General features: G+C 73.2%; 108 protein-coding genes and 3 riboswitches (2 of these 111 only partly in view). Of the genes, 40 read left to right on the top strand and 68 right to left on the bottom strand.

The window, feature by feature from the left end:
- The 11 genes from rpoZ to pyrR all read right to left on the bottom strand — a co-directional run.
- Window positions 1-10, bottom strand: the 5' portion of a protein-coding gene (gene rpoZ / locus AL2_RS07620; RefSeq protein WP_067631343.1) for a DNA-directed RNA polymerase subunit omega. Its footprint begins 251 nt before the window's first position; only the first 10 of its 261 coding nucleotides appear in the window; the start codon lies at window positions 8-10; the stop codon falls past the left edge of the window.
- Window positions 11-39: 29 nt separating this feature from the next.
- A complete protein-coding gene (gene gmk / locus AL2_RS07625; RefSeq protein ID WP_067632459.1) occupies window positions 40-627 on the bottom strand; it encodes a guanylate kinase in 588 nt (195 codons plus the stop codon).
- Between the two features lie 94 nt (window positions 628-721).
- A complete protein-coding gene (gene mihF / locus AL2_RS07630; RefSeq protein WP_021597647.1) occupies window positions 722-1,048 on the bottom strand; it encodes an integration host factor, actinobacterial type in 327 nt (108 codons plus the stop codon).
- A 771-nt stretch (window positions 1,049-1,819) separates the two neighbouring features.
- Complete coding sequence (gene pyrF, locus AL2_RS07635; RefSeq protein WP_067631346.1) at window positions 1,820-2,524, bottom strand: orotidine-5'-phosphate decarboxylase; 705 nt, start codon at window positions 2,522-2,524, stop codon at window positions 1,820-1,822.
- Window positions 2,521-3,501: a dihydroorotate dehydrogenase gene (locus AL2_RS07640; RefSeq protein ID WP_067631349.1), complete on the bottom strand. Its 981-nt coding sequence runs from the start codon at window positions 3,499-3,501 to the stop codon at window positions 2,521-2,523. Before AL2_RS07640 ends, pyrF begins: the two co-directional genes overlap by 4 nt.
- Window positions 3,498-4,385: an iron-sulfur cluster-binding protein gene (locus AL2_RS07645; protein ID WP_067631352.1), complete on the bottom strand. Its 888-nt coding sequence runs from the start codon at window positions 4,383-4,385 to the stop codon at window positions 3,498-3,500. Before AL2_RS07645 ends, AL2_RS07640 begins: the two co-directional genes overlap by 4 nt.
- Before the next feature lie 81 nt (window positions 4,386-4,466).
- A complete protein-coding gene (gene carB, locus AL2_RS07650; RefSeq protein WP_067631355.1) occupies window positions 4,467-7,829 on the bottom strand; it encodes a carbamoyl-phosphate synthase large subunit in 3,363 nt (1,120 codons plus the stop codon).
- Window positions 7,829-8,947, bottom strand: a complete 1,119-nt coding sequence (gene carA / locus AL2_RS07655; protein ID WP_067631358.1) for a glutamine-hydrolyzing carbamoyl-phosphate synthase small subunit — start codon at window positions 8,945-8,947, stop codon at window positions 7,829-7,831. The genes carB and carA overlap by 1 nt, the downstream gene beginning before the upstream one ends.
- Window positions 8,944-10,230, bottom strand: a complete 1,287-nt coding sequence (locus AL2_RS07660; RefSeq protein WP_067631361.1) for a dihydroorotase — start codon at window positions 10,228-10,230, stop codon at window positions 8,944-8,946. Before AL2_RS07660 ends, carA begins: the two co-directional genes overlap by 4 nt.
- A complete protein-coding gene (locus tag AL2_RS07665; RefSeq protein ID WP_067631364.1) occupies window positions 10,227-11,168 on the bottom strand; it encodes an aspartate carbamoyltransferase catalytic subunit in 942 nt (313 codons plus the stop codon). The genes AL2_RS07660 and AL2_RS07665 overlap by 4 nt, the downstream gene beginning before the upstream one ends.
- Window positions 11,165-11,740 (bottom strand): bifunctional pyr operon transcriptional regulator/uracil phosphoribosyltransferase PyrR, encoded by a 576-nt coding sequence (gene pyrR, locus AL2_RS07670; RefSeq protein WP_067631366.1) that lies wholly within the window; start codon window positions 11,738-11,740, stop codon window positions 11,165-11,167. The genes AL2_RS07665 and pyrR overlap by 4 nt, the downstream gene beginning before the upstream one ends.
- A 422-nt stretch (window positions 11,741-12,162) precedes the next feature.
- Between pyrR and bldD the strand changes: the two genes are divergently transcribed.
- A complete protein-coding gene (bldD, locus tag AL2_RS07675; RefSeq protein WP_021597992.1) occupies window positions 12,163-12,657 on the top strand; it encodes a transcriptional regulator BldD in 495 nt (164 codons plus the stop codon).
- Window positions 12,658-12,725: 68 nt separating this feature from the next.
- Here the strand turns inward: bldD and AL2_RS07680 are convergent, their stop codons facing one another.
- The 4 genes from AL2_RS07680 to AL2_RS07695 all read right to left on the bottom strand — a co-directional run bounded on the left by AL2_RS07680 (window position 12,726) and on the right by AL2_RS07695 (window position 17,239).
- Complete coding sequence (locus AL2_RS07680) at window positions 12,726-14,135, bottom strand: MFS transporter (protein ID WP_067631368.1); 1,410 nt, start codon at window positions 14,133-14,135, stop codon at window positions 12,726-12,728.
- A gap of 134 nt (window positions 14,136-14,269) precedes the next feature.
- A complete protein-coding gene (locus AL2_RS07685; protein WP_067631370.1) occupies window positions 14,270-15,457 on the bottom strand; it encodes a CoA transferase in 1,188 nt (395 codons plus the stop codon).
- 211 nt (window positions 15,458-15,668) lie between these two features.
- Complete coding sequence (locus AL2_RS07690; protein ID WP_245666429.1) at window positions 15,669-16,166, bottom strand: SAV_6107 family HEPN domain-containing protein; 498 nt, start codon at window positions 16,164-16,166, stop codon at window positions 15,669-15,671.
- Between the two features lie 281 nt (window positions 16,167-16,447).
- Window positions 16,448-17,239 (bottom strand): L,D-transpeptidase family protein, encoded by a 792-nt coding sequence (locus AL2_RS07695; protein ID WP_067631371.1) that lies wholly within the window; start codon window positions 17,237-17,239, stop codon window positions 16,448-16,450.
- 23 nt (window positions 17,240-17,262) lie between these two features.
- On the opposite strand from AL2_RS07695, the gene AL2_RS07700 reads away from it, so the two are divergent.
- The 5 genes from AL2_RS07700 to AL2_RS07720 are packed head-to-tail and all read left to right on the top strand — an operon-like array spanning window position 17,263 to window position 19,933.
- Window positions 17,263-17,727 carry a YbaK/EbsC family protein gene (locus AL2_RS07700; protein ID WP_067631373.1) on the top strand — a complete coding sequence of 155 codons (465 nt, stop codon included), beginning with the start codon at window positions 17,263-17,265 and terminating at the stop codon, window positions 17,725-17,727.
- The gene (locus tag AL2_RS07705) at window positions 17,727-18,077 is read left to right on the top strand and encodes an arsenate reductase family protein (protein WP_067631375.1); all 351 of its coding nucleotides are present in this window, start codon (window positions 17,727-17,729) and stop codon (window positions 18,075-18,077) included. Before AL2_RS07700 ends, AL2_RS07705 begins: the two co-directional genes overlap by 1 nt.
- A gap of 59 nt (window positions 18,078-18,136) precedes the next feature.
- Entirely contained in the window at window positions 18,137-18,970 is an 834-nt protein-coding gene (locus AL2_RS07710) for a hypothetical protein (RefSeq protein ID WP_157438052.1), read from the top strand.
- Window positions 18,971-18,987: 17 nt separating this feature from the next.
- Window positions 18,988-19,320: a hypothetical protein gene (locus tag AL2_RS07715; RefSeq protein WP_067631379.1), complete on the top strand. Its 333-nt coding sequence runs from the start codon at window positions 18,988-18,990 to the stop codon at window positions 19,318-19,320.
- A gap of 10 nt (window positions 19,321-19,330) precedes the next feature.
- Complete coding sequence (locus AL2_RS07720; protein WP_067631382.1) at window positions 19,331-19,933, top strand: GNAT family N-acetyltransferase; 603 nt, start codon at window positions 19,331-19,333, stop codon at window positions 19,931-19,933.
- Here the strand turns inward: AL2_RS07720 and metF are convergent.
- Window positions 19,870-20,805, bottom strand: coding sequence for a methylenetetrahydrofolate reductase [NAD(P)H] (metF, locus tag AL2_RS07725; protein WP_067631384.1), 936 nt, complete (start codon window positions 20,803-20,805; stop codon window positions 19,870-19,872). The genes AL2_RS07720 and metF overlap by 64 nt on opposite strands.
- Window positions 20,806-21,004: 199 nt before the next feature.
- Between metF and AL2_RS07730 the strand changes: the two genes are divergently transcribed.
- The 4 genes from AL2_RS07730 to AL2_RS07745 all read left to right on the top strand — a co-directional run bounded on the left by AL2_RS07730 (window position 21,005) and on the right by AL2_RS07745 (window position 26,009).
- A complete protein-coding gene (locus AL2_RS07730) occupies window positions 21,005-22,057 on the top strand; it encodes a polyprenyl synthetase family protein (RefSeq protein WP_067631386.1) in 1,053 nt (350 codons plus the stop codon).
- A 77-nt stretch (window positions 22,058-22,134) separates the two neighbouring features.
- The gene (locus AL2_RS07735; protein ID WP_067631388.1) at window positions 22,135-22,695 is read left to right on the top strand and encodes a carboxymuconolactone decarboxylase family protein; all 561 of its coding nucleotides are present in this window, start codon (window positions 22,135-22,137) and stop codon (window positions 22,693-22,695) included.
- A complete protein-coding gene (locus AL2_RS07740) occupies window positions 22,695-24,836 on the top strand; it encodes a beta-glucosidase family protein (protein WP_067631389.1) in 2,142 nt (713 codons plus the stop codon). The genes AL2_RS07735 and AL2_RS07740 overlap by 1 nt, the downstream gene beginning before the upstream one ends.
- Before the next feature lie 93 nt (window positions 24,837-24,929).
- Window positions 24,930-26,009 carry a serine/threonine-protein kinase gene (locus AL2_RS07745; protein ID WP_245666430.1) on the top strand — a complete coding sequence of 360 codons (1,080 nt, stop codon included), beginning with the start codon at window positions 24,930-24,932 and terminating at the stop codon, window positions 26,007-26,009.
- Between the two features lie 45 nt (window positions 26,010-26,054).
- Here AL2_RS07745 and AL2_RS38015 read toward each other — a convergent pair whose 3' ends face one another.
- The 4 genes from AL2_RS38015 to AL2_RS07760 form a co-directional block, all read right to left on the bottom strand.
- Window positions 26,055-26,216 carry a hypothetical protein gene (locus tag AL2_RS38015; RefSeq protein ID WP_168444693.1) on the bottom strand — a complete coding sequence of 54 codons (162 nt, stop codon included), beginning with the start codon at window positions 26,214-26,216 and terminating at the stop codon, window positions 26,055-26,057.
- Window positions 26,217-26,310: 94 nt separating this feature from the next.
- Window positions 26,311-26,979: a thiamine phosphate synthase gene (gene thiE, locus AL2_RS07750; RefSeq protein ID WP_067631391.1), complete on the bottom strand. Its 669-nt coding sequence runs from the start codon at window positions 26,977-26,979 to the stop codon at window positions 26,311-26,313.
- A 114-nt stretch (window positions 26,980-27,093) separates the two neighbouring features.
- Window positions 27,094-27,468, bottom strand: coding sequence for an Rv2175c family DNA-binding protein (locus AL2_RS07755; RefSeq protein ID WP_067632464.1), 375 nt, complete (start codon window positions 27,466-27,468; stop codon window positions 27,094-27,096).
- Between the two features lie 81 nt (window positions 27,469-27,549).
- Entirely contained in the window at window positions 27,550-28,764 is a 1,215-nt protein-coding gene (locus AL2_RS07760) for an NAD(P)/FAD-dependent oxidoreductase (protein ID WP_067631393.1), read from the bottom strand.
- 94 nt (window positions 28,765-28,858) lie between these two features.
- A riboswitch (TPP riboswitch) is annotated at window positions 28,859-28,972 on the top strand.
- On the opposite strand from AL2_RS07760, the gene thiO reads away from it, so the two are divergent.
- From thiO to AL2_RS07790, 6 genes are all read left to right on the top strand, one after another.
- Window positions 28,962-30,101: a glycine oxidase ThiO gene (gene thiO, locus AL2_RS07765; RefSeq protein WP_067631394.1), complete on the top strand. Its 1,140-nt coding sequence runs from the start codon at window positions 28,962-28,964 to the stop codon at window positions 30,099-30,101. (Overlaps the previous riboswitch by 11 nt.)
- The gene (gene thiS / locus AL2_RS07770) at window positions 30,098-30,298 is read left to right on the top strand and encodes a sulfur carrier protein ThiS (protein WP_067631396.1); all 201 of its coding nucleotides are present in this window, start codon (window positions 30,098-30,100) and stop codon (window positions 30,296-30,298) included. Before thiO ends, thiS begins: the two co-directional genes overlap by 4 nt.
- A gap of 2 nt (window positions 30,299-30,300) precedes the next feature.
- Entirely contained in the window at window positions 30,301-31,074 is a 774-nt protein-coding gene (locus tag AL2_RS07775; RefSeq protein WP_083946180.1) for a thiazole synthase, read from the top strand.
- Window positions 31,075-31,213: 139 nt separating this feature from the next.
- Entirely contained in the window at window positions 31,214-32,176 is a 963-nt protein-coding gene (locus tag AL2_RS07780; protein WP_067631398.1) for a DMT family transporter, read from the top strand.
- 36 nt (window positions 32,177-32,212) lie between these two features.
- Window positions 32,213-34,132, top strand: coding sequence for a Stk1 family PASTA domain-containing Ser/Thr kinase (pknB, locus tag AL2_RS07785; RefSeq protein ID WP_067631400.1), 1,920 nt, complete (start codon window positions 32,213-32,215; stop codon window positions 34,130-34,132).
- Between the two features lie 20 nt (window positions 34,133-34,152).
- Window positions 34,153-35,001, top strand: a complete 849-nt coding sequence (locus tag AL2_RS07790) for a deoxyribonuclease IV (protein WP_067631402.1) — start codon at window positions 34,153-34,155, stop codon at window positions 34,999-35,001.
- Between the two features lie 388 nt (window positions 35,002-35,389).
- Here the strand turns inward: AL2_RS07790 and AL2_RS07795 are convergent, their stop codons facing one another.
- The 5 genes from AL2_RS07795 to AL2_RS07815 form a co-directional block, all read right to left on the bottom strand.
- Complete coding sequence (locus AL2_RS07795) at window positions 35,390-37,099, bottom strand: sodium:solute symporter family transporter (RefSeq protein WP_245666431.1); 1,710 nt, start codon at window positions 37,097-37,099, stop codon at window positions 35,390-35,392.
- A complete protein-coding gene (locus tag AL2_RS07800; RefSeq protein ID WP_067631404.1) occupies window positions 37,096-37,506 on the bottom strand; it encodes a hypothetical protein in 411 nt (136 codons plus the stop codon). Before AL2_RS07800 ends, AL2_RS07795 begins: the two co-directional genes overlap by 4 nt.
- The gene (locus AL2_RS07805) at window positions 37,496-38,353 is read right to left on the bottom strand and encodes a LytR/AlgR family response regulator transcription factor (RefSeq protein ID WP_083946182.1); all 858 of its coding nucleotides are present in this window, start codon (window positions 38,351-38,353) and stop codon (window positions 37,496-37,498) included. The genes AL2_RS07800 and AL2_RS07805 overlap by 11 nt, the downstream gene beginning before the upstream one ends.
- A 76-nt stretch (window positions 38,354-38,429) precedes the next feature.
- Window positions 38,430-39,773: a histidine kinase gene (locus AL2_RS07810; RefSeq protein ID WP_067631406.1), complete on the bottom strand. Its 1,344-nt coding sequence runs from the start codon at window positions 39,771-39,773 to the stop codon at window positions 38,430-38,432.
- Window positions 39,774-39,888: 115 nt separating this feature from the next.
- Window positions 39,889-40,512 (bottom strand): sulfite oxidase-like oxidoreductase, encoded by a 624-nt coding sequence (locus tag AL2_RS07815; protein ID WP_067631408.1) that lies wholly within the window; start codon window positions 40,510-40,512, stop codon window positions 39,889-39,891.
- Window positions 40,513-40,783: 271 nt separating this feature from the next.
- Here AL2_RS07815 and aroF point away from each other — a divergent pair, with 271 nt between their 5' ends.
- The 3 genes from aroF to AL2_RS07830 all read left to right on the top strand — a co-directional run bounded on the left by aroF (window position 40,784) and on the right by AL2_RS07830 (window position 43,935).
- Window positions 40,784-41,830 carry a 3-deoxy-7-phosphoheptulonate synthase gene (aroF, locus tag AL2_RS07820; protein WP_067631410.1) on the top strand — a complete coding sequence of 349 codons (1,047 nt, stop codon included), beginning with the start codon at window positions 40,784-40,786 and terminating at the stop codon, window positions 41,828-41,830.
- A 235-nt stretch (window positions 41,831-42,065) separates the two neighbouring features.
- Window positions 42,066-42,992 (top strand): DMT family transporter, encoded by a 927-nt coding sequence (locus AL2_RS07825; protein WP_067631412.1) that lies wholly within the window; start codon window positions 42,066-42,068, stop codon window positions 42,990-42,992.
- Between the two features lie 40 nt (window positions 42,993-43,032).
- Window positions 43,033-43,935 carry a DUF5954 family protein gene (locus AL2_RS07830; RefSeq protein ID WP_067632470.1) on the top strand — a complete coding sequence of 301 codons (903 nt, stop codon included), beginning with the start codon at window positions 43,033-43,035 and terminating at the stop codon, window positions 43,933-43,935.
- Between the two features lie 31 nt (window positions 43,936-43,966).
- Here the strand turns inward: AL2_RS07830 and thiI are convergent, their stop codons facing one another.
- From thiI to AL2_RS07855, 6 genes are all read right to left on the bottom strand, one after another.
- Window positions 43,967-45,199 (bottom strand): tRNA uracil 4-sulfurtransferase ThiI, encoded by a 1,233-nt coding sequence (gene thiI, locus AL2_RS07835; protein ID WP_067631413.1) that lies wholly within the window; start codon window positions 45,197-45,199, stop codon window positions 43,967-43,969.
- 103 nt (window positions 45,200-45,302) lie between these two features.
- Window positions 45,303-46,328, bottom strand: coding sequence for a 6-phosphofructokinase (locus tag AL2_RS07840; RefSeq protein WP_067631415.1), 1,026 nt, complete (start codon window positions 46,326-46,328; stop codon window positions 45,303-45,305).
- A gap of 194 nt (window positions 46,329-46,522) precedes the next feature.
- Complete coding sequence (locus AL2_RS37310; protein ID WP_157438053.1) at window positions 46,523-46,741, bottom strand: hypothetical protein; 219 nt, start codon at window positions 46,739-46,741, stop codon at window positions 46,523-46,525.
- Window positions 46,742-46,747: 6 nt separating this feature from the next.
- Window positions 46,748-47,386, bottom strand: coding sequence for a response regulator (locus AL2_RS07845; RefSeq protein ID WP_174550825.1), 639 nt, complete (start codon window positions 47,384-47,386; stop codon window positions 46,748-46,750).
- Between the two features lie 17 nt (window positions 47,387-47,403).
- On the bottom strand, window positions 47,404-48,582 hold the full coding sequence (gene macS / locus AL2_RS07850; RefSeq protein WP_067631419.1) for a MacS family sensor histidine kinase: 1,179 nt from the start codon (window positions 48,580-48,582) through the stop codon (window positions 47,404-47,406).
- A complete protein-coding gene (locus AL2_RS07855) occupies window positions 48,579-49,313 on the bottom strand; it encodes a lysophospholipid acyltransferase family protein (protein WP_067632471.1) in 735 nt (244 codons plus the stop codon). Before AL2_RS07855 ends, macS begins: the two co-directional genes overlap by 4 nt.
- Window positions 49,314-49,678: 365 nt before the next feature.
- On the opposite strand from AL2_RS07855, the gene AL2_RS07860 reads away from it, so the two are divergent.
- The gene (locus AL2_RS07860) at window positions 49,679-50,527 is read left to right on the top strand and encodes a hypothetical protein (protein ID WP_067631421.1); all 849 of its coding nucleotides are present in this window, start codon (window positions 49,679-49,681) and stop codon (window positions 50,525-50,527) included.
- Here the strand turns inward: AL2_RS07860 and AL2_RS07865 are convergent.
- The 5 genes from AL2_RS07865 to AL2_RS07885 form a co-directional block, all read right to left on the bottom strand.
- On the bottom strand, window positions 50,524-51,225 hold the full coding sequence (locus tag AL2_RS07865) for an endonuclease/exonuclease/phosphatase family protein (protein WP_067631423.1): 702 nt from the start codon (window positions 51,223-51,225) through the stop codon (window positions 50,524-50,526). The two genes, AL2_RS07860 and AL2_RS07865, sit on opposite strands and share 4 nt — an antisense overlap.
- Before the next feature lie 2 nt (window positions 51,226-51,227).
- The gene (locus AL2_RS07870) at window positions 51,228-52,196 is read right to left on the bottom strand and encodes an ROK family glucokinase (RefSeq protein WP_067631426.1); all 969 of its coding nucleotides are present in this window, start codon (window positions 52,194-52,196) and stop codon (window positions 51,228-51,230) included.
- A gap of 145 nt (window positions 52,197-52,341) precedes the next feature.
- Window positions 52,342-52,776, bottom strand: coding sequence for an SRPBCC family protein (locus AL2_RS07875; protein WP_067631428.1), 435 nt, complete (start codon window positions 52,774-52,776; stop codon window positions 52,342-52,344).
- A 64-nt stretch (window positions 52,777-52,840) separates the two neighbouring features.
- Entirely contained in the window at window positions 52,841-53,608 is a 768-nt protein-coding gene (locus tag AL2_RS07880) for a metallophosphoesterase family protein (RefSeq protein ID WP_067631430.1), read from the bottom strand.
- 66 nt (window positions 53,609-53,674) lie between these two features.
- A complete protein-coding gene (locus AL2_RS07885) occupies window positions 53,675-54,370 on the bottom strand; it encodes a copper homeostasis protein CutC (RefSeq protein WP_067631431.1) in 696 nt (231 codons plus the stop codon).
- 237 nt (window positions 54,371-54,607) lie between these two features.
- Between AL2_RS07885 and AL2_RS07890 the strand changes: the two genes are divergently transcribed.
- Entirely contained in the window at window positions 54,608-56,410 is a 1,803-nt protein-coding gene (locus AL2_RS07890; RefSeq protein ID WP_067631433.1) for an AMP-dependent synthetase/ligase, read from the top strand.
- A gap of 26 nt (window positions 56,411-56,436) precedes the next feature.
- Here the strand turns inward: AL2_RS07890 and AL2_RS07895 are convergent, their stop codons facing one another.
- The 13 genes from AL2_RS07895 to ctaE form a co-directional block, all read right to left on the bottom strand.
- Window positions 56,437-57,096, bottom strand: coding sequence for an SDR family oxidoreductase (locus AL2_RS07895; protein WP_067631435.1), 660 nt, complete (start codon window positions 57,094-57,096; stop codon window positions 56,437-56,439).
- Between the two features lie 124 nt (window positions 57,097-57,220).
- Window positions 57,221-58,684, bottom strand: coding sequence for a DUF1996 domain-containing protein (locus tag AL2_RS07900; protein ID WP_067631437.1), 1,464 nt, complete (start codon window positions 58,682-58,684; stop codon window positions 57,221-57,223).
- Window positions 58,685-58,721: 37 nt separating this feature from the next.
- Complete coding sequence (locus tag AL2_RS07905) at window positions 58,722-59,354, bottom strand: DUF4142 domain-containing protein (protein WP_245666518.1); 633 nt, start codon at window positions 59,352-59,354, stop codon at window positions 58,722-58,724.
- A gap of 128 nt (window positions 59,355-59,482) precedes the next feature.
- A complete protein-coding gene (locus AL2_RS07910) occupies window positions 59,483-60,994 on the bottom strand; it encodes an NADH-quinone oxidoreductase subunit NuoF family protein (protein WP_067631439.1) in 1,512 nt (503 codons plus the stop codon).
- Entirely contained in the window at window positions 60,991-61,845 is an 855-nt protein-coding gene (locus AL2_RS07915; protein ID WP_067631441.1) for a hypothetical protein, read from the bottom strand. The genes AL2_RS07910 and AL2_RS07915 overlap by 4 nt, the downstream gene beginning before the upstream one ends.
- Window positions 61,846-61,855: 10 nt before the next feature.
- On the bottom strand, window positions 61,856-63,745 hold the full coding sequence (locus AL2_RS07920) for a hypothetical protein (RefSeq protein WP_067631443.1): 1,890 nt from the start codon (window positions 63,743-63,745) through the stop codon (window positions 61,856-61,858).
- Between the two features lie 516 nt (window positions 63,746-64,261).
- The gene (locus tag AL2_RS07925) at window positions 64,262-65,797 is read right to left on the bottom strand and encodes a penicillin-binding transpeptidase domain-containing protein (protein WP_083946188.1); all 1,536 of its coding nucleotides are present in this window, start codon (window positions 65,795-65,797) and stop codon (window positions 64,262-64,264) included.
- A 530-nt stretch (window positions 65,798-66,327) separates the two neighbouring features.
- On the bottom strand, window positions 66,328-67,104 hold the full coding sequence (locus tag AL2_RS07930) for a hypothetical protein (protein ID WP_067631445.1): 777 nt from the start codon (window positions 67,102-67,104) through the stop codon (window positions 66,328-66,330).
- A gap of 17 nt (window positions 67,105-67,121) precedes the next feature.
- Entirely contained in the window at window positions 67,122-68,249 is a 1,128-nt protein-coding gene (locus tag AL2_RS07935) for a glycosyltransferase family 4 protein (RefSeq protein WP_067631452.1), read from the bottom strand.
- A gap of 81 nt (window positions 68,250-68,330) precedes the next feature.
- Complete coding sequence (qcrB, locus tag AL2_RS07940; RefSeq protein WP_067631456.1) at window positions 68,331-69,956, bottom strand: cytochrome bc1 complex cytochrome b subunit; 1,626 nt, start codon at window positions 69,954-69,956, stop codon at window positions 68,331-68,333.
- Window positions 69,953-71,068 (bottom strand): cytochrome bc1 complex Rieske iron-sulfur subunit, encoded by a 1,116-nt coding sequence (gene qcrA / locus AL2_RS07945; protein WP_067631467.1) that lies wholly within the window; start codon window positions 71,066-71,068, stop codon window positions 69,953-69,955. The genes qcrB and qcrA overlap by 4 nt, the downstream gene beginning before the upstream one ends.
- Window positions 71,065-71,976 (bottom strand): cytochrome bc1 complex diheme cytochrome c subunit, encoded by a 912-nt coding sequence (qcrC, locus tag AL2_RS07950; RefSeq protein WP_067631471.1) that lies wholly within the window; start codon window positions 71,974-71,976, stop codon window positions 71,065-71,067. The genes qcrA and qcrC overlap by 4 nt, the downstream gene beginning before the upstream one ends.
- A gap of 36 nt (window positions 71,977-72,012) precedes the next feature.
- Window positions 72,013-72,699, bottom strand: coding sequence for an aa3-type cytochrome oxidase subunit III (ctaE, locus tag AL2_RS07955; RefSeq protein WP_439951358.1), 687 nt, complete (start codon window positions 72,697-72,699; stop codon window positions 72,013-72,015).
- A 63-nt stretch (window positions 72,700-72,762) separates the two neighbouring features.
- Between ctaE and AL2_RS07960 the strand changes: the two genes are divergently transcribed.
- Together AL2_RS07960 and trpD are read left to right on the top strand one after the other, a co-directional pair.
- Window positions 72,763-73,185, top strand: a complete 423-nt coding sequence (locus AL2_RS07960; protein WP_067631473.1) for a response regulator transcription factor — start codon at window positions 72,763-72,765, stop codon at window positions 73,183-73,185.
- A gap of 65 nt (window positions 73,186-73,250) precedes the next feature.
- Window positions 73,251-74,300, top strand: a complete 1,050-nt coding sequence (gene trpD / locus AL2_RS07965) for an anthranilate phosphoribosyltransferase (protein WP_067631475.1) — start codon at window positions 73,251-73,253, stop codon at window positions 74,298-74,300.
- Window positions 74,301-74,303: 3 nt separating this feature from the next.
- Here trpD and AL2_RS07970 read toward each other — a convergent pair whose 3' ends face one another.
- The 4 genes from AL2_RS07970 to AL2_RS07985 are packed head-to-tail and all read right to left on the bottom strand — an operon-like array spanning window position 74,304 to window position 78,303.
- Window positions 74,304-75,113, bottom strand: a complete 810-nt coding sequence (locus tag AL2_RS07970) for an ABC transporter permease (protein ID WP_067631478.1) — start codon at window positions 75,111-75,113, stop codon at window positions 74,304-74,306.
- Complete coding sequence (locus AL2_RS07975; protein ID WP_067631480.1) at window positions 75,113-76,027, bottom strand: ABC transporter permease; 915 nt, start codon at window positions 76,025-76,027, stop codon at window positions 75,113-75,115. Before AL2_RS07975 ends, AL2_RS07970 begins: the two co-directional genes overlap by 1 nt.
- A complete protein-coding gene (locus AL2_RS07980; RefSeq protein ID WP_067631482.1) occupies window positions 76,024-77,235 on the bottom strand; it encodes an ABC transporter substrate-binding protein in 1,212 nt (403 codons plus the stop codon). Before AL2_RS07980 ends, AL2_RS07975 begins: the two co-directional genes overlap by 4 nt.
- A 33-nt stretch (window positions 77,236-77,268) precedes the next feature.
- A complete protein-coding gene (locus AL2_RS07985) occupies window positions 77,269-78,303 on the bottom strand; it encodes an ABC transporter ATP-binding protein (RefSeq protein WP_067632478.1) in 1,035 nt (344 codons plus the stop codon).
- 79 nt (window positions 78,304-78,382) lie between these two features.
- Here AL2_RS07985 and AL2_RS07990 point away from each other — a divergent pair, with 79 nt between their 5' ends.
- Complete coding sequence (locus AL2_RS07990) at window positions 78,383-79,099, top strand: FadR/GntR family transcriptional regulator (protein WP_067631484.1); 717 nt, start codon at window positions 78,383-78,385, stop codon at window positions 79,097-79,099.
- A gap of 9 nt (window positions 79,100-79,108) precedes the next feature.
- Window positions 79,109-79,813, top strand: a complete 705-nt coding sequence (locus tag AL2_RS07995; RefSeq protein ID WP_067631486.1) for a PDC sensor domain-containing protein — start codon at window positions 79,109-79,111, stop codon at window positions 79,811-79,813.
- A gap of 82 nt (window positions 79,814-79,895) precedes the next feature.
- Here AL2_RS07995 and AL2_RS08000 read toward each other — a convergent pair whose 3' ends face one another.
- From AL2_RS08000 to AL2_RS08010, 3 genes are read right to left on the bottom strand one after another with little or no spacing between them, the layout of a single operon-like run.
- Window positions 79,896-80,183 (bottom strand): Lrp/AsnC family transcriptional regulator, encoded by a 288-nt coding sequence (locus tag AL2_RS08000; protein WP_067631488.1) that lies wholly within the window; start codon window positions 80,181-80,183, stop codon window positions 79,896-79,898.
- A gap of 59 nt (window positions 80,184-80,242) precedes the next feature.
- Entirely contained in the window at window positions 80,243-80,992 is a 750-nt protein-coding gene (locus tag AL2_RS08005) for a rhomboid family intramembrane serine protease (RefSeq protein WP_067631490.1), read from the bottom strand.
- A gap of 4 nt (window positions 80,993-80,996) precedes the next feature.
- On the bottom strand, window positions 80,997-82,826 hold the full coding sequence (locus tag AL2_RS08010) for a DEDD exonuclease domain-containing protein (protein WP_067631492.1): 1,830 nt from the start codon (window positions 82,824-82,826) through the stop codon (window positions 80,997-80,999).
- Between the two features lie 303 nt (window positions 82,827-83,129).
- Here AL2_RS08010 and AL2_RS08015 point away from each other — a divergent pair, with 303 nt between their 5' ends.
- The 5 genes from AL2_RS08015 (at window position 83,130) to AL2_RS08035 (ending at window position 90,231) form a co-directional block, all read left to right on the top strand.
- The gene (locus AL2_RS08015; RefSeq protein ID WP_245666432.1) at window positions 83,130-84,377 is read left to right on the top strand and encodes an NYN domain-containing protein; all 1,248 of its coding nucleotides are present in this window, start codon (window positions 83,130-83,132) and stop codon (window positions 84,375-84,377) included.
- A 277-nt stretch (window positions 84,378-84,654) separates the two neighbouring features.
- A complete protein-coding gene (locus AL2_RS08020) occupies window positions 84,655-85,605 on the top strand; it encodes a C40 family peptidase (protein WP_245666433.1) in 951 nt (316 codons plus the stop codon).
- 496 nt (window positions 85,606-86,101) lie between these two features.
- Window positions 86,102-86,300, top strand: a riboswitch (cyclic di-AMP (ydaO/yuaA leader).
- A 153-nt stretch (window positions 86,301-86,453) separates the two neighbouring features.
- Window positions 86,454-86,595, top strand: a riboswitch (cyclic di-AMP (ydaO/yuaA leader).
- A gap of 13 nt (window positions 86,596-86,608) precedes the next feature.
- On the top strand, window positions 86,609-87,451 hold the full coding sequence (locus AL2_RS08025) for a CHAP domain-containing protein (protein ID WP_083946194.1): 843 nt from the start codon (window positions 86,609-86,611) through the stop codon (window positions 87,449-87,451).
- A gap of 39 nt (window positions 87,452-87,490) precedes the next feature.
- A complete protein-coding gene (locus AL2_RS08030; protein WP_067631498.1) occupies window positions 87,491-88,780 on the top strand; it encodes a hypothetical protein in 1,290 nt (429 codons plus the stop codon).
- The gene (locus tag AL2_RS08035; RefSeq protein WP_083946196.1) at window positions 88,777-90,231 is read left to right on the top strand and encodes a M48 family metallopeptidase; all 1,455 of its coding nucleotides are present in this window, start codon (window positions 88,777-88,779) and stop codon (window positions 90,229-90,231) included. Before AL2_RS08030 ends, AL2_RS08035 begins: the two co-directional genes overlap by 4 nt.
- Window positions 90,232-90,268: 37 nt before the next feature.
- Here the strand turns inward: AL2_RS08035 and AL2_RS08040 are convergent, their stop codons facing one another.
- The 4 genes from AL2_RS08040 to ctaC all read right to left on the bottom strand — a co-directional run bounded on the left by AL2_RS08040 (window position 90,269) and on the right by ctaC (window position 94,526).
- Window positions 90,269-91,564: a L,D-transpeptidase gene (locus tag AL2_RS08040; protein ID WP_245666434.1), complete on the bottom strand. Its 1,296-nt coding sequence runs from the start codon at window positions 91,562-91,564 to the stop codon at window positions 90,269-90,271.
- Window positions 91,565-91,704: 140 nt separating this feature from the next.
- Window positions 91,705-92,115 (bottom strand): cytochrome c oxidase subunit 4, encoded by a 411-nt coding sequence (locus AL2_RS08045; protein ID WP_067631500.1) that lies wholly within the window; start codon window positions 92,113-92,115, stop codon window positions 91,705-91,707.
- A 3-nt stretch (window positions 92,116-92,118) separates the two neighbouring features.
- Window positions 92,119-93,786: an aa3-type cytochrome oxidase subunit I gene (gene ctaD, locus AL2_RS08050; protein ID WP_067631502.1), complete on the bottom strand. Its 1,668-nt coding sequence runs from the start codon at window positions 93,784-93,786 to the stop codon at window positions 92,119-92,121.
- The gene (gene ctaC, locus AL2_RS08055) at window positions 93,783-94,526 is read right to left on the bottom strand and encodes an aa3-type cytochrome oxidase subunit II (protein WP_245666435.1); all 744 of its coding nucleotides are present in this window, start codon (window positions 94,524-94,526) and stop codon (window positions 93,783-93,785) included. Before ctaC ends, ctaD begins: the two co-directional genes overlap by 4 nt.
- Before the next feature lie 210 nt (window positions 94,527-94,736).
- On the opposite strand from ctaC, the gene AL2_RS08060 reads away from it, so the two are divergent.
- Together AL2_RS08060 and AL2_RS08065 are read left to right on the top strand one after the other, a co-directional pair.
- On the top strand, window positions 94,737-95,924 hold the full coding sequence (locus AL2_RS08060; RefSeq protein ID WP_067632486.1) for a cysteine desulfurase family protein: 1,188 nt from the start codon (window positions 94,737-94,739) through the stop codon (window positions 95,922-95,924).
- Between the two features lie 46 nt (window positions 95,925-95,970).
- A complete protein-coding gene (locus AL2_RS08065) occupies window positions 95,971-96,288 on the top strand; it encodes a sulfurtransferase TusA family protein (protein WP_083946200.1) in 318 nt (105 codons plus the stop codon).
- A gap of 64 nt (window positions 96,289-96,352) precedes the next feature.
- Here the strand turns inward: AL2_RS08065 and AL2_RS08070 are convergent, their stop codons facing one another.
- Together AL2_RS08070 and AL2_RS08075 are read right to left on the bottom strand one after the other, a co-directional pair.
- Window positions 96,353-97,339, bottom strand: a complete 987-nt coding sequence (locus AL2_RS08070; RefSeq protein ID WP_067631506.1) for a carbohydrate kinase family protein — start codon at window positions 97,337-97,339, stop codon at window positions 96,353-96,355.
- A gap of 202 nt (window positions 97,340-97,541) precedes the next feature.
- Window positions 97,542-97,904 carry a HesB/IscA family protein gene (locus AL2_RS08075; RefSeq protein WP_067631508.1) on the bottom strand — a complete coding sequence of 121 codons (363 nt, stop codon included), beginning with the start codon at window positions 97,902-97,904 and terminating at the stop codon, window positions 97,542-97,544.
- 234 nt (window positions 97,905-98,138) lie between these two features.
- Between AL2_RS08075 and nadA the strand changes: the two genes are divergently transcribed.
- Complete coding sequence (gene nadA / locus AL2_RS08080) at window positions 98,139-99,293, top strand: quinolinate synthase NadA (RefSeq protein WP_067631511.1); 1,155 nt, start codon at window positions 98,139-98,141, stop codon at window positions 99,291-99,293.
- Between the two features lie 81 nt (window positions 99,294-99,374).
- Here nadA and pspAB read toward each other — a convergent pair whose 3' ends face one another.
- From pspAB to AL2_RS08100, 4 genes are all read right to left on the bottom strand, one after another.
- Window positions 99,375-99,944, bottom strand: coding sequence for a PspA-associated protein PspAB (pspAB, locus tag AL2_RS08085; protein ID WP_067631513.1), 570 nt, complete (start codon window positions 99,942-99,944; stop codon window positions 99,375-99,377).
- Window positions 99,945-99,947: 3 nt separating this feature from the next.
- The gene (gene htpX, locus AL2_RS08090; RefSeq protein ID WP_067631515.1) at window positions 99,948-100,865 is read right to left on the bottom strand and encodes a zinc metalloprotease HtpX; all 918 of its coding nucleotides are present in this window, start codon (window positions 100,863-100,865) and stop codon (window positions 99,948-99,950) included.
- Window positions 100,866-101,017: 152 nt separating this feature from the next.
- Window positions 101,018-101,296, bottom strand: coding sequence for a PspA-associated protein PspAA (pspAA, locus tag AL2_RS08095; protein ID WP_067631517.1), 279 nt, complete (start codon window positions 101,294-101,296; stop codon window positions 101,018-101,020).
- The gene (locus AL2_RS08100; RefSeq protein WP_210748300.1) at window positions 101,293-102,102 is read right to left on the bottom strand and encodes a PspA/IM30 family protein; all 810 of its coding nucleotides are present in this window, start codon (window positions 102,100-102,102) and stop codon (window positions 101,293-101,295) included. The genes pspAA and AL2_RS08100 overlap by 4 nt, the downstream gene beginning before the upstream one ends.
- 132 nt (window positions 102,103-102,234) lie before the next feature.
- Between AL2_RS08100 and AL2_RS08105 the strand changes: the two genes are divergently transcribed.
- Both AL2_RS08105 and AL2_RS08110 read left to right on the top strand, forming a co-directional pair.
- Window positions 102,235-102,810, top strand: coding sequence for a DUF3043 domain-containing protein (locus AL2_RS08105; RefSeq protein ID WP_083946202.1), 576 nt, complete (start codon window positions 102,235-102,237; stop codon window positions 102,808-102,810).
- 75 nt (window positions 102,811-102,885) lie between these two features.
- Window positions 102,886-103,887 (top strand): aldo/keto reductase family protein, encoded by a 1,002-nt coding sequence (locus tag AL2_RS08110; protein ID WP_067631521.1) that lies wholly within the window; start codon window positions 102,886-102,888, stop codon window positions 103,885-103,887.
- A 62-nt stretch (window positions 103,888-103,949) separates the two neighbouring features.
- On the opposite strand, the gene AL2_RS08115 is transcribed toward AL2_RS08110, so the two are convergent.
- Together AL2_RS08115 and AL2_RS39710 are read right to left on the bottom strand one after the other, a co-directional pair.
- Window positions 103,950-104,198 carry a hypothetical protein gene (locus tag AL2_RS08115; protein ID WP_312032890.1) on the bottom strand — a complete coding sequence of 83 codons (249 nt, stop codon included), beginning with the start codon at window positions 104,196-104,198 and terminating at the stop codon, window positions 103,950-103,952.
- A complete protein-coding gene (locus AL2_RS39710) occupies window positions 104,195-105,085 on the bottom strand; it encodes a DsbA family protein (RefSeq protein ID WP_157438054.1) in 891 nt (296 codons plus the stop codon). The genes AL2_RS08115 and AL2_RS39710 overlap by 4 nt, the downstream gene beginning before the upstream one ends.
- 69 nt (window positions 105,086-105,154) lie before the next feature.
- Between AL2_RS39710 and AL2_RS08125 the strand changes: the two genes are divergently transcribed.
- From AL2_RS08125 to sucB, 5 genes are all read left to right on the top strand, one after another.
- Entirely contained in the window at window positions 105,155-106,099 is a 945-nt protein-coding gene (locus tag AL2_RS08125; protein ID WP_067631527.1) for a bifunctional adenosylcobinamide kinase/adenosylcobinamide-phosphate guanylyltransferase, read from the top strand.
- The gene (locus AL2_RS08130) at window positions 106,096-106,854 is read left to right on the top strand and encodes an adenosylcobinamide-GDP ribazoletransferase (RefSeq protein WP_067631529.1); all 759 of its coding nucleotides are present in this window, start codon (window positions 106,096-106,098) and stop codon (window positions 106,852-106,854) included. Before AL2_RS08125 ends, AL2_RS08130 begins: the two co-directional genes overlap by 4 nt.
- A 24-nt stretch (window positions 106,855-106,878) precedes the next feature.
- Window positions 106,879-108,411: a leucyl aminopeptidase gene (locus AL2_RS08135; protein WP_067631531.1), complete on the top strand. Its 1,533-nt coding sequence runs from the start codon at window positions 106,879-106,881 to the stop codon at window positions 108,409-108,411.
- A 144-nt stretch (window positions 108,412-108,555) separates the two neighbouring features.
- Entirely contained in the window at window positions 108,556-109,950 is a 1,395-nt protein-coding gene (gene lpdA, locus AL2_RS08140; RefSeq protein ID WP_067631533.1) for a dihydrolipoyl dehydrogenase, read from the top strand.
- 35 nt (window positions 109,951-109,985) lie between these two features.
- Window positions 109,986-111,211, top strand: the 5' portion of a protein-coding gene (sucB, locus tag AL2_RS08145; RefSeq protein ID WP_067631535.1) for a 2-oxoglutarate dehydrogenase, E2 component, dihydrolipoamide succinyltransferase. Its footprint extends 268 nt past the window's final position; 1,226 of the gene's 1,494 nt are visible here — the first part of the coding sequence; it begins with the start codon at window positions 109,986-109,988; the stop codon falls past the right edge of the window.

The raw sequence follows: 111,211 nt of genomic DNA on the forward strand, positions 1-111,211 counted from the left end.
TGGCTGCCACTCGGTGGCCTTCCGCTGGTAAGTCTCGCTCTACTGGACAGCCATCAAGGTTAGCAGCTCATCGCACACGTCCTGGACGGACGTGTTGACGAGGGTGACGTCGAACTCCTTCTCGGCGGCCAGCTCCACGCGGGCGGCGTCGAGGCGGCGCTCGATCACCTCGGGCGGCTCGGTCCCGCGGCCGGTGAGCCGGCGGACGAGCTCGTCCCAGCTGGGCGGTGCGAGGAACACCAGCCGCGCCCGCGGCATGGACGCGCGGACCTGCCGGGCGCCCTGGAGGTCGATCTCCAGGAGCACCGGTTCGCCGCGGGCCAGGCGCTCCTCGACGGGCCGGCGCGGGGTGCCGTAGCGGTTCCCCGCGAACTCGGCCCATTCGAGGAGCTCCCCTTCGGCGACGAGCCGGTCGAAACCGGCGTCGTCGACGAAAAAGTACTGCACACCATCGGTCTCACCCGGGCGGGGGGCCCGGGTGGTCACCGAGACCGACAGCCACACCCGTGGGTGTGAGCGCCGGATCTCGGCGACGACCGTGCTCTTGCCGACGCCCGACGGCCCGGAGAGGACCGTCAGCCGCCGCGCGAGCGGGCCAGGCGTTCTGGAGCCTTCCGGCGCATTGATGGGTGCGCCGGATCCGGGCGGGATGGAGGCGGCTTCGGGTCGCCCCGAGCCGGCCGCGGCGGCCTGACCGCCGCGCCCGCCCGTGAGTCGCGCGTCAGCGGTTCGCACTTCCGCCGAACTCACGCTCCAGGGAGGCGCGCTGGTTGGCGCCGAGGCCCCGCACACGGCGGGACTCGGCGATGCCCAGGCGCTCCATGATCTGCTTCGCACGGACCTTGCCCACACCGGGCAGGGACTCCAGGAGGGCCGACACCTTCATCTTGCCGATGACGTCGTCGGACTGACCCTCTTTGAGAACCTCGGCGAGCGAGGTTCCCCCGTGCTTCAGCTTGTTCTTAACCTCGGCCCGCTCCTTGCGAGCCTTGGCAGCCTTCTCCAGGGCTGCGGCGCGCTGTTCGGGGGTTAGGGGCGGAAGAGCCACGCCGGGTCACCTCAGGTTTCCACTCGACGGAGTCGGACGGGTTGGGAAACTAGCGAGTTCACCACCCATAAGGCAACGTGAAGTGCCGTTTAGCCCACCACAAATTCACGAAAATCACTCCCCGGAGTGTCCTGAATACAGAGTGTACCCAATCCGGGGGGGTCGGCGGCCCATCCCCTTGCCTTGCTGGGACTTTCGCATGATCGTGAAAATCCCCCCGATCCGACCCCAAATACGGCGCTCGGTACCCTTATGCGAGGACGGTTCGCGCCCCCGCCGGGCCGTCCCGCAACGGTCCCGCGGCCCCGCCGGCGGGCCCGCGCGACCGCCCTCCGCCGCTCCCTGTGAGGTCTCCCACAAACGATCCCGACCGCGTGACGCTCGTCACGCCGCGCCGTTCCGCACGTCGCGGCGGCACCGTTACTGCCATCCTCGACAAGACCCGACCCCGCCAAGATCGTCTCCCGCCCGGAGGGCCGCACCGCCGCCACTCAGCTCCCCCCGCCCGCCGCCAGGGCACCACATGGACGCGGAACGACCGGCGTCCCGCCGGAGACGTCCCGGCAGGAATCGCCACTCCGCGTGAACGACTTCGTCGTTCGGCACGTACTCGCAATGCGAACACTCCTACCCCGACATTCGCATGCGGCTTAAACCACAATGGGCGATCGAGCACGCCCAAGAACCCTTCGAAACTTTCGCAGAATGCAGTTCTGCCGTGTCCCGGCGGGCACGCCGATCCCGGTGTGCCCGCGCGCCCCGCGGGCCGGGTCAGAGGGTGTCGGCGGAGGTGCGGCGGAGGGCCGCGGCGATGGCGGCCGCCGCGGCGCCGGGGTCGGGGGCGCCGGTGATCGGGCGGCCGATGACCAGGAGGTCGGCGCCGGCGGCGAGCGCGTCCTCCGGGGTGGCCACGCGGGCCTGGTCCTGGTTGGCCGCGCCGGCGGGGCGGACACCCGGCGTGATCAGGGTGATGTCCGGGCCGACCTCGGCGCGGACGGCGGCGGCCTCCTGCGGGGAGCAGACGAGGGCCTGCGCGCCGGCCTCGACCGACAGCAGCGCGAGGCGGCGGACGGCGTCCGGGGCCGGCCCGGCGAGGCCGACGGCGGTGAGGTCGCCCTCGCCGAGGGACGTCAGGACCGTGACGGCGGCGATCTTGATGGCGGGGGCGGCCTCGACCGCCGCGCGGATCATCGCGGGGCCGCCGGCCGCGTGCACGGTCAGGTAGGACGGCTTGAGGCGCGCCACGGCGCGCGCGGCGCCCCGGACGGTCGCCGGGATGTCGTGGAGCTTCAGGTCCAGGAAGACCTGGACGCGGCTGGCCCCGCGGACGCTGGCGACGACGTCCGGGCCGTACCGCAGGTAGAGCTCCAGGCCGACCTTGACGGTGGAGACGTGCGGCGTGACCAGGGTGGCCCAGCGCGCGGCCGTCTCCAGGTCGGGCGCGTCCAGCGCGACGGCGATGGGGGCGGCGGTCACAGCTTCTCCTTCTCGGGCTCTTGCGGGCGCACCTGGGGCGGGACGTAGCCGGCGGGCTTGTGCGCGAGGCCGACGGCGTCGGCGAGGCGGCCGATGCGGCGGGCCGCGAGGGCCTCCTCCAGCTCGCGCAGGACGCGGGGGCCGGCCATGGGGTCGTGGAAGACGGCGGTGCCGACGGCGACGGCGGAGGCGCCGGCGAGGACGAACTGCAGCGCGTCCAGGCCGGTGGCGATGCCGCCGACTCCGATGATCGGGGTGGTGGGCAGCGCGGCGTGCACCTGGTAGACGCAGCGGACCGCGATGGGCCGGATCGCGGGCCCGGACAACCCGCCCGACACGCCGCTGAGGGCGGGCCGGAGCGTCACCGGGTCGATCGCCATGGCCTCCATGGTGTTGATCAGGGTGAGGCCGTCGGCGCCCGCGTCGACGCAGGCGAGCGCGATCGTGACGATGCCCGTCACGTCCGGGGCGAGCTTGGCGAAGATGGGGACGCCGGGCCGGGCGTGGGCGCGGACGGCGCGGACCACGGACGCGGCGGCGGCGGGGTGCCAGGCGAACACGCGGCCGCGGTCCTCGACGTTGGGGCAGGCGACGTTGACCTCGATCCCGGCGATGCCGGGGACGCCGCGGAGGCGGCGGGCCATGTCGCCGTACTCCTCGACGCTGTTGCCCGCGATGGAGACGATCGTGCGGACGTCCTGCTCGATGAGCCAGGGGAGGTCCCGTTCCAGGAACGTTTCGACGCCGGGCCCCGGGAGCCCCATGGCGGTGAGGAGGCCGCTCGGAGTCTCGGTCACGCGCGGTGTGGGACGTCCCGCGCGCGCTTGGGGCATGACGGACGTGGTGACGAACGCCCCCAGTCGGGTGAGGTCGAAGAACTGGGCGAGCTCCCGTCCCGTCCCGCCGCACCCGGAGGCCGTCATGACGGGGTTGGGCAGTTCGAGGGGGCCGAGCGAGGTGGCGACCCGGTCGCTCATTGGGAGCCCCCTTCGGTGACGCTCAGGACGCGCGGCGCGCCCAGCGCGTCGAACGGGATGGTGCCGAGGTCGCCCCAGCGGACGCGGTCGCCGCGCAGGACGGGCCCGTCCGCGCAGGCGCGCACCATGCGGGTCACGCCGTCCTCGCCGTGGACGGGAAGCGTGCAGGTCATGCACACGCCGATGCCGCACGCGCCGGTCCGCTGCAGGAACTCCTCGACCGACACCTGCGAGGGCAGGCCGAAGTCGCCGGCGACGTGGGTGACCGAGCGGAGCAGGTCCGTGGGGCCGCAGCCGTAGACGACGTCGGCGCCGGTCTCCTCGATGACGCGGGGCAGGACGTCGCGGACGGTGCCCCGCTCCCCCACCGAGCCGTCCTCGGTGGCGATGGTCGCGCTGTCGCCGATGCGCTGCGCCATCCGGGACCCGAACACCTGCCGGGCGGACGGCCCGCCGAGCACGAAGTGCACCCGGCAGCCGCGCCGCAGCAGCGTGTCGGCGAGCGCGAAGACGGCGGCGCCGCCCGGCCCGCCGCCGACGAGCAGGCAGGTCACCGGGTCGCGCGGCAGCCGGAACGGGCGGCCGAGCGGCCCGACGAGGTCGATCTGGTCGCGGGAGCGGCGGCCGGCGAGCCACGCCGTGCCGGGCTCGGTGTCGGCGAACACCAGCTCGACGGTGCCGCCGTAGTCGGACTTGACCTCGTGCACGCCGAAGCAGCGGCGGACCAGGCGGGACGTGTGCTCGCCGCCGACGGCGAGCGCCACGAACTGGCCGGGCCGGAACCGCTCGGCGATGGCCGGGGCCACCAGCGTCATCGCGTGGTAGTCCTGCACCTGGCGGACCGTCAGCACCGTCGCCGACGTCTGCACCGGCGTGTCGGACACCCGTCTCCCTCTCCTCGTCGTGCGCCGGGCGGGCCGGGCGACGCGTCCGCCCGGTCCGCCCGGCCTGTCGTCACCCGGGCGTCACTGCGCCGGCTCAGCGCCGGCACCGGCCGGGCCGGTGCGCCCGTGCGCGCCGCTGAGCCGCTCGGCGTGCTCCTGGAGGGAGCGGACGCCGACCTGGCCGCGGGCGACGGCCTCGATGCCCTGCACGGCCGCCGCGAGGCCCTGCACGGTCGTCACGCACGGTACGCCCCGCAGCACCGCCGCGGTGCGGATCTCGTAACCGTCGAGCCGCGGCCCGGACTGGCCGGGGCTGCCGAAGGGCGTGTTGACGATGAGGTCGACCTCGCCGTCCAGGACGCGCCGCACGATCGTGGGCTCGCCGGACGGGCCCGGACCCTCGCTGTGCTTGCGCACGATCTTGGCACGCACGCCGTTGCGGTGCAGGACCTCCGCGGTCCCCTCCGTGGCAAGAATCTCAAAGCCCAGGTCAGCGAGGCGCTTCACGGGGAACACCATGTGTCGTTTGTCGCGGTTGGCCACGGACACGAAGACGCGCCCCTTGGTCGGCAGGGAGCCGCCGTAGGCGGCCTGCTGCGACTTGGCGAACGCGGTGCCGAAGACCTCGTCGATGCCCATGACCTCGCCGGTCGACCGCATCTCGGGGCCGAGGACGATGTCGACGCCCTGCCCGCGCTCGTTGCGGAACCGGTCGAAGGGCAGGACGGCCTCCTTCACCGCGATGGGCGCGTCCAGCGGCAGCGATCCGCCGTCGCCCGCCGCCGGCAGCATGCCCTCGGCGCGCAGCTCGGCGACGGTGGCGCCCATCATGACGCGCGCCGCCGCCTTGGCGAGGGGCACGGCGGTCGCCTTGGACACGAACGGGATGGTGCGGGACGCCCGCGGGTTGGCCTCCAGGACGTACAGGACGCCCGCGGAGAGCGCGTACTGGACGTTCATGAGCCCGAGCACGCCGACGCCGCGTGCGAGCGCCTCCGTCGATTCCCTGATGCGGCGGATGTCGTCGTGCCCCAGCGTGATGGGCGGCAGCGCGCACGCCGAGTCGCCGGAGTGGATGCCGGCCTCCTCGATGTGCTCCATGACACCGCCGAGGTAGAGCTCCTCGCCGTCGAAGAGGGCGTCGACGTCGATCTCGATGGCCTCGTCCAGGAAGCGGTCGACCAGGACGGGGTGCTCGGGGCTCGCCTCCGTGGCGCGGGTCATGTACGACTCCAGCGTGACGTCGTCGTACACGATCTCCATGCCGCGCCCGCCGAGCACGTACGAGGGACGGACGAGGACGGGGTAGCCGATCTCGTCGGCGATCTCGCGCGCCTCCTCGTAGGACGTGGCGGTGCCGTGCTTGGGCGCGAGCAGGCCGGCCCTGTGCAGGACCCGTCCGAACGCGCCGCGCTCCTCGGCGAGGTGGATGCTCTCCGGGGACGTGCCCACGATCGGCACTCCGGCGTTCTTGAGCTTCTGGGCCAGCTTCAGGGGCGTCTGGCCGCCGAGCTGCACGATGACGCCCGCGACCTCACCGGACTGCTGCTCCGCGTAGACGACCTCCAGGACGTCCTCCAGCGTGAGGGGCTCGAAGTAGAGCCGGTCGGAGGTGTCGTAGTCGGTGGAGACCGTCTCCGGGTTGCAGTTGACCATCACGGTCTCGTAGCCGGCCTCGGCCAGCGTGAAGGACGCGTGGACGCACGAGTAGTCGAACTCGACGCCCTGGCCGATGCGGTTGGGTCCGCTGCCCAGGATGATGACCTTGGGCTTGCTCCCCGGCGGGACCTCCGTCTCCTCGTCGTAGGCCGAGTACAGGTAGGGCGTCTGCGCCTCGAACTCGGCGGCGCACGTGTCGACGGTCAGGTAGACGGGGCGGACGCCGAGTGCGTGCCGCACCTCCCGGACGACCTCCTCGGAGAGGTTCCGCAGCTCGCCGATCTGCGCGTCGGAGAAGCCGTGCCGCTTGGCACGCAGCAGCTTGTCCCTGGTGAGCGCGTCGTCGGCGGTGCGGATCTCCTCGGCGACCTCGTTGATGGCCGCGATCTGGTCCAGGAACCAGGGGTCGATGCCGGTCGCCTCGTACAGCTCCCGGATGCCGGCTCCGGCCCAGAGCGCGCGCTGGACGTCCCTGAGCCGTCCGTCATGCGGGCGCCGGGCCGACTCGACCAGTTCCGAGGCGTCGGCCTCGCCGGCCCAGCTGAACGACGAGCCCTTCTGCTCCAGCGACCGCAGGGCCTTCTGCAGGGCCTCGGTGAAGCAGCGCCCGATGGCCATGGCCTCGCCCACGGACTTCATGTGCGTGGTCAGCGTGCCGTCGGCGCCGGGGAACTTCTCGAACGCGAACCGGGGCACCTTCACCACGACGTAGTCGAGCGTGGGCTCGAACGACGCGGGCGTCTCGCGGGTGATGTCGTTCGGGATCTCGTCCAGCGTGTACCCGATCGCCAGCTTCGCCGCGATCTTGGCGATGGGGAAGCCGGTGGCCTTGGACGCGAGCGCCGACGACCGCGACACCCGCGGGTTCATCTCGATGACGATCATCCGGCCGGTGCCGGGGTGCACGGCGAACTGGATGTTGCAGCCGCCGGTGTCGACGCCGACCTCGCGGATCACCGCGATCGCGACGTCCCGCATGTTCTGGTACTCGCGGTCGGTGAGCGTCAGCGCGGGCGCGACCGTGATGGAGTCGCCGGTGTGCACGCCCATCGGGTCGAGGTTCTCGATGGAGCACACGATGACCACGTTGTCGGCGCGGTCGCGCATGACCTCCAGCTCGTACTCCTTCCAGCCGAGGATCGACTCCTCCAGGAGCACCTCGCTGGTCGGGGACGCGTCGAGCCCGGCGCCGGCGATGCGGCGCAGGTCGTCCTCGTCGTGGGCGAAGCCGGAGCCGCGCCCGCCCATCGTGAACGACGGCCGGACGACCACGGGGTAGCCCAGCTCGCCGGCCGCCGCGAGGCAGTCGTCCATCGTGTGGCAGATGACCGACCGGGCGGACTCGGCGTTCAGGCCCTGCTCGCGCGCGACCTTGGCGACGACCTCCTTGAACCGCTCGCGGTTCTCGCCGGCCTCGATCGCGTCCACGTCGGCGCCGATCAGTTCGACCCCGTACTTCTCCAGGACGCCGCCCTCGTAGAGCGCGATGGCGGTGTTCAGCGCCGTCTGGCCGCCGAGGGTGGGCAGCAGCGCGTCCGGCCGCTCCTTGGCGATGATCTTCTCGACGACCTCGGGGGTGATCGGCTCGACGTAGGTCGCGTCGGCGAACTCGGGGTCGGTCATGATCGTGGCCGGGTTGCTGTTGACGAGCGTCACCCGCAGGCCCTCGGCCCGCAGCACCCGGCACGCCTGGGTGCCGGAGTAGTCGAACTCGCACGCCTGGCCGATGACGATCGGCCCGGAGCCGATGACCAGGACGGATTCCAGGTCTTCCCTGCGCGGCATTACTTCGACGCCTCCATCAGCTCGCAGAAACGGTCGAAGAGCCCGGACGCGTCGTGCGGGCCTGCGGCGGCCTCCGGGTGGTACTGGACGCTGAACGCGGGCCGCTCCAGGAGCCGCAGCCCCTCGACGCAGCCGTCGTTGAGGTTGACGTGGCTGACCTCGCCGGGGCCGTAGGGGGTGTCGAACGGGCCGTCCGCGGGGGCGTCCACGGCGAACCCGTGGTTGTGGGCCGAGACGTCGACCTTGCCGGTCGCCCGGTCCTGGACGGGCTGGTTGATGCCCCGGTGGCCGAACCTCAGCTTGTACGTGCCGAGGCCGAGCGCACGGCCGAAGATCTGGTTGCCGAAGCAGATCCCGAAGAACGGGGTGCCGGTGTCGAGGACGCCCTTGAGCGCGTCCACGGCGTAGTCGGCGGCGGCCGGGTCGCCGGGCCCGTTGGAGAAGAACACGCCGTCGGGGTTGAGGGAGAGGATCTCCCCGGCCGTGGTGGTCGCGGGCAGGACGTGCACTTCGCAGCCCCGCTCCGACATCCGGTACGGCGTCATCGACTTGATGCCGAGGTCGACGGCCGCGACGGTGTAGCGCTTCTCCCCCTTGGCCTGGATGATGTAGGGCTCCGTGGTGGAGACGTCCCGTGCGAGGTCGGCGCCCTCCATCGAGGGGCTCTGCCGCACGCGCTCCACCAGGGCGGCCTCGCCGGGCGCCACCGCGCCGGCCCCGCTGAAGATGGCGGCGCGCATCGCGCCCTTGTCGCGCAGGTGCCGCGTCAGCGCGCGCGTGCCGGGGATGGCGATGCCCACGATCCCCTGCTCCCGCAGCGCGGAGCCCAGCGAACCGGTGGCGCGCCAGTTGGACGCCACGCGGGCGGGCTCGCGCACTACGTAGCCGGCCACCTGGATGCGGCGGGATTCGGGGTCCTCGCCGTTCATGCCGGTGTTGCCAATGTGGGGGGACGTCATGGCCACGATCTGGCGGGCGTAGGAGGGGTCGGTGAGGGTCTCCTGGTAGCCGGTCATGCCGGTGTTGAAGACCATCTCGCCGAAGGTCTCCCCTTCGGCCCCGTACGCGGTCCCGTGGAACACCCTGCCGTCTTCGAGAACCAGCAGAGCAGGGGTCATTGGAGCTTCCCTTCCAGGACGGTCGGCGTGCCGCGCAGGAGCGTCGCGACGACCCGGCCGGGCAGCTCCAGCCCCGTGAACGGGGTGTTGCGGCTCTTGGAGGTCATCGCGGAGGGGTCCACGGCGCGGCGCGGCGACGGGTCGTACAGCGTGATGTTGGCGGGCGAACCTGCCTCCAGCGGACGACCCTGTCCGGAAAGGCGGCCGATGCGGGCGGGACGGGCGGACATGCGGTCGGCGACCCCGGCCCAGTCGAGCAGGCCGGTCTCGATCATGGCCTCCTGGACGACCGGGAGCGCGGTCTCCAGCCCGATCATCCCCATCGCGGCCACGGCCCACTCGGTCTCCTTGGCCTCGACCGGGTGCGGGGCGTGGTCGGTGGCGACGCAGTCGATCGTGCCGTCGGCGAGGGCGTGCCGCAGCGCGGCGACGTCGTCGGCGGTGCGCAGCGGCGGGTTGACCTTGAAGATCGGGTCGTAGGTGCCGGCCCTGGCGTCGTTCAGCAGCAGGTGGTGCGGGGTGACCTCGGCGGTCACCGGGCAGCCCTTGCTCTTCGCCCAGCGGATGATCTCCACCGAGCCGGCCGTGGACACGTGGCAGACGTGCAGCCGCGACCCGACGTGCTGGGCGAGCAGCACGTCCCGGGCGATGATCGCCTCCTCGGCGACGGCGGGCCAGCCGCGCAGGCCGAGCGCGGCCGACATCTCGCCCTCGTTCAGCTGCGCGCCCTCGGTGAGGCGCGGCTCCTGCGCGTGCTGGGCGACGACGCCGTCGAACGCCTTCACGTACTCCAGCGCGCGGCGCATGATGACCGCGTCCGACACGCAGTGGCCGTCGTCGGAGAAGACCCGTACTCGCGCGGCGGAGTCGGCCATCGCGCCCAGTTCGGCCAGCTTCTCGCCGGCGATGCCGCGCGTGACCGCCCCGACGGGCTGGACGTCGCAGTACCCGGCCTCGCGGCCCAGGCGCCACACCTGCTCGACCACGCCGGCCGTGTCGGCGACGGGGTCGGTGTTGGCCATCGCGTGGACGGCGGTGTATCCGCCCATCGCGGCGGCCTTCGTCCCCGACTCGACGGTCTCGGCGTCCTCGCGGCCGGGCTCGCGCAGGTGGGTGTGGAGGTCGACCAGGCCGGGGAGTGCCACGAGGCCGTCGGCGTCGACGACCTGCGCGCCCGCCTCGTCCAGGCCGGCGCCCACTTCGGCGATGGCGCCCTCGCGGACGAGGATGTCGGCGGGCTCGCGGCCGAGGATCCGCGCGCCCTTGATGATGTACGTCGTCACTGGGAGACCTCCTGGCCGATGGCGGGCTCGGACCCCCCGAGCAGCAGATACAGGACGGCCATGCGGGCGCTGACGCCGTTGGCGACCTGCTCGACGATCGTGGAGCGGACCGAGTCGGCGACCTCGGCGGCGATCTCGACGCCGCGGTTCATCGGGCCGGGGTGCATGACGATGGCGTGCTCGGGCAGCTGCCCCATGCGCTCGGCGTCGAGCCCGTAGCGGCGGCTGTACTCGCGCACGGTCGGGAAGTAGGCGGCGTTCATGCGCTCCTGCTGGACGCGCAGCATCATGATGACGTCGCTCTTGGGGATGACGCCGTCGAGGTCGTACGAGACCGAGCACGGCCACGTGTCGATGGCGACGGGCAGCAGCGTCGGGGGTGCGACCACCGTGACGTCCGCACCGAGCGTGTTCAGCAGCAGGACGTTGGATCGTGCCACGCGGCTGTGGAGGACGTCCCCCACGATCGTGACGCGGCGGCCGTCCAGGTCACCGAGTCGCTTGCGCATCGTGAACGCGTCCAGGAGCGCCTGGGTGGGGTGCTCGTGCGTGCCGTCACCGGCGTTGACCACGCTGCCCTGCACCCAGCCGGCGAGCCGGTGCGGGGCGCCCGAGGCGCCGTGCCGGATGACGACGCCGTCCGCGCCCATCGCCTCCAGCGTGAGGGCCGTGTCCTTCAGGCTCTCGCCCTTGGACACGCTCGACCCCTTGGCGGAGAAGTTGATGACGTCTGCGGACAGCCGCTTGGCCGCCGCCTCGAACGAGATGCGGGTGCGCGTGGAGTCCTCGAAGAAGAGGTTGACGACCGTCCGGCCGCGCAGCGTCGGCAGCTTCTTGATGGAGCGGCCCGCGATCCGCGCCAGCTCCTCGGCCGTGTCGAGGACGAGCAGCGCGTCGTCGCGGGACAGGTCGGCGGCGGAGATCAGATGCCGGTTCATTCGGCACCTCCCGCCGGGCCGGTCAGCACGGGTCCCAGCAACACCGCGTCGCGCCCGTCGTTCTCGTCCAGCAGCACCTTCACCGTCTCCCGCATCGAGGTGGGCAGGTTCTTGCCCACGTAGTCGGCGCGGATCGGCAGCTCCCGGTGCCCGCGGTCGACCAGCACCGCCAGCTGGACGGCGCGGGGGCGGCCCAGGTCGTTCAGCGAGTCCAGCGCCGCGCGCACCGTCCGGCCGGAGAACAGCACGTCGTCGACCAGCACGACCACCTGGTCGTCGATGCCGCCGGGCGGCAGCTCGGTGCGGCCGAGGGCGCGGGCGGGGCGCATCCGCAGGTCGTCCCGGTACATGGTCACGTCGAGCGAGCCCCAGGGCACCGGGCGGCCCTCGACCTCGCGCAGCGCCCCGGCCAGCCGCTCGGCCAGCGTGACGCCGCGGGTCTGGATGCCGAGCAGCAGGACGTCGTGGCCGCCCTTGGTCCGCTCGAGGATCTCGTGTGCGATGCGTGTCAGCGCGCGCCTGATGTCGGGACCCTCCAGAACGGCCTTGGGCCGGGGATCACCGTCCGCCACGCGCTGCTCCTGTCCGGAGGCAGCATTCACCGCCGAAACCTCCTTCCCCGCCTCACGGGACGGGCCTTAAAGGACGTCGTGTCTCCCCCACGTTAGCAGCCGGCCCGGACCGCCTCGCACCCGGACCGGTCCACGTCTTCGCAGGTGAGAGGGGTCACATTCGAGCGCCCCGCGACCACCGTGACAGGCTCCGCACGCCGCGTCCACACGGCGTGCGGGCGATCCGGACGGCCCGGATCGAGTCCTGCGGATTCGACCGCTTTTTCCAATCAGCTTGACCTGGGGCCGTACCCGTTTTACCGTCACTGTCCGTAACCATCCCTGGAGACGGACTCCTGAGGCCCCCTGGCTTCGCGAATCTGTCTCCCCCCGGTGACAAGCCGGGGTCCGACGACGACGAAAGTGAGCCTGGGGGCCGCAGAATGCCGTCTGAATACGCTAAGGCTCTCGGCGCGCGCCTGCGCGCCATCCGCACCCAGCAGGGCCTGTCCCTGCACGGGGTGGAGGAGAAGTCACGCGGCCGCTGGAAGGCCGTCGTCGTGGGTTCGTACGAGCGGGGCGACCGCGCCGTCACCGTTCAGAAGCTGGCCGAGCTCGCCGATTTCTACGGCGTGCCGGTATCCGAGTTGCTGCCCGGCGGAGCCGCGCCGAGCCCGCTCGGGCCTACACCCAAGCTCGTGATCGATCTAGAGCGGTTGCAGCAGCTTCCGAAAGACAAGGCCGGTCCTCTCGCCCGCTACGCCGCGACGATCCAGAGCCAGCGGGGCGACTACAACGGAAAGGTCCTGTCCATCCGCCAGGAAGACCTGCGTTCACTCGCGGTCATCTACGACAAGTCTCCGACCGAGCTGACCGAAGAACTGATCGGCTGGGGAGTCCTGGACCCGGAGGCGCGCCGCGCCGTCGAGTCCTTCTGATACACAGCACCACCTGATACACAGCACCACCTGACACACGCACCACCTGACGCACGGCACCACCTGCGTCACCGAACGACCGGGACGGGGTCCGGCACCGCGCCGGGCCCCGTTCCGCGTCCGCGCGCCCGGCGGCGGGGGGCGAGGAGGGCCAGCGGGAGGACGGCGGCCATCGCGGCGGCGCTCATGGCGAAGCCGGTCGTGTAGCCGCTCTCGCCGGGGACCACCACGATGACGACCGCGCTGACCTGCGTCCCGAGGGACGCGCCGACCGTGCGGATGAGGGTGTTGACGCCGGTCGCCACACCGGTCTCGCCCGCGGGGACGGCGGCGACGACGAGGTTCGCGACGGCCGCGTAGGCGAAGCCGAGGCCGATGCCCCTGGCCAGGCCGCCGACGTAGAGCTGCCACATGGCGGCGTGCTGGAACACCACGAACGCGTAGCCGAGGCCGGTCATCAGCGCGCCGCCGAACAGCACCATGCGCGAGCCGATCCGCCGGTCGAGCAGGCCCGCGGTCATGCCCGCGGCGGTCATGCCGATGCTCGCGGGGAACTGGAGGAGGGCAGCCTGGGTGGCCGTCCCGCCGAAGCCGTACCCGGTGTCCTCGGGGAGCTGGACGAGCAGCGGGAACAGCAGGCCGCCCGCCATGAGCGCGTAGCCGGAGAGCAGGGACGCGGCGTTCGCCGTCCAGACACCGCGCACGCGCATCAGGCGCAGGTCGACCAGGGGCTCGGAGACGCGGCCCTCGACCAGCAGCCAGGCGCAGGCGGTCACGGCCGACAGGGCCAGCAGGCCGAGGACGCCGGGGGACGTCCAGCCCCAGTCCATGGCCTCGGTCAGCGCGGTGAGCGCGGCCACCAGCCAGGCGGCGAAAAGGACGGCGCCCCACCAGTCCACCTTGGCCGCCTCCCTGGGGGGCGGCCGCGGGACGATCCACCAGGCGAGGGCGGCGCCGGGCACCAGCCCGAGCACCGGCACCCAGAGCAGCCACCGCCAGCCGAGCAGGTCGATGATCGGCCCCGCCAGGCACCAGGAGACCGCGCCGCCGAGCCCGAGCATGGACGACATGAGGCCGACCGCGGACGCCGTCCGGGCGGGCGGGACGACGTCCCGGATGATCGTGTACGCGAGCGGGAAGACGCCGCCGCCGATGCCGCTGAGGACCCGTCCCACCAGCATGACCGGGACGGACGGGGCGAGGGCGGCGACGACCATGCCCGCGGTCGCGATCACGAGCACGGTGAGCAGGACGCGCCGCGGCCCGTGCAGGTCGCCCAGCCGCCCGACCACCGGGGTGGCGACCGCGGCGGACAGCGTCATCGCGGTGAGCGCCCACGCGGCGCCCGCCGGCGTGGTGTCCAGGCCGTCCTGGATCTGCGGGAGCGCGGGCGTCACCACGGCCATGGACAGCGAGTAGGCCATCACGCCGAGGAACGCGAGCAGCGGAACCAGCCCGCGCCCGCCCCGCGCCGCCACCGCGTCCTCCCATACTTCGCCGCCCTAACAATCTCATATCAGGACAAAGCACCGCCGATGGCCATGGCGGCCGTCGTCCCGCGCCTACCCGCCGGGTGCTCCGGCCGCTCGCGTGACCACGCCGCCGGCAGGGGTCAGGGGCCCGCGATGGCGCCGGTCCGCCGCAGTTCCGCGATGCGGTCAGGGGTCAGGTTCAGGATCTGCCGCATGACCTCGGTCGTGTGTTCGCCGAGGGTGGGGGCGAGGGCGGGAGCCGGGGAGGCGCCGCCGAGCCGCAGCGGGGAGCCGGGGGCCAGGTGGGGGCCGACGCCGGGCTGGTCGAGTCGGCCCATGAGGGGCTCGTCGTGCAGCGCGGCCGCCACTTCGGTGAAGTCGCGGTAGCGGGAGCGCAGGACGGACGTGCCCTTCAGGCCGTCCTCGACCTGGTCGCAGGTGCGGGACGCGAACCAGGGGGCGAGGACGCCGCCGAGCGCCTCCCGGTAGGTGAAGCGGTCGCCGGCGCGGCGGAAGTCGGCGCCGAGGGCGCGTTCGAGGGCGGTGCTCACCTCGCCGAGCCCGGTGGCCTCCACGAGGTCGCGCCAGTGGCGGGCGGTGAGCACGGCGACCATGACGCGGCCGTCGGCGGTGGCGAAGTCGCGCCCGAAGTCGCCGAACAGGTGGTTGCCCAGGCGCGGCCTGGACTGGCCCAGCTGCGCCTCTGCGAGGTATCCCAGGTTTCCCGCGGTGGCCAGGGCGACGTCTTGCAGAGCTATCCGGACGCTCTGTCCCTCGCCCGTGCGCAGACGGTGCCGCTCGGCCGCCAGGAGGCCGATGGCCATGTAGAGGCCGCACGCCACGTCCCAGGCGGGCAGCGCATGATTCACCGGCTCGTCCCGGCCGGGCGGGCCCGTGATCGCGGGGAAGCCCATCGCGGCGTTCACCGTGTAGTCGACGGCGTTGCCCCCGTCGCGGGTGCCCTGGAGCTGGACGTGGATCAGATCGGGCCTCGCCGCCTTCAGCTCGTCGTAGGCGAGTCCCGGGCGCGGGGACGCGTTGGTCAGGACGACGCCGCTCTCCGCGACGAGGCCGGCGACGACCTCGCGGCCCTCTGGCGAGCGCAGGTCGACGGTGACGGACCGCTTGCCCTTGTTCAGCCCCGCCCAGTACAGGCTCCGGCCGGACGGGGCGAGCGGCCACCGGTCGATGTCGGGGCCGCCGCCCACCTGGTCGACCCGGACGACGTCCGCGCCGAGTTGCGCGAGGGTCATCCCGCCCAGCGGCGTCGCGACGAAGCTGGACAGCTCGATCACGCGCATCCCGTCCAGCGGCAGCGTTCCCGTCATGCAGCGATGTCTATCAGGCCCCTCCTCCGCGTTCGCGGGGGGATCGCGCCGGCGGGGCCGGCTCGGGGGGTTGCGGCCGCCGCCGGCGCGATCGTCGGGGACGCCGGGGCCGGGCCGCCGCCCTGTGCCAGGCCCATGGTGAGGGCGGGCGGAACGGCCCGGCTCCGGCGGAGGCCGGCCCCGGGGAGGTGGGACGGGCCTCCGGACATGGCTAGCTGGCCTCCGGGACGGGCAGGGTGGGCTGCCCGTCGATGCCGAGGGTGTCCTCGACGAGGGTGACGAAGACCTCCGCGTCGTGCACGAGCTCCTCCGCCTCGCGCGGGGTGACGGCGCGCGGGAGGCCCGCCTCGGCGGCGGCGCGCTTGTCGGCGCCGGCGGCGAAGAACGCGGCCCACTCGCGCAGTGCGGGCTCGGCCTCGGGCAGCAGCACCCACACGCTGCGCGGACGCCCGCGCCGGTGGGTCTCCAGCGGCTCCTTGGACGCCAGCACCGCGGCGGCGGCGCGCAGCGCGGCCAGGTGGGCGCAGACGTAGCGGACGGCGGGCGAGGAGGCCTCGGCCGCCTCGGCGAGGCCCATGCGGGCGGCGTGCAGCTGGCCGACGGCCGTGTGCGCCGGACGCGGCGCGGGCAGCGGACGGTGGCGTGGGCTCGGCGGCGGGACGGGCTGTGCTGCGGAGTGGACTCCGCGTGCGGTCATCGCTGCGGACATGTGTGCCTCCTTCCGGGCTCGGGCCGACCGGGCGGAGAGCTTCCCCTCACTCCGCCCGGCCGTCCGTCCCGCCGAAACACCGCGATCGGCGGGGACGTCGCCCTGGCGCGGGCCGCGAGTCCCGCACCAGCCTCGAACATAAGTTCGACGCATTCACAGTAAACCGCCCTGACGGCGATTCGTCAACGTGTTCGAAGGTGTGTCGTTCCCCGCAGGTCAGCGGGCATGCCGACAGTAGAGCAGCGGCGTACGACAGTTCGCCGGGCGGCGTCGGCGAAGCCTTACCGGGGCCGCCTGACGTGCACGGGGACGTCCGTCTCGAGGAGGCCCGGGAAGTACTCGGCGATGTGCATCGGCATCCGGACGCAGCCGTGTGACGCTGGATACTTCGGCACGTCCAGCGCGCCGTGGAAGGCGATGCCGCCGTTGAAGTAGACGGGGTTGTAGAGCCGGCCGAGGGGCGAGGTCTCCCAGCCGGCGAAGCGGCGTCCCGTCCGGAAGTCGCCCGTGCCCGTGGTGGCGTAGCGGCACCGGGCGACGGTGGCGCCGCGGTCCTTGGCGCAGTAGTACTCCCCCGAGCCGGACGAGATGTGCGAGATGAGGCGGGGCTTGCCGTCCCTGTAGAGGACGAGGTACTGCCGCTTCAGGTCGACGTCGACGCGGTTCCTCTCGCGCTTCTTGGCCATCGGACGCGGTTCCCTGGGCGCCTCCAGGGCCTCCCAGAAGGACTTGCCCAGGGTGCTCGTCTGCTTCATGCGGTTGACCGCCTGGAACGCCCACACGGCCGTCTGCGTGGACGGCCCGTACTTCCCGTCCGCCTTGCCCGGGTCGTAGTTCAGTTCCTTGAGGCGGTGCTGGAGCTCCGTGACGTCGTCGCCCTTCGCGCCCGGCTTCAGCCTGCGCCGCACGGGTGCCGGCGTAGGCGTCGGAGGCGGCGTCGCCGGCGCCGTCCTGGCCGGTGTGCCCTCCTGCGCGCGCGGAGCCGCCTGCTCCGACCCGTCGCAACCAGCAAGGGCGACGGCCGCGATCAGCAGCACCGCGCTTTTCCGCACGTCGATCGGTATCCCGCGCATGGAGGAAGCTTAAAGTGCTTCCCATGCATCCGAATGCCGAAATCGTCGCGAAGGCCCTGCGGGACCAGGGCGCGACCGGGACCGTCGTCGAGCTTCCCGACTCCGCGCGGACGGCGCAGGCCGCGGCGGACCAGCTGGGCTGCGAGGTCGGCGCGATCGCCAACAGCCTGCTGTTCGACGCCGACGGGGCCCCGCTGCTGGTGATGACCAGCGGCGCGCACCGCGTGGATACGGCCAAGGTCGCGGCCCTGGTGGGCGCGGCGAAGGTGCGCCGGGCGACGCCGGAGTTCGTCCGGGAGGCGACCGGGCAGCCGATCGGGGGCGTGGCGCCGGTCGGCCATCCGGCGCCGATCCGTACGCTCGTGGACGTCTGGCTGAACGGGTACGGCGAGGTCTGGGCGGCCGGCGGGCACCCGCACACCGTCTTCGCGACGTCGTACGAGGAACTGCTGAGGATCACCGGGGGAACCCCCGCGGAGGTGGAGTGATGGAGATCTGGCACAACCCGCGCTGCTCGAAGAGCCGCGCCGCGAAGGCCGCGCTGGACGAGGCCGGCGTCGAGTACACCGAACGCCGCTACCTGGACGAGCCGCCCACCGCGGACGAGCTGGACGAGGTGCTCAAGCGCGTCGGCGCCGAGCCGTGGGACGTGGCGCGGCTGAACGAGCCGGTCGCCAAGGAGCTCGGGCTCAAGGACATGGAGCGCGACCGGGCGCGGTGGATCGAGGTCATGGTGGCGAACCCGGTGCTGATCCAGCGTCCGATCGTGGTGACCGGCGGCGGCGCGGTCGTGGCCCGTGATGAGGAATCGGTGCGCAAGGCCCTCGACAGCCAGTGACAGCGGTGTGATTCTGGGGAGTCGGGGCACGTCTGCGATCGGTGACCTCCGGAGGTGCGATGACAGCCCAGATGCGCACGGGCCCGGCGGCGCGCGACCCGGAGTTCCGGGGGATCGACCCGCCCGCGCTCGATCAGGTCATCAGGCAGCTGCAGGACGCGCAGAACGCGATCCAGGGCTGGCTCAACGCGCATCGTCCGCCGCCGGGGGTGTCCGCGGCCGGCTACCGGCAGGCCGACCAGGTGGCGCAGTGGGCCGCCGACCAGCTCGGGATGCTCTCGCGGCGCTACAACTACGCGATCACCCATCCCTCCCCCGGCGGCGGGGTCGGCGCCCCGCCGCCGCCCGCGCCCGCCCCGGCGCCGGGCAGGCCCCGCAGGGCCCCCGCCGGAACGCCCCGGCCCGTCGAGCCGCCGCCGCGCAAGACCGCGCCCAAGCCGACTCCGAGGGGCGCCGGGGACATCGGCAACTTCCCCGATCGGCGGGCCGCCGCCAAAGCCGCCAAGACCGATGCCCTGGCCGTGGTGGCGGCCGTCCAGGACGGCAGGCCCGTCCCCGACTCGGTCTGGAAGCACCTCAAGGCCAACGCCGATGACCCCGACTACACCGAGAAGCTGTACGAGCGGCTCGGGCCCGCCGCGACCGCCGACCTGCTGAAGGCGGCCGACGAGGACGGGGCGAAGGTGAAGGCCGTCCAGGAATCGCTCGGGATCGCCGGTCACCACCTGACGATGGACGTGAAGTGGCTGCGCGCCTTCCTGGCCGAGGCCGACCGCGCGGGCGTCCGGCCCATCGCCGTCCAGGTGCTCCTGGGGGCGGACATGAGCGAGCGGACGCGCGCGGCCATCGCCGAGCTCGGTCTGCACCAACCGGAAGCGACCAACGTCGCCTGAGAGCTCGAGAGGTCGCCATGGCCGCTCCCCCGCCTCCCGGGAGCCTGCCCGTGCCGCTCACCGGCGCGGCCGCCGCCAAGCTGTCCCCCACCGAGCGGCCCAACCCCGAGTACCAGCGCCTGTACCAGGCGTACGCGGACGCCTACGGCGGCATCGACCGGCTCCGGCAGGCCCTCGACGCGCCGGTGAAGACCCTGCGCGGGACGGACGCGTGGCTGGGCCCGGAGGCGCGCACGTGGGGCGGGCGGCTCGACGCCGAGCGCGGGGCGCTGAAGAAGGCCGCCGACCGCATCCTCTGGGACATCTACGATCGGCTCTCCGCGACGCAGCGGACCGTCCCCCGGGTCTAGGCTCTGTCCGGTGAGGGACCCGAAGCTGCGCGAGATCGACGAACGCGCCTTCCTACGCAGGCTCAACCCGATGCTGGACGTGTACGCGTCGGCGATGGAGCCGCCGGACGAGCAGCTCCCCGGCCGGCACACGATCATGGAGCGGCACGCCTCGTACCCGGGGTTCCGCGCGTTCGTGGTCGAGCGGCGGGGGGCGCTGCCCGTCCTGACCGGGCCCGTCCAGGGCTTCGCGTACGGGTTCCACGGGACGCGCGGCCAGTGGTGGCACGACGTCGTCCACCAGGCGCTGTCGGACCTGGAGGGGCCCGAGCACGCCGAGGCGTGGCTGGACGACGCGTTCGAGGTCGCCGAGCTGCACGTCCATCCGCAGGCCCAGGGCAAGGGCCTCGGCCGGAGCCTGCTCAACGCGCTGTGCGAGGGCAGGCAGGAGCGGACGGTCGTCCTGTCGACGCTCGACCGGGCGCCGGACACCCCGGCCCGCAATCTCTACCGATCGGTCGGCATGGTGGACCTGCTGCCCCACTTCGAGTTCCCGGGCGGCGGGCCGCGCTACGCGGTCATGGGCGGGACGCTGCCCCTGGCGCCGTACTCGCCGGCGCCGAGGAGCGAGTAGACCTCGCGCGTCGCCGTCGACTTGTTGAACGTGATGAAGTGGATGCCGGGCGCGTCCTGGTCGAGCAGTTCGCGGCACAGTTCGGCGGCGTGCTCGACGCCGAGCCGCCGCACCGCCTCGGGGTCGTCCGCGACGGCGTCGAACCGGGCCCTGATCTCGGGCGGGAACGGCGCGCCGGACAGCTGCTCGGACCGCTCGATCGTGCTCAGCCGGGTCACCGGCATGATGCCCGGCAGGATCGGCACGTCGCAGCCGGCGGCGGCGACGCGGTCGCGGAGCCGGAAGTAGTCCTCGGCGCGGAAGAACATCTGGGTGATCGCGTAGTCGGCCCCGGCCCGGCACTTCTCGATGAAGTACCGGACGTCGCTGTCGACGTCGGGCGAGCGCGGGTGCTTGTAGGGGAACGCGGCCACGCCGACGCAGAAGTCGCCGTAGGAGCGGATCATCCGGACCAGCTCGGCGGCGTACTCGACGCCGTCGGGGTGCTTGACCCACTCGCCCATCGGGTCGCCGGGCGGGTCGCCGCGCAGCGCGAGGACGTTGCGGACGCCGGCCGCCGCGAACCGGCCGATCAGGTTGCGCAGCTCGGCCTGCGAGTGGTTCACGGCGGTGAAGTGCGCGACCGGGGTGAGCGTGGTGTCGGTCGCGATGCGCTCGACGATGTCGACGGTCGTGTCGCGGGTACCGCCGCCCGCGCCGTAGGTCACCGACACGAACGTCGGGTGCAGGGACTCCAGCTCGCGGATCGTACGCCACAGGTTCCGCGCGCCCTTGTCGGTCTTGGGCGGGAAGAACTCGAACGAGAAGGACCTGCCTCCCGAGGCCAGCAGCTCTCGGACGGTCGGGGCCCGGTCGGGGCGTGCGCGTCGCATTCCCCAAGCCTACAGAAGGCCCGCGGAGCCTACGGAAGGCCCGCGGAGCCCGCCGGAGGCCCGCGGCGGGGCCCGAAGCCGCCGTTGTGCGTGATGCTCACCACACCTCACGGGCGTTATGTCTCTGTTCCCGGTGATCCAGTGACTTCTCACGTTCCGCGGGCAAGGTTGAATCGCCCCAGGTGGATACGATCTCGGCATGTCGACCAGCCGTATTCGCAAGGAGGTCGACGAAGCCCTCCTCGGCTTCGTCGACCGGCAGCGTCCCGCGCTGCTGGCCATCAGCGACGACCTCGGGCCGCTGCTGTCCGCGCTCGACGCCCTGCTGAGCGGCGGCAAGCGGCTGCGGCCGGCGTTCTGCTACTGGGGGTGGCGCGCCGCGGGCGGCGAGGACGGCCCCGGCATCGTGGCCGCCGCCGCGTCCCTGGAGCTGCTCCAGGCGAGCGCGCTGATCCATGACGACGTGATGGACTCCAGCGACACCCGCCGCGGCCAGCCGTCCGCCCACCGCCGGTTCGAGGCGCTGCACCGCGCGCAGGCGTGGCCGGGCGACGCGGAGGCGTTCGGCGGCGGCGCCGCCATCCTGCTCGGCGACCTGTGCCTGGCCTGGTCGAGCGAGATGTTCGAGACGTGCGGGCTGGACACCGAGCGCCGCCGGCGCGGCCGGGCCGTCTACGACCTGATGCGCACCGAGGTCATGTGCGGCCAGTACCTCGACATGCTGGAGGGCACCCGCGGGCGGGCGACCGTCGCGACGGCGCTGCGCGTGGTCGAGTACAAGAGCGCCAAGTACACGATCGAGCGCCCGCTGCACCTCGGCGCCGCGCTGGCCGGCGCCCGCCCGGACGTGACCGCGGCGCTCACCGGCTACGGGCTCCCGCTCGGCATCGCCTTCCAGCTCCGCGACGACGTGCTCGGCGTGTTCGGCGACCCGGCCGCTACCGGCAAGCCGGCCGGCGACGACCTCCGCGAGGGCAAGCGGACCGTGCTGATCGCGCTGACCCTGGAACGCGCCTCCGCCGCGCAGGCCGACGCGGTGCGGCGCCGTCTCGGCGACCCGGCCCTCGACCGGCCCGGCGTGGACGAGCTGCGCACGATCATCGAGGAGACCGGCGGCCTCGCCGCCTGCGAGGCCCTGATCGAGCGCTACCAGCGCGAGGCGGAGCGGATCCTGGACGCCGCCGCCATCGACGCCGGGTCCAGGCAGGCCCTCGCGGCGCTGGCCGTCGCCGCCACCACCCGCAGCACATGAGTACCGAATGACACGATCCGGCCAAGTTTTCCCGGTGCACTAGAACTTTCCCACTGATTGGTGGCAGAAAGGTCGCCATGTGCGCCGACACCCCGGGGAACCGCGTCCCGCGCTTCGACCCGCTGCCCGAGGACCAGTGGGACGACGTGCTCAAGGCGGTGGCCGCCACGACGGGGCCGCTGAACATCTTCACCACGCTCGCCCGCCATCCCGAGCTCTTCCGTTCGTGGATCGGCTTCGGCTCCATGCTGCTGATGCACGGCACGCTGGGCGCCCGGGACCGCGAGCTGGCGATCATGCGGACGGCGCACCACCGGTCCTGCGCCTACGAGTGGGACCACCACCGCGGGCTCGCGCTCGACGCCGGGCTCACCGAGCCCGAGATCGCGGCGCTCAAGCTCGACCTCGACGGCCACGGCTGGAGCGATGACGACCACATGGTCCTCACGGCCGCGGACGAGCTGCACGCGCGCGGCACGGTCACCGACGCGACGTGGACGGAGCTCGCCACCCGGTTCGGGGAGCGCGAGCTGATCGAGCTGGTCATGCTGATCGGCCACTACCACATGGTCGCCTTCACCCTGAACGCCCTGCGTGTCCAGAACGAGCAGGGAGCCCGGAACGAGGAGGGGCACTGATGCGAGCGGGACGGTGGCTCCCGGCGGCGGGGGCGCTCGCGGCCGTGCTGGCGCTGACGGCGGTTCCGGCGCCCGGGCAGGCGCGGGCCGCGGCGGGACGCTGCGGCGACCCGGCGCAGCGGCCCTGGTGCGACACGTCGCTGACGCCCGACGCGCGGACGGCGCTGCTGCTGCCGGAGCTGACCGGCGACGAGAAGATCGCGCTGCTGGCGTCCGACGACCCGTTCGGCGGCCCGCTCGGCGGGTTCTTCGAGGACGCGCACGCCGACACCAACCACGGCATCGAGCGGCTCGGCATCCCGCCCGTCTACATGTCCGACGGCCCGGCCGGCGTCCGGCAGGGCAAGGCGACCGCGCTGCCCGCGCCGATCGCGCTCGCGGCGGGGTTCGACCCGGCCGCCGCCGGGCTGTACGGCGGGACGGTCGCGTGGGAGGCGAGGCACCGCGGCAACGACCTGGTCTTCGGCCCGACCGTGGACGTCCTGCGCACGCCCCGCAACGGCCGGACGTTCGAGGGCTTCGGCGAGGACCCGTACCTGTCGGCGACGCTCGGCGTCCCGTGGATCAAGGGCGCGCAGGCGCAGGGCGTGATGACGTCGGTCAAGCACATGGCCGTCTACACGCAGGAGCAGGACCGGCTGTCGCTGGCCATGAAGGTGGACCCGCGCACCCTCCGGGAGATCTACCTGCCGCCGTTCGAGGCCGCGGTGAAGGAGGCCGGGGCGGCCACCGTCATGTGCGGGTTCGGCAAGCTGAACGGCCGGTGGGCGTGCCAGGACGACGCCGTCCTCAACAAGATCCTGCGATCGGAGTGGGGCTTCAAGGGGTTCGTGCCGTCCGACCACACCGCCGTGCAGGACACCGTGGCGGCCGCCAACGGCGGGCTCGACATGGAGCTGCCGCTCGGCATGAAGTACAACGCGTTCCTGCTGAAGATGGCCGTCGCGCAGCAGAAGGTCACGCAGGCGACCGTGGACGGGCACGTCCGCAACATCCTGCGGACGATGTTCGCGTTCGGGGTGTTCGACCGGCAGGCGTACCCGAACGACCTGTCCCGCATCGACCGGGCGGCGAGCCAGACCGCCGCGCGGCGGATCGAGGAGGCGGGGATCACGCTGCTGAAGAACGACGGCGCCCTGCCGCTGAAGGCGCCGAAGTCCATCGCGCTGATCGGGCGGGCCGCGCAGGAGAGCCCGAGCGGGTTCGGCTCGGCGAAGGTCGTGCCGTTCACGGCCGTCAGCGCGCAGGACGGCATCGCCCGCCGCGCCGGGGCCGGGACCGCGATCTCCTACACCAACGGCGACGACCGCGGCGCCGCGGCGAACGCGGCCCGGAACGCCGACGTCGCGATCGTGTTCGCCACCGACAGCCAGGGCGAGTTCTTCGACAAGTCGTGCCTGACGCTCCAGTGCGGCGAGCCGCTCCGGGGCGACCAGGACGGGCTGATCTCCGAGGTCGCCAAGGCCAACCCCAACACGATCGTCGTGCTGAACACGGGCGGCCCCGTGCTGACGCCCTGGGCCGGCCGGGTGAAGGGCATCGTCGAGGCCTGGTATCCGGGTCAGGAGGCCGGGAGCGCCCTGGCGCGCGTCCTGTACGGGGACGTGGACCCCGGTGGACGGCTGCCGGTGACGTTCCCCGTGGCCGAGAACGACGCGCCGGCGTCCGGGAACGCCGCGCAGTACCCCGGCGTCGACAAGACCATCACCCTTTCCGAGGGCGTCATGGTCGGCTACCGGCACTATGACGCGAAGGGCATCGCGCCGCAGTTCCCGTTCGGGCACGGCCTGTCCTACACGACGTTCTCCTACAGCGGCCTCAAGGCGAGCACCAAGGCGGTCCAGGTGACCGTCACCAACACGGGCCAGCGCGCCGGAGTCGCCGTCCCGCAGCTCTACATCGGCATGCCGTCGCCGGGTGTGGACGTGCCGCAGCCGCCCAAGCAGCTCAAGGGCTACACCAAGGTCACGCTCGCGCCGGGCCAGAGCACGACGGTGACGTTCCCGCTTTCCTCGCGGTCTTTCGCCTACTGGAACGAGGAGGCGAAGGCGTGGAAGGTCGCGGACGGCTGCTACAAGGTCATGGTCGGCGCCTCGTCCCGAAAGATCGCTCAAACGGGGACATTGGGGACATGCCAGTAAAAACAAAGATCTCGGTTCCCCTGCCGTGCTCAGCCGTGACGCGGTACAAATAAGGAAAATCTTCGTCCGTCCCCGCCGAGTCGGAGTTCTCCTGTGCCGCACGACACCTCCCGCGGGAGGACGAACCCCCATTCCCCGCGCCCTGCCGGCGCCCGATCCGGGCGTCCCGCGCACCCCGGGCACTCCGGCCGCGCCGGCAAGCCCCGGTCCGGGCAGGGCCGCCAGAACGGCGCGCCCCGCTCCGCGCACGGCCGCGACCGGCGGCACGACGCGCCGCTCGGCCCCGACGACCCGCGCGGCCTCGGCGGCTACACGCTGCTCGGCCGGCTCGGCGAGGGCGGCCAGGGCGTCGTCTACCTCGGCCGGGACGGCGACGGCGAGCTCGTCACGGTGAAGCTGCTGCGCGGCGGCGCGACGGCCGGGCAGCGGGCGCGCAGCCGCTTCGTCAAGGAGGCGGACGCGGCCCTCCAGGTGGCCGGGCGGCACACCGCGCGCGTCCTGGACGCCGACATGACCGGCGACCGCCCCTACATCGTCAGCGAGTTCGTCGAGGGCCCGTCGCTGCAGGACGTCGTCACCGACCGCGGGCCGCTGCCCGCCCCGCAGCTGCGCAAGGTCGCGCTGCGGACGGCGGGGGCGCTCGCCGCGATCCACCGCGCCGGGATCGTGCACCGCGACTTCAAGCCCGGCAACGTGCTGCTCGGCCCGGACGGCGCCAAGGTCATCGACTTCGGCATCGCCCGCACCGCCGACGCGACCCCGCTGACCACCGGCCCGATCGGCACGCCGGCCTACATGGCGCCCGAGCAGATCGAGGACGAGCCGGTCGGGCCGCCCGCCGACGTCTTCGCCTGGGGCGCCGCGGTGGTGTTCGCCGCGACCGGGCGCCCGCCGTTCGGCACCGGGCCGAGCGCCGCCGTCATGCGGCGCGTCACCTCCCGGCGGCCCGACCTCGGCGACATGCAGGGCCCGCTGCGCGACCTCGCGGCCCGCTGCCTGGACAAGAACCCGGCCGCGCGGCCGACCGCGCCCCAGCTCGTCCGGGCGCTGCGGGAGGGCCAGGGGCCCGCGCCGAAGCCGCGCCCGACCCGGATCCCGCGCTACCGGTGGCGGATGATGGTCGCGCTCGGCGCCGTCGTCGCCGCCGGGTTCGCGCTCGGCATGTTGTTCTGACGGCGCATGCTGTTCTGACGGCGCATGCCGTTCTGACGGCCCGTCCTACCAGTGCGGCGGGCGGTCCTCCAGCAGGCGCGCGTCGTTGCCGTCGTCGCGCCGCCACTCGCCCCAGCCCGTGTCGGTGTCGTCGGACGTCTGGTCGGGCAGGATCTCCAGATCGTCGTCGAGGTCGACGGTCCGGTCGTCTTCGGGTCCCACGCTCATGATCCCCATTCTGGGTGATCGTCCGTGTGGTCCGCACCGTGATCCTGGTCAAACCACCGCAAGGTCAGCTTCGGCAAGGCCAGTCCAGGCAGGGTCAGCTCGCCAGCCGGCGCGCGAACTCGGCCGCCGCGGCGCCGGGGTCGTCCGCCTCGGTGATCGCGCGCACCACCACGACGCGGCTCGCGCCCCTGTCCAGCACCTCGCCGAGGTTCCCCAGGTCGATGCCGCCGATCGCGAACCAGGGACGCGCGACCCCCTGCGCCGCCACGTACTCCAGCAGCTTCGGGCCGGGCGCGGCGCGGCCGGGCTTGGTCGGCGTGGGCCACACCGGGCCCGCGCAGAAGTAGTCGGCGCCGGGTTCTGCCGAAGCCGCCGACGCCTGCTCGTCGGAGTGCGTGGACCGGCCGATCAGCGGGTCGCCGCCGACGATCTCGCGGGCGGCGGGCACCGGCAGGTCGTCCTGGCCGAGGTGCAGCACGTCGGCGCGGACGGCGTGCGCCACGTCGGCCCGGTCGTTGACGGCGAGCAGCGCGCCGTGCCGGTCGCAGGCCGCCCGGAAGATCTCCAGGTAGGTCATCTCGTCCCGGGCCTCCAGCCCCTTCTGGCGGAGCTGGACGATGTCGACGCCGTTGGCGAGGACGGCGTCCAGGAAGTCCGGCAGGTCTCCTTGCCGCTCCCGCGCGTCGGTGCAGAGGTAGAGGCGGGCTCGGCTGAGCCGGGCGCGCAGCGCTACGGCGCGTTCGGAGGGGAGGTGCCTGGACACGGCCGGTGAACGTCCTTTCCTACGGGATCGCGGGGCCGCGCGGCGGAGGTGTCCCGCCGCCCGCGACCCCGCGATCGTGTCACGTGCGTTGTGCTCCGCCGATACCGGGCGGTGCTAGAACGCGAGTGCCTGGGCCCGGCGGCGGACCTCGGTCCCCCGGTTCTCGGTGAGCGCGTCGACCGGTGTTCCCGGCAGCGTGTCGTCGGCGGTGAACAGCCAGCGGATGGTCTCCACGTCGTCGAATCCGGCGTCCGACAGGAGGGTGAGCGTGCCGGGGAGGCCCTTGATGACCTGGCCGTCCTTGATGAAGGCCGCGGGCACCATCGGGTCGCCGCCCCGGCGCACCGCGAGGATCCGGTGCTCGTGGATGAGCTGCTTGATCCGGTTGGGCTTGATCCCGAGGCGGTCCGCGGCCTCGCGGAGGGTGAGCCAGTCGCCGGCGAGGGCGTCGGTCCGGGGGTCGAGTGCGCTGTCAACGGTTGCGTGCATCTGCGTCACGCCCCCTTGCTACCACGCCGCCGGAACGCTCAAACCCCCTGAACAGCGGTTCCCCTCCCGCGCCGATCGCCGTCAGCGAACGGCCTGCCGGACGGGCACGTCCGGGTCGGCGATCGCCTCGGGGTCGACCGGCGTCCCGGCGGCGATCACGCGCCTCGCCTGTACCAGGTCACGGGGCCTGTCGACGGTGAGGATCGCGTCGAGGCGGTCGCCGGTCAGCCACACCGCGGCCCATTTCGGGCCGGACGGGTCGCCGCGGAGGAGGAGCCGCTCGGACGCGGCGTGGCTGCCCGCGTACTGCACCATGCGCCCGAACTGCTCGGACCAGAAGTAGGGGGCGGCGTCGTAGACGGCGTCCTGGCCGAGGAGGGACGCGGCGGCGATCTCGGGGGCGTTCAGGGCGGTGTCCCAGTGCTCGACGAGGAGCCGCCGCCCGTACCGCGCCGACCACCAGGCGGCGCAGTCGCCGACCGCCACGACGTCCGGGCGGCGGGAAGCCGGCTCCTCCTCGCCCTGGTAGGCGCGGAACGAGCCGTCGGTGACCACGCCGCGCTCCACCAGCAGGCCCGAGCCGTCCAGCCAGGACACGTCCGGGCGGACGCCGATGCCGACCACGACCTCGTCGGCCTCGATCCGCCCGCCGCCGGCGAGCGCGAGGCCGCCCTCGTCGACCGCGGCGACCTTCACGCCGGTGCGCAGCCCGACGCCCGCCTCCGCGTACCAGGGGGCGGTCAGCGCGCCCACCTCGGACCCGATCGCGTTCGCCAGCGGGGTGTCGGCCGCCTCCACGACGGTGACGCGGCAGCCCTTCCGCGCGGCGGTGGTCGCGACCTCGGCGCCGATCCAGCCGGCGCCGACGATCACGATGCGGGCGCCCTCGGTCAGCCGGGACCGCAGGTCGCGGGAGTCGTCGACGGTCCGCAGGACGTGCTGGCGGCCGTCGCCCGGCAGCGTGACGGGGGCGGCGCCGGTGGCGATGACCAGCCCGCCGAACGGCAGGTCGCCCGCCGTGGTCGCGAGGACGCCGCCGCGTCCGGGCGCGTCCAGGCGCAGGCCGGTGGCGCGGACGCCGAGCAGCGGTTCGCAGCGCAGCGCGTCCCAGTCGGCGTCGACGGTGGTGTCGTCGGACTCGCCCGCGAGGACGGCCTTGGACAGCGGCGGCCGGTCGTAGGGCCGGTGCCGCTCCGCCGACACGAGCGTCAGCGCGCCCTCGTACCCCTTGCTCCGCAGGGCCTCGACGGCGCGCACGCCGGCCAGCCCGCCACCCACGACGATGACGCTCTCCATGATGAGCAGCCTAATGCGCCGCCATTTTCGGGTGGACACCTGTCCAGATGATGGACGGTCCAGCCGAGGTCGTAAGGTGGGAAGCGGATAAATCGACACAGAGCGCGGGAGTCCGGTGCGACCGGGCTGAGAGGGCGGCTGGAACGGGCCGCCGACCGCCGGACCTGATCCGGATCATGCCGGCGAAGGGAGCGCGCATGCAGATCGTGATCGTGGGGGCGGGGGTCATCGGCCTCGCCACCGCCTGGCGCACCGCCGCGGGCGGCGCCCCGGCGAGGGAATGCGGGATCACACTGGTCGACCCGGCCCCCGCGAGCGGCGCCTCGTCGGTGGCGGCGGGCATGCTCACCCCGGTCAGCGAGCTGACCTACGGCGAGGAGCCGCTGCTGCGGCTCGGCCTCGCGTCCCGCGACCGGTACGGCGCGTTCGTCGCCGAACTGGAGGAGCTGACCGGCCTGGACACCGGCCACCGCACCGACGGGCTGCTCCAGGTCGCGTTCGACGCCGACGACCTGGGCTACCTGGACGACCTGCGCCGCTTCCAGGAGAGCCTCGGCATCCCCGCCGAGGCGCTGACCGGCCGCGAGTGCCGGCGGGCGGAGCCGATGCTCGCGCCCGGCGTGCGCGGCGGGCTGCTCGCCCCCGCGGACGGCTCGATCGACCCGCGCCGGCTCACCGCGGCGCTGCTCGCGGCGGCGGAGCGGCTGGGCGTCCGGCTCGTCCGCCGGCGGGCCGCGCGGATCGTCGTCGAGAACGACGCGGTCGCCGGGGTCGCGCTGGACGACGGGACGGTGCTCCGCGCCGACCGGGTGCTGATCGCGGCCGGGCCGTGGTCGGGCGACCTCGAAGGGCTGCCGCCCGGGACCGTCCCGCCGGTCCGGCCGGTGAAGGGCCAGGTGATCCGGCTCCGGACCCGGATGCCGTTCCTCCAGCGGACCACTCGCGGCCTGGTGAAGGGCTCCTCGGTCTACCTAGTGCCGCGCGCGGACGGCGAGATCGTCCTCGGCGCCACTCAGGAGGAGATGGGCTTCGACACGCGCGTCACCGCGGGCGGGCTGTGGGAGCTGCTGCGGGACGCCCGCGAGCTGCTGCCGGGCATCACCGAGCTGGAGTTCGCCGAGGTCGCCGCCGGGCTGCGGCCCGGCTCCCCGGACAACGCGCCGGTGCTGGGGCCGACGGCGCTGCCCGGCCTGTTCGCCGGCACCGGGCACTTCCGCAACGGCGTCCTGCTGGCCCCGGTGAGCGCCGACATCCTGTCCGCGATGCTGCTGGACGGTCCCGTCCCCGAGGTCGCCGGGGCGTTCTCGCCGGGCCGCTTCGCCGAGGTGCGGGCATGAAGGTGACCGTCAACGGCGAGCCGCGCGAGCTGGCGGAGGGCGCGAGCGTGGCCGCGGCCGTCGCGTCCGTCAGCACGGCGGGGACGGGCGTGGCCGCCGCGCTGAACGACGAGGTCGTCCGCCGGTCGGCCTGGGAGACGACGGCGCTGCGCGACGGCGACCGCCTTGAAGTGCTGACCGCCGTGCAAGGAGGCTGAGGGTGGACGCGGACAAGCTGGTCATCGCCGGGGAGGAACTGGGCTCGCGGCTGATCATGGGGACGGGCGGGGCGCCCAGCATGCAGGTGCTGCGGGAGGCGCTCACCGCGTCCGGGACGGAGCTGACCACGGTCGCGATGCGGCGGGTCGACCCGTCCGCGCGCGGCTCGGTGCTGGACGTCCTCAAGGAGTGCGGCATCCGGGTGCTGCCGAACACCGCGGGCTGCTTCACCGCCGGGGAGGCCGTGCTCACCGCCAAGCTGGCCCGCGAGGCGCTCGGCGTGAGCTGGGTCAAGCTGGAGGTGATCGCGGACGAGCGCACGCTGCTGCCCGACCCGATCGAGCTGGTCGAGGCCGCCGAGCAGCTCGTCGCCGACGGCTTCGTCGTGCTGCCGTACACCAGCGACGACCCGGTGCTCGCGCACCGCCTGGAGCAGATCGGCTGCGCCGCCGTGATGCCGCTCGGATCCCCGATCGGGTCGGGCCTCGGCATCCGCAACCCGCACAACATCGAGCTGATCGTCGAGCGGGCGGGCGTGCCGGTGATCCTGGACGCTGGGCTCGGCACCGCGTCCGACGCCGCGCTCGCCATGGAGCTGGGCTGCGACGCCGTGCTGCTCGCGACCGCCGTCACCCGCGCGCGCCACCCCGAGCGGATGGCCGCGGCGATGCGGCACGCGGTGGAGGCGGGGCGGCTCGCCCGGCTGGCCGGACGCATCCCGATGCGCCGCTACGCGCAGGCGTCGTCCCCCTTCGAGGGGCTCGCCACTTCGTAGGTTCTCTAAAGAGTTCTCTGTAGGAATATTCGCTGGACCTGAAACCTCCGCTCTCACGAGACTGGGTCCGGCGGGCATGCCGCAACCCGGCACGTCCCTTCGGTGTTCGTGGAAACGACCCATACCTAAGGTGCGTCACATGCAGCAGGAGAACTCGGGGCGCGTCGACAAGCGCGCGGTCGCCGCCGCCACCGTCACGGTGGTGCTGTGGGCGTCCGCCTTCGTCTCGATCCGCAGCGCCGGAGCCGAGTACGGCCCCGGCGCGCTCGCCCTCGGCCGCCTCCTCGCCGGGACGGTCGTCCTCGGCGTCCTGTGGCTCGTCCGGCGCGAGGGACTCCCGCCCAGGGCCGCCTGGCCGGGCATCGTCACCGCGGGCGTCCTGTGGTTCGGCGCCTACATGGTCGCGCTCAACTGGGGCGAGCAGCTCGTGGACGCGGGCACCGCCGCCCTCGTCGTCAACATCGGGCCGATCCTGATCGCGCTCCTCGGCGGCTGGCTGCTGAAGGAGGGCATCTCGTCCCGGCTGGTGACCGGAATGGCCGTCTCGTTCGCCGGCGCCGCCGTCGTCGGGCTGTCGATGTCGGGCGAGGGCCGCGCGTCCGTCGGCGGGGTGCTGCTCTGCCTGGTCGCCGCCGTGACGTACGCGGCGGGCGTCGTGAGCCAGAAGCCGGCGCTGCGGCACGCCTCCGCGCTGCAGTTCACCACGTTCGCCTGCGCGATCGGCGCGCTCGCCTGCCTTCCGTTCTCCGGGCAGCTCGTCTCGCAGGCCGCCGACGCCCCGGCCGGAGCCACCCTCAACATGGTCTACCTGGGCGTCTTCCCGACCGCGATCGCGTTCACCACCTGGGGGTACGCGCTGGCCCGCACGTCCGCCGGGAAGATGGGCGCCACGACGTACGCCGCTCCCGCCCTCGTCGTCGGCATGTCGTGGCTGTTCCTCGGCGAGGTCCCCGGCCTGATCACGCTCGCCGGCGGGCTGCTCTGCCTGGCCGGCGTGGCCGTCTCCCGCAGCACCGGCCGCCGCGTCCCGCCGGCCGCCCCCGAACCGGGCGCCCCGGAGGAGCCGGCCCCCGGACTCATCGATGCTCATACTCGGGACTGATGAAGTCCGCTGCGGTTCGCCCGTAAACTCGCACCGATGGACACGACGGTCGCGGATCCGCTCGTCGGGCAGGTGCTCGACGGGCGCTACCGCATTGAGTCCCGCATCGCGCGCGGCGGCATGGCCACGGTCTACCTCGCACGGGACCTCCGCCTCGACCGCACCGTCGCGATCAAGGTGATGCACGCCGCGCTGGCGTCCGACGACGACTTCGTCGCCCGCTTCATCGGCGAGGCGAAGGCCGCGGCGGCGCTGTCGCACCCGAACGTCGTCGCGGTCTACGACCAGCGCACCGACGGCGAGCACGTCTTCCTCGTGATGGAGTACGTCGCGGGCCGCACGCTCCGCGACGCGCTGACCTCGCTCGGCCGGCTCGGCCCGCGCGCCGCGCTGGAGATCATGCAGCCGGTGCTGGCCGCGCTCGGCGCCGCGCACCGCGCCGGGCTCGTGCACCGCGACGTCAAGCCCGAGAACGTGCTGATCACCGAGGACGGCCAGGTCAAGGTCGCCGACTTCGGGCTCGCCCGCGCCGAGACCGCGAGCAAGATGACCAAGACCGGCATGATCATCGGGACGGTCGGCTACCTCGCTCCCGAGCAGGTGCTGTCCGGCAGCGCCGACGTCCGCTCCGACGTGTACGCGGCCGGGATCATGCTGTTCGAGCTGCTCACCGGGCGCCTCCCCCACGAGGCCGACACGCCGCTCGCCGTCGCCTACAAGCACGTGAACGAGACGGTGCCGCCGCCGTCCCGCGTCGTCCCCGGCGTCCCCCGGCAGGTGGACGACCTGGTCACGGACGCGACGAGCCACGACCCGGCGCGCCGCCCGCAGGACGCGAACCATTACCACGCCGAGGTCGCCGAGGTGTTCGGCGGCCTGCCGCGCGACTTCGACCGCCGCATGGAGGAGTCGACGCGCGGCGCCACCAGCGTGCTGGAGACGCCCGCGCCGGGGCACACCGCCGTCCTCGACCCGCGCACGATGCCGGCCGGCGAGTACGTGCCGCAGCGCACGACGGCCGACCGGGCGATCGGCGCGCTGACCGGCCGCTACGTCCTCGTCGCCATCGGCGCGGTCGCCGCGCTCATCCTCGGCTGGGCGGTCTGGTACCAGACGTCCGGCCAGTACGAGCACGTCCCGTCGTCCATCATCGGCATGAAGGTCTCCGACGCCCGCGACCAGCTGGAGTCCAAGGGCCTGGACGTGCGGACGGCCAAGGCGGTCTACGACGACCGCGTCCACAAGGGCGGCGTCGCCAAGTCGGACCCGGCCGCCGGCGCCCGCGTCGCCAAGGGGCAGACGGTCACCCTCACACCGTCCAAGGGCATCACGCCCCGCGAGGTCCCGGACGTCACGGGCAAGTCCCTCGCCGACGCCGAGCAGACACTTGAGGACAAGGGCTTCACCGTCGGCCGGACGAGCACGAGCCCGTCCCAGACCGTGGCCAAGGACAGGGTCATCAGCACGGACCCGGACGCCGGCGAGAAGCGGTCCCCCGACGAGCCCGTCGGCATCGTCGTCTCCAGCGGCATGTCGATGCCCGGCCTCATCGGCCAGAACGGCGACACCGCCGCCAACCAGCTGCGCTCCATGGGCCTGAACGTCACCGTCGAGAAGAAGCAGGTGGACGGCAAGGAGCCGAACAGCGTGATCAGCCAGGACCCGTCCGAGGGCACCGGCGTCTCCCGCGGCGACGACGTCACGATCGTCGTCAACAAGCGCGACTGCATCATCGACGCCGGCCCGGTCCAGTTCGGCTGCGACGACGGCGGCGACCAGAAGATTCCCGTCCCCGACATGAGCGGCCGCACCGTGCAGGACGCCCGCAAGGCCCTGCGGGAGTCCGGGTTCAAGGTCAACGTGACGGGCTTCGGCGGCAACATCGTCCGGTTCCAGTCGCCGTCCAGCGGCGAGGCTCCGCGAGGCTCCACCGTCACCATCGTCCGGGGCCCGTGACCGGCTAGGCTGAAACGGCTATGACCTCACCGCACAGCCCCGTCGGGGCCCATGTCCCCGTGGCCGGCGGCCTGGCCACCGGCGGCCTGAAGTACGCCGCCGAGATCGGCGCCGAGGCGATCCAGGTGTTCGTCGCGAACCCGCGCGGCTGGGCGCTTCCCGAAGGCAGGCCCGCCGAGGACGCGAGACTCCGCGAGCACGGCATCCCCGTGTACGTGCACGCCCCGTACCTGGTCAACTTCGGCTCCCCCACACCGGAGACCCTCGCCAAGTCGATCGCGACCGTCCGCCACTCCCTGACCCGAGGCCGGGCCATCGGCGCCCGCGGCGTCGTCGTCCACACGGGCTCCGCCGTGTCCCAGACCTACGACGAGGCCATGGCGCAGGTCCACGAGCACGTCCTCCCGCTCCTGGAGGAGATCCCCGAGGACGGCCCGGACCTCCTCCTGGAACCCATGGCGGGCCAGAACAACATGCTGTGCACCAAGGTGCAGGACCTGGGCCCGTTCTTCGAGAAGCTCGAACACCACCCGAAGCTGGGCGTCTGCTTCGACACCTGCCACGCCTTCGCCGCCGGCCACGACCTCGCCGCCGCCGGCGGCGCGAAGGACACGATCGACGCCCTGGTGGCCACCGTGGGCGAGGGCCGCCTGAAGCTGGTCCACGCCAACGACTCGAAGGACCCCTGCGCCTCGGGGAGGGACCGCCACGAGAACATCGGCGCCGGCGAGATAGGCGAACAGCCTTTCGCCGACCTCTTCAGCCACCCGGCCGTGCAGGGCCTCCCCATCCTGATAGAGACCCCAGGCCGAGCCCCCGAACCCCACGCCAACGACATAAAGACCCTGAAACGCCTGCGCGACACCTGAGTCGCCCACGGCAACAACACCAGCCGCGGCCTCAGCCACGCGTAAATAAGACTCGGACGTCGCTGGACAACCCCCCGACTGTCCAGCGACGCCCGAGCCACAGGCCACCGGATCCCACCCCCCCGGTACGGGATCCGGCGACTCCGATCCGGCGTGGCCGGATCTCCGGGATTTGCTTTTGTGGCGTGTGGTGCCACTGAGAACACTAGACGCGCGGCGGGGCAGGGCGGCACCAGGAAAACACGGCCTTCGATGAACGGTACGTAGTCGTAGACATGCGTAGCGTAGTCGGGCGATGAGCGGTCAGTTCTGCGGGACGAGCGGCCGCGGCGGCGGGTTCGGGTTTGCGAGGACCTGATCACGCCGGACGCGATGCGGGAAACGCGGATCACACGGCGTCCTCGGGGAGGTGCAGGCGGCGCAGCGCACGGTCGGCGTGGTTCGGGACGCGGCGGCGGGTCAGCAGCGACACCGCGACCATGGCGGCGAACGCGCCCGGCGCGATCAGCAGGGCGGGCTCCGCGAGCAGGGCCGCGGCCCAGCCGGTAGGGGCGGCGCGAAGGAGGCGGGCGACGCCGGCGGAGACGGCGAGGCCGCCGCCGGCGAGCAGTCCGGCGGCGGCGCCGGCGGCGGTGAGGCCGCGCCACCAGATACCGAGGACGAGCAGCGGGCACAGCGAGCAGGCCGAGACGCCGAGGGCCATCGTGACGAGGTCGGAGGCGCCCTGCGGGCCGATGCCGGGCAGCAGGACGAGCGGGGCCGCCAGCGCGACCGCGACACCCGCGCGGAACGCGGCCGCGCCGGTGCGGTGCGCGCACTGCGAGAGCGTCCCGCCGATGGCGACGGCGAGGCCGCAGGACGTGGAGATGAACGCGGCGAACGCGCCGGCGGCGATGAGGCCGGTGAGCAGCGCGCCCGGCGCGCCTGGAAGCATCCGGCGCGGGAGGAGCAGGAGGGTCGCGTCGGTGTCGCCGGTCATGAGGAGCTCGGGGGCGTACAGGCGTCCGAGCGTCCCGTAGAGGGTGGGGAACACGTAGAACAGGGCGAGGAGGGCGGGCACGAACGCGGCCGTGCGGCGGGCGGCGCCGCCGGACGCGTTGGTGTAGAAGCGCATCAGGATGTGGGGTAACCCCATCGTGCCCAGCAGGACGCCCGCCATCGCCGAGTAGGTGCGGTAGAGCCCGTGCTCCTGGCCGCGGCCGAACGGCGTCGCCCATGTGCCGCCGTCCTGGACGGGCAGCCATTCGGCGTGCGGCACGGCGGCGCCGCCGGGGAAGACGACGTCGGTTCCGCGGGCGATGGTGTGCCGGCCCGCGTCCAGCCGCACCGGGCCGCCGTGATGGGCGGCGCCGTCCACGCGTCCTCGCGCGGTGACGGCGACTCCGGCGGGCACGGTGACGGCGACGTCCGTGCGCACGTGCACCCGGGTGGTGCGCTCGAACCGGGGGACGCCGTCGCCGAGCGGGCCGGGGCCGCCGGACAGGTGCCACATCCCGAGCAGCGCGGTCGCGGGCACCGCCACGGCGGCCAGCTTCACCCAGAACTGGACGGCCTGGACCGCGGTGATGCTGCGCATCCCGCCGGACAGGACGAGCGCCAGCGTGACGGCGACCACCACGGCCCAGCCCGTCCAGACGGGGGCGCCGGTCAGCACGCGCAGCGTCATGCCCGCGCCCTCGAACTGCGGCAGCAGGTAGAACCAGCCGATGCAGCAGACGCAGGCGGTGACGATGCGGCGGACGGTGCGCGAGCCGAGCCGCCACTCGGCGAAGTCGGAGATCGTGTAGGCGCCGGAGCGGCGCAGCGGCGCGGTCACGAACGCCAGCAGCAGCACGTATCCGGCGGTCGCGGCGATGGGGAGCCACAGCATGTCGGCGCCGTAGGCGAGCACGAGCCCGGCGCTGCCGAGGAACGACGCGGCGGAGATGTACTCGCTGCCGATCGCGGACGCGTTCCACCAGGGGGTGACGCCGCGCGAGGCGACCAGGAGGTCGGACGTGGTGCAGGCGGAGCGGCGGCCGTACGCGCCGAGGGCGGCCGTCAGGCCCGGCACCGCGACCAGCGCGGTGAGCGCCGCCGCCACGACCGGGACGGTCACCGGCGGCCGATCGCGCGCTCGGCCCGCTCGGCCCGTCCCAGCTGCCGCAGCGAGACCGCGATCCAGACGGGCTGGACGCCGAGGACGAGGACGAGCCAGCACAGCGGCACGCCCTGCGCGCGCGCCCGCGCGACCGCCGGGACGAGCGCCAGCAGCGGCAGGCCCACCAGGAGGGTCGCGACGATCGCGCAGGTGCCGAGGGCGGTCCGCAGCTGGGCGCGGATCAGGGCGCGCGTCTCGGCGGTGCCCGGAACCGGGACGGTATGGAGCGGGTCGGGATCCGGCGGGTCGGGCTCCGGCGCCGCCGGGCCGGTGCTCCGGGCGCCGGGCGGCGCACCGCCGTCCGCCGGCACCCGTGCGGGGGCCGCCGCCTCCGCCGACACCACGACCCGGCGCTCAGCGGTCATCGCCGGCCTCCCCCTCCTCGCCCGTGTTCTCGTCCGTGTTCTCGTCCGTGTTCTCGTCCGTCTCCCCGGCCTCGTGACCGTCCGGGTCGCCGTCCGGATGGTGGAACCTGCGCACCAGGCGGTCCCGCACCTCGCGGGTGTGCCGGCGGCTGACCTGCAGCAGCTCGTCCCCGATCCGGACGGCCGCGCGGCCGCCGTCGAAGCGCACCTCGGTGATGTGCGCGCACGCGACCAGGGTGCTGCGGTGGATCCGGATGAACCCGGCCGCCTCCCACCGCTTGGTCAGCGCCGACAGCGGCATCCGGACCAGGTACCCGCCGTCCGCGGTGTGCAGCCGGACGTAGTCGCCCTGGGCTTCGACATGCGTCACCGTCCGGCGGGAGACGAGCCGGGTCCGGCCGCCGAGCTCGACCGGGATCAGCTCGTCGTCGGGGTCTCCGGCGGCCTCCGCGGTCGGCGGGCCCGTGCGGTGCACGGCCTCGGCCACCCGGCGGACCGACTCGGCGAGCCGCTCCGGCCGGACCGGCTTCAGCAGGTAGTCGAGCGCGCCCAGCTCGTAGGCGGTGACGGCGCAGTCGTCGTGCGCGGTCACGAACACCACGTGCGGGGGCGCGGCGAACCCGGTGAGCAGCCGGGTGAAGTCGAGCCCGTCGAGCCCCGGCATCCGGATGTCCAGGAACACGGCGTCGAGGCGCTCCCCCGCCACCAGCATGCGGCTCAGGTCGCGGAGCGCGGACGAGGCGTCGCCCGCGCCGCTGACCTGCCCTATCCGCGGATCCTGGCGGAGGAGATAGGACAGCTCCTCCAGTGCGGGGCGTTCATCGTCGACGGCGAGGACGTGGAGCATGAGGGCGACTTTGCCGCGATTACCGTCCGTCCGCAATCAATTCCAAGAAGTGAGTAACGTGTCTCCCGGCCGGGTGTCAGTCCGGAAACACCCCCGGACGGTACTTCGGGACCCGCAGATTGACCTTGGTTCCGGCGCCGAGCGCTGTCTCGACGGTGAGGCCGTACTCGGCGCCGTAGACCTGGCGCATGCGCTCGTCGACGTTGGCGAGGCCGATGCCTGGATCGCCGTGCCGGTCCGGTTCCCCCAGCCGGCGGGGGCGGGCCGCCATGCTGCCCCAGCCGGTCGGGCCGGGCCGGCCGAGGGGGGCGGACAGGATCTCCTGGAGCCGCTCGGGGTCCATGCCGACCCCGTCGTCCTCGACGCTGATCGCCGCCTCGGCGCCCGAGTCGCGCGCCACGATCGTGATGTGGAACGGCTCGCGCCCGCCCGCCATGCCGTGCCGGACGGCGTTCTCGACGAGCGGCTGCAGCGCCAGGAAGGGGACGGCGACCGGCAGCACCTCCGGCGCGACGTCGACGCTGCATTGCAGCCGGTCGCCGAAGCGGGCCCGCTCCAGCAGCAGGTAGCGGTCGATGGACCGCAGCTCGTCGGCGAGGGTGGTGAAGTCGCGGGGGTTGCGGAAGGAGTAGCGGGCGAAGTCGGCGAAGTCCAGCAGGAGGGCGCGGGCGCGGTCGGGGTCGGTGCGGACGAACGAGGCGATCGTGGTCAGCGAGTTGTAGACGAAGTGCGGGGAGATCTGGGCGCGCAGCGCCCGCGCCTCGGCCTCGCCGAGCCGGACGCGGGCCGCGTCCAGCTCGGCCAGCTCCAGCTGGGCGGCGACGAGGCGGGCCGCCTCGCCGGCGGCGCGGACCCGCGCGGCCGACGCGCTCCGCCAGTACGCCGTCAGCGTGCCCTCCACCCGCCCGTCGACGGTGAGCGGCGCGGTCAGCGCCGTCCGGACGGGGCAGCGCGGGTCGTCGCAGCCGACCGGCTCGGGCGCGGCGACCCGGGGGCGGCCGGACGCGAGCACGGGCAGCGCGTGCCGGACGGCCTCCGCCGCGTGGGCGCCGCCGCCCGCGCCGTCCCAGGCCAGCAGCCGCGGCACCGCCCGGACCCCGTCGCCGCCGCCCGCCTGGTCGGCTCCGTCCGGGTCGCCGGCGTCCGCCGGCGGGCGCACCGCGACCAGCGCGACCGCCTCGGCGCCCAGCAGCGGCCGGAGCCGCCGCGCCGCCCGGCGCGCCGTGTCGTCGGTGAGCCCGGCGCGCAGCGGCTGCGCCGCCCGCGTGAGCAGGTGCAGGGTCGCGAACGCCGCCTGCTCGGCCGGGTCGGCGGGCACGCGGTGCGGCAGCGGCAACCACCGGCGCAGCGCCCAGACCCCGGAGGCGGCACCGGCGGCCGTGGCGTACACCACGGCATCCGCGACGGACGGTAGGACCATGACGACTTACGGTAACGCCTGCCGTCCCCGGCGGTCCGGCCGTCGCCCATTTACGAAGGTCTCGAACGGGCCACACCCGGCCACGCGCTCGCCGGCGGGGCCGCCCGGCGGGCCGTCACAGCGGCGGCGACTCGCCCTCGTCCTCCTGGTAGGAGTAGCGCTGCTCCCGCCACGGGTCGGCGACGTTGTGGTAACCGCGCTCCTCCCAGAAGCCGCGGCGGTCCTTCACGAGGTACTCGACGCCCCGGACCCATTTCACGCTCTTCCACGCGTACAGGTGCGGGACGACGATGCGGAGCGGGAAGCCGTGGTCGGCGGTCAGCCGCTCGCCGCCGTGGTGGGTGGCGAACATCGTCCCGTCGGCGAGGAAGTCGCCCATCCGGATGTTGGCGCTGTAGCCGTACTCGGCCCAGACCATCACGTGCGTGGCGTCCGGGGCGGGCGGCGCCATCTCGGCGATGGCCGCGCCGGGGACGCCCTCCCACGCGTTGCCGGGCACCGTGAACTTCGTGACGCAGTGGAAGTCGGCGACCGACCCGGCCCGCGGCAGCGCGTCGAACTCGTCCCAGGTCCAGCGGTACTGCTCGCCCGACCGGGTGGCGCCGAAGACCCGGAAGTCCCAGTCCGCGGGACGGAACTTCGGCACGGGGCCGTAGTGGAGGACGGGCCAGCCCCGGGGGACGTACTGGCCGGGCGGCAGATCCTGCGGCTGCGGTGCGGAACGCTCGGGGTGGGTCATGACGCGGCCATCCTGCCATCCGGCGTGAGCTGAGCCATATTCGGGGGCGGTGCGAATGCGCGCGCTGGACATCGGCTACTCTTGGGCCCGTGCGCAACGTCGTTTATTTCTTTTGGTACGGCCAGCCCGGGCGGCTGGTCTGCCAGGCGTTGCGCTGACAGACCACAGAACGAGAAGCCCCGGGCCGCAGTGGCCCGGGGCTTTCTCTGTTCCAGGGGTCGTCCGCGGAGCCCACCGGGGTTCCGGGCAATAACGGAGAGGCAGCACACCAATGGTCGTCGTCATGGCCCAGGAGGCCAACGAAGCGGATGTCAAGGCCGTCGTCTCACTGGTCGAGACGGCGGGCGGCGACGCCTTCGTCAGCCGCGGCGTGGAGCGGACCATCGTCGGGCTCATCGGCGACGTCCAGCAGTTCGGCTCGCTGAACCTGCGCGGGATGCGCGGCGTCAGCGACGTCATCCGGATCTCGGCGCCCTACAAGCTGGTGAGCCGCGAGAACCACGGCGAGCGCTCGGTCGTCCGGGTCGGCGGCGTGCCGATCGGCCCCGGCAGCATGACGCTGATCGCCGGCCCGTGCGCCGTGGAGACCCCCGAGCAGACGCTCGGCGCGGCGCAGATGGCGCAGGCCGCGGGCGCGACGCTGCTGCGCGGCGGCGCGTTCAAGCCGCGCACCTCCCCGTACGCGTTCCAGGGCCTCGGCGAGGCCGGCCTGCGCATCCTCGCGGACGTGCGGCAGGAGACGGGCATGCCGATCGTCACCGAGGTGGTGGACGCCGCCGACGTCGAGCTCGTCGCCTCGTACGCGGACATGCTGCAGATCGGCACCCGCAACGCGCAGAACTTCGCCCTCCTGCAGGCCGCCGGGGAGTCCGGCAAGCCGGTCATGCTGAAGCGCGGCATGAACGGGACGATCGAGGAGTGGCTGATGGCGGCCGAGTACGTCGCCCAGCGCGGCAACCTCGACATCGTGCTGTGCGAGCGCGGCATCCGCACGTTCGAGACGGCGACCCGCAACACCCTCGACATCTCCGCGGTCCCGGTGGCGCAGCGCCTCTCCCACCTGCCGGTGATCGTGGACCCGTCGCACTCGGGCGGCAGCCGCGACCTCGTGCTGCCGCTGACCCGCGCCGCGATCGCGGTCGGCGCCGACGGCGTGATCATCGACGTGCACCCGCACCCGGAGACCGCCCTGTGCGACGGCCCGCAGGCCCTCGTGGACGGCGACCTGCGCGAGCTGGCCAAGCTCGTCCGCGACCTGCCCCCGATCGTGGGCCGCTCCCTCACCCAGGCCCAGGACCCGGACGCCGTCCCCGCCTGAGCGGAGCTCCACCGCAGCGGAGGACGCGCGCCCCCGCCTGCCTGCCGGCGCCGCGCGGGTATCGTCCTTCCATGGCTTACTGGGCTCCTGATTGCGGGCCGCCGCGCTCCTGACGGGGCGCGGCGACCGCACTCGCAGCGCATCGTGACCGGCCCGGCGCGGCCTGCGCCCGGCCGCGTCCTCCTGCGCCCCGAATCCGGATGTTCTCTCCCGATTCGAGCTCAGGAGCTTCTCCGTGTCACGGAACACGTCCCTTCGGTTCGGCGGCGGCGCCGACATCCTGCTGGCGGCCTCCCTCTGGGGGACGACCGGAACCGTCCGCACGTTCGCGGGCGGCGCGTCGGCGTTCTCGGTCGCCGCGAGCCGCATCGTCATCGGCGGCCTGGTGCTGCTCGCCCTCGCGGCCGGCACGCGCCGCGGCTCCCGAACGGGCGCCGGGCTGCGCCGCCTGCTCGGGAACCGCCGCAACCTCCCCCTCGTCGGCCTCGGCGCGGTCGCGATCACCGTGTACCAGACGGCCTTCTTCGTCGCCGCCGGCCGTACCGGCGTGGCGGCCGGCACCGTCGTCACGATCGGCAGCGCGCCCGCGTTCGCCGGCGTGATCGGGGCGCTGACCCGGCGGTCGCGCCCGGCCGGCCGCTGGGCGGCGGCGACCGCCGGGGCCGTCGCGGGCTGCGCCCTGCTCGTCGGCGGCGGCCGGGACGCGGGCGTCGAGCCGGCCGGGATCGCCCTCGCACTGCTGTCCGGGCTGTCGTACGCGGTGTACGCGACGGTCGCGTCCGTCCTCATCACGCGGGGCGAGGAGGACCGGGCCGTCGCGGGGGCGCTGTTCGGGGCGGCGGCGGTGCCGCTGCTCCCGGTCCTGGGCACCGGATCCGGGTGGCTGTTCACCGGGCAGGGCGCGCTGATCGCGCTCTACCTCGGCGTGGTCACCACGGGCGGCGGCTATCTGCTGTTCGCGCGGGGCCTGCGCACGACCCCGGCCACGACGGCGACGACGCTGACGCTCGCGGAACCGGCGGTGGCCGCGGCGCTCGGCACGGTCCTGCTGGGCGAGCGGCTGGGCGCCGCCGCGCTGGCCGGTCTCGCGCTGCTGGCGGCGAGCCTGGTCGTGCTGATCGCGCCGGCCCGCCGGGAACGCACCGGTAACAAATTGGTCTGAACCATTGGCCGGAACGGGCACGGCGAGGATGATGTCCGGCATGACAACGGGCGATGGTGACGCCGGGGGGCGGCTGTTCCCGGAGGATCTGGACGGCGTCGACCCGGTCGCCGCGGTGATGCTCGCGGACGCGCGCCGCGCCCTCTCCGCCTACCCGGAGCTCGTGGTCGTGGGCTCGCTCTTCACGGCCGCCGAGCAGGTCCCGGGCGGCTGGCAGGTCGTGTGCCCGTGCGATCCGCTGCCGCAGGGCGCGCGCGAGCTGCTCGCCGGCCGGCTGGAGGACCTCGCGGCGCTCGCGGGCGGCGCGGCGGAGCACGAGCTGCTCGCCGCGGCCCGCACGGTGCAGCACGAGCAGGCCGACGAGATGGCCGCGGGCGGGCGGCGGTTCCGCATCGTGCGGATCGAGCAGCTCGTCCGCACCGGCCCGGACGGGCCCGAACCGCCCCGGCCGACGGACCTGGACCCGCTGCCCGCCTGGCGCGGCGCCGCGCCCGCACGGGTCCACGACCTGCTGCCCGAGGACGGCCCGGCGGCGGATTTCGCGACCGCGGAGCTGCTGTGCCAGGTGCTGGACGCGGCGGCGGCAGCGGGCAGCGAGCCGTCCGGCGCGTACCTCACGCCCGTCGCGCTGTCGCCCGCGTTCACGGTGGCCGAGCGCAGCGAGCGGCGCTGGCGGCCGGTCGGCCGGCTGCACGAGGCCCCGCAGCAGGCCCGCGACGCGCTGATCACCTACTTCCGGCACGTGGTGCCGGCGGTGGAGAGCCCGGCCGAGGCGGACGTCGCCCGGTTCGCCGAGGCGGCGGAGCTGATGGAGGACGAGAGCCGCCGCAACGGCATCGCGGTCGCCGGCCGCCGGTTCCGGATCGTCCGCATCGAGCGGATCACCCTGATGGGCCCGGACGGCCCCGAACCCCCGCGCCCGACCGACTTCGACGCCCGCTGAGCCGGGCCAGGACGCAGGGTCACACGCCGGGTCAGGACGCAGGGTCGGCGTAGGCCGGGCGGTGCTCCTGGACGGAGTCGGCCAGCTGGTCGGCAAGCTCGTCCACGTCGAGGCGCTTCTCGATCTTGCGCAGGTCGTCGATCCTGGCCTTGGTCTCGGCGCGGCGGGGCGCGAGCAGGGTGCAGCAGTCCTCGTCGGGCAGCTCGGAGATCGACAGGGTGCGGATGCGGCGCGCCTGGTCCATGATCTCGACCTTGTCCATGCCGACGAGGGGCCGCAGGATCGGCAGCTCCACGGCGTCGTCCAGCGCGGTGATGTTGGTGAGCGTCTGGCTGGACACCTGGCCGAGCGCGTCACCGGTGATCAGCGCCGTGTCGCGCCGGCGGCGGGCGAGGACCTCGCCGGTGCGCAGCATCAGCCGGCGCTGCGCGATCACCGCGAGCCGGTCGGCGCCGGACGACTTGATCTGCTGCTGCGCCTTGCCGAACGGGACGACGAACAGCCGGGACCCGCCCTGGAACTTGTCCAGCTCGCGGACCAGCGCGTACGCCTTGTAGATCGACTCGGGGCCGGTGAACGGCATGCCGGAGAAGTGCAGGTAGTCGACGCGCAGGCCGCGGCGCATCATCCGGTAGGCGGCGACGGGCGAGTCGATGCCGCCGGACATCAGCACGAGGGCGCGGCCGCTCATCCCGACGGGGAGGCCGCCCTGGCCGGGCAGGCCGCCGGAGTAGACGAACACCTCGTCGCGGTCGACCTCGATGGACAGGGTGTGCTCGGGATCCTTGAGCTTGACGGGCTGCCCGTAGCGGGCGGCGACGAGGGAGCCGATGTGCCGGTCCAGCTCGACGGAGGTCAGCGGGAACCGCTTGTCGCGGCGCCGGGCGCGGACGGCGAACGAGCCGGTGCGGCCGTCCATGAGCTCCAGGGCGGCGCGCTCGACGCTGGCGAGGTCCTTGCCGACCCGCCAGGCGCGGTGCGCCCACACGATGCCCATGACGTCGCTGATCCGCTGCGCGACGCGCTCCATGGTGGCCAGGTCGGCATCGTGCTTGCGGACGATGAAGACGCCGTGGCGGCGGACGACGTCCACGCGGGCGATGGGCCGGACGGCCTGCCGCACGTTGTCGGCCAGGCGGCGCTCGAACTGCTCGCGGTTCTTGCCCTTGAGGACGACCTCGCCCAGTTTGAGCAGCACGCACGGCTCGCCGTCGACCGGCGAATGCTCCCGGACGTCCGCCGGCGCGGTGTCGAGCGTGGTCATGCGGGGTCCTCCTGGCGGGAACAGGTCGAGGGGTGGGCCTCTAGTGTGGCCCAGAGTGGGCAACGCCGCGACCCGGTAACCGTGTTCCCGCCGGGAGGGCCGGTCAGCCGAAGAACACCTCGGCCTCGGCGTAGCGCTCCAGCGGGACGGTCTTCAGCTCCTTGGTCGCCTCGTCCAGCCCGACGCGGACGATGTCGGTGCCGTGGAGCGCGACCATCTTGCCGTAGTCGCCGTCCTTCACCGCGTCGATGGCCTGGAGGCCGAAGCGGGTGGCGAGGACGCGGTCGAACGCGGTCGGGGTGCCGCCGCGCTGGATGTGCCCGAGCACCGTGGCGCGGGCCTCCTTGCCGGTGCGCTTCTCGATCTCGTCGGCGAGCGCCTGGCCGATGCCGCCGAGCCGGACGTGCCCGAACGCGTCGCGCTCGCCGGTCTGCAGCTGCATCTGCCCGTCGACCGGGTGGGCGCCCTCGGACACGACGATGATCGGCGCGTACCGGGTCTTGAACCGGCTCTCCACGTACTGGCAGACCTTCTCGATGTCGAAGGGCCGCTCGGGGATGAGGATGACGTTGGCGCCGGCGGCCATGCCGACGTGCAGCGCGATCCAGCCCGCGTGCCGGCCCATGACCTCGCAGATCAGCGCGCGGTGGTGGCTCTCGGCGGTGGTGTGCAGCCGGTCGACGGCCTCCATGCCGATGTTCACCGCGGTGTCGAACCCGAACGTGTAGTCGGTCGCGTTCAGGTCGTTGTCGATCGTCTTCGGGACGCCGACGACGTTGACGCCGTTGGCGTACAGCTCGCGCGCGACGCCGAGGGTGTCCTCGCCGCCGATGGCGATGAGGGCGTCCACGCCGAGGCCGGCGAGGTTGTCCTTGACCCGCTCGATGCCGCCCTCGACCTTGACCGGGTTGGTCCGGGACGAGCCGAGGATCGTCCCGCCGCGCGGCAGGATCCCGCGCACGGCCTGGACGTCGAGGGCCACGGTGTCGCCTTCGAGGGGCCCGCGCCAGCCGGCCCGGAAGCCCACGAACTCGTAGCCGAAGACCTGCACGCCCTTGCGGACGACCGCGCGGATCACCGCGTTCAGACCGGGGCAGTCCCCGCCGCCGGTCAGCACTCCGACACGCATGCCGTCTCCTTCTCCCGCCACCGGGCTCCTCCCTCGATTCACATGCTCCGACCGTGGTCGCGCATGGCCGGGCGGCGCGCGACCGTACGTCCCGGCGCCGCCATTGGTCTAGACCATAGCCGCTGGCGCGGGCGGCGGCATCTCGTTCGCCCTGCGGGCGGTCGGCGGGACGCGTCCCGCCCGAAGAACTGGGTCTACCCGCGAATCGGCACCGCCACTCCCCCGGGCGCCCGCCGCGCGGCGAGCCGCCGCGGACGCGGCGGGCATTCGCCGTCATACGACCACCTGACCTCGGCGAGCGCCAGCTCCCGCGCCGTGTCCGCGGCGAGATCGTCGCGGTGGGCGCGCGGCGAGGCGGGGACTGCGCTCCCTGGTCCGCTCGACGGCGCGGACAGCCCGGGAGCATCGTTCACACGGGCCTAGTCCTCTTGGTCGAGGCCCTTCTCGATCGCGTAGCGGACGAGCTCGACACGGTTGTGGAGCTGGAGCTTGCCGAGGGTGTTCTGCACGTGGTTCTGCACCGTCCGGTGGGACAGGACGAGGCGGTGCGCGATCTGCTTGTACGTCAGCCCCTTGGCGACGAGGCGCAGCACCTCGGTCTCGCGGTCGGTGAGGCGGGGCGCGCCGTCGTCCTCGCGGGCGGGCGCGGCGGCGAGGCGGCGGAACTCGCCGAGGACGAGCCCGGCGAGGCCCGGGGTGAAGACGGCGTCGCCCTCCCCGGTCCGGCGGACGGCGTCCAGGAACTCCTCGCGGGCGGCGGACTTCAGCAGGTAGCCGGTGGCGCCCGCCTTCACCGCCTCCAGGACGTCCTGCTGCTCGCCGCTCGCCGACAGCACCAGCACCCGGACGGGCGGGTCGGCGGCGGCCAGGTACCGGGTCACCTCGACGCCGCTCAGGTCGGGCAGCTGGAGGTCGACGACCGCGACCTGGGGGCGCGCCGCGGCCGCGATGCGAACGGCGGCGCGGCCCTCGCCGGCGGTCGCCACCACGTCGTGCCCGGCCTCGGCGAGATCGCGGGCGACGGCCTCGCGCCACATCGGGTGGTCGTCCACGACCATGACTCGCAGGCTCACCCTCACACCCTAAGCGCGGGGCCGGGGACGAGTCCGTCCCGGCGGCGGGGCACGGTCATCTCGATCTCGGTGCCCTCGCCCGGCGCGGAGACGATCACGACCTCGCCGCCGAGGTCGGCGACGCGGCCCCGGATGGACTGGGCGACGCCGAGCCGCCCGTCCGCCGCCGCCTCGTCCAGCCGCCCGGCGGGCATGCCGGGGCCGTCGTCGCGGACGCTGACGGTGACCCCGCCCTCGCCGTCCTCCAGCAGGACCCACGCGCGGGCTGCGCCGCCGCAGTGCCGCACGACGTTGTCGAGCGCCGCCGCGACGGCCGCCGCGACCTCGCGGGCGGCGTGCGCGGGCAGCGGCACCTCCGTCGCCGGCGTCGAGACGGTGACGGACGTGGACGCGTGCGCGGTCAGCAGCGGGCGAAGATCGGCGTCGGCGTCCGCGGCCCGCGGGTCCGGGATCCGCGCCGCCGGGGCGGTGCCGATGAGGGCGCGCAGCGCGGCCTCCTGCTCCCCCGCCAGCCGGCCCAGCTCGGCCGCCTCGCCGCCCAGCTCGCCGCCGCGCCGCTGCACCATGGCGAGGACCTGCAGCACCGAGTCGTGGATGCGGCGGGCCAGCCGCTCCCGCTCCCGGTTGGCCGCCTCCAGCTCCACGGCCCGCGCCAGCCGCGCCTCGGCCTCGCGCGCCAGCCGGACGACGTGCCCGACGACGAGCCCGGCGAGGAACAGCAGCACGATGCCGTTGAAGGTGGTGTCGCCGATGCCGCCGCTCGTCCCGGCGATCGCGTGCACCAGCAGGTTCGCGGCGGCCAGCACGAGCGCGGCGGTGAGGCCGAGCCGCCGCCCGCCGGCGACCGCCCACGAGAGCACCGCGGCCGCCACCCACGACACCGGCAGCGTGGGGCGCCCCGCGGCGATGTTCGCGGACGTCTCCACCCACGCCGTCGCGAGCACGCAGCCCGCGGCGACGGCGAGGTCGGCGGCCAGCAGCGGCCGGCCGCGCCGCCGCGGGTCGCCGAACGCGAGCACGGCGTAGCCCGTCCACGCGGCCATGACGGCGAGGACGGCCCATCCGCCGGCCGGGTGCGCGTAGCCGTCGAAGTTCGTGGCGATCACGACCGCGGCGTAGACCAGCGCGAGGCCGCGGTAGACCGCCACGGCCCGCCACAGCGCGGCCTCCAGCCCCTTCATTCGTGGCCGCTCAAGCCACCGTCGTCCTCCACCGGCCGGACCGGCTTGCCGGCCATCTCGGCCTTCACCTCGGCGGCGTACCGGTCGACGTACTCCTGCCCGGACAGCTCCCTGATCGCCGCCATGATCTCGTCGGTGATCCGGCGCAGCACCTCGTGGTCGTCCTCGTGCCCGTAGTACCGGGAGAAGTCCATCGGCTTCCCGAACCGGACGCCGGGCCGGACGCCGAGCCGCGGGTACGGCCGGCCGGGCGGCATCAGCTCGAACGTGTTGACCATCCCCATCGGGATCACCGGGACGCGGGACTTCAGCGCCAGCCGCGCCACGCCCGTCTTGCCCCGGTACAGCCGGTTGTCGGGCGCCCGGGTGCCCTCCGGGTAGATGCCGAGCAGCTTGCCCTCGCCGAGGATCCGCAGCCCCGTCTGCAGCGCCGCCTCGGCCGCGTCCCCGCCCGTCCGGTCGACGGGCACGACGCCCACCCCGGTGAAGAAGCCCTTGCTGATCAGCCCTTTGAGCCCCTTGCCGGTGAAGTACTCGCCCTTGCCGATGAAGTAGATCGGGCGCAGCAGCGGCAGCGGCCCGAAGAAGTGGTCGGCGAACGACAGGTGGTTGCTCACCATCAGCGCCGGCCCCCGCATCGGCACGTTGCGCATGCCCTTGTTCCGCGGCCACCAGCCGAGGTACATGATCGGCGACAGCACGATCCTGAGCAGGATCCAGAACCACAGCATGCGGGCACCTTCCTCGGACCGGTGCTCCGGGGCGAGCACCATCGGCCCTGGCCGACCGGAGATGATGGGACATCTTTCCATTCCCCGTCTCACCGATCTACTTGCCGGTACCCGTGAACGGGACACGGTACGCGAGGCGGCGGGGCCGCGCGGGAACGTAGGCTCTGAACGGTGAATCTCAATCGGGTGCGCCGGAGGGCTTGTCCCGCGCGGCGCAGCGAATACCGTGGGACACACGTTTCGGGGTGTCCGGGAGCGCCGCCGCGTACCGCGGGCGCGACCGGGCACCGCACTGTCGTTGGGGGAGCGGAGGCCGTCATGCCGGTGCTGTCGGTCACGCCGGAGTCGTCGAAGGAGCCGGCCCCGTGAATCGCCGTGGCAATGGACTGTCGGCCGACACCTACGCCCCGCTGGTCGACCTCGCCCCGCATCTCGCGGACGCGATGCTGGCGGCGCTCGGCGAGGCCGGGGTCGCCGCCTACGCGACCTCGCCGTCCGGGCTGCCGGAGGCCGCCGAGCCGGCCGCCGAGCCCGTGGCCGGCGACGTCCTCGACCGGCTCTACGTGGACGTCGACATGAAGCCCACCGCCGAGGGCATCCTCCGCGTGCATCTCGCCCGGCTCCGCGACGCCTCCGCGCGCGGCTCCGACGACGGGCGCGGCAAGCCCGCCGAGCGCGCCGGGACGGCCGACCGCGCGGACACCGACCTCGCCGACCCCGCGCCGGACGGCCCCGTGCGGGATGCCGGGCCGGACGCGGGCGGCCCCGCCGAACGCGACGAGGACGCCATCTGGGCCGAGATCGTCGCCGGTTACGACGCCGTCCCGGACGGCGACGTCCCCTGGCCGGACGAGGAGAACATCCGGGAGCCCGCCGAGCCCCCGCGGGAGGGCGACGACCGCACCGGCCGCCTCCCCCGCGCCCGCGTGATCAAGCCGGCGGAGACGCCGGAGTTCCCGCCCGACGACGACGTCGACGGCCACTACGTCCCGCCCCCTCCCCCGCCGCTGCCCGCCGCCGACCCGCTCACCAAGGGCGCCTGGATCGCGCTGATCGGCGGGCCCGTCTACCTGCTCATCACCGTCATCCTCGACTGGGAGGTCCCCGGCTGGGCCGCCTTCCTCGCCGTCGCGGCGTTCATCGGCGGCTTCGTCACCCTCGTCCTCCGGATGGGCGACGAGCCCCGCGACCCCGACGACGGAGCGGTGGTCTAAGGGAGGTCCAGGTCGGCCATCACCGGGCGGTGGTCCGTGGCCGCCGGGTAGTCCCGTGCGATGGCCTCGTCCGTCGGGACGCCGGAGGCTCTTGCCTGGATTGCGGGGTCGGTGAAGATCGCGTCTATGCGGCGGGTGGGGTTGCGGGACGAGAAGGTCAGTTCTTCGCCGGTGGGGGCCTTCTCGTAGGCGTCGCGGAAGTGTTCTGTCAGGCGGGTCCAGGAGTCGCCGCCCGGTTCTTCGTTGACGTCGCCGGCCAGGACGACCGGGGCGCCGTAGCGGATGCGGGCCCGGTCGAGGTGGGTGAGGATCTCGTCTACGTGGCGGCGGCGCGGGCCGTCTTTCAGGTCCAGGTGGGTGCTCGCGGCGATGAGGCGGGCGCCGCCGGCCTCCACGACGGCGATCGCCAGGCCGCGGCGGTGCAGATCGGGGTCCGGTGTGAGCAGGTGGAACTCGCGCGCCTCGCGGCGGACGCGGGGGCCGGTGAGGACGGCGAGCCCGCAGGCCCGCCGTCCCGCCGCGATCCTCATGCCGCAGGCGTGCGCCAGCCGGCGGCGTTCGAGGCGCCAGGCGCCGAAGCGCGGGACCTCCTGCAGGCACAGCACGTCCGGGGCGATGGCGCGGACGACGCGGGCCACCGCCGCCGCGTCGTCGCGCAGCGACCGGACGTTGTAGCCGAGCACGCGGACGGCCTCCACGCCTAGACGACCACGTCCTGGAAGGGGCGGACGCGGGCGAGGTCGGCGGCGCCGACGATGCCGGCCGCCGAGCCCAGCTCGGCGATGCGGATGTCGGGCAGCGGGCGGTGCCCGCGCCCGGTCAGCGCGTCCTCGAACGCGGAGCGGATCGGGTCGAGCAGCAGATCGCCGGCGTCCGACAGGCCGCCGCCGATGATGAACGCGCCCGGGTCCAGGATGGCGCTGAGGTCGGCGAGGCCCTGGCCGGCCCAGTGCGCGATGGTGCGGAAGCACTCCAGGGCGGCCTTGTCGCCCTCGCGGGCCGCCTGCGACACCTCGGGGCCGCTGATGCCCTCCGGCCGGCCGCCGCCGAGCTCCAGCAGCCGGCCCGCCATCGCGGGCGCCACCCGGGCCAGGTCGCGGGCCTCGTGCACGAGGGCGTTGCCGCTGGCGTACTGCTCCCAGCAGCCGCGGTTGCCGCAGCCGCAGCGCCGCCCGTCCGGGACGACCCGGAAGTGGCCCATCTCGGCGCCGATGCCGAACGCGCCCCGGTACAGCTCGCCGTTGATGATGATGCCGCCGCCGATGCCGGTGCCGAGCGCCACCAGGACGAGGAAGTTCTCACCGCGTCCGGCGCCGAACCTGGCCTCGCCCCAGGCGGTCGCGTTGCCGTCGTTCTCCACGACGACCGGCAGCCCGACCAGGCTCTCGACCTTCTCCTTGATCGGCTCGTCCCGCCAGGCGAGGTTCGGCGCGAACAGCACCGTGGCGCGGGCCTCGTCGACGAAGCCCGCCGTGCCGAGGCCGACCGCCGACACCTCGTCGTACTTGCCCTTCAGCAGCTCGACGACCTCGGCGATGGTCTCGGCGGTCTCCTTCGGGTTCGTCGAAGGCGTCGGCCGGCGGACCTTCTCGAGTATCGTCCCGCGGTCGTCGACGACCCCCGCGGCCACCTTGGTGCCGCCCACATCCACGCCGATGGTCAGGGCCATGTAACGCTTCCTCCTCCTCGCGCGCCCCGGCTGGAGCCACTGCCGCACTACCCGATGCCGGCGGTTCGGCGCGGTCCCGTGCGCACACCGCCGTTCCCATCATCCCCCCGCCACCGGCGTGCACGGTATCGCCTCCCGGCCGCGTTCAGCGCTCGACGTGCCGCTTGAGGCCCTTGAGCGCGGAGTCGATGATGCGCTTCTCGCCCTTGCGCTTCACCATGCCGATCATCGGGATGCGGACGTCCACGGCCAGCTCGTAGGTCACCTCGGTGCCGCCGCCCTCCTCGGCCAGGGCGTAGGTGCCGTGCAGGCCGGTGACGACCGTGCCCGGCTCCACCAGCTTCCACGTCACCCGGTCGTCGCCCTCCCAGGTGTAGGCGAGCCCGACGGTGTCGCTGAACGGGCCGCCGTCGAAGGTCAGCCGGCCGCGCCTGGCGCGGCCGTCCTCCCCGGTCTCCTGCACGGTGAACTCGCGGATGCCGCTCGCCCACTCCGGGTAGGCCTCCAGGTCGGCGATCACCGCCATGATCTCGGCCTTCCCGGCCTTGACCGTGATGGATGAACTCGTGCGGTCCGCCATCTGCGTCTCCCTCCGGCTGTCCTCGGGCCCGCGCCCGGACCCGCTGTCGCTCCGACCGTATCCGTCACACCGTCAGCACGTGCGGAACACCGCGGGCGCGGAAGTGCCCGACGTTCACGCACTCGGTGCGGCCGATCCGGGTCCGGCTCGCGAGCGGCTGGTGGACGTGCCCGAACAGCACGTACCTCGGCTGCGTCCGGTGGATCGCGTCCAGGATCGCCTCGCTGCCCCGCTCGAACCGGCGCGCCACGGTGTCGTACAGCAGGTCCGGGACGGCGGGCGGGATGTGGGAGCACAGCACGTCCACCTCGCCGACGGCCTCCACCTTGGCGGCGAAGGTCTCCTCGTCCAGCTCGTAGGGGGTGCGGTACTCGGTGCGGAGGCCGCCGCCGACGAACCCGAACCGCAGCCCGCCGATCTCTGTGGTCTCCCCGTCCAGAACGTGGTGGCCGTCGCGCAGGTGCGGGCCCCACATGCGCGGGACGTCGACGTTGCCGTACGTCAGGTACGCCGGCGACGGCATGGCGGCGAACAGCTCCGCGTACTGCCGGTCGACCGCGCGCTCGATGTGCGGCCACGCGTCGCCCTCCAGCGACGCCCACAGGCCCCGGGAGAACGCGCGGGCCTCGTCGAAGCGCTTCTCGGTCCGCAGCGCGATGAAGCGGCCGGCGTTCTCCTCGCCGAACAGGTCGGCGAAGATCCCCTGCCCGTGGTCCTGGTAGTCGATGAAGAGGATCAGGTCGCCCAGGCAGATGAGGACGTCGGCACCGTCCGCCGCGCTCGTCAGGGCCTCCGCGCGGCCATGGACGTCGCTCACCACGTGGATCCTCATGAACCGACTCTAATGGGGCGGACCGGCCGGGAAAACGGGCGGGTCGGCGCGTGCCGGCGGGCCGGGTCAGCCGGTCGCGGCGGACACCAGCGAGCGCCACTCCCGGACGAGGGCCGGGTCGACGGGGGCGTCCCAGGCGCCGTCCGGGCGGACGGCGGTGCCCACGTGGAAGGCCGTGACGCCCGCGGCGGCGAGGACCGCGACGTGCTTGCGGCGCAGCCCGCCCCCGGCCATGATCATCCCGGCCGCGCCGGGGTCCTCGGCCGCGCGCCGGACCAGCACGCCGACGCCGGCGTCCACGCCGCGCGGCGAGCCCGCCGTGAGGACGGTGTCGAGCCCGCCGCCGAGATGCCGGACGGTGCGCCACGCCTGGACGGGGTCGGCGGCGTGGTCCAGCGCGCGGTGGAACGTCCAGGGCAGCGGGGCGGCGACGGCGGCGAGCTTGCCGGTGGCGGCCGCGTCGACCTGGCCGGCGGAGTCGAGGAAGCCGAGCACGAACCCGTCCGCGCCCGCGTCCGCGAGGTCGGCGGCGGCCCGCCGGAGCCGGTCCAGCTCGGCGCCGCTCGTGCGGAACCCCGCGTTGGCGCGCAGCATCACCCGCAGCGGCAGCTCCGTGACCGCCCGGACGGCGGCGACGAGGTCGGGATCGGGGGTGAGCCCGTCGGCGGCCATGTCGGCGACGACCTCGATCCGGTCGGCGCCGCCCTGCTGGGCCGCCCGCGCGTCGTCCGCGGTCAGCGCGATCACTTCGAGCAGCGACATGGCTTTCCCCCGAACGGCGTCCGTTGTGCGAGCGGGACAAGCGTAGGCGACGGGAGGGCCGCCGCCACGGGACGCCGGGCGGTCTTTGCCGTGCCGTTAACCCCCCGGGGTGCGGTTCGCCGCGAGGCGGGCATGATGATCGGACGGGCGAAATCCCTACTCATAGGTATCATTCGGGTGCGGAGAAGCCTCCGGAGACTTCCCGCCGATCTGGCAGACCGACAACAGGAGTGGGCCGTGCGCGAGTTCAGCGTCCCCGCGATGGTGGAGGTCCCCGACTCCGCCAATCTCACCGACGCGCCCTTCACGAGGGCCGCCGAGGAACCCGGCACGATCGTGGCGCGCCGCAAGAGCGGCTCGGGAGACCTCCCGGCGTGGAGCGCGGTCACCGCGGCCGAGTTCGCGGCCGAGACGGCGGCCGTCGCCAAGGGCCTGGCGGCCGCCGGGATCGAGTCCGGCGACCGGGTGTGCCTGCTGTCGCGGACCCGCTACGAGTGGACCGTCCTCGACTACGCGATCTGGACGGCGGGCGCGATCTCCGTCCCCATCTACGAGACGTCGTCCGCCGAGCAGATCGAGTGGATCGTCGGCGACTCGGGCGCGAAGGCCGTGTTCGCCGAGACCGCCGACCACGTGGCGCGGGTCGCGGAGGTCCGCGACCGGCTGCCCGGCCTCGCGCACGTGTGGGAGATCGACGCGGGCGGGGTCGAGGACGTCGTCGGGCTCGGCGCGGACGTCGGCGACGACGTGGTCGAGGAGCGCCGCCGGTCCCGCACCGCCGCGGACGTCGCCACGCTCGTCTACACCTCCGGCACGACCGGGCGCCCCAAGGGCTGCGAGATCACCCACGGGAACCTCGTGTCGACCGCCCGCAACGCCGTGCAGGGCGCGATATCCGAGGTCGCCGTCGAGGGCAGCTCCACGCTGCTGTTCCTGCCGCTCGCGCACGTGTTCGCGCGGCTGATCGAGGTCGCGACGATCGAGGGCGGCATCATCCTCGGGCACAGCGACATCCCGAACCTGCTGCCCGACCTCGCCTCCTTCCAGCCGACGTTCCTGCTGGCCGTCCCGCGCGTGTTCGAGAAGGTCTACAACGGCGCCGAGCAGAAGGCCGCGGCGGACGGCAAGGGCAAGGTCTTCAAGGCCGCGGCCGAGACCGCGGTCGCCTACAGCCGCGCGCTGGACGCGGGCCGCCCCGGCCTCGGGCTCAGGGCGAAGCACAAGGTCTTCGACATCCTCGTGTACGGCAAGCTGCGCGCGGCGGTCGGCGGCAAGGTCGAGTACGCGGTGTCCGGCGGGGCGGCGCTGGGCGAGCGCCTCGGGCACTTCTTCCGCGGCGTCGGCATCACGATCCTGGAGGGCTACGGGCTCACCGAGACGACCGCGCCCGCCAGCGTCAACCGCCCCACCGCCATCAAGATCGGCACGGTGGGCCGGCCGATCCCGGGCGTGGACATCCGCATCGCCGGCGACGGCGAGGTCCTCGTCCGCGGCATCAACGTCCTGCGCGGCTACTGGAACAACGAGGCCGCCACCAAGGAGGCCCTGGAGGACGGCTGGTTCCACACCGGCGACCTCGGCTCCCTCGACGAGGACGGCTTCCTGAAGATCACCGGCCGGAAGAAGGAGATCCTGGTCACCGCGGCGGGCAAGAACGTCGCGCCCGCCCCGCTGGAGGACCGGCTGCGCGCCCACCCGCTGGTCAGCCAGTGCCTCGTCGTCGGCGACGGGCGCAAGTTCATCAGCGCGCTCGTCACGCTGGACGAGGAGGCGCTCACCCCCTGGAAGGCCCAGCACGGCAAGCCCGCGGCGATGACCGTCGAGGAGCTGCGCCGCGACCCCGACCTCGTCGCCGAGATCGAGGCCGCGGTCGCCGAGGCCAACAAGTCGGTCAGCCGCGCGGAGGCGATCAAGAAGCACGTCATCCTCGGCGTCGACTTCACCGAGGAGGCCGGCCACATGACGCCGAGCCTGAAGGTGAAGCGCAACGTCGTGCTGAAGGACTTCGCGAACGAGATCGAGGCCCTCTACACCGCGTAGCCGCGGCGGATCAGCGGATCAGCGGATCAGCGGAGGGAGGCGACGGCGTCCTCGACCGGGGTGCCGCCGTTCAGCAGGTCGAGCGTGCGGCGGCGGACGCCGGGGGCGTCGAGCAGCGCCACGATGACCGCCGCCACGTCGTCGCGGGTGACCGTGCCGTGCCCGATCGGCGGCTCCTCCAGCCGCACCAGCCCGGTGCCCGGCTCGTCGGTGAGCCCGCCGGGGCGCAGGATCAGCCAGTCGAGCGCGGCGCGGTCCCTCAGGTCGTCCTCCGCCTCGCCCTTGGCCTTGATGTAGGCGTCCCAGACCTCGCCGCGTCCGGGCGCGGCCTTCTCGCCTGCGCCCATCGCGGAGATCTGCACGAAGCCGCGCACGCCGGCGCGTTCCGACGCGTCCGCCACCAGCACGGACGCGGCGCGGTCGACGGTGTCCTTGCGGGCGGCGCCGCTGCCGGGCCCGGCGCCGGCGGCGAACACGACGGCGTCCGCGCCCGCCAGGTGGCCGGCGACCGTGGCCGCGTCCGCGGACTCCAGGTCGCACACGACCGGTTCGGCGCCGGTGTCCCGGATGTCGGCCGCGTGGTCCGGATTGCGGATCATGCCGCGTACGGCGTCGCCCCGTGCGGCCAGCAGCCGGGAAAGCCGCAGCGCGATCTTCCCGTGCCCGCCCGCGATCACAATGTCCATGCCGCGATCGTAGGACGGCCGGCGGCCGGACGCGCGCGGACGCGGCCGGTGAGGTCGGACCTCACCGGCCGCGTTTCCGGGAGCCGGCGGCGGCCGTCCGGACGTTCCGGACGACGGGACCGGGTCAGCGGCGGCGCTTGCCCGTGGTGCGCGCGCCCTTGTTGATGGCGGTGACGGCCTGCTGCATGAGCTGCTCGCCCATCACGTTGATGAAGTCGCCGTGGTCGGTCACCGGGTCGTGGCCCGACTCGGGGAAGCTGTCCAGCGCGAAGGCGAGGGGCTTGGCCGGCAGCTTGTAGGCGATGGTCATCCGCAGCTGCGGGACGGCCTTGGTGCCCTGCGGGCAGGCGCCCGTCCGCGCGTCGGGGAAGACGATGTGGTCGCGGTGGTTGGCGCTGTCGGTGTTCTGCCCGTCCCAGCAGCTCGGGAAGTTCAGGACGCGCTCGACCTGGCTGCCCTGCGGGCAGAGCGGGTACTTGTCGGTGAACGCGCGGTTCTCGAAGCCGCTGCACGTCCACGACGCGTGGGCGTTCTTCAGGCCGTTGGTCACGGACTTCGCGTCACCGGTGGCGACCCGGATGAACTGCGGCATCGCGCTCACCTTGGCGCGGGGGTTGCCGAGGAACTGCAGCTTCACGCTGGCCGGGGTGACGATGCTGCCGACGTTGCCGTCCGCCGTGCTCTGCTCGGCCCGGTCCGAGGCGTCCTGGCCGTCGCGGAGCCGGATCACCGGCCAGAAGTAGGCCGACTTGTCACCGTTCGTGCACGTCGTCCCGGCCGCGGCGAACGTCTCGTCGGTCGAGAACGCGTTCGTGTCGAGGTTGCCGACGTAGTCGTGGATGTGGTGCGCGCCGTTCACGACGCCGGGCGCCGCGAGCACGTTGTCGGGGTTGCTGTGCGCCTGGCCCTCGTTCACGCCGCAGTTGGACGCGAACACGCCGGTGGACGCCTGGCGGGTGCGGCGCGGCTGCCGGACACGGGGCGCCTTGCGGATGTCGACGAACTGGTCGGCGCGCAGCTCCGGGTTGGGCGGCGGCTGGTTCCCCTGGTCGCCGTTCCCCTGGTCGCCGTTCTGGCCGTCGCCTTGGCCACCGTTGCCCTGGTCACCGTTCTGGCCGTCGCCCTGGCCACCGTTGCCCTGGTCACCGTTCTGGCCGTCGCCCTGGCCACCGTTGCCCTGGTCACCGTTCTGCTGGCCGTCGCCCATCTGGCCGCCGTCACCCATCTGACCGCCGTCACCCATCTGACCGCCGTCACCCATCTGACCGCCGTCACCCGGCTGGCCGCCGCCCGCCCCGCCGGTCGGCTGGGCGGTCGGCTGGGCGGTCGGCTGAGCGGCCGGCTGGGCGGTCGGCTGGCCGTAGCCCTGGCCGCCGTTCTGCTGACCGCCGTTCTGCTGACCGCCGCCCTGCAGGTTGGGAATGCCGTTGCCGGCGGCCGGCTGTCCGGGGTAGGCGGCCGGGTTCGCCGCCTTGCTCGTCTGCACGCCGTTCGGCTGGCCCACGGCGCCGGGGGTCTCCTGGCAGGCCGTCGCGACCAGGGCGAGCGCCGGGATCATCACGGCGAAGGCTTTCGTCTTTCGTCCCATGGAAAAGGTCTCCCTTTGCGGGGTGGGAATGTGCGAATCAGTGCAGGGCACGCCTGGGTACCAGGCCGGTGCTCTCCAGCAGCGAAATGTGCGTGTTCACGAATTTCATACCGCTTTCGATGAACGACCGCATCACGGTGTTCTCGGTCTGCGCGCGGGCCTTGGCGAGGAGCTGGAACACTTGCCCGTGCGCGGCGCGGAGCCGCAGCACGAAGGTCTTGTCGTAATCGGCCCCGAACTTGCCCGACAATTCTCTCAGCCAGCTCTTCTGCGACCCATTGGGTTCAACGGGGAGGAGTACGCCCAGCTGCTGCGCGACGGCGCGGGTAGCGGTGTCCAGCTGCAGGTGCTGGGCCGCGATGATGCCGGCGACCTCCCGCACTCTGGGGGCCGCGGCACGCTGCTGGGCCTGCTGGCCTGCGGGCATCTCCCACAGGTTGGCCTGCCTGACCTTGACGAGAACCGTTCTGTCCAGGGCGCTCAGCCGTCCCCACTTGGTGTTCACGGTGCCGCCGAGGCTAGCCGCGCCGCTGGTGGGGACGCCGACCGGGTTCATGACGACCACGAAGGCGGCCGTCACGGCGGCTACGACCGCCAGAACCAGGAGCAGGCGTCCGCCGCCCAGGCGCGGGAGTCTGCGCACCCCGGCCATTCCGTAAGCCTTCCCCATGATCACCTACCTCCTCTCTCGATCTCTTCGAAGGACACGACGCGGGTCTGGTCGTCAATACGCACCGCATTAGCGCGAAGGTTCAACGATGTCCACTTCTCGTCATATTTTTTTTCGGTACCCGCGCTTCATCGCCGCGACGTCGCTCCAGATACGCCGTCGACGACGCGCAGCGCCAATGCCGGGCACATCGCGACCGCTTTCTGCACGTCCTTCTCCAGCCATGCGGGAATGTCGGTGCCGAGCACCACGGGGAATCCGTACCGGTCGAGCTGGATGAGCTCGGGGACGAGGTAGGCGCACAGGCCGTGCCCGTCGCACCGGCTCCAGTCGATCGCCACCCGCCCCTCCGAGCCGTCCGGCACCGGGAGCGGCAGCACGCCGTAGGTCGACAGGCCGCAGCCGCCGCCCCACCGGTGCGCGTCGATGTCGGCGCCGAACGCCTCCATCGCCGACAGCACGAACCTGGCCGTCCCGTCCGGGTGGGTGCAGGCGCCGCGGCCCCGGCCCACGCCGGCGGCGCGGCGGACGTCCTCCACCGTCCCAGCGCCCTCGGTGAGCGCGTTCAGCGACCGCACGACGTCGGGCAGCCCGAGCCGGCACGGCCCGCACTGCCCGGCGGACTGCGCCGCGAGGTAGGACGCGATCCGGGTGACCTCGCCGAGCGGGCAGGTGCCCTGGGTGAGGGGCAGGATGATGCCGGCGCCGACCGTCCCGCCGACGCGCCGCATCCCGGCGCGCGACAGCAGGGCCCGCGACACCCCGGCGGGGTCGAGCCACATGCCGTGGTAGCCGCCGACGAGCACGCCCGGCGACGGCGGCACCTTGCAGTGGTCGAGGACGGTTTGCAGCGGCGTCCCGTAGGGCGCCTCCACGACCTGGGTCCCGCCGATCGTGAGCAGCGTGGTGCCCGGCTCCTCCTCCGTCCCGGCCGAGGCGTACAGGTCGGGGCCGAGCGACACCAGCACCGCGAGCTGCGCGAACGTCTCGGTGTTGGACAGCAGCGTCGGGAACCCGTCCACCCCGGAGTCGGACGCGCGGACCTTGACGCCCGGCGGGATCGGTATCTCCCCGTTGATGGCGCGGACCACCGCGCCGCTCTCCCCGGAGATGAACCGCTCGGTCAGCCGGACGACGCGGGCCGGCATCCGCCGCTCGCTGATCGCGGCGCGGACCGAGCGGGCGGCCTCGTCGTCCTCGACGGCCACCACGATCCGCTGCGTGCCGAGCGCGGACGCGGCGATCTGCGCGCCGTCGAGGACGAGGTGCGGGGCCCGGCCGAGCAGCACCTTGTCCTTGGAGCTGCCCGGCTCGCCCTCGGCGCCGTTCACCACCACGACGACGTTCTCGCTGGAGCCGCGCTCGTCGGCCCGCTCGCCGGGCAGCAGCGCGGTCTGGTCGGCGGTCGGATGCCTGATCCGCGCCGCGACCGCCATCAGCTTGCGGGCGAACGGGAAGCCGGCGCCGCCGCGCCCGCGCATGTCGACCTGCTCGGCCATGCGGACCAGGTCGTCCAGCCCCGGCGCGCGGAGCTTGCCGTGCACCGCCAGGTGCCGGTCGATGTCCAGCCGGTCGAACCGGTCGAACCCGAGCGTCAGGCGGGGGCCGCCGATGCCCGAGACGGTGACCGTCGACGTCATCGCAGGACCTCGGTGTCACGCCCCTGGCCGGTGACCGGCATGCCGCGCGGGTCGGCGATGGTCCGGCGCGGGTCGTCCCGGTAGTCGTCCTGGTCCAGGTCGTCGTAGTCGCGCGCGTCGTAGCCGCGGGACATCGCGGCGGCGCGGCCCTCCTCGTGCTCGCGCCGCGCCATCTCGCGCCGGTACCGGGCGCGCCCGGCGCCGTCCGGCCGCGAGAACGCGTCGACCTCGTCGCCGGCGCGGGGCACGTCCCGCGGCCTGATCACCACGATCATGCGGGTGACCAGGGCGAGCGCGACCAGCACCACGCTCATCACGTAGCTGAGCACCACCCAGTTCGCGGCGGCGCGGCCGGTGATGAGGCCGTGCACGATCGCCATCGGCCAGGCGATGTAGGCGAGCACGTGCGTCGACCGCCACATCCAGGTCTTGCCGCGGACCGCGAACTTCGCCCGCACCATCCCGGTGATCAGGACGAGGACCATCAGCTCGGCCGCCATCGTGCCGAGCCCGATGGCGCCGCCGTCCGGGACGACGATGTTGACCGGCAGCGCGAGCCCGTTCATCACCTTCACCGAGACGTGCGCGACCAGCATCGCCGTGGCCACCACCGCGGCGGCGCGGTGCACCGCCTGCGCGAGCACCCGGTGCCGGATCTTGAGGATCAGCCGCTCCGTGGCGAGCAGCCCGCACATCACCGCGGTGGTGTAGGAGACGAGGGCGAAGACGCCCGCGTAGAAGTTGAGGAAGTACTGGACGTTCGCGACCGCGACCGCTCCCGGCGGGGTCGCCGCGCCGACGAGCACCAGCACAGCGCCGGCGAGCACGACGCGCAGTACCCAGGCGGGCACCGCGGGATCATCACTGCTGCGAGTTCGCACCGTTCGGACTCCTCTTCTGGGTGGCGGCCGGCGCCGGAGCGGCGGCCGATCCTGCGCCGTCCGCCGGCGAGGGGCTCGGGGACGGTGATGACGGCGGGGGCTCGTCCGCCGCGGGGACCGGGCCGAGGTTGGCCATCAGGCCCCCCGGAAGCACTTGCAGGGCGCCGCGCTCGGCGAACCCGAGCAGCGGCTTGGCCCGCTCGCGGAACGTCCAGCCGCCGATCTCGGCGCCGTCCAGCGGGACCGCTCCCGCGCCGCTGCGCAGCGCGAACCCGACCTCGGCACGGGGCGCCGCCGCGCCGCCGCAGGGCCGGGCGGTGCCGGTGCGGCCGAGCGCGCCGCCCTGCTCGACGACGCTGCCGTCGCGCAGCTTGGGCACCCCGCTCAGCCCGTAGTAGGTGGTCGCGAGGCCGCTCGGGTGGACCAGCAGCACCAGCGCGTTGCCGGACGCGTTGCCGCAGAACCGGTAGAGGCGGCCGTCGCCTGCCGCGGCGACGCGGCCGTCGCCGCCGGAGAACGCCAGCGAGCCGAGCGGGCGCGGTGACGTGGAGCCGTCCGAGGTCGTCATCGCCCAGACCTGGCCGATCTTCCACGGCAGCATCAGCCGGTCGCCGGCCCGCGTCCCGTTGACGAGGGCGGCGGCCTGCGCGCCGGTGACCGACCCGTACTTGCTGAGCAGCCGCACCTCGGACGCGGACATGACGGCCGCGGGCACGTCGCCGAGCAGGGCGGCGAAGGCCCTCCCGCCGGACAGTCCGACCTGCCACTGGTCGCCGGTCCAGTGCGCGGCGTAGAACGCGACCTCCGGGTTGGCGGTGCTGGACTCGGGGACGGGGATCGCGGTCGTGCCGAACACCCAGGTCCGGTCGGCGCTCGTGCGGGTCGCGCCGACGATCGGCGGCTGCGCCGGCGCGGCGCCGTAGGCCTGCCGGGCGGCGGCGCCGCGCTCGTCCAGGGTCAGCTTCCGCACCTGCGCGGCGAGCACCCGCAGGCTCGGGCCGTTCGGCTCGGCGTCCGCGCCGCCGCCGGCGGGCTGCTGCGCCCCGGGCCGCTGCGGCTGCACGGGCGTCCCGGCGCCCGGCTTCGGCGGCTGGATCGCGCGCTCCGAGCCGACCGGGCCGGACGTGCCGCCGAGGGGGCCGCCGTCCAGCAGCGCCCGCTCGGCGATGCCGAGCAGGGACAGCCCGACGGCGGTGGACAGCACGATCGCGCCGATGCTCATCTTGTCGGTGGGGCGCCGGCCGCGGCGCGGCTTGGCCTTCGGGCCGGGACGCGGCGGCGCCTGGTGCCGGGACGCGGCGCGCGCGGGCCGCCGGCTCTCCGGCCGCTCGGGCCGGGGCCGCTCCGGACGGCGCGGGCGCGCGTCCCGGGGCGCGAACTCGCGGGACCGGTCGTGCTCCCGCCCGCGTCCCTCCGTGCGCGCGTCGAACAGCGCCGTGCGCGCGTCGAATTGCGCCGTCCGCGCGTCGGACCGCTCCGTCCGGGCGTCGAACCGCGCGGTGCGGGCGTCGAACTGGGCCGTGCCCGCGTCCGGCCGGGCGGCGCGGGGGCGGGGCGGCGTCGTGGGCACGTCGGACCGCGTCGCGCGTGAGTCGGACGGCGGCGGGGTGCGCACCTCGGGCCGCGGCGTACGCGCCTCAGGACGGGGGGCACGGGCCTCGGCCCGGGGCGTGGGGGTCTCAGGCCGGGGCACGCGGACGTCCGGACGCTCAGCACGGACGGTCCGCCGGTTGCGGGCCTCGAACGGGTCGTCCCGTCCGGAACCGCGGTTCCGCACGTCGAACGGGTCGCCGCGGCCTTTGCGCCGCTTGGCGGCCGGCGGCTCGTCCTTCTCCGGACGTGCGCCGCCCTTGCCCTCGTGCCGCTTCATCTCGCGCCGGCTGGGCTCCCGCCGGGACGGCTTGCGCCCACGCTCGGACCAGTCCGGCTGCTCCGACCACCAGGACCCTTCGGGCCACTGGGGCTCCTCGGACCAGCGTCCCTGTCCGGTCGCCGGTCTCGATGAGGGGCGCGCGGGCGTTTCCGCCCACGATGAAACATGCGTGTTGCTCCGGGACGCATGCCCGTTATCGCGTCGCGCCATGCCCTCTCCTGTGGAGGAGACGGAGGGCTCGGCGAACGCCGGTGGTTCCGTGCCGCCGGGCTCATCACCCGGCGGCGGTTCCGCTGAGACATCGCGGGACCGCGGTGTCGGAGCCCGCTCGCTCCCACCGCGTTCCCCGAACGGATTCTCCGCGAACCCGCTCGATCACTCCGGGAGCATACGCCCCAGGAGCCGCTCTGACGCGAATTGCCGCAAAAAATCCCTACAGGCCCTATCCCGCGGCCGTCGTGCTCACCCGGGCAGTACGCGCGAGGGCCCGGAAACGTTCACGCGGCGGCGCGGTCAGGACGCGGCCCTCAGGAAGCGCGCGGCCAGCGGCGCGGCCACCTTCGGGCCCGACCCCCCGGCCTGGACGAAGACCGCGAACGCGACGTCGTCCCGGTAGCCGATGAACCAGGCGTGGGAGCCGCCGGCGAACTCGGCGGTGCCGGTCTTGCCCGCCGTCCCGCCGGGGAGCCCGGCCCCCGCCGCGGTCCCGTCCGTGACCACGGCCCGCATCATCGTGCGCAGCGCGGCCGCCCCGGGCACCGGGCGGGGCGCCGGCGCCCGTCCCCCGCCCTCGCGGATCAGTTTCGGCGACAGCAGCCGGGGCGAGCGCCAGGTGCCGTCCGCCGCCGCGGCGGCGACCGACGCCATCAGCAGCGGGCTCGCCTGGACGCGGCCCTGCCCGATCGCGTCCTCGGCCAGCTCCGCGCCGCTCTCCGGATCGGGGATGCTCCCGTCGGCCGCTTCCACGCCCGCGGTGATCGTGGCGCCGAACCCGAAGCGGCGCGCGCTCGCCACCAGCTTCGCCGCGCCGAGCCGCTCCACCGCGAGCCGAGCGAAGGTGGTGTTGCAGGACGCGGCGAACGCGCCGCGCAGCGTCGTCCGGCCGAGCGCGTGGTCCTCGTCGTTGTGGATGGTGCGCTGCGCGGTGACCACCGAGGCCGGGCAGTCCGCGCCGGTCCCCGCGCCCGCCCCGTCCGCGAGCAGCGCGCCCGCGGTCACCACCTTGAACGTGGAGCCCGGCGGGTAGCGGCCGGTGAACGCGCCGAGGCCGCCCAGCCCGTCCGCCACCGCGAGGACCTCCCCGCCGGACGGCCGGACCGCGACGATCGCGGCCTGGCCGGAAGCGGACGCGACCGCCTTCTCCGCCGCCCTCTGCAGCCGTCGGTCCAGCGTCGTCCGGATCTTCCGGCCCTTCTCCACGTCGAACAGCTTCACCCGCTGCGGCGGCCCGCCGCCGTCGCGCAGCACGATCGCCCAGCCCGCCTGCTCGGCGTCCACGTCGAGCCGCTCGGTGATCCCGGCGAGGTAGGGCGCGAGCGGGCCGTCCTCCGGCAGCGCCTTCCCGTCCCGCGCGACGAGCGTCACCGCCGGAACGCGGACCTGCCCGAGCGTCCACTCCCCCGCGCCCTTCAGCCCCGGGTACAGCGTCGCGGGCGACCACAGCACCCGCCACCGGCCGTCGCGCCGGCCCAGCCGGAGCTCCGAGGCGAACGACCATTCACCGTGCCCGGCCAGCGAGCGGGTGACGGTGAAGCCGGCGCGCGCGGCGCCCTTCCCGGACCGGACGACGGGCCGCGGCGCCAGGCTGATCGTGCTGACCGCCAGCCCGCGCGACAGCGCCCGGTGCTGCGCGGCGAAGTCCGCCGGCGGGTCGGCGACGAACTCGCGCATGCCGTCCAGGTCGCCCCGCGACCAGGCGTTGAAGTAGCCGGCGGCGACCTCCTCCGGGGTCCCGTCCCGGCCGCGCCGCAGCGCCCACCCCGCGGTGAGGCCGGCCACGAGGACGACCGCCAGGATCCCCGCCAGCACCACCAGGCCACGCGATCGCATACGCCCTCCTCCACCCGCCCACCGGGGCCTTGATCATCCCAGTGTCCGGGTTGTGCGGTACATGCACCGGACAGCCGTTTTCGTGGCCGATTCCGGAAGGCGGCTTAGCGACGGGTGATCCGCCCCTTAAGCGCGCTTTAACGGTGCTGCCGCCCGGCGCCGGCCGCCCTAGCTTCGGAAACGTCAGCGACCGCGGACGCGGCGGAGGCAGGAGGTGGCCGCAATGAAACGATCACCGCGACACGGGATCGGCCCGGCGGCCGCCGCCCCGGCTCCGTCGCGTCCGGGGCCGGGCACCGGCGCGGAACCGAGCCGCGCGGTGCCGGACGCCGGGGTCGTGCCCCGCGCTCCCGTCCACGCGGACCCGATCCGGCCCCGCGGGCCGGCCCACGCGGCGCGCCCCACCTCCAGGTTCTCCCCCGCGAGGGCGCCGGGCCGGCAGCACCGGATCACACCCACCCCACCTCGGCAGGGGCGGTCCGCGCGGAACCGGTCTCCGGGCCGGGGCACGACTCCACACCGGCCATGGCTCAGCTCGTCCAGGGCAGGCGGACCGCCTCCAGGGACGGGTCGGCCAGGACGGCCTCGATGAAGGGCGCCGGGCCCACGACCTTCGTACCCCACAGGTCCCAGTCGCAGTAGACGACCCAGGAGCGGTCCTCCGCCCACAGATTGGACGGGCCGCTGCTCAGGCCGGGATGGTCGTACAGTGCGGCCGCGTCGCCCAGGCCGCCCGCGAGGACGGTGTCGTCGTCCCAGTCGGCAGTGACCAGCGGGCAGTAGTACGCAAGGCACCGGGTGCCCGCCCCCGACGGGCTGTGCCGCAGCAGGATGCCGATCAGCCGGTACCAGCTCTCCCGGTCCAGGCAGCCCTCCGCGGGCGGCCGGACCGCCGCCGACCAGCTCCCCGCCGGATGCCCTTGGCGCAGGCAGCGGCTGCCCGGCCGCGCCCCGTCCGGGACGACCGGCTCACCGAAGCCGCGCGCCAGCTCCCGCCAGCGCAGCCGCCGCCACCCCGCGCCCGGGTCGCCGCTGCGGCCGAGGTCGACGCCGGTGACGATCGCGCCCTCCAGCAGGTCACCCACGTCGGACGGACCCGTCAGGCCCGCCGCCGACACCGACTGGTGGACATCGTCGTGCGTCGTGGTGACCAGGCCCTCCTCCCACACGTACATCGCGTGCAGGAGCCAGGCCGCGTCGGGCCGGCGCGGCGGCTCGAACCCGGAATGGCGGTGGTCCGGATCCAGCTCGCGCAGCCACCGGGCGGCGTCCCCGGGAACGCGGGCCCATGCGTCCTCGATGTCCATAGCCGCATCCTGCCATCTCAGGGCGCCAGCAGGCCGCCGAGCCGGGCGGCCTGGACCTCCCAGCGCCATTCCCGCTCGATCCAGGCGCGGCCCCGCTCGCCCATCGCGCGGGCGCGGGACGGGTCGGACAGCAGGGCGATGAGCGCGTCCGCGATCGCGGCGGCGGAGCGGCCCGGCACGACGAGGCCCGTCTCGCCGTCCAGGACGGCGTCGGGCGCGCCGCCGGAGTCGCCGGCGATGACGGGCAGGCCGGTCGCCGACGCCTCCAGGTAGACGATGCCGAGGCCCTCCACGTCCAGGCCGCGGCGGCGGGTCCGGCACGGCATCGCGAAGACGTCGCCGGCGTCGTAGTGGGCGGGCAGCTCCTCCCAGCGCACGCCGCCGGTGAAGACCACGGAGTCCCGCACGCCGAGGGACGCGGCGAGACGCTCCAGGTCCGCCCGGTAGGGGCCGCCGCCGACGAGCAGGAGGGCGGCGCCCGGCTCGCTCCGCAGGACGCGCGGCCACGCGTGGATCAGCGCGTCCTGGCCCTTGCGCGGCACGAGGCGGGACACGCAGACCGCCACCGGCCGGTCCGCCAGCCCGTGCCGGGCGCGGATCTCCTCGCCGCCCGTGTTCCGGTGGAAGACCTTCTCGTCGACGCCGGGGGCGAGCCGGGACATCCGCGCGGCGGCCGGCGGGGCCAGCGCCCGCGCCATCCGGGAGCGGGTGTACTCGCCCAGGTAGGTCAGCACGTCCACGTCGTCCCCGATGCGGCGGAGCAGGCGCCGCGCCACCGGCAGCGCCGCCCAGCCCGCCTCGTGCCCGTGCGTGATCCCGACGAGGCGGCCGGCGCCGCGCCGCCGCAGCGCCGGGGCCAGCAGGCCGAGCGGCGCCGCCGCGCCGAACACCACCGAGTCGCAGTGCTCCGCGCGCAGCACGTCCGCGGCCCGGCGCAGCACCCCCGGCTCCGGCAGCATCAGGGAGCCCGGATGCCGGACGACGGGGAACGGCTGCCGCGCGTCGAACTCCGCGGCGCTCTTCCACGCCGGCGCGTACACGACCACCGAACCGGCCGGGCGGCGGGCCGCGAGGCCGTGCACGAACGCCTGGATGCCGCCGGGGCGCGGCGGGAAGTCATTGGTGACGAACAGGGTCTTGGTCATCGCCCGGCCAGACTACGGAGGTGCGCGGAACACGGAGAGGCCCGCCACCGCGGACGCGGCGACGGGCCCCTGCACGTGCGATCAGTGGCTGATCTCCGACTTCCGGCCGCCCTCGATCTCCTCGTGCTCGCCGTGCGCGTGCTCCTCGACGGGGATGTCGTCGTAGGTCCACGCGCGGTTGAGCCGCGAGCGCAGGTGGCCGAGCGGGCCCTTGGCGCCGGGCGCCGGGACGCCGCGGTCGTCCCGGTCCGGCGGCTGGAGGCGCGCGTTCTCCTTGGACAGCAGGACGTGCTTCTCCTCGTCGCGGGCCGGCTCGTGCCGCTCGGAGAACCTGCCCTCCGGCGACATCATGATCACGCCGCTCTCCACGCCGTGCCCGACCACGTCGGCGTCCTTGCGCTGGAGCCCCAGGCAGATCCGCTTGGTGACGATGAACGCGATGACCGGCCCCAGGAAGAACGTGACCCGGAAGAACCACGTCGTGGCGAACAGCGAGATGTGGAACTTGTCCGCCAGGACGTCGTTCGCGCCCGCGAGCCACAGCAGCCCGTAGAACGTCACGGCGGCGACGCCGGTCGCGGTGCGGACCGGGGCGTTGCGCGGCCGGGTGTTGACGTGGTGGTGCCGCTTGTCGCCGGTCACCCACGCCTCGACCCACGGCCAGGCCGCCGCGCCGCCGAACACGATGCCGAGCGGCAGCGCCGCCGGGATCAGCACGCTCAGGCTGAGCGTGTGGCCCCAGGCGCTGATCTCCCAGCCCGGCATGATGCGCAGCGAGCCCTCCAGGACGCCCATGTACCAGTCGGGCTGGGAGCCCGAGGAGATGGCGCCCGGGTCGTACGGGCCGAACAGCCAGATCGGGTTGACCTGCGCGAACGCGCCGAGCAGGGCCAGCACCCCGAAGGTGAACAGGAAGTAGGCGCCGGTCTTGGCCATGAACACCGGGTAGAACGGGTAGCCGTAGACCTGCTTCTCGCTCTGGTTCTTGACCGGCATCGCGGTGTGCTTCTGCACCCACATGATCATCATGTGCGCGGTGACCATCCCGAGCAGCAGGCCCGGGATCAGCAGGATGTGCACCATGTACAGCCGCGGCACGATCTCCTGGCCGGGGAACTCACCGCCGAACAGGAACATGTAGATGTAGGTGCCGACGACCGGGATGCCCTCGGCCACGCCCTGGGTGATGCGCAGGCCCGTGCCGGACAGCAGGTCGTCCGGGAGCGAGTAGCCGGCGAGGCCCTCCAGCATGCCGAGCGTGAACATGCCGATGCCGATCAGCCAGTTCAGCTCGCGCGGCTTGCGGTAGGCGCCGGTGAAGAACACCCGCAGCATGTGCGCCAGGATCGACGCCATGAACAGCAGCGCCGCCCAGTGGTGGATCTGCCGCATGAGCAGTCCGCCGCGGATGTCGAAACTGATGTGCAGCGTCGAGGCGTACGCCTCGGACATCTTCACGCCCTTGAGCGGGACGTACGAGCCGTCGTACACCACTTCGCCCATGCTGGGCTTGAACCAGAGCGTCAGGAACACGCCGGTCAGCAGCAGGATGATGAAGGAGTACAGGGCGATCTCGCCCAGCATGAAGGACCAGTGGTCCGGAAAGACCTTCTTCATGTTCCGCTTGAAGAAGGTGGTGGAACCGAGGCGGTCGTCGAGGAAGGTCAGCGGGGCCTCGACGGCCTTCGGTGCTGTCGCCTCGCTCATCCGCGCTCCCAGAAGCTCGGGCCGACGGGTTCCTTGTAGTCGCTCGTCGCGATGATGTAGCCGTCCTCGACCGACAGCGGCAGCTGCGGAAGCGGCCGGGCCGCCGGGCCGAAGATGACCTTCGCCGCGTCGGTGGCGTCGAACGTGGACTGGTGGCACGGGCACAGGATGTGGTGCGTGGTCTGCTCGTACAGGGCCGCCGGGCAGCCGACGTGCGTGCAGACCTTGGAGTAGGCCACCACACCGTTGATGTGCCAGTTCTCGCGTCCCTTGGCGGGCTTGAACTGGTCCGCCGGGACGTTGATCAGGATCGTGACGGCCTTCGCCACCTGGGTGAGCACCTGCTCCTCGGGGACGTGCTCCTCCAGCCCCTCCGGCAGCACGGTGATCATCGCGCCGGGAGTGGCGAAGTCGCTGACCCGCAGCGGCTTGTTGGTGCCGTCCACCACCAGGCGGACGCCCTTCTTGCCCTCGGCCTGCGCCCGCTTGACCGCATCGGCCCAGAAGGTGTGCCGCAGCCTCTTCTCCGGCAGCGGGCCGAGGTCGCGCAGCAGCACCAGCGGCGCCAGGCCGAGCGGCGCGGCGGCCAGCAGCAGCGTGCGGCGCAGCAGCGGGCGCTTGGTGACGCCGCTGTCCTCCGCACCCTCCAGGAAGTCCCGGGTGAACGCCGCCCGGGTCTCCTCGTCGGCGGCGAGCTCGTGCCGCTCCTGGACGATCGGCTTGCTGGTCATCAGCCTGCGCACCCAGATGGTGACGCCGATCGCCATCGACAGGAAGGCCAGCGCCATCGTCCCGCCGAGCCAGAAGTTGACCTCGCGGGCGTCCCAGATGCCGTGCATGCCGCCGTCGCGGCCGCTCCAGCCGATGAAGTAGGCGATGAACGTCGTGCTCGCCAGGAACGCGAGCAGGAAGAACGCCGCGACGATCCGCTCGGCGCGCTTGGCCGACCGCTCGTCGAGCTGCTCCCCGACGCCCGCGGGCGCCGAGATGTCGTCCTCGGCGAGGAGTGCCTTCTCCCTCGCCGGGGACGGCGTGCCGATCACGCGTTCGCGCCGGCCGCCGTCCTCGCGCGGGCCGTCCTGGCCCGCGGTCTCCTTGTTGTCGTCGCTCATGACTTCTTCAGCTTCTTCGGCTTCTTCGCGGTGATCCACATGGCCGCCATGACCAGCAGGCCGATGCCGACCAGCCAGGCCACCAGGCCCTCGCTCACCGGGCCGATGCGGCCGAGGCCGTTACCGCCGGGGTTGGGCTCCTCGCGGGTCTGGACGAGGAAGGAGATGATCGCCTGCTTGTCCTGCTGGGTCAGCGTGGTGTCGTTGAACACCGGCATCGCCTGCGGGCCGGTCAGCATGGCCTCGTACATCTGGGTGGGCGTGACGTCGCTCTTGGAGAGCGGGGGGGCGTACTTCCCACCGGTCAGCGCGCCGCCCTGGCCGGTGAAGCTGTGGCACTGCGCGCAGTTGGTGCGGAACAGCTTCCCGCCGAGCGCCACGTCGCCCTTCGACGGATCGACGGCCGACGCGGGCGGCACCTCGGGGCCGCCGCCGAGGGAGGCGATGTAGGCCCGCAGGTCGGCCAGGTTCTTCTCGGCCTGGGCCTTCTGCTGCTCCGCGGCCTCCCGCTTCTCCTTCTCCTCGTAGTCGGTCTTGATCGTCGTGTTGAAGGCGGGGATCGGCTCCTTGCGCGGCACCTGCGCGTCGGGGTTCATCGCGGGCATGCGGCCCGTGCTGACCTGGAAGTCGACGGAGGCGGCGCCCACCCCGATGAGGCTGGGCGCGATCGCGTTGCCCTTGGCGTCCTTCGTGCCCTCGGCGTTCAGCCCGTGGCAGCTCGCGCAGTTCTTGTTGAACAGCGCCTGCCCGTGCGTCAAGTCCTCCGCGGCCTGCGCGGTGCTCTGCGCCTCGGCGCGATCGGTCTGCGGCGAGAAGCCGGCGTAGATCAGGCCGATCGCCGCCAAGGCCGCCAGCACGACGGCGTAGCCCGCCCACGGGCGCCGTCGCCATGCGGTGATCCTTTTCACGGAAATCCCCGTTCGGGTCATGTCGTCGGGATGGGGTCAGAGGTCGAGCAGGTAAACGACCGAGAACAGGCCGATCCACACCACGTCGACGAAGTGCCAGTAGTAGGACACGACGATCGCGCTCGTGGCCTGCTCGTGCGTCCACCGCTTGGCGGCGTAGGTGCGCCCGAGCAGGAGCAGGAACGCGACCAGGCCGCCGATCACGTGCAGGCCGTGGAAGCCGGTCGCTAGGTAGAAGACCGAGCCGTAGGCCGAGGACTCGAAGGTCAGCCCGTCGTGGACGACGAGGTTGTAGTACTCGTAGCCCTGGCCTGCGACGAAGTAGGCGCCCATGAGGAACGAGAGGAAGTACCACTCGCGCAGTCCCCAGCTACGGAAGTTCAGCAGGCTCCCGTCACGCCCGACCCGGCCGGCCTCGGCCTTGAACACGCCCATCTGGCAGGTCACCGAGGACAGCACGAGGACGGTCGTGTTCACCGCCGAAAGCGGCAGGTCCAAGGGGGCGCCCGGCCATGCGGACTCGCCATGCTGGCCGATCGTCACGGAGCGGATCGTGAAGAACATCGCGAACAGCGCCGCGAAGAACATCAGCTCGGACGACAGCCAAACGATCGTCCCCACGCTGACCAGATTGGGACGGTTCGCCCGTGCGTGAGGTGTTGTCTCTATCGCGGATGCTGTCACGGGCAGCATTATTGCGCCCCCGTCCCGTGAGTGACGCATGACCCCCCTCCTACAGTTCCCCGCGCGTGTTGAGGGGGTCGGCGACCCGGTACCCTCACGTGCATGAGCAGCGCCCCGGAGACCCCGATGAAGGTCCTCGTCTACAGCGACGACGCTAACACCCGCGCACAGATCCGGATGGCGATCGGGCGCCGTCCCGCCGCCGACCTGCCGAAGGTCGAGTTCGTGGAGATCGCGACGCAGCCCGCCGCCGTGGAGCGGCTCGACCGGGGCGACATCGGCGTCATGATCGTCGACGGCGAGGCGCAGCCCGCGGGCGGGCTCGGCGTGTGCCGGCAGGCCAAGGACGAGGTGTACGACTGCCCGCCGGTCCTCGCGATCATCGGCCGCCGCGACGACGGCTGGCTCGCCACCTGGTCGCGCGCCGACGCCGTCGTGAGCCTGCCCATCGACCCGATGGCCCTCGCGAACGCGCTCGCCGGCCTGATGCGCGGCCGCCTCGGGGACCGCCTCAGCACCCTGTAGGACGCCGGCCCGGCCCACCGTCGAACCGGCAGACCGTCGACCCGCGAAGAGACCCGGTAGGGGACATGGACGCGCGCACCAGCTGGCCCGCACTGCTCAACGCCCTGCTGTCGGGCGACTCGCTGTCCAGCGAGGAGACCTCCTGGGCCATGAACAGCATCATGGCCGGGGAGGCCACGGACGTGCAGATCGCGGGCTTCGCGGTCGCGCTGCGCGCCAAGGGCGAGACGGTCGAGGAGGTCACCGGCCTCGCCGAGGGCATGATGGACAACGCCACCCGCATCGAGGTGCCGGGCCCCATCGCCGACCTCGTCGGGACGGGCGGCGACCGCGCCCACACCGTCAACATCTCCACGATGGCCGCGGTGGTCGCCGCCGCGGCCGGCGTCCGGGTCGTCAAGCACGGCAACCGCGCCGCGTCGTCCTCGTGCGGCGCCGCCGACCTCCTGGAGCATCTCGGCGTCGCCATCGACCTGCCCCCGGAGGCCACCGCGCGGGTCGCCGGGGAACTCGGCATCACGTTCTGCTTCGCGCCGCTCTACCACCCCGCGCTGAGGCACGCGTCGCGGACGCGCAGCGAGCTCGGCACGCCGACGGTCTTCAACTTCCTCGGCCCGCTGACCAACCCGGCGCGCCCCGGCGCGCAGGCGGTCGGCGTGTTCCACCCGCGGATGGCGGGCGTCATCGCGGGCGTGTTCGCCGCGCGCGGCTGCTCGTCGCTGGTGTTCCGCGGCGACGACGGGCTCGACGAGCTGACCACCACCGGCACGTCCACGGTGTGGGTGGTCCGCGACGGGACGGCGACGGAGACGACGTTCGACCCGGCCGACCTCGGCATCCCGCCCGCGCGGCCGGAGGACCTGCGCGGCGCCGACGCGGCGTTCAACGCCCGGGTGGCGCGCGAGACCTTCGCGGGCGCGGCGGGCCCCGTCCGCGACATGGTCCTGCTGAACGCCGCCGCGCTCATCACCGCCTACGAGGGCACGCCGTCCGCTGCCAAGCTCACCGAGGCCCTCCGCGACGCCTGCGGGCGCGCCGCGGAGGCCGTCGACTCGGGCGCCGCGAGCACCCTCCTCGACCGCTGGATCGACACCACCCAGCAGCTCAGGGACTGACGCTCACGCCACTCCCCTGGCGCCGGTGGAGATGCGCTGGGCTATGTAGATCGGGACGACCGACAGCACGATCAGGGCGGCGGCCAGGACGTTGACGACCGGGGCCTGGTTGGGGCGGAACAGGTTGTTGAAGATCCAGATCGGCAGCGTGGTGGCGCCCGGCCCGGCGGTGAACGTGGTCACGATGATCTCGTCGAAGGACAGCGCGAACGACAGCAGCCCGCCGGCGAGGAACGCCGAGCGCAGCGCCGGCAGCGTCACGTAGCGGAACGTCTGGAAGGTGTCGGCGCCGAGGTCGGCGGACGCCTCCTCCAGGCTCGTGCCCGTCCGGCGCAGCCGGGCGAGGACGTTGTTGTAGATGGTGACGACGCAGAACGTGGCGTGCCCGACGATGACGGTGAACAGGCCGAGCCCGACCCCGAGCGGCTTCAGGACGACCTGGAAGGCGTTGCTGAGCGCGATGCCGGTGACGATGCCGGGCAGCGCGATCGGCAGGATGACGACGAGCGACACCGTCTCCCGTCCGAAGAACCGGTACCGCGACACCGCGAACGCGGCCATCGTGCCGAGGACGAGCGCGATCGCCGTCGCGCCGAGCCCCGCCTTGACGCTGGTGAGGACGGCCTGCCGGGCGCCCTCGTTGCCCAGCGCCTGCGACCACCAGCGCCCGGTGAAGCCGGGCGGCGGCCAGCCGAACGTCTTGTCGGCGTTGACGGAGTTGACCAGCACCACGAGCAGCGGCACGTAGATGACGGCGAGGCCGAGGCCCATGAGGACGCGCAGCGCGACCCGCGCGGCGGGCGAGAAGGTCATCACAGCTCCCTGAGCGCGCCGGTGCGGTGCGCGGCGGCGAGGTAGCCGAGCATCACCACCACCGGGATCGTGGCGACGGCCGCGGCGAACGGGAGGTTGTTGGCGGCGCCGATGTTGTCGTAGACGACGTTGCCGAGCAGCTGCTGCGAGCCGCCGACGATCTTCACGGTGATGTAGTCGCCGAGCGACAGCGAGAACGTGAAGATCGACCCGGCCACCAGGGACGGGAAGACCAGCGGCAGCATCACGGTCCGGAACGTGCGCAGCGGCCGGGCGCCGAGGTCGCCGGACGCGTCCAGCAGCGAGTCCGGGAGCCGCTCCAGGCCCGTGTAGACGGGCAGGATCATGTACGGCAGCCACAGGTACGCCAGGACGAGCACGGTCGCGGCGAGGCCGTAGCCGGGGCTGCCGAGCCCGAACGGCTTCAGCACCTCGTCGAGCAGGCCGCCCTGCTGCAGCATCACCCGCCACGCGTACGCCTTGACGAGGTAGGCGGCCCACAGCGGCGCGAGGATCGCGATCATCAGGTACGGCCGGTACTTCGGCTTGGCGACCTTGGCCATGTACAGCGCCATGGGGAAGCCGATGGCCGTGTCGATGACGGTGACGGCCACCGCGACGCCGAGGCTGCGCAGCGCGACCGTCCGGTAGACGGGCTCGTCCAGCAGCAGCCGGAAGTTGGCGAGGGTGAACCGCCGGACGACCTCGCCGGTGAAGACGTCGGTCGTCCAGAACGCGGTGAGGAAGATGGCGGCGAGGGCGCCGAGGTAGACGACGACCAGCCAGGCGAGCGGCGCCGACAGCAGCAGCGACAGGCGCAGCCGGGGGCGGCGGTGCAGCAGGGCCGCCGCCCGGCGCCGGAGCCCCGGCGCCGGGCGTGCGTCCGCACCGCCGGTGGCGGCGGGGGCGGTCATCCCTTGATCGTGGTCCACGCCTGGGTCCACTTGGAGTAGTCGACGCACTGGACGTTGGTCCGCCCGTCGAGGCACTGCGCGATCGGCGTCGTCCAGAAGTGCACCTTGGAGAAGTAGTTCTCGTCGGTGGCGTGGAAGGTGTCGCAGAAGCTCTTGTCGGACGTCTCCCGGCACGCCTTCGCGTTCGCCGGTGCCTCACCGAACCACTCGGCGACCTGCGCGTTCGCCTTGGGCGACACGATCCAGTCGAGCCACTTGTAGGCGCAGTTCGGGTGCTTGGCCTCGGCGGCGACCATCCAGGTGTCCGACCAGCCGGTGGAGCCCTCCTTGGGCAGCGCCACCTCCACCGGCGCCTTCTCCGACTCGGCGAGGTTCGCGATGACCTGCCACGTCGTCCCGAGGACGGAGTCGCCGCTCTTGAACGCCTGGACCTCCTTGGTGTAGTCGGACCAGTACTCGCCGACGAGCCCGCGCTGCGTCTTCAGCAGCCCGACGGCCGCGTCGAACTGCTTCTGGTCGAGCGCGTACGGGTTCTTGATGCCGAGTTCCGGCTTGGCCGACATCAGGTAGAGGGCCGCGTCGGCGATGTAGATCGGCGAGTCGTAGGCGGTGATCTTCCCCTTGTACGGGGAGTTCGCGTCGAACACCGCGCCCCACGAGTCGGGCGCCGGCTTCACCGTGTCGGTGCGCCACATCAGCAGGTTGGCGCCGCGGCCGTGCGGGATGCCGTAGGAGACGCCGTTCACCGAGTTCCAGGGCTTCATCTTCAGCCCGGCGAAGACGTCGGCGTAGTTCGGGACGAGCCCCGTGTTGACGGGCGCGACCGTCCCGGAGGCGATGAGCCGCAGCGAGGCGTCGCCGGAGGCGGAGACCGCGTCGTACTCGCCGGTCTTCATCAGCGTGACCATCTCGTCGGACGTCCCGGCGACCTTGGTGTTGACCTTGCAGCCGGTCTGCTTCTCGAAGGGGGTGACCCAGTCGACCTTCGGGTCGTTGGAGCCGTCCTCGGCGTACCCGGCCCAGGCGACCAGGTTGACCGCTCCCTCGCCCGCACCGAGCGACTGCTGCATCGGGATCTTCGGAACGGGGAAGCCGCCCTGCCCGGCACCGGACGCCTTGCCGCCCGAGCCGTCGTCGCCGCACGCGGCGGCCGTCAGTCCGATCGCCAGCGTCGCCGCGGCGGCGAGCGCCATGCGCGTGGACCACATGGGGAACTCCTTATTTTCGGGGGTTGGGGTGAATCAGGAGGTGGACGCCGGCTCGGGGTCGTTGCCCGTGCCGGTGCCCGAGACGTGGAACTCGTGCGCTTCGTGCCAGCTGATCCGGACACTCGCGCCGCGGTGGGCCATCACGTCCATGGACGAGGTCCGCAGGTTCTGCTGGAGCGCCACGACCCGGTCCCCCGACTCCAGGTCGATGACGAAGCGGGTCACCGCGCCCGCGTAGACGACCTCCGCGACGGTGCCGGACGCGTGCCGGTCCCCCGCGTCCGGCGCGTCGCCGCCGGCCAGGCCGACGTGGATCTTCTCCGGCCGGACGCAGACGCCGCCGATGCGGTTGGAGGTCCCCACGAACCCCGCGACGAACTCCGTCGCGGGACGCTCGTAGACCTCGGCGGGCGTGCCGACCTGCTCGACCCGGCCCCCGTTGAGGACGGCGACCCGGTCGCTCAGGGTCAGCGCCTCCTCCTGGTCGTGCGTGACGAACACGAACGTGATGCCGGCCCGCCGCTGCAGGGTCTTCAGCTCGACCTGCATCTCTTCGCGCAGCTTCAGGTCGAGCGCGCCGAGCGGCTCGTCCAGCAGCAGCACCTTCGGCTCGTTGACCAGGGCGCGGGCGAGCGCCACCCGCTGGCGCTGGCCGCCGGACAGCTCGCCGGGGCGGCGCGCCTCCATCCCGTCCAGCCGGACGCTGTGCAGGGCCTCCAGCGCCCGCTCGCGGCGCCTGGCGCGCGGCACCCGCCGCACCTTGAGCCCGTACTCGACGTTGCGGAGCACGTCCATGTGCGGGAACAGCGCGTAGTCCTGGAAGACGGTGTTGACGTCACGGTCGAACGGCGGGAGGCCGGTCACGTCCTTGCCGCCGAGCTCGACCGTCCCGGACGTCGGGCGCTCGAAGCCCGCGATGATCCGGAGCACGGTCGTCTTCCCGGACCCGGACGGGCCGAGCATCGAGAAGAACTCGCCGTCCCCGATGTCGAGGTCGACGCCCGCCACCGCCTCCACGGCGCCGAAGGCCTTGCGCAGATCGCGGATCCTCACCGCTGTCACCGGCATGACCGAAAACATATGGATTCATAGGTTTAAGTTCAAGTGATGTTCCGGTATCACTGTGTGCGACACCGGGAGGGGGCCCATGAACAGCGCGCACCTCGTCGTGTTCGCTCCCGTCGACAACACCGCGCGGGTGCACGCGGTGGTGCGGCGGCTCAGCGACGCGATCGCGCTCGGCCTCCTCGCCGACGGCGAGCAGCTGCCGAGCGAGACGGACCTGGCGGCACATCTCGGTGTATCGACGGTCACACTACGCGAAGCGCTGATGGCCTTGCGTCAGCAAGGGCTCATCGAGACCCGGCGCGGGCGGGGCGGCGGGAGCTTCGTCCGGGCCCCCGCCAGGCCGTTCGATCTCGACGAGCGGCTCCGTTCGCTCAGCGCGGAAGAGCTCCGCGATCTCGGCGACCACTACGCGGCGATCGCCGGCGCCGCCGCGCGGCTCGCCGCGCTGCGCTCGCTGCCCGGCGACGTCCGCAGGCTGCGCCGGTCGCTGGAGGAGATGGCGGCGACCGGGGCGGGCGCCGGGATGTGCCGGCTGGACGGCCGGCTCCACCTGGAGGTCGCCGCCGCGTCCCAGTCCGGCCGGCTCACCCGCGAGGAGATCCGGCTCCAGGCCGAGATCGGGCCGCTGGTCTGGGCCGTGCACGACCTGCCGGACCGGCGCCGCCGGGTCGACGCCGAGCACGCCGGGATCGTCGGCGCCATCGAGGACGCCGATGAGGCGCGAGCCCGCGATGTAGCTGAAAGTCACGTCCTGAATGCGGTAGAACGTCTCATTGAACGACGGCTCGCACTCTGAGGGGGTCCCATGCCCGCCGAGCCACCGGCCGTCGGCGCGGCGGCGGCGCACGTCCGCGCGACCCTGGACGGCGTCTTCGCGACCGTGACGCGGGTCCGCGACGCGACGGCCCGGTGCCTGGCCGACGTCCACCGCGCCGGCCGCGCCCCCGTCAGCGCCGACCTCGCCGCGCTGCGCCCGCTGCTGCTCGCCCGGCTCGGCCCGCTCGTCTGCGGGCTCGGGTTCATCGCCGCGCCGCAGCTGCTCGCCGACGCCGCCTGGTACATGGAGTGGTGGCAGACCGGCCCGGCCGGCCGCCCGTCCCAGCTGCTGCGCGACCTGGACCCCGAGCGCAGCGCCCTGTACGACTACACGCGCTGGGAGTGGTTCACCGGGCCGGAGAGCGGCGCCGAGCGGACCGTCTGCGGCCCCTACGTCGACTACCTGTGCAGCGACGAATACGTCCTCACTCTGTCGGCGCCCGTGCACGTCGCCGGAGCGTTCGCCGGCGTCGCCGCGGCGGACGTGTACGCCCGGACGTTCGAGAACGAGGTCGTCCCCGCGCTGCGCGAGATCCCCGCGCCCGCGCTGGTCGTCAACGCCCCCGGCCGGGTCATGGCGTCCAACACCGCGAGCTGGCCGCCGGGCGCCGTCTACCGCGAAAGCCCCGGCCACGCCGCCCGCCCCTGCGGCGACGGTGTCGACTGCGTCGCCCTCGGCGCCGGGCCCTGGTAGCTAAGCAGTACTAGGGGCCCTCCTTCAGCGGCAACGCGGCGATCGCCGCCGCGTGGCCGGGGCGGTGGCCGGTGTCAGCGCGTCAGTCGGCGTCGGGAAGTCCCAGGGCGAAGGCTTGTTCGAGGTCGTGCTGGGAGTAGGTGCGGAAGGCGATGTGGGTCTCGGTGCCGACGACGCCGTCGACCTTGTTGACCCGGCCCGGGATGACGTCGTTCAGCTCCTCGTGCCGGCGCACCCGGACCATCGCCATGAGGTCGTGGTCGCCGGTGATGGAGTAGACCTCGCTGACGCCCTCCAGCGCGGCGATCGTCTCGGCCACCTCGTGGATGCGCGCGACGTCGGCCTTGACGAACACGATCGCAGTGACCACTTCACCCTCCCCCTGAATTCGGCCCCGCCGGATCGGACGCTCCGACCCTACCGGCAGCGTCAGCCGCGGCTCAGCGCGGCCGGGCGCCGCGCCGGGCCCGCGCGGCGGGCGAGGAGCGCGAACACCACCCCGGCCGCGAAGCCGTAGATGTGCGCGGTGTAGGCGACGTTGCTCTTCTCGTCGCCGAGCGACAGCCACTGCAGGACGAACCAGTACCCCAGCACGACCCACACCGGCAGCCTGACCACGATGACCGGCGGCACCCAGCTGACGATGCGGCCCCGCGGGTTGAGGATCACGTAGGCGCCCATCACCCCGGCGATGGCGCCGGACGCGCCGATGAGCGGGACCGTCGAGCCCGGCGACGTCCACGCGAACCCGTAGACCGCGATGAGCCCGAACGCCAGGTAGCTGAGGAGGTACCGCCATCGTCCGAGCCGGTCCTCGACGCCCATCCCGACGACGAACAGCGCGACCAGGTTGCCCAGCAGGTGGAGCGCGCCGGAGTGCAGGAACATCGAGGTGAACGCCGACGTCCAGGGAGCCTTGTGGAAGTCCGCCGGCCCGCACTCGTGCGCGATGTCGGTCGGCAGCGGCTGCTGGTCGCCGGTCGTCAGCTCCTTGGGCACCGCGCCGTACTCGTAGGTGAAGTGCGCCGCGCTGCACTGGCGCACCCCGTCCTTGCCGTACCACGCGGCGAAGTTCGACATGGGGGTGAGCAGGAAGACCACCACGTTGGCCGCGACCAGCAGGTACGTCACCCACGGGACGCGGCGCGCCGGCTGGCTGTCGTAGAGGGGCAGTGCCACAGGGTCACCTTAGTGGGCGGCCGGCCCTCGGATGGGACGGCTCGTACCGCTCGTAGGCCTTGTCATAGGCGCGGTCGATCCATTCGCGGAGCCCCTCCGCGCCGTGCGCCGGGCACGTCCACGGGCCGTCCACCTCGACGAGCCGGACGCCGGGCAGGTCGAGCCAGCGCAGCACGCACTCCATCTCCTCGGCGGTGGCGCCCGCCGACGGGGGCGCGCCGAGCGCGACACCGCCGGGCGCCTCGCCGGACGGCGGGAAGACCGTCTCGGCGGTCGCGATGAGCGCGTCCACGTACGGGCGGGGCTGGGCGTGCGGCGGGACGGTCCCGGCGGCGGCGAGCCGCCCGTACCGCACGACCGACAGCTCCCAGCCGCCGTCGAACGCGGGCCGCGCCGCCACCAGCTGCGGGAGCCGGGCCAGCGCGGCGAGCCGCTGCCCGCGCGCGGCGGCGCGGACGAACGCGGCGAGCCGGTCGCGCTGGGCGGCGGCCTCCTCGTAGCGCAGCTCGGACGAGAGCCGGTCGATGCGCACCTGGGCGGCGGCCACCACGGGGCGCACGTCGCCCTCCATGACCGAGCGCGCGGTCTCGGCGTGCACGTTGTAGGCGCCGGCGGACTCGCGGCCGTCGCAGGGCGCGCCGCAGCGCCCGATCTCGGCGAGCGCGCACGCGCGGGCCTTGCCGCGCTCGATGAGCCGCATCGTCAGCCGCTGCGTGCACTGCCGCAGCGGGACGGCCTCGTGCAGCGCCGCCCGCGCCTCCTCCGCCTGCCGGCGGGACGGGATCGGCCCGAGGTAGCGGGCGCCGTCGGCGCGGCACTCCCGGACGATCGACAGCCGCGGGAACGGCTCCGCGGTCAGCTTCAGCCAGATCGCCCGCTCGGGGAACTTGGAGCGGCGGTTGTAGCGCGGCTTGTGCTCGGCGATCAGCCGCAGCTCCCGGACCTCGGCCTCCAGGCCGGTGGCGCACACGATCGTCCGGACGCTCTCCGCGAGCCCCACCATCTCGCGGACCCGCCAGCGCGTCTCCGATCCGGTGAAGTAGCTGCGCACGCGCGAGCGCAGGTCGCCGCTCTTGCCGACGTAGAGCACCTCGCCGGTGTGGTCCTCGAACAGGTAGACGCCGGGCGTGCTCGGCACGTCGTCGGCGAGGTGCCGCTTGCGGCGCTGCTCGGGGGTGGGCGCCTTGGCGAAGCCGCGCATCTCCTCCAGCGAGGTGACGCCGAACGAGCCGAGCCGCTCGATGAGGCCGTGCAGGACCTCCACGGTGGCGCGGGCGTCGGCGAGGGCGCGGTGCGTCGGCTCGCTGGACGTCCGGAAGAAGCGGGCCAGCGTGCCGAGCTTGCAGTTGGGCACCTCGTCCCTGGACAGGACGCGCCGCGCCAGGTCGACGGTGTCGACGACGGGGAACGCGGGCCACGCGTACCCGCCCGCGGCGCAGGCGCTCTTGAGGAAGCCGATGTCGAACGGGGCGTTGTGCGCGACGAGCACGCAGCCGCGGGCGAACTCCAGGAACGCCGGCAGCACCGACTCGATGGGCGGCGCGGCCGTCACCATCGCCGTGGTGATGCCGGTCAGCGCGGTGATGAACGGCGGTACCGGCCCGCCGGGGTCGACCAGCGTGCCGAGCTCGCCGAGCTCCTCTCCCCCGCGCACCTTCACCGCGCCGATCTCGGTGATGGCCGAGTCGGCGGCCGAGCCGCCCGTCGTCTCCAGGTCGACCACCACGAAGGTGACCTCGGAGAGCGGAGTGCCGAGGTCGTCCAGCGTTCCCTGGACGCCCGGCCCCTGACCCGGCCCCTGACCCGGCCCTTGGACACCGTGCGCAGCCGTCATGTGCGCGACCGTAGAGGACGCCACCGACAGAAGCCCGGCCCGCTAGGGTTGGGGGGCGCCGGCACGTCCCGCCGGGCCGGGGGGCCGCGGGGACGGCTCGGGGGAGCCCGGCGCGATCCGTCCGTTCGCACGTCCGCCCTGGTCGGTCGCCGGTTAGGGCGCGGGGCGGCAGGGAAGACACAGCCCACCGGCGGCTAGCCCGGAAGGAGCGGGATCATCGACAGCGGCCCCGAAGCGACCCCCGGCTGCGCGGAGTCCGAGAGACTGGCCCGGCCCCTCCCCGAACCCGTCCGGCAGTCCGTGGTGGAGGCCGCCGCCGGGCTGATCGGGTCGCTGCCCTCCGACGAGGTCCCCGCGCCGCTGCGCCGGTTCGCGCGGTTCGAGCGCCGCAAGCGCGCCAAGCTCGCCGGGCAGCACATCGCGGCGGTGCTGGAGAAGGACGCCGGCTTCCGGGCGCGGGTCGCCGAGCCGCTGCGCGAGGCGCAGGCCGACCTGGTGGAGGCCGTCGAGGGCGGGCGGGTGCCGCCCGCCGCCGACCCGGTACGGGTCGCGGTGCTGGCCTACCTGCTGCGGCCCGCGGGCTGGACGGGGCTCGTCGAGTCCGCGCGCGCCGAGCTGGAGCGCTCCGCGAGCGCGTCGGAGGAGGAGGCCGCCGAGCGCCGCGTCGCCGCGCTGAAGGAGGAGGTGGCCGCCGCCCGCGCCGCGCGCTCCGCCGAGCTGGACAAGCTGCGCGCCGAGCTGCGCGAGGCCAAGGCCGAGGTGGCCGAGCTGCGCCGCAAGCTGCACGACGCCCGCACCCGGTTCCGGACGGCGGAGCAGCGGGCGAGCGGGGTGGCGGCCGACAGCGAGCGGGAACTGGCCGCCGCGCGCGAGTCGAGCGCCGCGTCCGAGAAGGAGCTGCGCAGGCTGCGCGCCCGCGCCGCGCAGGCCGAGGCCGCCGCGGAGGCCGCCAAGCGGGCCGCGCGCGAGGGCCGCAACGTCGACGACGTGCGGCTGCGGATGCTGCTCGACACGCTCGTGGACGCGGCGCAGGGCGTCCGGCGGGAGCTGGCGCTGCCCTCCACGATCGGCCGCCCCGCCGACCTGGTGGGCGGGCAGGCGCACCGCGCGCTGCCCGGCCGGGCGCTGTCGGACGGCGATCCGCAGCTGCTCGACCGGCTGCTGACCCTGCCGCAGGTGCACCTGGTGGTGGACGGCTACAACGTCACGAAGACCGGGTACGGCGAGCTGCCGCTGGCGGACCAGCGCAACCGGCTGGTGTCCGGGCTCGGCGGGCTGGCGGCGCAGACCCGCGCCGAGGTGACGTGCGTGTTCGACGGCGCGGAGCTGGACGCGCCGGTGGCGATCGCGGCGCCGCGCGGCGTGCGGGTGAAGTTCAGCGCCCCGGGGCAGACCGCGGACGAGCTGATCGTCGAGCTGGTGCGGGCCGAGCCGCCGGGCCGTCCCGTGGTCGTGGTGTCCTCGGACCGCGAGGTCGCCGACGGGGCGCGCCGCGCCGACGCCCGGCCCTGCCCGTCCGCCCTGCTGCTGCGCCGGCTGGGCCGGTCATAAGGAAGCGATAAGGCTGCTATAAGGGACGGGTCGCACTCTGTGCTCTTTTTGTCACGGAAGTGAGACAATGATCGGCGATGTCAATCAAAGAGTGATGAATCGGTTGTGACGGTTGTTGCCCATCGCTAGTGTCGTTCCGCCGACGACATGGATGAGAGGGGCGAAACCGACCGTGGCCAAAGATCTCATCGGGGCACCGGCACTTGCGCGTGACCGGAGGGGCGGCTCCACGAGCAGAGGCTTCCACCGCCGCTTGGCGGCGGTCGCCTGCCTGACCGTGACGGCCTCCCTGGTGTCCGCCCCGGTGGTGGCGCACGCCGAACCCCGCCCGACCAGGGCCCAGGCTCAGAAACAGCTGAACAAGCTCAACGAGCAGATGGACCAAGAGGTCGAGAAGTACAACCAGAACGGGGAGAAGCTCAAGGTCGCCAAGAAGAAGTACACCACGGCGACCAAGGCGAGCAAGCGGGAGCAGGCCGCCTTCGAGGAGCAGCGCTCCAAGATCGCCCAGATGGCGGCCACCGCCTACAAGAACGGCGACTCCGCGGACGTGACGGGCTTCGTGGGCAGCAAGGACCCGCAGGCGATCCTCGACCAGGCCGCCGTCTTCTCCCATCTGTCGCACGAGCGCAGCTCCCAGCTCACCCAGTTCCTCGCGACCGCGCAGCGGCTCCGCCGGGAGCAGTCGCAGGCCAAGGCGGCCTACGAGGAGGTGAAGCAGAAGCAGGAGGAGCTGGCGAAGAAGAAGAAGGACCTCGACGAGAAGGTCGAGAAGCAGAAGGCACTGCTGCGCCGGCTCGGCGGCGGGACGTCCTCGGGCGGCGGCAGCGGAAGCTCGGGCGGCACCGGCGGCACCTACAACGGCCCGGCCAGCGGCGCCCCCCGCGCGGCGCTCGACTTCGCCTACGCCCAGCTCGGCAAGCCGTACCAGTACGGCGCGGAGGGCCCTGGCTCCTACGACTGCTCCGGCCTCACCATGAAGGCGTGGGCGGCCGCCGGCGTCAACATCACCCGTACGACCAACTCGCAGTACGCCGCCACCAAGCGGGTGGCCAAGAGCAACCTCCAGCCGGGTGACCTGGTGTTCTTCAGCGGGCTCGGCCACGTCGGCATGTACGTGGGCGGCGGCAAGATGATCCACGCTCCGCGCACCGGCAAGAACGTCGAGATCGTGAACATCACCTCGGGCTACTACCTGAGCAACTACTACGGCGCGGGGCGTCCCTGACGACCCGCCGCCGCGCCCCGCACGGGGCGTGACGAAGCTCCTTTCGGCAACGGACCAGGGTTGACCTGGTCCGTTGCTGATTTTGTGGGGGTTTGCCTTCTGTTGGGGCTTTGGTACCTTGTCACCACCCCGGCGCCTTCCAGACGCCGCGGCCCCGCGGCGCCCACCAGGCGCCTCGGCCCCACGCGGCGCATCCAGCCGCCGCGTGCCGGCGGCGCGAGCCACGCGCCGTCCTCCCCGGGCGGCACGATCCACGCGTCGCCCCGCGGCACCGGACGGTGCCGCAGCGGTCCGCCCCCGGACCGCCGGCCGGCCCCGGCCACCGTGCGCACGCTCGCGACGTGCATGGCGCTGAGCGCGCAGCCACGGCGGTCCCCCGGGCCAGGCCCCCCGGACGCCTCCGGAAACGGCCAGGCGTCCGCGCACCACCTCAGGCGCCGCTCGTTCGCACGCGGGAGACAGGTCCCGCGCAGGGCCCCATCTCGCCCCCAGGATCGCAGCGGCAGCGCCGAGTCCGCCCAGTGCGGAACCGGGGACCCACATCGCCGGAGTCCGGGAGACCTCCCGGACGGGCATTCCGGCACCCGGGGTGAATCGGTGCGTCTCTTCCGGCCCCGTTCCGGTGGAGCCCGCCGTAGGGCCACTTCCACGCCCGAACCCGTCAGCTAACCCGGTAGGCGTCTGGAAGAACGAAGGAGTGAGTTCCGCAGCGTTACCTGGGCGTGGCCGCCCAACACGCGGCCACGCCCGGATGACCCCTGCACTCCGCGGACGCCCGCCGTCCCGCGGAGCCCCCATCCGAACCGGCGTGCCCGTCCGGGCACGCACCGCCGAGTCCGCGGACCGGGCGCTCACGCGCGCCGGACGCGGAGCCGGGGACCCAACGTGTCCTTTCTCGGGGTGAATCGGCCTGCCTGCCCATGGGCGGCCGTAGGGCGGCTTCCACGCCCGAACCCGTCAGCTAACCCGGTAGGCGCCATGGAAGTCGAGGAGAGATCCCCCCGTGTCAGGCGCGCATCGCAAGAAGACCTCGGGCAGGCACCGCAAGCCGAACGCCCTGTCCATCACCTGGCGGACGACCGGCGGCGTGATCGTCGGCGCCGCCGTCCTCGGCACCGCCGCGGCCACCGCGCAGGCGTCCGTCCTGCCGTTCGGGTCCGCGCCGGCGGCCGCCACGGCCGCCGGCGCCACCGCGGCGAAGAAGGCCGGCAAGGGCTCGTCCCGGAGCGCGTCCGCCAAGGACGAGTCGGCTCGTGCGTCCAGGACTCACTCCCCGGAGAAGGCGGCCGGGAAGAGCCCGGACGCCCGGCCGGAGGACCAGCCGAAGGCGGCCGCCGCGCAGCGGTCCGGGGACGCGCGGCCCACCGCCGGCGAGGCCGTCGAACTCGCCAAGTCCCAGGTGGGCGTGAAGGAGGACGGCGGCGGCGAGACCAAGTTCCAGAAGTGGTACATGGGCACCGCACGCGCCCAGGAGACCGTCGCCCGCGACGGCGGCTCCATCGGCGGCTACAGCGACGCGCAGTGGTGCGACATGTTCGTCTCCTGGATCGGCGAGCAGATCGGCTTCACCGACCAGATCGGCAGCGACGCCTGGACGGTCGCCCACGCCCGCTGGTTCCAGGAGCACGGCCGCTGGGGCACCGAGCCCAGGCCCGGCGCGATCGTCTTCTACGCGTGGAGCGGCAGCAAGGACGTCAAGGCCATCCGGCACGTCGGCATGGTGGTCAAGAAGATCGACGACGACACCGTCGAGGCCGTCGAGGGCAACACCGGCAACGCCGTCATGATCAAGAAGCGTCCGGCCGACGACATCGTCGGCTACGGATACCCCGACTACAAGTCCTGACGGCGCTTCCGGCACCCCGGGCTGCATAGGATCGCGGCCATGGCAGACGGTCCGGAGCACGACGGCCCGGAGCACGACGGCCCCGTGACGCGGCGCAGGGCTCTCGCCCTCGGCGCGGGCGGGGCCGCCGTGCTGCTGGCGGGCGGCGCCGGGCTCCTCGGCGCGCGGCCGGGCGGCGGGACGTCCCGGGCCGGCGCGTCCCGCGGCGACCCCTCCGAGGCGGCCGGGGCCTTCGCGCCCGAGGCCGCCGGCCCCGTCCTCGCCAACCGCGCGCGGGCCGTGCGGGACGGCGACCGCACGGCCTTCCTCGCCACGGTCGGCAACGCGCCCCGGGCGTTCCAGGACGTCCAGTCCCGCATGTTCGACAACCTCCGCAGGCTTCCGCTGGAGGGCTGGCAGGAGCGCATCGTCGGCACCCAGGCCATGGACGGGAAGGGCGCGGTCGTCCGCACCGAGATGCGCTACAGGCTGCGGGGCTTCGACAAGGGCTACGTGGCCCGCACCCGCTACCTCACCCTCGCTCCCAGTTCCGGCGCCTGGACGGTCGTCGGGGACGGGGCGTCCCACGGGTTCACCGACGACGGCTGCATCTGGGACGGCGGCCCCCTGACCGTGGTGAAGGGCCGTGCCAGCCTCGTCATAGGCGACACCACCGGCCTCGAAGGCATCACCAAGCGCCTGGACGCGGCCGTGCCCGTCGTCACGAGCGTCGTCGGCAAGGGGTGGGCGCAGCGGGTCGTCGCGCTCGTCCCCGCCGACACGGCCCTCGCCTCCGCGCTCGCCGGCCCCGGCCAGAGCCTCGCCGAGATCGCCGCGCTCGCGACCGTCGCGCCCTCGGCGGGCACCGGACGCGGCGAGGACCGCGTCATCGTCTCCCCCGGCACCTTCGGCCGCCTCAACAGACTCGGCCGCGACGTCGTCCTCACCCACGAGCTGACCCACGTCGCCACCGGCGGCGCCCGCGACCGGCGGACGCCGCTGTGGCTCATCGAGGGCTTCGCCGACTACGTCGGGTACCGGCGCGTCGAGATCGGCGTCCGGTCGGCGGCCGGCGAACTGCGCCGCGAGGTCGCCGCGGGACGGGCCCCGGCCGCGCTGCCGGCGGCCGGCGACTTCGCTGGCGGCTCCCCGCGCCTCTCCCAGGCCTACCAGGAGGCCTGGCTCGCCTGCCGGATGGTCGCCGACCGGTACGGTGAGGCGACGCTCGTGCGGCTGTACCGGGCCGCCGGGCGCGTCCCGGAGGCCACCGCGCTGCGCGACGTGCTGGGCCTCACCCGGGACCGCTTCACCACCCTGTGGCGCGACTACGTGCAGAAGGAACTCTCATGAGCGAGACGGAGGCGGACGAGGGCCACGACGTGAACGAAGACCGTGCAGCCGAAAGACGTGCCGCCGAAGCAAATGCCGCCGGAGACCCGGCCGAGCCCTCGCCCGGCGGATCGTCCGGCACCGCGCGGACGCGGCGGCCCCGCATCGCCGCCGCCGTCGCCGCCGCCGTGCTGTTCGCCGCCGTGGCGGCCGTCCTCGCGCTGACCACCCCGTGGCACCCGCTGCCGGGACACGTGCCCGGCGGCCACGTGCGGGCCGATCCCGTGCTCGACTTCGCCCCCGCCGAGATCGCCCGTTCGAGGGCGTTCGACTCGGCCGTCAACCCGCCGGCCTACGCCGGTCTCCTAACGGGCCTCGCGGTGATCCTCGTCCTCGGCCTCACCCCGCTCGGCGCCCGCTTCATCGGCCGGATCACCGCCCGCACCCGCCGCCGCCCCCTCCGGATCGCCGTCGCCGCGGTCGCGCTGACGACGGTGCTGCGCCTCGCCGGGCTCCCGTTCGGCATCTGGAGCGAGTCGGTGCTGCACCGGTACGGGCTGTCCACGCAGAGCCGGCCCGCGTGGCTCACCGACCAGCTGAAGTCGCTCGGCGTCACCTGGGTCATCTCCACGATCGCCCTGCTGCTCCTCTACGCCCTCATCCGCCGCTTCCCGCGCTACTGGTGGACGGGCGCCGCCGCCGGCGGGTTCGTCCTCGTCGTCTTCGTGTCGTTCCTCTACCCGGTCGCGGTCGAGCCGGTGTTCAACGACTTCCACTCGCTGCGGCAGGGGCAGCTGCGCAGCGACCTCCTCGCGATGGCGCAACGGGACGGCGTGCCCGTCAAGGACGTCCTCGTCGCGGACGCCTCCCGCCGGACGACGTCGCTCAACGCCTACGTGTCCGGGTTCGGCTCCACGCGCCGGATCGTCCTCTACGACACCCTGCTGAAGTCGCCGCGGCCGCGGATCGAGTCGATCGTCGGGCACGAGCTCGGCCACGCCAAGCGCGACGACGTCCTGTGGGGCACGCTGGTGGGTGCGCTGGGCATCGCCGGGGCGCTGTGCCTGCTGTACCTCCTGATGACCTCTCCACGCCTCCTGCGGCGCGCGGGAGTCGACCCCGGCGGCGCGCCGGGGGAGGCGCCCGGCGGGCGCGGAGCGGCGGACCCGCGCACCATCGCGCTGCTGCTCGCGCTCGTGGCCATCGGGACGCAGCTCGCCGCGCCCGTCCAGAACCTCGTCAGCCGCCGCATCGAGGCCCGCGCCGACGCGCACGCGCTGAACCTCACCCGCGACCCGTCGACGTTCGTCTCCATGCAGCACGAGCTGTCGGTGCGCAACATCTCCGACCTGAGCCCCGACGCCGTCGAGTACATCCTCTGGATGACGCACCCCTCCGGACCGGACAGGATCGCGATGGCCCGCGACTGGGCCCGCATGAACCGCGTCGAGGTCCCGCCGCCGCTCCGCTAGCCGTACTGCCGGCCGGACGCGGCGGCGGGACGATCCCTCAGTTCCCCTCGGCGCCCTGCTTCTCCGGTGCTCTGGGCTTCGCGCCCTCGCCCTGCGCGGACAGCGTCGCCGCGTCCAGGTGCGGCGCGGTCGTCACCGACCGCTTCAGTGCGCTGCCCTTCACCCAGTCGCTCCAGCCGAGCTGCCAGAAGCCCCAGCCGTTGTCCGGCTCCAGTTCCCGGCTGCTGCCGGTGACCTTGACGATGTCGCCCCGGTTGCTGAGCTTGTAGAACCACTTCGCGTTGGACGGGCTGATGTTGATGCAGCCGTGGCTGACGTTCTCGTGCCCCTGGTCGCCCACGGACCACGGCGCGCTGTGCACGTACTCGCCGCTGTTGGAGATCCGCACGGACTTGTACACGGTCAGGCTGTAGCCGCCCGGACTTCCGGGGCTGATGCCCATCCACTCGGACGTCATGGTGGTGGGGTCCTCCTTGGACATCGTCACGTGGACCCCGTTGGTGGTCGTGTACCTGCGCTCGCCGCCCTTGCCCATGCTGGTCGGGATGGTGCGGGCCTTCTTGCCGTTGACCATCACCACCATCTTGTGGCTGTCCTCGCCCGCCGTGGAGACGTGCGAGTCGCCGATCTTGAAGTCGACGGCGTAGTTCTTGCCGCCGTACACGTCCCCGCCGGTGCGCACCCCGCTCAGGTGCGCCCGGAACCTCACGTTCGTGTGCACGGGCCAGTACTGCTTCGTCCGGAACACGACCTGCTGGTCGCCGAACCAGTGCCAGGCGCCCTCCACGGTCCTGTCCGCCGTGACCTCCAGCCCCCGCTCGACCGCCGCCCGGTCCTTCACCGGGCGCTCGAAGTTCATGACGATCGGGATCCCCACGCCGACCGTCTCCTTGTTGTACGGCGCATCGATCGTCACGTCGTTCGTCTTCGCGACCTCGGCCGTGGTGAAGCGGCTGGAGACCGTCCGGGTCCTGCCGTCCTTGCCGAGCCCGGTCGCGGCGACCGTGTACGTCTCCCCCGGCTCCAGCGACCAGCGCGACCGCCACTGCGTCCGGTCGGCGCTGAGGTCCCCCTCGACCTCGCCGTCCTTCGTCGACACCGTGACGTTCTCGATCGTGCCGCTGCCCGCCCGGACATCGATCTGGCCGTCCGGCCTCAGCTTCCCGCCGCCGCCCGCCGGCGACACCGCGAGCCGCACGGCGTCCGCGGCCTCCGGCTCGCCGCCCGAGCAGGCCGCGACCGCGGCCACCACGCTCGCGCCGACGAGCACGGCGGCGGCGCGCCGTCCCCGGTACCCCGGTCTCCGCCGGTACCCCGGTCCTGAGCCACCCACCCGCATGTGGACCCCCCGGTCGTCCTCCTGGGCGATCGGTCCGCCTGCCCAGCCCGGTGGCTGGAACGGCGCCCAGTATGTGAAAGGGCCGGTACCCGCTGAAAAGCGGACACCGGCCCTCGGTGGGGTTCTTTTACCGACTAGTGGGCGAAATGACCCCGGTAGTACTCGAAGACCAGACCGATGGTGGTCAGGATCGCGCAGAAGGCGCCGAAGATGACCAGCCACCAGCCGAACACGACGCCGAGCGCCACGGCCGCGGCCGACAGCCCGACGAACAGCGGCCACCAGCTGTGCGGGCTGAAGAAGCCCAGCTCACCGGCCGCGTCCGCGATCTCGCCCTCGGGGTCGTCCTCGTACAGCGGGCCCGCGTTCGCGCGCTCGAGGCGGCGCACCGTGAAGTGGACGTAGAACCCGATGAGCCCGGCGAGGCCGACGCCCAGCCCGAGCACCGACGTGCCCGTCCAGTCGTTGGACCAGAGCCAGTACACGATGTCGGTGGCGAGGAAGAAGACCGCGGTCCCGTAGAACATGAACGCCTGGACGCGCATCGGCTACTCCCCCTTCGCCCCGGCGAGCTCGCCCTTCGCACCCGCGTACGGGTGGTGCAGGTCGAACGCCGGCCGCTCGGAACGGATCTTCGGGATCGAGTTGAAGTTGTGCCGCGGCGGCGGGCACGACGTCGCCCACTCCAGCGAGTTGCCGTAGCCCCACGGGTCGTCGACCTCGACCTTCTTGCCCTTCTTCCACGTGATGTAGACGTTGTAGAAGAACGGCAGCATCGAGGCGGCGAGCACGAACGAGAAGATCGTGGAGATCTCGTTCAGCCCTTGGAACTCGGCCGCGTAGTCGGCGTACCGGCGCGGCATGCCCGCGACGCCCAGCCAGTGCTGGATGAGGAACGTGCCGTGGAAGCCGATGAACAGCATCCAGAAGTGGATGTGGCCGAGCCGGTCGTTCAGCATCTTGCCGGTGAACTTGGGCCACCAGAAGTAGAAGCCCGCGAACATCGCGAACACCACGGTGCCGAAGACGACGTAGTGGAAGTGCGCCACCACGAAGTAGGTGTCCGACAGCTGGAAGTCCAGCGGCGGCGACGCCAGCATGACGCCGGTCAGGCCGCCGAACAGGAACGTCACCAGGAAGCCCAGGGACCACAGCATCGGAGCCTCGAAGGTCAACTGCCCTCGCCAGATCGTCCCCACCCAGTTGAAGAACTTGATGCCCGTCGGCACCGCGATGAGCATCGACATGAAGGAGAAGAACGGCAGGAGCACCTGGCCGGTGACGAACATGTGGTGTGCCCACACGGTGACGGACAGGCCCGCGATGCTGATGGTGGCGAAGACCAGCCCGATATAGCCGAAGACCGGTTTGCGGCTGAACACCGGGAGGATCTCCGTCACGATGCCGAAGAAGGGCAAGGCGATGATGTAGACCTCCGGATGCCCGAAGAACCAGAACAGGTGCTGCCACAGCAGCGCGCCGCCGTGCGAGGCGTCGAAGATGTGCGCGCCGAGCTTGCGGTCGGCCTCCAGGGCCAGCAGCGCCGCGGCCAGCGGCGGGAAGGCCAGCAGCACCAGGATGGAGGTCAGCAGGACGTTCCAGGTGAAGATCGGCATCCGGAACATCGTCATGCCGGGGGCGCGCATGCACAGGATCGTGGTGATGAAGTTGACCGCGCCCATGATGGTGCCGAAGCCCGACATGGCCAGGCCCATCACCCAAAGGTCGCCGCCGACGCCGGGCGAGCGCACCGCGTCCGACAGCGGGGCGTAGGCGAACCAGCCGAAGCTCGCCGCTCCGCCCGGCGTCAGGAAGCCCGACAGGGCGATCAGGCTGCCGAACAGGAACAGCCAGTACGCGAGCATGTTCATCCGCGGGAACGCCACGTCCGGCGCGCCGATCTGCAGCGGCATGATGACGTTGGTGAAGCCCGCGAACAGCGGCGTCGCGAACATCAGCAGCATGATCGTGCCATGCATGGTGAACAGCTGGTTGAACTGCTCGTTGCTGACGATCTGCAGCCCCGGCCGGAACAGCTCCGAGCGGATGATCACGGCCAGCACGCCGCCGAACAGGAACATGAAGAACGAGGTGATCAGGTAGAGGTAGCCGATCACCTTGTGGTCGGTGGACGACATCCACGAGGCGATGATGCGCCCCTTGCTCGTCCGCGGCGCGGTGATCGGCGCGCTCGGGGCATGACTCGTAGCGGTCACTTCCCACCTCCCGCGGCCAGTGCTTGCTTCGAATCTGCGATGAACTTCTGGTACTGCTCCGGTGTCACGACCTTCAGCTGGAACAGCATCCGGCTGTGGTCGACGCCGCAGAGTTCGGCGCACCGGCCCTCATAGGTGCCGAGCTTGGTCGCCGTGAACTCGAACTCGTTGACGTACCCCGGCATGACGTCCTTCTTGTAGATCAGCGCGGGGACCCAGAACGAGTGGATGACGTCGTTGGAGTGCAGCCTCACCCGGACGGTCTTGCCGGACGGGATCGTCATGACGGGCTTGCCGAGGCCCGGGCCGTTCGGGTTCACGGGGACGCCGGTCACGGACGCGACGGTCTGCCCGTTCTCCTTGTAGTCGAACTGCCAGCTCCACTGGAACGCGGTCACGTCGACGACCACCGCGGGATTGTCGGTGGTCTTCTCGACGAAGTTCTCGTCGCGGGCGGTGAAGTAGAACAGGACGGCGATGATGACGAACGGGACCGCCGTATAGAGGATCTCGATCGGCATGTTGTAGCGGACCTGCGGCGGCAGGTCGTCGGAGCGCTTGCGGTGGAACAGCACCGCCCAGATGATCAGGCCCCAGACGACGCCCCCGACCGCGAACGCCGCGATCCAGGAGCCCTGCCACAGGTGCAGCATGCGCTCGCCTTGGACGCTGATCGGCTCGGGCAGGCCCAGCCTGGAACCACTGCAACCAGTGGCGGCCAGTGCCAGCAGCCCAAACACACCGGCGCTTTTCAATGCGCGGCGACTGCGCACAGGCGTACGCCGCTCCCTAGAGCGGGTCGGACTCACGGAATGCCTTCCCCACGGATGAAGCCCGGTCGGCCGGGCGGTGAGATCACTGTTTACACGTGTGGTGGACACCCTAGCGCGAGGGTCGCGAGGACCCCCGATCGGGTGCCCGGTTAGTGTTTCACCGTGGCCGATCCGAGCATGGCGGGCGCCCGTTCCGGTGCGTCCCGCCGCGACAGCGCCTACGCCGACACCGCCTACTTCGACGCCGCCTCCACCGAGCCGCCGCATCCCGCGGGGCGCGCGGCGCTGCTGGAGGCGCTGGACGCCGGCTGGGCCGATCCCGCGCGGCTGTACGGGGCGGCGCGCGCCACGCGGCTGCTGCTGGACCGGTCCCGCGCGCGTGTCGCGGGCGTCCTCGGCGCCCGTCCGGACGAGGTGTCGTTCACCTCGTCGGGCACCCAGGCGGTGCACCTGGCGGTCCTCGGGGGGCTCCAGGCGCGCCGGCGGGTCGGGCGGCACCTGGTGGTGAGCGCCGTGGAGCACTCCAGCGTCCTGCACGCCGCCGAGCGGCACGAGCGCGACGGCGGCGAGGTGACCGTCGTCGGCGTCGACCGCGCGGGCCGCGTCGACCCCGGGGAGTTCGCCGCCGCGCTGCGCGCCGACACCGCCCTCGCGTGCCTGCAGTCGGCCAACCACGAGGTCGGCACCGTCCAGCCCGTCGCCGAGGCCGCGGCGGCCTGCCGCGGCGCCCGCGTCCCGCTGTTCGTGGACGCCGCCCAGTCCCTCGGGCGGGCGGACGTCCCCGGCGGCTGGTCGTTCCTCGCGGGCAGCGCGCACAAGTGGGGCGGCCCCGCCGGCGTCGGCGTGCTCGCCGTCCGGAAGGGCACCCGGTGGCGCTCGCCGCTGCCGGACGACGAGCGGGAGGGGCGCCGCGTCCCCGGATTCGAGAACGTTCCCGCCATCGCGGCGGCGGCGGCCGCGCTGGAGGCGTACCGTGCCGGCATGGCGGCGGACGCGCCGCGCGTCTCGGCGCTGGTGGACCGCATCCGCGCGGAGGTGCCGCGGAGCGTCCCCGACGTCGAGGTGGTCGGCGACCCGGTCCGGCGGCTGCCGCACCTGGTGACGTTCTCGTGCCTGTACGTCGAGGGCGAGGCGCTGCTGACCGAACTCGACCGGCTGGGTTTCGCGGTTTCGTCCGGCAGTTCGTGCACGGCGGATACGCTGCGTCCCAGTCACGTGCTGGAGGCGATGGGAGTGATTACCCATGGGAACGTCCGGGTATCGCTGCCGCGTGGCGTCGACAGCGCGGACGTCGACCGGTTCCTCGCCGTGCTCCCCGGCGCCGTCGCCCGCCTCCGCGAGACGATGAGGACGGCCGGACGATGACCCGCCGGACGATGAAGACCTTCGAGACAGGGAGGCGGTCGCGCCCATGAGGTTCCGAGGCCGCGCCAAGAACGGGACGGCGCCCGCTCCGCCGGACGCCCCGCCGCCCGCGGGGGCGCCCGCCGCCGGTCCGCCGCCCGTGCTCGTCATCGACGCGCTCGGCCGCAAGTGCCCCATCCCGATCATCATGCTGGCCGAGCGGATCCGCGAGGTGCCCGTCGGCCAGGTCGTCGCCGTCCTCGCCGACGACCCCGCCGCGCGCACCGACGTCCCCGCCTGGTGCCGCATGAAGTCCCAGGACTTCGTCCGGGAGGAGACCCTCCAGCAGGGCGGCTGGGGCTTCCACATCCGCCGGACGTACTGACACGCCGGAGGGCCGCGCCCGCGTGGCGCGGCCCTCCTGTGTGCGTCGTGCTGTTTGCGTCGTGCTAGGGGTTCGGGCAGGTGATGTGCGAGGCGATCTCGGCCACGGCGTCGGAGCCGTAGGCGGCGCCGAACCGGTCGAGGAACGCCTGGCGGGCGAGGGAGTACTCCTGCGGGCCCGCGGCCTCCAGCGCGTGCGCGGCGATGGCGCAGCCGACCTGCGCGGCGCGCTCCAGCGGCAGGCCCCACGCGGTCGCCGACAGGAAGCCGGCGCGGAAGGCGTCGCCGACGCCGGTCGGGTCGACGACGTTCTCGACGGGGACGCAGGGGACGTGCACGCCCTCCTCCCCCGCTCGGTCGATGACGACGCCCTTGGCGCCGAGGGTGGTGACGCGGACGCCGACGCGGGACAGGATCTCCTCGCCGCTCCAGCCGGTCTTCTCCTCGCAGAGCGCCTTCTCGTACTCGTTCGTGAACAGGTACGCGGCGCCGTCGATGAGGCGGCGGACCTCGGCGCCGCCCATGCGGGCGAGCTGCTGGGACGGGTCCGCGACGAACGGGATCCCGCGGGTGCGGCACTCGTCGGTGTGCCGGAGCATCGCGTCCGGGTCGTTCGGGCTGATGACGACGAGGTCGAGCCCGCCGACGCGGTCGGCGACCGGCCTCAGCTCGATGGAGCGGGCCTCGCTCATCGCGCCGGCGTAGAAGGTGGCGATCTGGTTCTGGTCCTGGTCGGTCGTGCACAGGAACCGGGCGGTGTGGTGGATGTCCGACACGTGCACGGACACGGTGTCGACCGCGTGGCGTTCGAGCCAGGACCGGTAGTCGGCGAAGTCGGCGCCGACCGAGCCGACGAGGATCGACTCCTTGCCGAGGCTGCCCATGCCGAAGCAGATGTTCGCGGCGATGCCGCCGCGGCGGATCTCCAGCTCGTCCACCAGGAAGGACAGCGACACCCGGTCCAGCTGGTCGGGCAGGAGCTGGTCGGTGAACCTCCCGGGGAAGGTCATCAGATGGTCGGTCGCAATGGAACCGGTCACGGCGATGCGCACGGCGTCGCTCTCCTCGTCGTCGTCCGGCTGTTCACCGGCTGTTTCCGAACCCGGAAAGACTACTTCCCCATCGCACCACAGATCACCGCCCGGCCCCGGCGGGCTGCGAAGAGGGGCGGCCCGGACCCGTGGCCCGGACCGCCCCTCCCGGACGTCCCGCTCGTCTCGGCTCGCGTCGCGAACGCTCGGCCGGAGAAGACGCTCAGTTGAAGGAGTCGCCGCAGGCGCAGGAGCCCGACGCGTTCGGGTTGTCGATCGTGAAGCCCTGCTTCTCGATCGAGTCGACGAAGTCGATGGTGGCGCCGCCCAGGTAGGGGGCGCTCATCCGGTCGACGCGCACCGACAGGCCGTCGAAGTCCTGGATCTGGTCACCGTCCATCTCCCGCTCGTCGAAGAAGAGCTGGTAGATCAGGCCGGAGCAGCCGCCCGGCTGCACGGCGACACGCAGCGCAAGGTCGTCGCGGCCCTCCTGCTCGAGCAGGCCCTTGGCCTTCTCGGCGGCGGCGTCGGTCAGGACGACGCCCTGCTGCGTGGTCTCCTGCGTGGTCTCGCCTGAAACCGTCATGTGTTCAGCTCCCGGGTCTCGCTGCGCCGCGGTGCGGCTGACTGTCGCTTGTCCGAGGACGTCGTACGCCTCTTCCCGTAGGACAACGTACCTCGCTACCGGCCCATTCCGCTTATCGGCCGGGTTTAACGCCGGAGGGCGGTGCGTTCTACGTCACAGCGCCGCCGGCCGGAGGATGTGCCATCATTAGTCGTCAAAGCGACGATAAGCCTCCGTCGCGAAGGGAGATTCCCGATGACCACCCCGGTGAGCGACCTTCCGCTGCACCTCCTCGGCACTGGCGCCGACCCCGCGAGCGAGCGCGGCGTGGACTGCCCCGGCGAGCTGCCGCCGGCCTCCGACCCCGCCCTGGTGGAGCGCGCCCGCGCCGCCAAGGCATCCCTCGGCGACCGGGTGTTCGTCCTCGGCCACCACTACCAGCGGGACGAGGTCATCCAGTTCGCCGACGTCACCGGCGACTCGTTCCGGCTGGCCCAGCAGGCCGCGGCCCGCCCCGAGGCGCCCTACGTCGTGTTCTGCGGCGTGCACTTCATGGCGGAGTCGGCCGACATCCTGACCGCCGCGCACCAGCGGGTGATCCTGCCCGACCTCGGCGCCGGCTGCTCGATGGCGGACATGGCGACGTTCGACCAGGTCGAGGACTGCTGGGACGTCCTGGAGGACGCCGGGGTCGCCGACGACGTCGTCCCCGTCACGTACATGAACTCCTCGGCCGACATCAAGGCGTTCGTCGGGCGGCACGGCGGCACGGTGTGCACCTCGTCCAACGCCAAGCGCGCCCTGGACTGGGCCTACGGCAAGGGCAAGAAGGTCCTGTTCCTGCCCGACCAGCACCTCGGCCGCAACACCGCCGTCCTGGACATGGGCCTCTCGCTGGACGACTGCGTCGTCTACAGCCCGCACCGCCGCGAGGGCGGTCTCACGCCGCGGCAGCTGCGCGACGCCAAGATGATCCTCTGGCGCGGGCACTGCTCGGTGCACGGCCGGTTCACCAGGGAAGCGGTGGACGAGGTCCGCGAGCGCGTCCCGGGGGTGAACGTCCTCGTGCACCCCGAGTGCCGGTACGAGGTCGTCTCGGCCGCCGACCAGGTCGGCTCCACCGCCTACATCATCAAGGCGCTCGAGGCCGCCGAGCCCGGCTCGTCCTGGGCGATCGGCACGGAGCTGAACCTCGTCCAGCGGCTGGCGAACGCCCACCCGGACAAGAACGTCATGTTCCTCGACAAGACGGTCTGCTACTGCTCGACGATGAACCGGATCGACCTGCCGCACCTGGTCCTGTCGCTGGAGTCGCTGGCCGCCGGCGACGTCCAGAACGTCATCGAGGTGGACGAGGAGACCGCGCACTACGCCCGCGTCGCCCTCGACCAGATGCTCGCCCTTCCCTAGCGGCTCCGCGGGACGCGCCCGGACGCCTCACGGCCCGGGGGCGTCCCACACCGGGAACCATCGGGCCGTGTCCGGAACGGATCAGAGGCCGGGGGCGCCCCAGACGGGGAACCAGCGGCCGAGGTCCTCCTCGAAGGGGAGGTCGGCGCCGATCGCGCCGCGCGCCTGGAGTTCCAGCGCGTTGTCGCGCTTGTCGCCGGGCAGCGGGGCGAAGGGGTAGAAGGTGCCGCGCTTGTAGAGGTAGACGAGGGCGAGGCGCTGCCCGTCCGGGCCGCGGAAGCCCGCCAGCGAGCACAGCAGGTGCGGGCCGAACCCGCCGGACTCCAGCGTCGAGTTCACCGCGTGCAGGTCGGTGACCAGGTCGGGCAGTTCCTCGGGACGGTGCGTGGCGAGCAGCCACGTGTAGCCGTAGGAGTCGTTGCTGATCTCGACCTTGGGGCCCTGGTCGGCGTCCAGGAGTTCCTGGACGTCGGCCTGCAGCCGGGCGAACGCGCCGCCCTCGGCCGCCCGGAAGCAGACCGAGCCGCGCCCGGTCGGCGTGAAGCCCGTCGCCGCCTCCAGCGTGATCGCGGCCGACGACAGGCCGAAGATCTGATCGAGGTCGGGCTTGACCGGCTTCGAGCGGCCGAGCAGCGTGTCGAGGAAACCCACCGGTCAGACTCCCCTGCTGAGCTGGTCGGAGATCTTCGAGAGCTGGGCGAGCCGCTTGTCCAGCGGCGGGTGGGTGGAGAACAGCGAGGAGACGCTGAAGCCCTTGCCGAACGCCGGGGTGAAGAAGAACGCGTTGAACGCCTGCGCGGACCGCAGGTCGTTCGTCGGGATCCGCGCGATCTCCCCGCTGACCTTCGTCAGCGCGCTGGCGAGCGCCGAGGGGCGGCCGGTCAGCAGCGCCGCGGAGCGGTCGGCGGACAGCTCGCGGTACCGCGACAGCGCGCGGGTGAGCATGAAGCTGACCGCGTACGCGAGTGCGCTGGCCGCGACGACGGCGAGCAGGATCAGCCCGGTGTTCTGGTCGTTGCTGCGGCGGCCGAACCCGCCCCACAGGCCCCACTGGAGGCCGAACCGGGTGATGAGGCCCGCGCAGATGCCGAGGAACGAGGCGATCGTCATGACCGCGACGTCCTTGTGGGCGACGTGCGCCATCTCGTGCGCGAGCACGCCCTCCAGCTCGACCGGGTCGAGCCGGCGCAGCAGGCCCGTCGTCACGCAGACGACGGCCTTCTTCTGGTTGCGGCCGGTGGCGAACGCGTTCGGCACGTCGGTGTCGGCGATCGCGACCTTCGGCTTCGGGGCGTCCGACATCGCGCAGATGCGGTCGACGACGCCGTGCAGCTCGGGCGCCTCGTCGGGCGAGACGACGCGGCCGTGCATGGCGAACAGCGTCATCCGGTCGGAGAAGAAGTACTGGGCGAGCAGGAAGGCCACCGCGACGCCCAGCGCCACGAACGCCCACTGCGGCACGAAGACGAAGAAAGCCCCGACGAAGACGACGTACACCAGCCCCAGCAGGAACATCGTCACGAGCATCCGCGACGTCAGCCCCCGGTCGGAGGCGTAGCGCGTGCTGGCCATGCGGCCACCCCCAAGTCCTAGCTCTTATTCATTTGTATCAACGCACGAGACCCGGGTTTTGTGCCTGCGTGTCCAATAACGCGGTGTCCATGGCGGACGGCACACCCGGGCCCCCGCGGCGTCACGCCGGCCGGCGTCCCCGCCGGCCGTGTTCAGTCCGGGATGAGGCCCTCGTCCCCCAGCATGGAGCGCACCTCGTCGATGTGCGCGTCGGCCGGCGGCAGGATCAGCTCGGACGGCTCCAGGCTGTCGGCCGGAAGCGGCTTGCCCACCTTCCGGACGTTCTCCAGCAGGGTGTGCAGCGCGGTGCGGAACGCCGTCTCGTCGCCCGACTCGATCGCCGACTCGAGCTCGGAGTCCAGGGCGTTGAGGGAGGACAGGTCCTCCTCGGCCACGTCCAGCTGGCCCTCGCCCATCAGGCGGACGATCACTGGGCACCCCCGGGGTTGTTCGGCCACGGGGCCTGCTGGGGGGTGTCCTGCTGCTGCTGTTGCGGCTGCGCGTTCGGCGTGCCCTGGTTCAGCTCCTTGGGCGCGGGGCCCTGGCCGAGTTCGGCCTTGAGGCGCTCCAGCTCCAGGTCGACGCCGGGACCGGAGCCCATCCGGTCGAGCTCGGCCTGGATGTCGTCCTTGGGACCGGAGAAGTCCTCCAGGGCGCCGGAGGCCAGCAGCTCGTCGATGGCGCCGGCGCGCGCCTTCATCGTGTCGGTCTTCTCCTCGGCGCGCTGGATCGCCAGGCCGACGTCGCCCATCTCCTCGGAGATGCCGGAGAACGCCTCGTTGATCTTGGTCTGCGCCTCGGCCGCGGTGTAGGTCGCCTTGATGGTCTCCTTGCGGGTGCGGAAGGAGTCGACCTTGGCCTGCAGCCGCTGGGAGGCGAGCGTGAGCTTCTCCTCCTCGCCCTGCAGCTGCTGGTACTGGCCGCGCAGATCGTTCAGCTGGCCCTCCAGCCCGGACCGGCGGGTCAGCGCCTCGCGGGCGAGGTCCTCGCGGCCCACCTGCAGCGCCTTCTTGCCCTGGTCCGTCAGCTTGCTCTGCTGCTGCTCGAGCTGGTTGATCTGCAGCTCGAGGCGCTTGCGCGAGGTGGCGACGTCGGCGACCCCGCGACGGACCTTCTGCAGCATCTCCAGCTGACGCTGGTAGGAGTAATCGAGGGTCTCGCGAGGATCCTCGGCCCGGTCCAGGGCCTTGTTGGCCTTGGCCTTGAAGATCATCGACATTCGTTTCATCACGCTCATCGCGCGGCGCCGGTCCCTTCGTGCTGTCGCCTCAGTCGTGGACTGGGCTCAATGACCACTGCTGGGGTTCTTATCACCCTACGCGTTAACGCGCGAGGCAGTCACGATGTTCGCAGCCGGTAGGCTGATCCCGTGTTCAAGCGTCGTACCCCGGAGGCCCCGCCGAATCCTCCTCAGGTAGTAAAGCCAGGCGGCAAGGGCCGGCCCACGCCCAAGCGGAGGGACGCCGAGAAACGCCGGCGGCAGCCCATCACCGCCCCGGCCACCGGCAAGGACGCCTACAAGAGGCGAAGGGCCCAGCTCGCGGAGGAGCGCGTCAAGGCCCGCCAGGGCATGGCGAAGGGCGATGAGCGGCACCTGCTCAAGCGGGACAAGGGCCCGGTCCGCCGGCTCGCCCGCAACTACGTCGACTCGCGCCGCACCGTGGGCTCGTACCTCATGTACGCGATGTTCGCGATGGTGCTGCTGAGCATGCTGCCGATCCCGGCGGCCCGGCTGCTGGTGCTGTTCGCGCCGCCGGTGCTGCTCCTCGTCGTGTTCGGCGAGGGCCTCATGCTCAGCCGCGGCATCAAGCGGCTCGCCTCCGAGCGCTACCCCGACGAGGACGTCAAGGGCGTCGGGCTCTACGCGGCGATGCGCGCGATGCAGATCCGCCGGCTGCGGGTGCCGAACCCGCAGGTGCGGATCGGCGAGAAGGACAAGGCCTGACCGGACGCCCCGCCGACGCCCCGCCGGACGTTCCGGCGTGGGTCCGGCGATCATGTCCGGGCTAGGGTCGGGGGCATGGAGTTCCGAAACCTGGGCCGGAGCGGTCTGAAGATCAGCGAGATCGCGTACGGCAACTGGCTCACCCACGGCTCCCAGGTCGAGGAGGACGCGGCGCGCGCGTGCGTGCGGGCGGCCCTCGACGAGGGGATCACCACCTTCGACACCGCGGACGTCTACGCGGGCACGCGCGCCGAGGAGGTCCTCGGCCGCGCGCTCAGGGACCAGCGCCGCGAGGGCCTGGAGATCTTCACCAAGGTCTACTGGCCCACCGGACCCGGCAGGAACGACTCGGGCCTGTCCCGCAAGCACATCTTCGAGTCGATCCACGGCTCCCTGCGCCGCCTCGGAACGGACTACGTGGACCTCTACCAGGCCCACCGGTTCGACTACGAGACGCCGCTGGAGGAGACCATGCGCGCGTTCGACGACCTCGTCCGGCAGGGCAAGGTCCTCTACGTCGGCGTCTCGGAGTGGCGGGCCGAGGAGATCGAGCGCGCCCTCAAGATCGCCGACGACATGGGCTTCGACCGGATCGTCTCCAGCCAGCCGCAGTACTCGATGCTGTGGCGGGTCATCGAGGCGGAGGTCGTCCCGCTGTGCGAGCGCGAGGGCATCGGGCAGATCGTCTGGTCGCCGATCGCGCAGGGCGTGCTGACCGGCAAGTACAAGCCGGGGCGGCCGCTGCCGGCGGGGTCGCGCGCCACCGACGACAAGGGCGGCGCCGACATGATCAAGCGCTACCTGACCGACGACCTGCTGACCCGCGTGCAGAACCTCAGGCCGATCGCGGACGACCTCGGGCTGTCGATGGCGCAGCTCGCGATCGCCTGGACGCTGCAGAACCCGAACGTGTCGGCGGCGATCGTGGGCGCGTCCCGTCCCGAGCAGGTCGCCGACAACGTGAAGGCCGCCGGGGTGAAGCTGGACGCCGACGTGCTGAAGCGCATCGACGACGTCCTCGGCGAGGTCGTCATCCGCGACCCGGCCAAGACCGCCAGCCCGCGCAAGCGCCCCTGACCCGGCGCCCGACGAGGGCCGCGGGGCGGCCTCGCCCCGCGGCCCTCACTCCGGGTTCCGCCTCACTCGGGGTCCAGCAGGCTCATCTCGTAGACGAGCGTCTCGCCGTCCAGCAGGACGACCTTGTCGACCTCGTCGGCGCGCAGCCCCCGCCAGTTCTCCCCCAGCCAGCTCTCCGCGTCCGCCTGGGTGGAGAAGGTCTCCTCCGACATGCCGACCGTGCGCCCGTCGGCCCTCTCCAAACGCCAGCTCCACGCCATCGCGTCGTCCTCCCTCGTCGCGGTGAGACTAGCGGCTCGCGGGCCGGTCACGACGCGGCGGCCTCGATGGCGCGGCGCAGCGCCTCGGGGTTCTCGATGTCGGACGAACCGAGCGTGCGCCCGTCGATCCGCACGCTGGGCGTGCCCTGGAGGCCGGACGCTATGTAGCCCTGGCTGACCTTCTGCACGCTCTCAGCGTGGCGCTGCTCCTTGACGCACGACGTGAAGTCGTCGTCGGTCAGCCCGAGCGGCTCCGCCCACGCGAGCAGCTGGTCCGTGGTGTAGCCGGTGGAGCTCTCGCTCGCGGGCTGGTGGGCGTACAGGACGTCCTGGTAGGAGAGCCAGTGGGCGCCGTCGCGGACGCAGCGCAGCGCGGACGCCGCCCGCAGCGAGTTGTCGTGCGCCGGCTGGACGCCCGCACCGAAGATCAGCATCGGGTGGAACACGACCTTGGCGTGTCCGGCGACCGCCATCTGCTTCAGCATCGGGTCGTGCTTGCGGTCGAAGGCGCCGCACGGCGGGCAGGCGAAGTCCTCGTAGATGTCGACGACGGGCCCGGCGACGCCCGGCCTGGCCATGACGAGGCTCCCGTCCTCCTGCGGCGTGGCCTCCGCGCCACCGGCGATCTTGCCGACCCGCAGGCCGGCGTCGCCGCCGCCACCGCCTCCACCGCCGCCGCCGCTCTGCAGGGCGAGCACGACCGCGCCGACGACGATCAGCACGACGACGAGTCCGCCGCCGATCAGCGCGAGCGCCAGGCCCCCGCCCGCCTTGCGCGGCGGTCCCGGCGGCGGGCCGAAGCCGCCGGGCATGCCCGGCGCGGGTCCGCCCGGCGGAACCCCGCCCGGCGGGACGGGCGGCGGGCCGTAGGGCGGCTGACCGCCGTGGCCCGGCGGTCCCGGCTGGTGGGGCCAGGGTGCGTTCGGGGGGTTGCCCACCGGGGTCTCCTCCTGTCTGGGGCGTGGTGATCCTTCCAGGGGGAGCGTAACCGTAGAGTTCCGACCGACATGAACATCGAGTTCCGCGGCATCGCCGCAGCGCAGGGCTGGCCCGCCCCGGGGTGCCGGTGCGCGTCCTGCGGCCGGCTGCGCGCCGCCGGCGTCCGGCACGGACCGCTCGCGGCCCTCGTGGACGGCGTGCCGCTGGAGGACCTGCCGCGCACGGACGTGCCGGGCGGGCACGACGTGCGCGGCCCCGGCGGCGGACACGTCCTGGTGGCGGCGGGCCCGGAGGCGAGGCCGGAGCCGATGCCGGGAGTGGAGTACGCGGCCGTCCTGCTCGACCTCGCGGGTTCTCCGGAGCACCTCGGCTACCTGCGCCGTGCCGGGGCCGTGACGTCCGCGACGCGGGTGAGCGCCGTGCACGTGGATCACCGGCTGCCGTCCGAGGCGGAACTGGAGCGCCGCATGGCGTTCTGGGACCGGCCCCCGCACGGCCCGTTCCGCACTCTGCTCCTCGGTGGAAGCCGGTCGGGGAAGTCCGCCGAGGCGGAAATGCGGCTCGCCGCGTGCCCGGACGTCCGCTACGTCGCGACCGGCCCCGTCCGTGACGACGACCCCGAATGGACGGCGCGCGTCGCCGCGCACCGGCTCCGCCGTCCGGCGTGGTGGCGCACGGCCGAGACGACCGACCTGGCGGACGTGCTGGCGTCCGGGACGGGCGCGGTCTTGGTGGACGGCATCGGCACGTGGCTGGCCGCCGCGATGGACGAGACCGCCGCCTGGGACGACCCGTCCCGGGCGGCGCCCCGCATCGACGCCCTCGTCGCCGCATGGCGGGCCACGGCGGCGCGGGTCGTCGCGGTGAGCGACGAGGTCGGGCTCTCGCTGGTGCCCGCGACGCCGTCCGGGCGCGCGTTCCGCGACATGCTCGGCCTGGTCAACCAGCGGCTCGCGGCCGAGTCGGAGGAGGCCGCACTGGTCGTGGCCGGACGCGTCACGGAGCTTCGATGATCGAGGGTCTGCGGCTGGCCGTCACGCTGCTGACGGCCGTCCCGGCGGGCACGGCGCGGGTCGACCGGGGCACCGCGCGGGCCGCGATGCTGCTCGCCCCGGCCACCGGCCTGATCACCGGCGGCGGCGCCGCGCTGGTGCTGCTCGCGGCCGGCCCGCTCGGCCTGCCCGCCCTCCCGGCGGCGGTGCTCGCGGTGGCCGCGACGGCCGCGCTGACCCGCGCCCTGCACCTGGACGGCCTGGCGGACCTCGCGGACGGTCTCGGCAGCGGCCGCCCCGCCGCCGAGGCCCTGACCATCATGAAGCGGTCCGACATCGGCCCGTTCGGCGTCGTCACATTGCTGCTTGCGCTACTGGTGCAGGTCGCCGCGCTGGCCTCCGCGCCGCATCCCGCCGTCGCGGTGCTCGTCGCGGCCGCCGCCGGGCGGCTCGCGCTCCCCTGGGCGTGCCGCACGGCCGTCCCGTCCGCGCGTCCGGGCGGGCTGGGCGCCCTGGTGGCGGGCACCGTCGCGACGCGCGCCGCCCTGCTGGTCACGGCGGCCGTCCTGGCCGCGGCGGCGGGCGCGGGGGCGGCCGCCGGCGGGCCGGGCGGCGCCGTCCACGCCGCGGCCGCCGTGATCGCCGGCCTGGCCGCCGCCCTGCTGACGCTCCGGCACGCGGTCCGCCGCCTGGGCGGCGTCACCGGCGACGTCCTCGGCGCGCTCGTGGAGGTGGCCGCCACGACCGCGCTGGTCGTCCTCGCCGCCCGCCCGTGATGACCATGGGGTCCCCGGACGGCAATGCTTGATCCAAAAGGACGAAACCGGTCACCGGGACGACTAACATCGTGCTACGTGACGAGCATCAGCCTTGACAGCGCAGCCCTGGCCAGCCTCGACGTCGACGCCATCGTGATCGGCGTCTCCCCGGACGGGGAGGGCGCCGTTCCGGCGGGCGGCGCGGGCGACCTCGACCGCGCGATGGACGGCCGGCTCGCGGACGCGCTGGCCGCGCTCGGCGCCACCGGCAAGGCCGGGGAGATCACCCGGGTGCCGTCGTTCGGCGCCGTCACCGCCAAGGTCATCGTCGCGGCCGGGCTCGGCGCGGACCCCTCCGCCGAGGACCTGCGCCGCGCCGCCGGCGCCGCCGTCCGCTCCCTCGCCGGCACCGCGCGGGCCGCCGTCGCGCTGCCCGCCGACACGGCCGAGACCGTGGAGGCCGTCGCGCTGGGCGCGCTGCTCGGCGCCTACGCGTTCGACGCCTACCGCACCGGCGACGGCCGCAAGAGCCCGGTCGGGGAGATCCGGCTGATCGCGCCCGCCGCCGAGGAGGCCGCCGTCGGGCGCGCCCGGACCCTCGCCGCGTCGGTGCGGCTCGTCCGCGACCTGGTCAACACCCCGCCGTCGCACCTGGCGCCCGAGGACCTGGCCGCCGAGGCCGGCCGGGTCGCCGCCGAGGCGGGCCTCGGCATCGAGGTGCTGGACGAGAAGGCGCTCGTGGAGGGCGGCTACGGCGGCATCGCGGGCGTCGGGCAGGGGTCGGTCAACCCGCCGCGGCTGGTCCGGCTCGCCTACACCCACGCCGAGGCGTCCCGGACGCTCGTACTGATCGGCAAGGGCATCACGTTCGACTCCGGCGGCCTGTCCCTGAAGCCCACCGACGCGATGGACTGGATGAAGTCCGACATGGGCGGCGCCGCCGCGGTGCTCGGCGCGCTCGCCGCCATCGCCGAGCTCGGCCCGAAGGTCAACGTCGTCGGCTACCTCGCGATCGCCGAGAACATGCCGAGCGGCACCGCGCAGCGCCCGTCCGACGTCCTGCGCATCTACGGCGGCAAGACCGTCGAGGTCCTCAACACCGACGCCGAGGGCCGCCTCGTCCTGGCCGACGCCCTCGTCCGCTCCGGCGAGGACTCCCCCGACCTGATCGTCGACGTCGCCACGCTGACCGGCGCGCAGCTCGTCGCGCTCGGCACCCGGACCGCCGGCGTCATGGCCAACGACGACGACGTCCGCGCGAAGGTGGTGGCGGCGGCCGAGCGCGCGGGCGAACCGTCCTGGGGCATGCCCCTGCCGGCGGAGCTGCGCAAGGGCCTCGACTCGTCGGTCGCCGACATCGCCAACATCAGCGGCGAGCGGTGGGGCGGCATGCTGGTCGCCGGAACCTTCCTGAGGGAGTTCGTGCCGGACGGCGTCAAGTGGGCGCACCTCGACATCGCGGGCCCGTCGTTCAACAAGGGCGAGCCGTACGGGTACACGCCGAAGGGCGGCACCGGCGCCGCGGCCCGCACCCTGGTGCAGATCGCCGAGGACGTCGCCGCGGGAATTCTGTAGCGAACCCCACCGCTGTCACCGGCGGGAGAACAGAATAGGTTTCTCATGGCGGCGGGGGCCCGGTGACGGTGCGCCCCGTCCCGCCCTGAGCGCCAGGGCGCCGCGATCGACGCGGGCGCCACGACAGGGGAAAGGGAGCGTCCAGTGGCCAACAGCGGCCCCTTCGACATCGTCGTCCTGGGTGCCGGCAGCGGCGGATACGCGTGCGCGCTGCGCGCCGCCGAGCTCGGCAGGTCGGTCGCGCTCATCGAGCGGGACGAGTTCCTCGGCGGGACGTGCCTCAACCGCGGCTGCATCCCCACCAAGGCGCTGCTGCACGCGGCCGAGGTGGCGGATCACGCGCGCGACGCGGCGAAGTTCGGTGTCAGGACCACGTTCGAGGGCATCGACGTGGCCGGCGTGAACGCCTACAAGGACAAGGTCGTCTCCACGACCGTCAAGGGCCTCACCGGGCTGATCAAGTCCCGGGGCATCGAGGTCGTGCACGGCAGCGGAAGGCTGACGGGCCCGACCGCGGTCGAGGTCACCGCGCCGGACGGGCGGACCTCCGTGATCGAGGGCGGGCACATCGTCCTCGGCACCGGATCGCAGCCGAAGACGCTGCCCGGCCTGGAGATCGACGGCGAGCGCGTCATCTCCAGCGACCACGCGCTGCGGCTCGAGCACGTCCCGGCGTCCGTCGTCATCCTCGGCGGCGGCGTCATCGGCGTCGAGTTCGCCAGCGTCTGGCGCTCGTTCGGCGCCGAGGTCACGATCGTGGAGGCGCTGCCGCACCTGCTGCCGCTGGAGGAGGAGTCCAGCTCCAAGCGGCTGGAGCGCGCGTTCCGCAAGCGCGGCATCAAGTTCGAGGTCGGCACCCGGTTCGAGGGCGCCAAGACGACGCAGGGCGGCATCTCCGTCACCCTGGAGGGCGGCAAGAGCATCGACGCCGAGCTGCTGCTCGTCGCGGTGGGGCGCGGCCCGGTCTCCGACGGCATCGGGCTGGCCGCGGCCGGCGTCGAGACCGAGCGCGGGTTCGTCAAGGTGGACGAGTACTGCCGCACGAACGTCCCCACGATCTCGGCGGTCGGCGACCTGGTCCAGACGCCGCAGCTCGCGCACGTCGGCTTCGCCGAGGGCATCCTCGTCGCCGAGCGGCTGAGCGGGCTCGGCCCGGCTCCGATCGACTACGACGGCGTGCCCCGCATCACCTACTCCGACCCCGAGGTGGCCTCGGTCGGCATCACGTCCGCGGTGGCCCGCGAGCGCGGATACCAGATCAAGGAGGTCACCTACGACCTGGCCGGCAACCCCAAGAGCAAGATCCTGGGGACGCAGGGCGAGGTCAAGGTGATCGCGGCCGTGGACGGTCCCGTCCTCGGCCTGCACATGGTCGGCGCCCGCGTCGGCGAGCTCATCGCGGAGGGCCAGCTCATCTACAACTGGGAGGCCCTGCCGGGCGAGGTCGCCCAGCTGATCCACCCCCACCCGACCCAGTCCGAGGCGGTCGGCGAGGCACATCTCGCCCTCGCCGGCAAACCACTGCACGTGCACGGCTGAACGCCGCACAAGTAATACGAAGGAGTCGCTGAGACATGCCGGTCTCCGTCACCATGCCCCAGCTGGGCGAGAGCGTCACCGAGGGCACCGTCACCCGCTGGCTCAAGAAGGAGGGCGAGCGCGTCGAGACCGACGAGCCGCTCCTCGAGGTGTCCACCGACAAGGTCGACACCGAGATCCCGTCGCCCGCCTCGGGCATCCTGACCAGCATCACCGTCGCCGAGGACGAGACCGTCGAGGTCGGCGCCGAGCTCGCGATCATCGGCGACGGGGGCGACGCGCCGTCCGGCGGCGGCACCCCCGCCGCCGAGGAGCAGCAGGCCCCGGCCGCGCAGGAGGCGCCGCAGCAGCAGGCGCCGCCGCAGGCCCCGCCGCGGCAGGAGGCCCCGCCGCAGGCGCCGCCGCCCGCCGCGTGGCCGCCGCCCGCGCAGCAGCAGCCGGCGCCGCCCGCGCCCGCTCCGCAGCAGGCGCCGCAGCAGCCGGCCCCCCAGCAGCCTGCCCCGCAGGCTCCGGCCCCGGCCCAGCAGGCGCAGCCGGCGGCCCCGTCCGGCGACGGCCCGTACGTCACGCCGCTGGTGCGCAAGCTCGCCGCCGAGCACAACGTCGACCTCGGCACGGTGCAGGGCACCGGCGTCGGCGGCCGGATCCGCAAGCAGGACGTCCTGGAGGCCGCCCGCGCGGCGCAGCAGGCCGCCGAGCAGCAGGCCGCCGCGGCCGCCGCCCCGGCCCCCGCCGCGCCGCAGGCCCCGGTCGGCCGGCACGCCGCCCCGGCGCCCGCCGGCGCCCCCGCCGAGCAGCTCGCGCTGCGCGGCCGGACCGAGAAGATGTCCCGGATGCGGCAGACGATCGCCCGCCGCATGGTGGAGTCGCTGCAGGTGTCCGCGCAGCTCACCACCGTGGTCGAGGTGGACATCACCAAGATCGCGCGGCTGCGGGAGCAGGCGAAGGCCGACTTCCAGTCCCGCGAGGGCGTCAAGCTGTCGTTCCTGCCGTTCTTCGCGCAGGCGGCGGTCGAGGCGCTCAAGGCGCACCCGAAGCTGAACGCGGTCATCAACAGCGAGACCAACGAGGTCACCTACCACGACGTCGAGAACCTCGGCGTCGCGGTGGACGTGCCCGAGCGCGGGCTGATGGTCCCGGTCGTGCACAACGCGGGCCAGCTGAACCTCGGCGGCCTCGCGCAGCGGATCGCCGACCTCGCCGACCGCACCCGCGCCGGCGACGTCAGCCCGGACGAGCTGGCCGGCGGCACGTTCACGCT

Source organism: Actinomadura latina NBRC 106108 (assembly GCF_001552195.1).
GTDB lineage: Bacteria > Actinomycetota > Actinomycetes > Streptosporangiales > Streptosporangiaceae > Spirillospora > Spirillospora latina.

What these genes read in the sequence shown, in the direction of transcription:
- AL2_RS07640 (WP_067631349.1), bottom strand. Translation starts at nt 3,501, where the DNA reads ATGAGCGACCGGGTCGCCACCTCGCTCGGCCCCCTCGAACTGCCCAAC.
- carB (WP_067631355.1), bottom strand. Translation starts at nt 7,829, where the DNA reads ATGCCGCGCAGGGAAGACCTGGAATCCGTCCTGGTCATCGGCTCCGGG.
- carA (WP_067631358.1), bottom strand. Translation starts at nt 8,947, where the DNA reads ATGACCCCTGCTCTGCTGGTTCTCGAAGACGGCAGGGTGTTCCACGGG.
- AL2_RS07665 (WP_067631364.1), bottom strand. Translation starts at nt 11,168, where the DNA reads ATGAACCGGCATCTGATCTCCGCCGCCGACCTGTCCCGCGACGACGCG.
- bldD (WP_021597992.1), top strand. Translation starts at nt 12,163, where the DNA reads ATGCCGTCTGAATACGCTAAGGCTCTCGGCGCGCGCCTGCGCGCCATC.
- AL2_RS07685 (WP_067631370.1), bottom strand. Translation starts at nt 15,457, where the DNA reads ATGACGGGAACGCTGCCGCTGGACGGGATGCGCGTGATCGAGCTGTCC.
- AL2_RS07690 (WP_245666429.1), bottom strand. Translation starts at nt 16,166, where the DNA reads ATGTCCGCAGCGATGACCGCACGCGGAGTCCACTCCGCAGCACAGCCC.
- AL2_RS07695 (WP_067631371.1), bottom strand. Translation starts at nt 17,239, where the DNA reads ATGCGCGGGATACCGATCGACGTGCGGAAAAGCGCGGTGCTGCTGATC.
- AL2_RS07700 (WP_067631373.1), top strand. Translation starts at nt 17,263, where the DNA reads ATGCATCCGAATGCCGAAATCGTCGCGAAGGCCCTGCGGGACCAGGGC.
- AL2_RS07705 (WP_067631375.1), top strand. Translation starts at nt 17,727, where the DNA reads ATGGAGATCTGGCACAACCCGCGCTGCTCGAAGAGCCGCGCCGCGAAG.
- AL2_RS07710 (WP_157438052.1), top strand. Translation starts at nt 18,137, where the DNA reads ATGACAGCCCAGATGCGCACGGGCCCGGCGGCGCGCGACCCGGAGTTC.
- AL2_RS07715 (WP_067631379.1), top strand. Translation starts at nt 18,988, where the DNA reads ATGGCCGCTCCCCCGCCTCCCGGGAGCCTGCCCGTGCCGCTCACCGGC.
- metF (WP_067631384.1), bottom strand. Translation starts at nt 20,805, where the DNA reads ATGCGACGCGCACGCCCCGACCGGGCCCCGACCGTCCGAGAGCTGCTG.
- AL2_RS07730 (WP_067631386.1), top strand. Translation starts at nt 21,005, where the DNA reads ATGTCGACCAGCCGTATTCGCAAGGAGGTCGACGAAGCCCTCCTCGGC.
- AL2_RS07735 (WP_067631388.1), top strand. Translation starts at nt 22,135, where the DNA reads ATGTGCGCCGACACCCCGGGGAACCGCGTCCCGCGCTTCGACCCGCTG.
- AL2_RS07740 (WP_067631389.1), top strand. Translation starts at nt 22,695, where the DNA reads ATGCGAGCGGGACGGTGGCTCCCGGCGGCGGGGGCGCTCGCGGCCGTG.
- AL2_RS38015 (WP_168444693.1), bottom strand. Translation starts at nt 26,216, where the DNA reads ATGAGCGTGGGACCCGAAGACGACCGGACCGTCGACCTCGACGACGAT.
- AL2_RS07755 (WP_067632464.1), bottom strand. Translation starts at nt 27,468, where the DNA reads ATGCACGCAACCGTTGACAGCGCACTCGACCCCCGGACCGACGCCCTC.
- AL2_RS07760 (WP_067631393.1), bottom strand. Translation starts at nt 28,764, where the DNA reads ATGGAGAGCGTCATCGTCGTGGGTGGCGGGCTGGCCGGCGTGCGCGCC.
- thiO (WP_067631394.1), top strand. Translation starts at nt 28,962, where the DNA reads ATGCAGATCGTGATCGTGGGGGCGGGGGTCATCGGCCTCGCCACCGCC.
- thiS (WP_067631396.1), top strand. Translation starts at nt 30,098, where the DNA reads ATGAAGGTGACCGTCAACGGCGAGCCGCGCGAGCTGGCGGAGGGCGCG.
- AL2_RS07780 (WP_067631398.1), top strand. Translation starts at nt 31,214, where the DNA reads ATGCAGCAGGAGAACTCGGGGCGCGTCGACAAGCGCGCGGTCGCCGCC.
- pknB (WP_067631400.1), top strand. Translation starts at nt 32,213, where the DNA reads ATGGACACGACGGTCGCGGATCCGCTCGTCGGGCAGGTGCTCGACGGG.
- AL2_RS07790 (WP_067631402.1), top strand. Translation starts at nt 34,153, where the DNA reads ATGACCTCACCGCACAGCCCCGTCGGGGCCCATGTCCCCGTGGCCGGC.
- AL2_RS07800 (WP_067631404.1), bottom strand. Translation starts at nt 37,506, where the DNA reads ATGACCGCTGAGCGCCGGGTCGTGGTGTCGGCGGAGGCGGCGGCCCCC.
- AL2_RS07805 (WP_083946182.1), bottom strand. Translation starts at nt 38,353, where the DNA reads ATGCTCCACGTCCTCGCCGTCGACGATGAACGCCCCGCACTGGAGGAG.
- AL2_RS07810 (WP_067631406.1), bottom strand. Translation starts at nt 39,773, where the DNA reads ATGGTCCTACCGTCCGTCGCGGATGCCGTGGTGTACGCCACGGCCGCC.
- AL2_RS07815 (WP_067631408.1), bottom strand. Translation starts at nt 40,512, where the DNA reads ATGACCCACCCCGAGCGTTCCGCACCGCAGCCGCAGGATCTGCCGCCC.
- aroF (WP_067631410.1), top strand. Translation starts at nt 40,784, where the DNA reads ATGGTCGTCGTCATGGCCCAGGAGGCCAACGAAGCGGATGTCAAGGCC.
- AL2_RS07830 (WP_067632470.1), top strand. Translation starts at nt 43,033, where the DNA reads ATGACAACGGGCGATGGTGACGCCGGGGGGCGGCTGTTCCCGGAGGAT.
- thiI (WP_067631413.1), bottom strand. Translation starts at nt 45,199, where the DNA reads ATGACCACGCTCGACACCGCGCCGGCGGACGTCCGGGAGCATTCGCCG.
- AL2_RS07840 (WP_067631415.1), bottom strand. Translation starts at nt 46,328, where the DNA reads ATGCGTGTCGGAGTGCTGACCGGCGGCGGGGACTGCCCCGGTCTGAAC.
- AL2_RS07845 (WP_174550825.1), bottom strand. Translation starts at nt 47,386, where the DNA reads ATGGTCGTGGACGACCACCCGATGTGGCGCGAGGCCGTCGCCCGCGAT.
- macS (WP_067631419.1), bottom strand. Translation starts at nt 48,582, where the DNA reads ATGAAGGGGCTGGAGGCCGCGCTGTGGCGGGCCGTGGCGGTCTACCGC.
- AL2_RS07855 (WP_067632471.1), bottom strand. Translation starts at nt 49,313, where the DNA reads ATGCTGTGGTTCTGGATCCTGCTCAGGATCGTGCTGTCGCCGATCATG.
- AL2_RS07870 (WP_067631426.1), bottom strand. Translation starts at nt 52,196, where the DNA reads ATGGCCCTGACCATCGGCGTGGATGTGGGCGGCACCAAGGTGGCCGCG.
- AL2_RS07875 (WP_067631428.1), bottom strand. Translation starts at nt 52,776, where the DNA reads ATGGCGGACCGCACGAGTTCATCCATCACGGTCAAGGCCGGGAAGGCC.
- AL2_RS07880 (WP_067631430.1), bottom strand. Translation starts at nt 53,608, where the DNA reads ATGAGGATCCACGTGGTGAGCGACGTCCATGGCCGCGCGGAGGCCCTG.
- AL2_RS07885 (WP_067631431.1), bottom strand. Translation starts at nt 54,370, where the DNA reads ATGTCGCTGCTCGAAGTGATCGCGCTGACCGCGGACGACGCGCGGGCG.
- AL2_RS07895 (WP_067631435.1), bottom strand. Translation starts at nt 57,096, where the DNA reads ATGGACATTGTGATCGCGGGCGGGCACGGGAAGATCGCGCTGCGGCTT.
- AL2_RS07900 (WP_067631437.1), bottom strand. Translation starts at nt 58,684, where the DNA reads ATGGGACGAAAGACGAAAGCCTTCGCCGTGATGATCCCGGCGCTCGCC.
- AL2_RS07905 (WP_245666518.1), bottom strand. Translation starts at nt 59,354, where the DNA reads ATGGGGAAGGCTTACGGAATGGCCGGGGTGCGCAGACTCCCGCGCCTG.
- AL2_RS07910 (WP_067631439.1), bottom strand. Translation starts at nt 60,994, where the DNA reads ATGACGTCGACGGTCACCGTCTCGGGCATCGGCGGCCCCCGCCTGACG.
- AL2_RS07920 (WP_067631443.1), bottom strand. Translation starts at nt 63,745, where the DNA reads ATGAAGCGGCACGAGGGCAAGGGCGGCGCACGTCCGGAGAAGGACGAG.
- AL2_RS07925 (WP_083946188.1), bottom strand. Translation starts at nt 65,797, where the DNA reads ATGCGATCGCGTGGCCTGGTGGTGCTGGCGGGGATCCTGGCGGTCGTC.
- AL2_RS07930 (WP_067631445.1), bottom strand. Translation starts at nt 67,104, where the DNA reads ATGGACATCGAGGACGCATGGGCCCGCGTTCCCGGGGACGCCGCCCGG.
- AL2_RS07935 (WP_067631452.1), bottom strand. Translation starts at nt 68,249, where the DNA reads ATGACCAAGACCCTGTTCGTCACCAATGACTTCCCGCCGCGCCCCGGC.
- qcrB (WP_067631456.1), bottom strand. Translation starts at nt 69,956, where the DNA reads ATGAGCGAGGCGACAGCACCGAAGGCCGTCGAGGCCCCGCTGACCTTC.
- qcrA (WP_067631467.1), bottom strand. Translation starts at nt 71,068, where the DNA reads ATGAGCGACGACAACAAGGAGACCGCGGGCCAGGACGGCCCGCGCGAG.
- ctaE (WP_439951358.1), bottom strand. Translation starts at nt 72,699, where the DNA reads ATGCGTCACTCACGGGACGGGGGCGCAATAATGCTGCCCGTGACAGCA.
- AL2_RS07960 (WP_067631473.1), top strand. Translation starts at nt 72,763, where the DNA reads ATGAGCAGCGCCCCGGAGACCCCGATGAAGGTCCTCGTCTACAGCGAC.
- trpD (WP_067631475.1), top strand. Translation starts at nt 73,251, where the DNA reads ATGGACGCGCGCACCAGCTGGCCCGCACTGCTCAACGCCCTGCTGTCG.
- AL2_RS07970 (WP_067631478.1), bottom strand. Translation starts at nt 75,113, where the DNA reads ATGACCTTCTCGCCCGCCGCGCGGGTCGCGCTGCGCGTCCTCATGGGC.
- AL2_RS07975 (WP_067631480.1), bottom strand. Translation starts at nt 76,027, where the DNA reads ATGACCGCCCCCGCCGCCACCGGCGGTGCGGACGCACGCCCGGCGCCG.
- AL2_RS07980 (WP_067631482.1), bottom strand. Translation starts at nt 77,235, where the DNA reads ATGTGGTCCACGCGCATGGCGCTCGCCGCCGCGGCGACGCTGGCGATC.
- AL2_RS07985 (WP_067632478.1), bottom strand. Translation starts at nt 78,303, where the DNA reads ATGCCGGTGACAGCGGTGAGGATCCGCGATCTGCGCAAGGCCTTCGGC.
- AL2_RS07990 (WP_067631484.1), top strand. Translation starts at nt 78,383, where the DNA reads ATGAACAGCGCGCACCTCGTCGTGTTCGCTCCCGTCGACAACACCGCG.
- AL2_RS07995 (WP_067631486.1), top strand. Translation starts at nt 79,109, where the DNA reads ATGCCCGCCGAGCCACCGGCCGTCGGCGCGGCGGCGGCGCACGTCCGC.
- AL2_RS08010 (WP_067631492.1), bottom strand. Translation starts at nt 82,826, where the DNA reads ATGACGGCTGCGCACGGTGTCCAAGGGCCGGGTCAGGGGCCGGGTCAG.
- AL2_RS08030 (WP_067631498.1), top strand. Translation starts at nt 87,491, where the DNA reads ATGGCAGACGGTCCGGAGCACGACGGCCCGGAGCACGACGGCCCCGTG.
- AL2_RS08035 (WP_083946196.1), top strand. Translation starts at nt 88,777, where the DNA reads ATGAGCGAGACGGAGGCGGACGAGGGCCACGACGTGAACGAAGACCGT.
- AL2_RS08045 (WP_067631500.1), bottom strand. Translation starts at nt 92,115, where the DNA reads ATGCGCGTCCAGGCGTTCATGTTCTACGGGACCGCGGTCTTCTTCCTC.
- AL2_RS08060 (WP_067632486.1), top strand. Translation starts at nt 94,737, where the DNA reads ATGGCGGGCGCCCGTTCCGGTGCGTCCCGCCGCGACAGCGCCTACGCC.
- AL2_RS08065 (WP_083946200.1), top strand. Translation starts at nt 95,971, where the DNA reads ATGAGGTTCCGAGGCCGCGCCAAGAACGGGACGGCGCCCGCTCCGCCG.
- AL2_RS08075 (WP_067631508.1), bottom strand. Translation starts at nt 97,904, where the DNA reads ATGACGGTTTCAGGCGAGACCACGCAGGAGACCACGCAGCAGGGCGTC.
- nadA (WP_067631511.1), top strand. Translation starts at nt 98,139, where the DNA reads ATGACCACCCCGGTGAGCGACCTTCCGCTGCACCTCCTCGGCACTGGC.
- htpX (WP_067631515.1), bottom strand. Translation starts at nt 100,865, where the DNA reads ATGGCCAGCACGCGCTACGCCTCCGACCGGGGGCTGACGTCGCGGATG.
- AL2_RS08100 (WP_210748300.1), bottom strand. Translation starts at nt 102,102, where the DNA reads ATGAGCGTGATGAAACGAATGTCGATGATCTTCAAGGCCAAGGCCAAC.
- AL2_RS08110 (WP_067631521.1), top strand. Translation starts at nt 102,886, where the DNA reads ATGGAGTTCCGAAACCTGGGCCGGAGCGGTCTGAAGATCAGCGAGATC.
- AL2_RS08125 (WP_067631527.1), top strand. Translation starts at nt 105,155, where the DNA reads ATGAACATCGAGTTCCGCGGCATCGCCGCAGCGCAGGGCTGGCCCGCC.
- AL2_RS08130 (WP_067631529.1), top strand. Translation starts at nt 106,096, where the DNA reads ATGATCGAGGGTCTGCGGCTGGCCGTCACGCTGCTGACGGCCGTCCCG.
- AL2_RS08135 (WP_067631531.1), top strand. Translation starts at nt 106,879, where the DNA reads ATGCTTGATCCAAAAGGACGAAACCGGTCACCGGGACGACTAACATCG.